The following is a 110,510-nucleotide window of genomic DNA, read 5'->3' as shown; positions in this document are numbered from 1 at the left end:
CCGAAGAAGAACGTCAACCCCGACGAGGCGGTCGCGCTCGGCGCGGCGGTCCAGGGCGGCGTCCTCTCCGGCGACGTCGACGACATCGTCCTGCTGGACGTCACCCCGCTCTCGCTCGGGATCGAGGTGAAGGGCGGGCTCTTCGAGCGGCTCATCGAGAAGAACACCACCATTCCGACCGAGGAGTCGAAGGTGTTCACCACGGCCGCCGACAACCAGACGTCGGTGAACGTCCGCGTCTTCCAGGGCGAACGCGAGATCGCCGAGGAGAACGAGCTGCTCGGCGCGTTCCAGCTCTCCGGCATCCCGCCGGCGCCCGCGGGCACCCCGCAGATCGAGGTCTCGTTCAACATCGACGAGAACGGCATCGTCAACGTCGAGGCCGAAGACCAGGGCTCGGGCAACGCCGAGTCGATCACCATCGAGGGGGGCGTCGGCCTCTCGGACGAGGAGATAGAGGAGATGCAGGAGGAGGCCGAGAAGCACAAGGAGGAGGACGAGGCCCGCCGCGAGCGGATCGAGGCCCGCAACGAGGCCGAGACGACGATCCAGCGCGCCGAGACCCTCTTAGAGGAGAACGAGGAGGAGCTCGACGACGACGAGCTCGTCGCCGACATCGAGGCGGCCATCGAGGACGTCGAGGAGGTCCTCGAGGACGACGAGGCCGACACCGACGAGATCGAATCGGTCACCGAGGCGCTCACCGAGCAGCTCCAGGAGATCGGCAAGCAGATGTACGAGGGACAGGCCGCGCAGGCCGGTCCGGGCGGCGCCGGCGGCGCTGCCGGCGGTCCGGGCGGTCCCGGCGGAATGGGCGGCGCGGCAGGTCCGGGCGGCGCGGCAGGTCCGGGCGGTGCGGCAGGTCCGGGCGGCGCGGGCGCCGACGGCGACGACGAGTACGTCGACGCCGACTTCGAGGACGTGGACGACGACGAGGAATAGCGTCGACCACGCGTCGGCCGTCGGGAGGACGGGCCCCTTAACACGACCCAGCCACGAACGACTCAACAACGAACGTAACGCATGAGTGAAGATTTCTACGACGTCCTCGGCGTGTCGCGGGACGCCAGCGAGGAGGAGATCAAGAAGGCGTACCGCAAGAAGGCCGCCGAACACCACCCGGACGTCAGCGACGACGACGACGCCGAGGAGCGGTTCAAGAAGATCCAGAAGGCCAAGGAGGTGCTCACCGACGAGGAGAAGCGCCGCCAGTACGACCAGCTCGGCCACGACCGCTTCACCGAGGCCGACAAGCGCGGCGCGACGGGCGGCGGCGGCCCCGGCGGCGCCGGCGGCCCCTTCGGCGGCGCCGGCGGTGCGGGAGGAGCCGGCGGCTTCGAGGACATCTTCAACCAGTTCTTCGGCGGTGGCGGCGGCCGCGGGGGCCGCGGCGGTCGCGACGATCGCCCGCGGCAGGGCCAAGACCTCCGGACGGGCCTCACGATCGACCTCGAGGAGGCGTTCGAGGGCGCCACGAAGGAGGTCACGCTCACCCGACCCACGGCGTGTAGCACCTGCGACGGCGCGGGGCACCCGCCGGACGCCGACGTGGAGACCTGTCCGCAGTGTAACGGGCGCGGGCAGGTTCAGCAGGTCCAGCAGACGCCGCTCGGCCGCGTCCAGCAGACCTCGACGTGCCCGCGCTGCGAGGGCGAGGGCGAGCTGTACAGCGAGGACTGCGCCGACTGCGGCGGCGACGGCGTCGTCCGCGAGGAGGCGACGCTCTCCGTGGAGATCCCCGCGGGGATCCGCTCCGGGCAGAGCCTCCGGATGGAGCGCGAGGGCGCGCCCGGCGAGAACGGCGGGCCCAACGGCGACCTGCTGATCGAGGTCGACGTCGACGTGGGCGACCGGTACGAGCGCGACGGCGACGACCTCCGCGTCAGCGAGGCGATCTCCTTCCCGCAGGCCGTCTTCGGCGACACGGTCGAGGTCGAGACCGTCGACGGCACCGTGGAGATGGACGTTCCCTCCGGCACCCAGAGCGGCGAGACGTTCCGGCTCGAGGGGAAGGGGATGCCCCGGCTGCGTCGGCGCGGCCGCGGCGACCTCTACGTGCAGGTCGGCGTCGTGATCCCGGACTCGCTCAACGAGGAGCAGCGCGAGGCGCTGGAGGCGTTCGCCGAGGCCGGCGGCGAGGACATCGACGTCGGCGGCGGCTTCTTCGAGCGGCTGAAGAGCTCCTTCTGACCGCTCTCGTCCCGTAGTTTTTCCAACACGCGCCACGTACTGCGGATATGGGCTACGACACCACCGCCTACGACGACGTCGAACCGCGCGCGCCGGGGATGTACTTCCTCCGCGACGCGCTCGACTGCGAGAAGCTCGGCGTGACCGTCGTGGAGGCCGACGACGGCTGGGAGGGGATGGAGCACGACCACGCCGACGCCGACCACGAGGAGGTGTACGTGCTGCTCCACGGCGCGGCGACGCTGACAGTCGACGGCGAGCCCGTCGAGCTCGGTCCCGGCGACGCGGTCCGGGTCGACGCCGACTCCGCGCGCGACCTCGCCTTCTCCGCCGACGGCTCGCGGATGGTCATCGCAGGCGCGCCCTGACACGGCGCGCCCTGACGCGGGGCGCGCCCCCGGCCTCTCACGGGATCGGCGCGCCCGACCGCGCCACTCCTCGTTTTTAAGTCTCGGCCGCTCCGAGCCCCGGGTATGGACGTGGTCGGGGACCTCCTCGCGCGGGATCGACGGAGTCGGGACGTCGCGCTCGTCACGCCCGACGGGCGCGAGCGCACGTACCGCGACCTGATCACCAACGCGTACAAGGCGGCGAACGTGCTCCGCTACCTCGGCGCGCGCGAGGGGTCGACCGTCGCCGTCGAGCCGGCGCCGGGGCTCCACACGACGCTCGCCTTCCTCGGCGCCGCCGGGCTGGGCGCCCCGGTCCGGTTCGACCCCGCGGCGGGGATCGAGCGCGGCGACCGCGTCGTCCTCGTCGACGTCGCCGACGAGTCGACGACCGAGCCGGCGCCCGGTACCAGCCTCGCCGCCTTCGGCGGCCCGCCGGAGCGACCGGAGACGACCCACTGGGAACAGGAGCTGTGGAGCGAGAACCCGGGAATGCCCCCGAGCGGAGTCGGCCCGGACGACCCCGTTCTCCGCGGAACGAACCGCGACGAGCCGGACGGCGACGTCTCCCACCGCGCGCTCCTCGACGCCGCCGGGTCGGTCGTCGACGAGCTGAGGCTCGAACAGGGAGGCAGGGTCGTTCTCCGCGGGGACCTCGCGGACCCCCGGGCGCTGGCCGCGGGAGTCGTCGCGCCGCTCGCGGCGGGGGCGACGTCGGTCCTCATCGGCGAGGGGACGAGCGACAACGAGCCGACCGTGAGCCTAGAGCCGGCGGAGGGCGGCGACCCGCGACCGATACCGCTCCCGGCGGTCGGCGATCGCTAGGACAAAGCGGGGAGAGCGGCGGCGATCGCCTCAGTCGTCGGCCGGATTCAACGGCGCCGACCGGTCCCGCTCGTGGAGGAGACACGCCGACTCGTGACCGGCCCCGTGGTCGGTCCGCTCCGGAACGGTCTCCTCGCAGGGCGTGGTGACGCGCTCGGAGAGCGTCGCCGCCGCGCCCTCGAGGTCGCCGTCGAGCGCCTCGTCGAGCGCCGCGTCGAGCAGCGACTCCATCTCGGCGGCGGGTACCGCCTCCTCGACGTCGAACTCTCGGCGGATCTGGCCTTTCACGGCCTCGGGCGTCGCCTCGGCGTCGCTCCCGGTCCGGAAGTTCTCGCGGATCTGCTCGACGTCGACGCTGCCGGCGGCGAGCGCGTCCCGGAGGTTCAGGAGTCCCCGCCAGCTCGACTGATCGAGGTCGACGTCGTCCGGCTGGATCACCTTGTGACACCGGGTGTGGAACCGACAGCCGGAGGGCGGGTCCTCCGGGCTCGGCACGGTTCCCGTCAGCTCGATCCCCTTCGCGGTCGAGCGCGGGTCCGGCGTCGGGATCGCCGAGAGCAACGCCTCCGTGTACGGGTGTTGCGGGTCGGCGAAGATCCGGTCCGTCGGTCCGATCTCGACGATCTCGCCGAGATACATGACCGCCACCCGGTCGCAGATCTCACGGATGACGGACATGTCGTGGCTGATGAACAGAAGCGAGAGGTCGAACTCCGCCTGGAGGTCGGCGATCAGGTCGAGGATCTCCGCCTGGATCGAGACGTCGAGCGCGGAGACCGGCTCGTCGGCGACGATGAGCTCCGGGTTCAACACGAGCGCGCGGGCCAGCGCGATCCGCTGCTTCTGGCCGCCGGAGAACTCGTGCGGGTAGCGGTCGTAATCCTCGGGCGAGAGCCCGACCCGCTCGAGCAGGTCCTCCACGATCGCCCGGCGCCGGTGGCGGTCGGACATCCCGTGGATCTGGAGCATCTCGGCGACCGCGCTCCCGACCGACATCCGCGGGTCGAAGCTGGAGGAGGGGTCCTGGAAGATCATCTGCGCGTCGCGGCGGAACGCCTTCAGCTCCCGGTCGTCGAAGCGCGTCACGTCGTTCGGGTGCGTGCCGTCGGCGTTCCGGGTCGCGCCGCCCCGCCCGCCGCCGTTGAAGATCACCTCGCCGCCCGTCGGGTCCTCCAGCCGGACGATGGAGGTCGCCGCCGTGGACTTCCCGCAGCCGGACTCGCCGACGAGCCCGAGCGTCTCCCCGGGCGCGATGTCGAAGCTGATGCCGTCGACGGCGCGAGCGGCGCCGACCCGCCGGTTCAACAGGCCCTTCCGGATCGGGTAGTGCTTCTCGAGGTCCCGCACGGAGAGGAGCGGCTCCTCAGTCATCGGCGGAGCGCACCCCCTCGCCGTCGGCGCCCGCGTCCGGGATCCCGTCGCGGACGACGGAGTCGTCGCGGCCGGGGCGGTAGTGGACGCAGGAGGCGCGCTGTCCCGGGTTCACCTCGATCTCCTCGGGCTGGTCGCCGGTCACGCAGGCGTCGACCGCGCGCTCGCACCGCGGGGCGAACCGGCACCCGTCCGGCGGGTCGAGGGGGTCGGGGAGCGTCCCCGGGATCCCGCCCTTCTTCCCGCCGATCTCGGGCAGGCAGTTGAGGAGCCGCTGGGTGTACGGGTGCGCGGGACGCTCGAAGACGTCGAGCACGTCGCCGCGCTCCATCACCTTGCCCGCGTACATCACGACGATGCGGTCGGCGATCTCGGCGACGACGCCCAGGTCGTGGGTGACGAAGAGGATCCCCATGTCGAACTCCGCCTGGAGGTCCTCGAGGAGCCGGAGGATCTGCGCCTGCACCGTCACGTCCAGCGCCGTGGTCGGCTCGTCGGCGATCAGCAGGTCGGGGTCGCCGACGAGCGCCATCGCGATCATCACGCGCTGCTTCTGCCCGCCGGAGAACTCGTGCGGGTAGTCGTCGAACCGGGAGCTGGCGTTCGCGATCCCCACCCTGTCCATCAGGTCGATCGCCTTCGCCCGCGCCTCGTCGTCGGAGACGTCGCGGTGGATCTGCAGCGCCTCCACGATCTGCCACCCGACCGTGTAACAGTGGTTCATCGCCTCCTGGGGGTTCTGGAAGATGTGCGCGATCTCGTACCCGCGGATCTCGCGGAGCTCCGGCTCGCTCATCTCCAGCAGGTCGCGTCCCTTGAATCGGACCGACCCCTCGACGCGCCCCGGCGGCTCCTTGACGATCCGCGTCACCGACTCCGTCGCCACCGTCTTTCCGGAGCCCGACTCGCCGACGATGCAGACGGTCTCCCCCTCGTCGACCGAGAAGTCGATCCCGTCGACCGCCGTGAGTTCGCCGCTGTCGGTGCTGAACGTCGTCGTGAGGCCTTCGACCTCGAGCAGTGGGGTGGACATTACGCGTTCTCCGCCTCCGCTTCGGGGTTTAAGGCGTCCAACAGCGCGTCGCCGATGAAGTTGAACGCCAGGATGGTCAGGAACAGCACGATGCCGGGAGCCAACACGATCCACGGGGCGAACGCCAGGTCGCTCCGTCCTGCGGAGATCAGCTGTCCCCACGAGGGGACCGCCGAGTCGCCGATCCCGAGGAACGCGAGCTGCGCCTCGGCGAGCAGGAAGCCGGGGATGAGCAGCGTGAGCTGCGTGATGATGCTGCTCGCCACGTTCGGGACGACGTGTTTCCGGACCACGCGGTACGTGCTCGCGCCGCTTATCCGGGTCGCCTTGATGAACTCCTCCTCGGAGACGGACAGCGACTTGCTGCGCACGTACCGCGCGGTGCCGCCCCACGCGAACGCCGAGAAGACGAGGATGAACATCCCCAGCCCGGCGCCGTAGATGTACAGGATGAGCAGGAACATCAGGAACGTCGGGAACGAGAGGATGATGTCGACGAACCGCATCATCACCTCGTCGACCCAGCCGCCCGCGTACGCGCTGACGGTGCCGAACGTGATGCCGATCGCCGCGACGATCGTCGTCGTGATGAACGCGATCTGCATGCTGATCGTCATCCCGTAGACGACCCCGGCGAAGACGTCCTTCCCGCCGCGGGTGGTCCCGAGCGGGTGCTGCCACGTCCCCTGGCACCGGCCGTTTGCGACCTCGCCCACGCAGTTCGCGACGTTCGCCTCGTTGATCGAGAGGAACACCGGCGGCTGGTGGCCGGTGAGGATGCTCTGCTCGGGCGCGCTGATCAGGAGCGGACCGACGAGCCCGCCGACGAACACGATCCCCAGCCAGCCGAGACTGACGACCGCGGGCCGGTTCCGCCTGAACTCCTTCCAGTAGTACCGGGTCATCCGCGGGTTCTGGTACAGCGGGAGGACCAGGTAGAAGAAGAAGAGGAACAGCGTGAAGACGAAGGCGTAATCCAGCGGGTCGAGGTTCCTGCTGAGTCCGATCGCCTGGAACGTCGCCTCGCGCTCGCCGACGAACAGGTAGTCGTACAGGTAGAGGAGCGCCAGCGGCAGCGTCGCCGCCAGCATGCCGATCGAGTTTATCGACAGGTCGTACCGGCCCGACTGAGAGAGCTCGCTCCAGTCGACGCGGTCGAACTGCTCCGGTTTTTCGGTTGCCATGTGTGAGTTATCTGTCGTCGTAGTTGATCCGCGGGTCGAGCACGGTGAACACCAGGTCCTCCAGCAGGTTGCCGACGACGGCGACGAACGTGAACACGAGCGTCGACCCCAAGACGAGGTTGGTGTCCTGCGAGAGGAGCGCCTCGAAGGTCAGTCTGCCGAGTCCGGGGATGCCGAACACGACCTCCACGAGCAGCGACGAGCCGATGAAAAGCGCCAGGAGCTGTCCGACGAGCGTCGTCGACAGCGGCACCATCGTCGGCCGCATCACGTGGTAGGCGTACGCGCGCAGCGGCGAGACGCCCTTCGCCTTCGCCGTCTTCATGAAGTCCGAGTTCTGGAACTCCGCGGACTCGTTCCGAGAGACCCGCATCGTCGCGCCGATCGAACCCGTCACGAGCACGAACACCGGTAAGATCAGCTGTCTGGCGTTCTCCAAGCTGAACACCGGGGCGCTCGTGTCGTACGAGATGGGGACCACCTCGAACCAGACCCCGAAGACCAGGAGCAGGATGATCCCGAAGAAGAAGTTCGGGATCGCGTACCCGAAGAACGCGAACCCGGTCGCGACGTGGTCCCGCCAGCTGTACATGTTCGCCGCGGAGTAGACGCCGACGAGCGGCCCGAGGGTTATCGTGAGGACGGTCCACGGGATCGAGTACTGCGCGGTGTAGTAGAGCGCCTGTCCCATCGCCTCGATCACCGGCTGGCTGCGGCTCTCCGACCAGCCCCAGTCGAGGGTGTAGACGCTCCGGATGAAGTCCATGTACCGGACGTACAGCGGCTGGTTGAGCCCGCGGAGCTCGCGTTCCCGCTCGACCGCGGCCGCCGGGTCACCGCCCTGCAGCGCGGCCTGCGTCGCCGCCTCGCGGATCGCCGGGTTCGGCGCGGCCGAGAGCAGGAGGAACGTGATCGTGGTGATGATCAGCGAGACGACCACTGCCCACAGCACGCGCGCGCCGACGTACTTTCCGAATCCCATTATGATAGTCTAGGAGGTGTGGTGGGGGCGGCGTTACTGCTCGTATCTCCACGCCGGCAGGTTCCACCCGTTCGAGAAGTTCTCGATGGGCCCTTCGAGCCCCTCGCGGTAGCCGACCGTGCTGTCGGGGAACGCGAGCATGATGTACGGCTGCTCCTCCGCGAGGTTGGCGAACAGCTCGACGAGCGCGTCCGCCAGCTCCTCCTCGCTCGTCGCCTGCTGCGCGTTGTCGAACAGCTCCTGCGCGTCGAATCCGGGGTAGTAGCCGACCGGGTTGTAGAACGCGGTCGCCCCGTCGAAGAAGGCGTTGTTGGTGATCGGGTTCCGCGGGTACGTGTTCAGGCCGAACACGATCTCCATGTCCCAGTCCTCGTTGGCCGTGACGTTGCGCGGCCCGGGGTTCGTCGCGCTCGGCGACGTCCACTCGACCTCCTCGCCGTTCACGGTGTCGACGAGCTCGTCGGGGACCTCGGTGACCTCTCCCTCCTCGTTCCGCTCGGGCGTCGGGAACTCGGTCGTGGTCCAGTACTCGTTGTTGAACCGGGTGCCGTCGATGGCCTCGACGCTCACGTCGATGCCGAGGTTGTTCCCGAGCTCCTGCGCGATGAACTCGCCCATCAGCTGCTCGGTCTCCTGTCCGGCGCTGTGGTAGATGCTGAGCTGGACCTGGTTGCCGTCCGGGTCGACCATCGTCTCCCCGTCGAAGCCGTAGTCGTACTCCGACTGTTCGAAGGCGTCCTCGGCCAGTCCGCGAGCGAACTCGCTGCCGTAGCGGTCGCCGACGCCGAACTGCGGGATCTCCTCTTCCGGCGGGTAGAAGTCACTGAAGCGGGGCTGCCAGGTGAAGTGGGTCTCGGCGAAGCCGCGGAACACGCCGTCTATCAGGCTCTGCTTGTCGATCGCGGCGGCCATCGCCTGCCGGAACGCCGTGTGCCGGAACATGTTGCCCGGCCCCGTCGTCCAGCCGTTGTCCCGCATGTTGACCGAGATCTTCTCGTTGTACGGCTGCGGGATCTGGTTGACGTATATCTCGTCGTTGTTCCGGTACTCCTGCACCCGCTCCGGGGGAATGGCCGCGGAGTCGACCTCGCCGGTCTCCAACGCGCCGAGCCGGGAGGCCTGTTCACCGAGCACCCGGATCTCCGCGGAGTCGAAGTACGGGGCCTCGTTGAACACGTCCGGGAGGTCGTCGGCGTCCCGCAGGTAGTAGTCGTCGTTGCGGCTGTACTGGGTGCCGCCGTCGCGCTGCCACTCGTCGAGCACGTACGGCCCGAGGTTCCCCGAGAACTGGAGCTCAAGGAGCTCCTCGTCCTGTCGGAGCCCCTCGGTGTCTTCCTCCGCGACGTACGGTTCGAGGAGGGCCTGCGGGATCGGGTACAGGAGCGGGTCGTAGCTCTCGGGCCAGAGGAGCGACGGGCTCTCGAGGGTGGCCTGGAACTCGTACTCGCCCGTCTCCTCGACCGTGACGCCTCGCCAGCTCGTCGTCGCCGCCGAGTTCGCCCAACTGCTCTGGTGGATCTCCTGAATGAGGTAGACGAAATCGCTCGCGGTCACCTCGCCGTACGGGTCGCTGAACTCGAGCCCCTCGCGGACCTCGAACGTCCACACCTCGCCGTCCTCGGTGGACAGGTCGTAGAGGAGCGGGACGTACTCGTTGTCCGCGTCGAACGTGTACCCCTGATCGAGCGCGCGGGCGATCGCGTTGCCGGCGCCGTTCTCGGTGTTGTAGATCGGGTTGAGCGTCGTGAACGACGCCGCCGCGGCGGTCGCGTACGTGGACGTGTCGGTCCCGCCGTCGTCGCCGTCGGTTCCGTCCGTCCCGTCGCCGCCGTCGGTCCCGTTCCCGGTTCCCCCGTCGCCGCCGTCGCCCGAGCAGCCGGCGAGCGCGGTCGCGCCGCCGATCCCGAGCATGGAGAGCCACTGCCGACGTCCGAGACGCCGACCGCCGTTGCTGCCGTCAGTGTGTCGCCGTGACATACCAAGAGACAACGAGTGTACCTACTAAAAACTTCAGATGTTCAGACAGAATCGGTGTAGTTCCCCCATATTCGGCCGTTAAGAGCGTATAAACTTACCACAAAATGTCAATTTGTAAACGGACAGGCACATCGCTCGGTCGCTCCGGCTCGTTCGGGCGGTACGGGCCGTCCGGTCGGCGACGCGGATCCCAAAGCCCCTAAGCCGCGCCGGTGAACGGAACGGTATGACCGAGATCCATCCCGACCAGCGCGTCGCGGTGCTCGCGGATTCGCAGAACCTGTATCACTCCGCACAGAGCTTCTACTCCCGCAACATCGACTACTCGGGGCTGCTTGAGAACGCCGTCGACGACCGCGCGCTCGTCCGCGCGATCGCGTACGTGATCCGGGCCGACTCGCCGGAGGAGGAAAGCTTCTTCGAGGCGCTGCGCGACATCGGCTTCGAGACGAAGATCAAGGAGATCAAGACGTTCGCCGACGGCTCGAAGAAGGCCGACTGGGACCTCGGGATGAGCCTCGACGCCGTCTCGCTCGCGAGCCACGTCGACACCGTCGTGCTCTGTACCGGCGACGGCGACTTCGCCCGGCTCTGCTCGCACCTCCGCCACGAGGGCGTCCGCGTCGAGGCGATGGGGTTCGGCAACTCCGCGGCCGACGAGCTGATCGAGGCGGCCGACGAGTTCGTCGACCTCGCCGAGGAGGAAGAGACGTTCCTGCTCTAGGCCGCGTCGGTCGCCCCCGTCCGGCTCCCGAGCAACCCCGCCATCGCCCGCTCGACCGTCTCCGCGGCCGCCTCCACCTCCCGCACGCGGACGTACTCGCGCTCGGCGTGCGCGACCGCGCCGGCGTTGTCGGCGAGGTCGCCGGGGCCGAACACGACCGTCGGCGCGGGAGCGAAGTACGACGCCTCCGTCGCCGCCCCGAAGGGGCGCACCGCCCCGCCGCGGTCGGCCGAGAGCCCGATCGAATCGGCCGCCGTCCGCGCCGCGTTCGCGACCGCCTCCACCAGCTCGTGGTCGGGGGTAGTCGAGAACGCCTCGAAGAAGGGCGACTCGCGGTCGGTGAGCGCGACGTCGACGCCGACGTCGTCGGGGACGCGCGATCGCACCGCGGCCGCGAGCGACGACCGGAACCCCTCGGCCGTCTCCGGCGGGACGCTCCGCCGGTCGACGGTGATCGCGCAGTCCGCGGGCACCTGGTTCGTCGCCTCGCCGCCCTCGATGACGGTCGGCGTGAGCTTCGGCGGACCGAGCTGCGGGTGTTCGTCGGCGTCCGCGTCGAACGTCCGGATCGCGGCGAGCGCGCCCTCGGCGGCCGCGACGGCGTTCGCACCGGCGAACTCCGCGGCGTGAGCCGCGGTGCCCGACAGCTCGACGGTCCCCTGGAACCGCCCCTTCGCGGCGGTGCAGGCGTCGAGGCCGGTGGGCTCGCCGACTAAGAACAGGTCGCCGTCGAGGCGGTCCTCGGTCCCCGGCAGCTTTCCCGTCAGCGCCGCCGCGCCGAGCGACAACGTCTCCTCGTCCGGCGTGAGCGCGAGCGTGAGCCGGCCGCGCTCCGGGTCGACCGCGAGGAATCCCGACAGGAGCGCCGCGAGCGGCCCCTTCGCGTCGCAGGCGCCGCGTCCCCGGATCACTTCCTCGGGGCCGCCCGCCTCGTCGGTCTCGTCCGCCTCCGAGCCGATCCGCTCGCCCTCGCGGGCCGCTCCCCGCTCGAAGGGGACGTGCGGCGTCACCGTGTCGAGGTGAGTGTTCGCCACGAGGTGGGGCCCGGCGTCCGGCGCGGGCGACCGCTTCTCGGCGAGCACGCAGCCGCCGGCGACGACCTCGCTCTCGACGCCGAACCGGTCCAGCGTCTCGACGACCAGTTGGCGGGCCGCGTCGACGGACTCGTGAGAGGGCGTCCGGACGGCGCGTTCGAGGAAGGAGACGGGGTCGAACAACGGGTCGCTCATCGCGGGTCGGCCGGCAGCGTGCCGGTGAACTCGTGAGCGACGGGGCCGGTCAGCGTCGCGTGGCCCGCGTCGGGCACCGTGATCTCCAGTTCGCCGCCCGGCGGACGGCTCACGGCGGACTCGCCCTCGATCAGGCCGAGCCGGCGCGCGACGGCGACGACCGCCACCGCGCCGGTGCCGCAGGATCGGGTCTCGCCCTCGACGCCGCGCTCGAAGGTGCGCTGGTCGAGGACCGCCGGCCCGTCGCCGCTCCCGTCGTCGACGACCGCCGCGAGGTTCACGTTCGCGCCCTCGGGGAAGACGTCGGCGTGACGGACCGGCGGGGCCACCGCGTCGAGGTCGACCGCGTCGATGCCGTCGGGGTCGTCGCGCCCGCCGTCGACGAACGCGACCGCGTGCGGGACGCCGGTGTTGACCGCCGTGACGGTCAGCCCCGCGACCGGCTCGTCGATCAGGGGCTCGTCGCGGGCGACCGGCACACGCCGCGGGTCGAACGTCGGCTCGCCCATCTCGATGGTCGCGGCGGTCGCGTCGGCGTTCACCGAGGCGCGCCGCGTCCCCGCCTGCGTGTCGATCATGAACTCGCGGTCGCCGGTCCGGTCGTGGGCCCATCGGGCCACGACGCGGGCGCCGTTGCCGCACATCGTCGCCGTCGACCCGTCGGGCTGGACCAGCGTCATCACGACGCGGGTCGGATTGAACCGCTCCTCGACGCTTAAAAAGAGGACGCCGTCGGCGCCGCGTCGGCCGGCGTTCCCGTCGGGGTCGGTGACGCCGTCGCCCTCGACGCCGGCGCCGAAGTCGGCCCCGTTTACGCCCGTCTCTCGGTCGCAGTGGGCGCGCGCGAACGCCGCGCGGTCGCCGACGCTCTCCGCGCTCGCGTCCACGACGAGGAAGTCGTTGCCCGTGCCGTGGTACTTCTCGACCGGGACGGCGTGGGTGCTCATCGCTCTCCCCCCGTCTCCGGTTCGGTGGGCGTTCCGGGCTCCGTCGCCGTCTCCGGCCGGTCGGCCGCCCGCTCGGCGGCCGTCACGTCGGCAAGGCTCTCCCGCCGTCGGGCGACCGTCGCGGTTCCGTCGTCGAGCGCGACCTCCGCCGGCCGCGGTCGTGAGTTGTATTGGCTCGCCATCTCGTATCCGTACGCGCCCGCGACCCCGACCGCGAGGAGGTCCCCGCGGATCGGGTCGGCGAGCGCTCGGTCCCTACAGAGGGTATCGCCGGTCTCACAGATAGGTCCGGCGACCGTGACAGCGGTTGCCGATCGGTCGTCGGGGGACCGCGCGTCGGGCGCCCCGCCGAGGTTGCGGATCGGGTGGTACGCGTCGTACATCGCCGGGCGCAGCAGGTCCGTCATCCCGGCGTCGACGCCGACGACGCGCTCGTCGGGCGTCGGCTTCACCGTGTTCACGCGGGTCAACAGGACGCCCGCGTCGGCGACGACGTACCGACCGGGCTCGATCGCGAGGTCGACGCCCGCGGGCAGCGGCGCGACGGCCTCGCGGGTCGCCTCGGCGACCGCCGAGAGGTCGAGCGGCGGCTCGTCCTCCTCGTAGGGGACGCCGAACCCGCCGCCGACGTCGACGTACTCGAGGTCGAGGTGGTCGGCGTCGACGTCCGGATCGGTCAGTTCGCGCGCCAGCTCGCCCATCCGCGCGACCATCTCGCGGTGGCTGTCCAGCTGGTCCGGGTCGATGCCGGAGCCGGCGTGGGCGTGGACCCCGACCACGTCGAAGCGCTCGGCGGCCGCGCGGGCCGCGTCGGCGGCGCGGTCGTACGGGATCCCGAACTTCGCCGCGCCGCCGGTCCGGACCTTCGCGTGGTGGCCGGCGCCGACGCCGGGGTTCACCCGGACGCAGACACGGCCGTCGTAGCCGCGCTCGGCGAGGCGGTCGAGCGTGTCGACCGCGCCGGCGGTGACCGTCAGGTCCGGCTCCGCCTCGGCGACGCCGACGACGTAATCGAGGTCGCGGGCGGGCGGGTTGACCGCGGTGTAGTGGAGGCGCTCGCCGCCGAAGCCGGCCGCGAGCGCGCGGTCGACCTCGCCCGCCGAGGCGCACTCGGCGTCGAGGCCGGCCTCGTGGACCGCTTCGAGGACCCGCCGTCCCGTGTGGGCCTTCACGGCGTACCGGACGTCGGCGTCCGGGAAGGCGTCGCGCAGGCGCTCGCAGTTCTCGCGCACCCGGTCGAGGTCCTGCACGTAGAGGGGCGTCCCGTGCTCGGCCGCGAGCTCGGCGAGGCGGTCGGCGTCCCAGTCGCTCACGCGCCGGACCGGGGGGTCGCCGTCGGCGGGATCGTCGCCGCCGGAGTCGGCCGCCGCCCCCGCGTCGCGGTCGCTCATTCGCGGAGGGCGTCCTCGCGCCGCGTCGCCTCCAGCGTGTCCTCCTCGACGTGGGTCGCGACGACCGCGGGCTTGTACGCGCCGCCCTCGAACAGCTCGTGGTCGCCGACGGACGACTCCACCATCCGGGTGAACGCCCGGCGGTCGGCCGGGAGGTGGCCGTAGATCACGTCCTCCTCGACGAGGTCGTAGACCGGGATCCGCGGCGTGAGGAGGGTGTTCTCGCCGACGATGCTGTTCTCGCCGACGCGGAAGCCCGAGGTGACCCGGCAGCCCGCGCCGAGCGAGACGCCGTCCTCGATCACGACCGGCGCGTCCTCGACGGGTTCGAGGACGCCGCCGATCAGCGTGTTGGCGCCGAGCTTCACGTTCTCGCCGAGCTGCGCGCAGGAGCCCACCGTGTCGCAGGAGTCGACGAGGGTGCCGTCGCCGACGTGCGCGCCCATGTTGACGAACGAGGGGCTCATCATGATGCAGTCGCTCCCGAGGTAGGCGCCGCGGCGGATGACGGTGCCGTCGGGGGTGTTGCGCGTGCCGCGCTCGCCGAGGTCGGCCGTGTCGCGCAGCGGGAGCACGTCGTAGTAGGTGACGCCGCCGTGCTCGCGGGGCTCCGTCTCGCGCAGGCCGAAGTTCAGCAGGATGCCTCGCTTGACCCACTCGTTGGCCTCCCAGGTGGTCACGTCGTCGCCGGTCTTCTCGGCGGCGCGGACCTCGCCGGCCTCCAGCGCCGAGAGGAACGACTCGAGGACCTCGGCGTCCTCGCTCGTCGCGTCGGCGGCTGTCAGCCCCTCCTGATAGCGGTCCCACAGGTCGGATACGTCGGATTCGAGCGTCATTGGGTGAAGTATGGATGAGTGTCGGTATTTATTCGTCGATATGCGTATGTTCGGCGGTTATTCGCTCCCGGCGTCGAGCACGTCGTCGAAGCCGTACCAGCCGGGGTCGCGGCCGGCGAGCCAGGCGGCGGCGTCGAGCGCGCCCTCGGCGAACACCCCGCGGTCGCCGGCGCGGTGCGTGAGCGAGAGCGTCTCGCGGTTCCCGGCCACGAGCACCTCGTGCTCGCCGGTGACGTCGCCCGCGCGCCGGGCGTGGACCCCGATCTCGCCGGGCTCGCGCGGCGCGTCGCCCTCGCGGCCGTGGACGCGTTCGTCGAGGTCGTCGCGGACCGACTCCACGTCGTCGAGGATCGACTTCGCGGTGCCGGAGGGGGCGTCGCGCTTCCCGTTGTGGTGCGTCTCGGTCAGCTCCACGTCGTAGCCGGGGAGCGCGGCCGCGGCCTCCCGGACCGCGCGGCGGAGCGCGGCGACGCCGCGCGCGAAGTTCGACGCCTTGAGCACCGGGACCGCGTCGCTCGCGGCACGGAGGCTGTCCATCTGGGCGTCCGCGAAGCCGGTCGTCCCGGTGACCATCGGGACACCGGCGTCGGCGCAGGCCTCGGCGTACGCGATCGCCGAGGCCGGTCCGGTGAAGTCGACGAGAACGTCGGGTGACTCGGCCGCGAGCAGCTCCTCCAGCCGGTCGGCGTCCTCGACATCGACTCCCGCGACGGGCTCTGTCGCGGTGCGGTTGACCGCGACCGCGACGGCGACGCCCTCGCGGTCGACGGCGGCCTCGATCACCTCGCGGCCCATTCGGCCGCCGGCGCCGGTGACGGCGACGGACAGGGGGTCGGTCCGGCCGCCGCTCATTCCGCGTCCCCCGCCGCCGCGGGCTCGACGGCCTCGGGGTCGACGGTGCCGGGCGCGTTCTCGTCGTACTCGGCCAGCAGCTCGCGGAGGGCCTCGCGGCGCTCCTCGGAGAGCCGCGAGAGCGGGGAGCGGACGAGTGGCCCGCCCCGGCCGCGGATGTGCATCGCCTCCTTCACCGGGATCGGGTTCGTCTCGGCGAACAGCTCGCGGACGAGCGGCGAGAGCTCGTGGTGGAGCGCGCGGGCGCGGTCGTAGTCGCCCGAGAGCGCGGCGCCGACCATCGCGCAGGAGCGCTCCGGCTCGACGTTGCCGACGACGCTGATGGTGCCGGTCCCGCCGATGGAGAGCACGGGGAGGGTGAGCCCGTCGTCGCCGGAGAGCACGGAGAACGCCTCGCCGCGGGTGCGCTCGATCACCTCGCTGATGAGGTTCAGGTCGCCCGAGGCGGCCTTGTACCCCTGGATGTTCGGGTGTTCCGCGAGCTCGACCGTGACGTCGACGGGGATCGACTGGCCGGTCCGGCTCGGGACGTTGTAGACGATCTGCGGGAGGTCGACCTCGTCGGCGATGGTGCGGTAGTGGTTCAGGAAGCCCTGCGCCTCCGGCTTGTTGTAGTACGGGGAGATGAGGAGGAGGCCGTCCGCGCCCGCGTCGGCGGCGCGCCGGGAGAGCGAGAGCGCCTCGGCGGTGTTGTTCGATCCGGTGCCGGCGATCACGGGGATGTCGTCGAGGGCGTCCCGGACCGTCTCGATCACGTCGACGTGCTCGTCGTGGGTCATCGTCGCCGACTCGCCGGTGGAGCCGACGGGAACGACCCCGTCGACGCCCGCGCGTTCGAGGTAGCGCGCGTTGTCGGCGAGCTGCTCGTGGTCGACCTCGTCGGCGGCGGTGAACGGGGTCGTCATCGCCGGGTACACGCCTTCGAAGGGCTCGTCGGTCTGTTCTCGGTCCGTCTCGGTCTGTGCTCCGTAGGGCGTCGTGGTGGTCGCGTCTGTCATGGGTGAGCTGTCGGTGTCTGCGGTCGGTCGGTGTCTGCGGTCGGTCGGGAAACGAACGGTGCGCGCGGGCCGGGGGTCGTCCGGGACGGGGTCGCCACTCCCGCCGGCGGACGGCTCACGCGCGTTTTTTCGAGAAGAGCCGCGTCGCTGACGGCGTCGGCGAGCCGCGTCCGGACGCGGGTCGGGTCACATCCGTACTGGACGCCTGTACCGCTTATAAGTTGTGCCTCTGGTCGAAACTGCCGGTCGACGGACGCGACCCCGGAACGCCGTCCTCGGGTCGAGCACGCACACCTTTTAGGTCGCCGACGCGTCTTCACCGATCTCATGACCGACCCCGCCGACTCTTCGACCGACTCCGCCGAGTCACCGGCCGATCCGGACGAATCAGCGACCGACCCCGCCGACCCACCGACCGATCCGGGCCTCGATCCCGACACCGACGCCGACCGCCACGAGTACGACCCCGACGCCGACCACGCCTTCCCCGACGGCCGGCTAAACGAGGTGCTCGACCGGATCGACTCGGACGCCGAGATCACCGCGTACCTGGAGGCGCAGAACGTCAACCCCGTCGACCGGAAGGGGTACAACGACCACGGCGCGAAGCATATCGAGATCGTGCGGGACCGCGCGCTCCGGCTGTACGACCTGCTGAAGGCCGGCGGCGTCGAGTTCAACGGCGCCCGCCAGCAGGGCCTCGACGAGGCCGACGAGGCGGTGGTCATCGCGCTCGCGGCGACGCTCCACGACATCGGCCACGTCGTCCACCGCCACGACCACCCGTACTACTCGATCCCGCTCGCGGCCGACCTGCTCGACGACCTCCTTCCCTCCTTCTACGACGTGGCCGATCAGGTGCGCGTGAAGGCGGAGGTGCTCCACGCGATCCTCTGTCACCACACCGAGGAGCAGCCGCTGACGCTAGAGGCCGGCGTCGTCCGGATCGCCGACGGGCTCGACATGGAGCGCGGGCGCTCGCGGGTCCCCTACGAGGAGGGCGGCCGCGGGATCAACACCGTCTCCTCGCAGGCGATCGAGCGCGTCTCGCTGCGCCAGGGCGAGGAGACCCCCGCGCAGGTCGTGATCCGGATGAACAACGCCGCGGGCGTCTATCAGGTGGACTCGCTGCTGAAGGCGAAGATGGAGGGATCCCTGCTGGAAGACCGGATCCAGACGATAGCGATCAACACCCACAGCAACGGCGACGGGACCGAGTCTATCGTCGACCGGATCGAGCTGTGAGCGGGGCGCTTCGCCTCGTGCGGTCCGGGCCGCTCGGTGTCGGGCGGTCAGGACCGCCCCGTGTCGTAACGGCTTTGGGCGTGGCCGGGGCAGAGAGGGTATGACCGACGCCGACGCGCTCGCGGACTTACGGACCGGCGCCGACTACCAGTTCGGCGCCGGCGCGGGCCGCGCCCTCTTTCCCCCAGACGAGCCCCTGACGGTCCGCCGGTCGAGCGGCGGCCGCCCGCGACAGGTGATCGTCGGCGACGTCGACGACACGCCCGGCAGTTCCGAGGGCGACCGCCTCGTCTCGTACGGCACCGACGGGCGCTTCACGCTCGGGGTCGCCGGCGGCCGGCGGCTGCGCGAGGCGTTGGCCCCGCCGCGACACCGGATGGTCGTCGGCGAGGAGAGCGAGCCGTTCGTCCGCGAGGGGCGCAACGCCTTCGCGAAGTTCGTGACCGCGGCCGACGACGGGATCCGCCCCGGCGACGAGGTGCTCGTCGTCGACGAGGCGGACGCGCTGTTCGCGGTCGGCCGCGCGGAGCTCTCCGGCGCGGAGGCCGAGGCGTTCGCGAGCGGCGTCGCGGTGAAGGTGCGGAACGGCGTCGGCGGCGACGGCGTCGGCGACGCGGAGTAGCCGGCGGCGGCGCGGAGTAGTCGACCGAAACGACCATTCCCCGCCCCCGACACGCACGCGTATGCACGTCGTCGTCAACGCCGCCCAGAGCGTCGACGGGAAGCTCGCCACGCGGCGCCGGGAGCAGCTCCGCATCTCGGGCCCGGAGGACTTCGACCGGGTCGACCGCGTCAGGGCCGCCGCGGACGCGGTGCTCGTCGGCGTCGGGACGGTGCTCGCCGACGACCCGCACCTCACGCTCGACGAGGAGGACCGCCGGGTCCAGCGCCTGCGGAACGGGCGCCCCGGCCACCCCGCCCGCGTCGTCGTCGACTCGGAGGGCCGGACGCCGACCGACGCCCGGATCCTCGACGACGCGGCGACGACGTACCTGCTCGTCTCGCCGGCGACGACCGAGGAGCGCCGCGAGGCGCTGACCGCGGCCGGCGCGGAGGTCGTCGCGGTCGAAAGCGAGCCCGACGAGGGCCACGTCGACCTCCCCGGGGGGTTCGCGGCGCTGGCCGACCGCGGCGTCGACCGCCTGATGGTCGAGGGGGGCGGCGAGGTGATCTACTCCTGTTTCGCGGCGGGGCTCGTCGACGAGCTCCACGTGTACGTCGGGTCATTGGTGATCGGCGGCCGCGACGCGCCGACGCTCGCCGACGGCGAGGGGTTCACCGAGGCGTTCCCGCGGCTGGACCTGGTCGACGCGGAGCGGTTCGACGACGGGATCGTGCTCTCGTACGAGGTCCGGGGCGACGCCGAGTGAGGTCACGGGGACGCTCCCGAGATCCCGCGGGCGACGCCCGGGAGCGCCCGCGAACGGCCCCGGCCGGAGCTCCGAGGAACGTTTCATAAATAGCGATGGGTGTGTGATCGTTCGCCACGGATCGGCGGGTATACGGCCCGTGCTACCGGGTTACACCCGATCCACCGAAGTCTTTATATGTCGGCCTGCGGTAGGATCTGGTACCAGAACGCCTCCGGCGCTGGTGGGATCGCACGCTGAAATGAACGGGAGCTCTTGTGAACGGCCCGACGCACGACGGCGAGCGACCGCTACCCCCGGAGCGGTGATGGAGAGATAAAAAATGGTAACGAAAGACGAAGTCATCGATCAGTACGACATCGAACCGATGGACGAGGCGGACAACGTGGACCTTTCCGAGGACGACCTCGAGAACGGGTCGAAGGGACAGCTCATCAAGCGCGCCGGTCAGCTGCGAGACCGACGCAACGAGCTGAACCAGATGGCCTCCGAGCGCGCCTCCAAGCGCGACGACCTCAACGCGAAGACGCGCGAGAAGGTCGACGAGGCCCAGGAACACCGCGAGAAGCGCGACGAGCTCAACGAGCAGGTCCAGGAGCACAAGGACAAACGCAACGAGCTCAACGCCGAGGCCAACGAGCTGTTCGACGAGGTCGAGGACCTCAAACAGGACATGGAGCTCGGCTCCGGCAAGTCCATCGAGGAGCTCAAAGAGGAGATAGAGGACCTCGAGTTCCGGCAGCAGACCGAAGTCCTCGACGCCGAGGACGAGCGCGAGCTCATCGAGAAGATCGACGAGAAGCGCGAGAAGCTCGCCGAGAAGAAGGACAAGGTCGACGACACCAGCGAGCTCGACGAGCTGGTCGAGGAGGCCGAGGAGGTCCGGTCCGAGGCGTCCCAGCACCACCAGAAGGTGACGGAGCTCGCGGACAAGGCCCAGGAGCACCACAACCAGATGATCGAGGCCTACCGCGAGGCCGACGACATCCGCGACGAGGCCGACGAGATGCACGAGCTGTTCGTGGAGGCCCAGGAGGCCGCCGACCGACACCACGAGGACTTCGTGCGCGTCCAGAAGCGCCTGCGCGAGCTCGACAAGGAGGAGGAGCGCGAGCGCAAGGACGAGCGCGCGGAGAAGCGCGAGGAGGAGAAGGAGGAGGCCGAGGAGATCTACCAGAAGTTCAAGGAGGGCGAGACGCTCGACACCGAGGACCTGATGAAGCTCCAGAAGACCGGCCTGCTGTAAGTCGGACGCCGATTTCCCCCGGTTTTGCGGTCTTTTTCGTCCCGCCAGCGACCGCGTCGTGTTCGAGAAGGCGTTCGACGCCGCCGCCCGACGCCGATCCCCGCAGCGCCACCATATAAACGGCCGCGCCCCCAACCGACGGTATGGAGAGCGACGCGCGTTCGGACGGACGGAACCTCCTCGCGGCCGCCGTGGTCGGCGCGACGGCGACGGTGGCCGGCAGGCGGATCGTCGCCCGGCTCACCCGCGGGCGGTTCGGCGAGAGCGAGGAGTACAACGCGGCGAAGGTGACGGTCTCCGGACCGATCACCCGAAAGACCGGACGCCCCTCCCCGCTGTCGGGGCCGGGCGGGACGACGGCCGACGACGTCGTCGAGCAGATCGAGGCGGCCGACGAGGACGAGGACGTCGAGGCGCTCGTCGTCGAGCTCAACACGCCCGGCGGCGAGGTGCTTCCGAGCGACGACATCCGGCGCGCGGCCGCCGACTTCGACGGCCCGACGGTCGCGTACGCGACCGACACCTGCGCGTCCGGCGGCTACTGGATCGCGAGCGGCTGCGACGAGCTGTGGGCGCGCGACGCGAGCCTCGTCGGCTCCATCGGCGTCGTCGGCTCCCGGCCGAACGCCGCCGGGCTCGCCGACAAGCTCGGGATCTCCTACGAGCAGTTCACCGCCGGCGAGTACAAGGACGCCGGCGTCCCGCTGCGCGAGATCGAGAAGGACGAGCGGGAGTACCTCCAGGGGATCATCGACGGCTACTACGAGCAGTTCGTTGAGACCGTCAGCGAGGGTCGCGACATGGACCCCGAGGCGATCCGGGAGACCGAGGCGCGGGTGTACCTCGGCACCGACGCCTTCGAGATCGGGCTCGTCGACGAGCTCGGCACCGAGGACGACGTCGAGGACCGGCTCGAGGAGCTGATCGACGCGGAGCCCGAGGTCCGCGAGTTCACGCCCGACCGGGGGCTCGCGGAGCGGCTCGGCATCGGCGCGGAGCGCGTGGCGTTCGCCGCCGGCAGCGGCGTCGCGAGCGTGTTCGCGAGCGAGGGCGGCGAGGTCGACGTCGAGCTGCGGTAGGGCGGACGCCCGCCGCAGTGGGTCGATCGGCGGCTCCTGCGGGCAGGGGACCCGCCCCCGGCGACCCCCTCGCCGACGGGGAGCTTTTTATTCGGGCGGATCGAGAGTCGAGGCGTGACGACGCTGGTCATCTGCATCGACCGCTCCGGGGCGATCGGGCGGGCCACCAACGTCCCGATGCCGGTCGCCGGCTGGGAGGCGGTCCGGTCGCTCGTCACCGACGCCGGGCTCAGCGACCCGGAGGACGCCAGCGTCAACTGTCTGCTCGAGTCGCTGCGGGTCGCCCGCGACCTCCGCGACGAGCGCGAGGAGGCGGTCGTCGCGGTCGTGTCGGCCGAGAGCGACACCGCCGTCGGCGCCGACCGCTCGATCGCCGCCCAGCTCGACGACCTCGTGGACCGGTACGACCCCCGCGCGGCGGTCGTCGTCGTCGACTCCGCGGAGGACGAGCAGGTGCTCCCGATCGTGGAGTCGCGGATCCCGGTCGACTCCGTCGACCGCGTCGTCGTCCGCCAGGCCCGCGACATCGAGTCGACCTACTACCTCCTGAAGCAGTTCCTCGCCGACGAGCAGCTCCGGTCGACGATCCTCGTGCCGTTCGGCGTCGCCCTCCTGCTGTTGCCGGCGCTGTTCTACTGGTTCTCCCCCGCCGAGGCGGTCGCGGGCGTCGCGGGGCTGCTCGGCGCGGCGCTCCTCTACAAGGGGCTCGCGATCGACCGGTTCGTCGCGGGGATGCCCGAGCGCGTCCGGGAGGCGCTGTACGCCGGGCAGGTGTCGATCGTCACGTACGTCGTCGCCGCCGGGCTCGCGCTCGTGGGCGGCTTCTTCGGCGTGCTGTCGGCCTCGGAGCTCGCGAGCGCCCCCCGGATCGTGGAGGCGATGGAGTTCACCCACGCCGCCGTCCCGTGGTTCGCGGTCGCGGGCGTCACCGCGGCCGTGGGACGGCTCCTCGACGAGCTGATCCGCGACGAGGGGATCCGGACCCCCTACCTCAATCTCCCGTTCGTCATCGTCGCGGTCTCGCTCGTCGTCCGCGGGTTCGCGGGCTACTTCCTCGCACAGGAGTCGGTGATCGACCCGTTCGAGCCGATCGGCATGGGGGTGACCCCCGTCCAGCGGCTCGCGGGGTTCATCGTCGCGGGGATCGTCGTCTCGCTCGTCGGCGTCAAGCTCGCGAGCGACGTGGGGACGGAGACGCTGGAGGACGTCATCGACGCGGACCGGGAGACGGACGGGAAGTGAGGGCGGGGACGGCGCGGTGAGGGGATCGCGCCACTTTTCTCGGTCGCGGCCGCGTGAGCGCCCATGGACGTGTACGGACTGATCGGGAACCCGGTCGAGCACTCGCTGTCGCCGCCGCTCCACGAGGCCGGCTACGAGGCGCTCGGGATCGACGCGCGCTACGTCACCTTCGAGCCCGACGCCGACGCCGCGGCCGCGGCGGTCGCCGGCGCCGCCGACCTCGGCGTCGCCGGGCTCAACGTCACGGTGCCGTTCAAGCGCGACGTCCTCGACGCGGTGGACGCCGCCCCCCTCGCCGAGCGCATCGGCGCCGTCAACACGGTCGACTTCGGGCCGGTCCACGCCGGCGAGGCCGACCGGCCCCGCGGCTACAACACGGACGCGGCCGGCGTGAAGCGGGCGTTCGGGCGCCATGACGTGGAACTCGACGGCCGGGCGGCGGTCGTCGTCGGGGCCGGCGGTGCGGGACGGGCGGCGGCGTTCGCGCTGGCGGACGCGGGCGCGAACGTCCACGTGGCGAACCGCACCGCCGAGCGGGCCGTCTCGCTGGCCGAGGCGGTTCCCCGGGCGACCGGCGGCGGCCTCGACGACCTCGGCGAGCGCGTCGCCGGCGCGGACGTGCTGGTCAACGCGACCAGCGTCGGCATGGAGGCCCCCGGGGAGACGCCGGTGCCCGCGGCGCACCTCCACGGCGACCTAGCCGTCCTCGACGCGGTGTACGCGCCGATCGAGACGCGGCTCCTGCGGGAGGCCGCCGACGCGGGCGCGACGACGGTCGACGGGGCGTGGATGCTCCTGTTCCAGGGCGTCGAGGCGTTCGAGATCTGGACCGGACGGGAGGCGCCCGTCGAGGCGATGAACGCGGCGCTGCGGGCGGAGTTGGAGTAGCCGTCGGTCGTCGAAGCGGGTCGACTCTATTTAAATAAGGCCGGGCGTCGCCAGCAGCCCGGCGGTGACGACGAGCGCCACGGAGAGCCCGGCGGCCCCGTGGAGGAACGGCTTCGCCTCGCGGGCGGGCTCGCGGAGCTTTCCGGTGTCGAGTCCGCCGGTCAGCTTCCCGCTCGCGACCTCGACGAGCCCGGTGATCAGGAACCAGAGCGCGATCATCGTCAGGACGAGGTGGCCGCGGCCGGTCCCGGTGAGCGACTCGAAGGTGTACAGCGTCCCCGCCATGTGGCCGCCGGACGCGAGGAAGGCGAGGGCCGCGATCCGGGTGATCCACCGGAGTCGGCCGACGATCGCCTCGAGGGCGTCGCCGTCCACGTCGCCGCGGAGCGCCGGCGGGAGCACGGCTAGGGTGACGAACAACACGCTGCCGGTCCAGAGGACCGCGAAGCCGACGTGGAGCGACCACACGACCGGGTTGACGATATCCATATCCGTCGGAAGGACCGACGCCACTTATAAACAGGCGAGACGGGGTCGCCGGACGCCGGGGGCGGCCAGGGACGGGGAACGGGCGACGGCGAGGGTTTTTAAATATCCCACGTTCGTATGCTCCGTCGATGGCCCTACTGCAGAAAATCAAGGAGAAACTCGGGTTCGGGACCGGCCGCGCCGAACGCGACGAAACGGAGACGGAAGTGACCGTCGAGAGCGACCCCGAGCAGGGATCGGAGTCGGAGCCGGAACCGGCGAGCGACGCCGGTGACGCGGCCCCGGACGAGGGAGCGGACGGCGACGAACCGGTCGCCGCGGAGACTGAGGCGGCCGCATCGACCGATTCGCTGGTCGACGAGGAGGGCGCCGCCGAGGATCCGTCCCAGGCGGCCGAGCCGGCGGAAGCGGCGGGGGTCGCAGACGAGGAGGTTGACGACGAGGAAGTCGAAGTCGACGACGAAGAGGGCGAGGTCGACGACGAAGAGGACGAGATCGACGAGACGGGCACCGACGTCGAAGAGGTCGAGGTCGACGACGAAGAGGTCGAGGTCGACGAGACGGGCACCGACGTCGAGGAGCTCAAGGGGATCGGCCCGGCGTACGCCGAGCGGCTGGCCGAGATCGGGATCGAGAGCGTCGAGGACCTCGCGGCCGCCGACGTCGACGCGGTCGCGGAGGGCGCCAGCGTCGGCGAGAGCCGCGCCGCGACGTGGATCGAACGGGCGAACGAGTTCTGAGACCGCCGACCGCAACTGTTTCGTCGCGCCCGCCGAACCGACCCACATGCAGCGATCGGTACACACCGACCGGGACCGCTTCCGCGAGGTCGCCGCCGCGGGGCCCGCGGGGACCCGGGTCCCGGTCGAGCGCCGGGTCGCCGTCGACGACCCCTTCGCGGCCTACCGCCGGGCCCGCGACGGCCCCGGCAGCTTCTGCTACGAGACCACCGGCGGTCAGTCCGGCTGGGGCTACTTCGGCGTCGACCCGGTCGAGCGGCTGACCGCCTCGGGCGAGGCGGCGGTCGCGGAGGGGGCCGAGCGCGAGTCGGCCCCCGACGGCCCGGGCTCCGGCGGCCGGAGCCCGACCGGCGACTACCGCCGTCCGAGTCCGACGCTCGCGGCGCTCCAAGGGCTCCTCGACGGGGAGCGCCTCGCGCGCGGCGACTGCGACATCCCCTACCCCTGCGGCGCGTTCGGCTGGCTCTCCTACGACGTCGCCCGCGAGCTGGAGTCGTTCCCGGCGCCCGCGCCGACGGGTCCCGGCGCGGTCGACGACCGTGATCTCCCACGGCTCCAAGTCGGCGTCTTCGACCGGGTCGCGGCGTGGGAGTGTCCGATCGCCGGGAGGGACGAAGGGGACGGCGACGACGCCGAGACCGAGACTTCGGACGCGGACGAGGCACCACCCGTCACGCTCCGCGTGACCGCCTGTCCGCGCGTCCCCGCTGGCCTCGACGACCCGACCGCCGACCGCGACGCCCTCGACGCGCTGTTCGACGCGGGGGCGTCGCGGGCGGGCGACCTGATCGACCGGATCGAGACCGGCGACCCCGGCGTCGGCCCGGCGCCCGATCCGGACGCGTCGACGGCGACTTTCGAGAGCGACGTCGGCCGCGAGGGGTACGCCGAGGCGGTCCGCCGGGTGAAGGGGTACGTCCGCGACGGCGACACCTTCCAGGCGAACGTCTCGCAGCGCCTCCGGGCGCCGGCCGCGGTCCACCCGGTGGAGGCGTACGACGCGCTCCGGACGGTGAACCCGGCGCCGTACTCCGGGCTGATCGAGTTCTCGCGGGAGGCGGACGAGGGCGGTGGCGGCGACGGCCCGTCCGGCGTCGACCTCGTGAGCGCGAGCCCGGAGCTCCTCTTGGAGCGCGTCCCGACCGACGACTCCGACCGGGGCGCCCGACTCGTGACGGAGCCCATCGCCGGGACGCGGCCGCGGGGGGCGACGGCCGACGACGACGACGCACTCGAAGCGGAGCTGACGGGCGACGCGAAGGAGCGCGCGGAGCACGCGATGCTCGTCGACTTAGAGCGCAACGACCTCGGGAAGGTCTCCCGGTTCGGCACGGTCGACGTCGCGGAGTACCGCCGCGTCGACCGGTACAGCGAGGTGATGCACCTCGTGAGCGTCGTCGAGGGCGAGGCGCGCCCGGACGTGGGTGTCGCCGACGCGGTCGCGGCGTGTTTCCCCGGCGGGACGATCACGGGCGCGCCCAAGCCGCGGACGATGGAGATCATCGACGAGCTGGAGGCGACCCGCAGGGGACCGTACACCGGCTCGATGCTCGCCGCCGGCTTCGACGGCCGCGCGACGCTGAACATCGTCATCCGGACGCTGGTCCGGCACGCCGCCGAGTACCACCTGCGCGTCGGCGCCGGGATCGTCCACGACTCCGAGCCCGACGCGGAGTACGAGGAGACGCTCGACAAGGCGCGGGCGCTCGTGACCGCTATCGACGAGGCGCTCGCGGCGGGCGAGATGGCGGTGAACGGAGCCCGAGCCGCGAACGACGCGGAGGGACCGGAGGCGGGCGATGACTGACGCGTCGCGGCCCGATCACGGCGGGGCCGCCGATGCCGCCGATGCCGCGGGCGGCACGGCCGACGCCGCGGCCGGCTGGCGACCCGGCGCCGGCGACGCCGACGTCCGGGTGCTCGTCGTGGACAACTACGACTCGTTCGCGTACAACCTCGTCCAGTACGTGGGCGAGGTCGCCGGCGCGGTCGCGGTCCGGCGGAACGACGCGGTCGACCTCGCCGGGATCCGCGCGCTCGACCCCGACGGCGTCGTCGTCTCGCCGGGGCCGGGCACCCCCGCCGAGGCGGGCGTCTCGACGGCCGTCTTCGACCTCGACGTCCCGGTGCTCGGCGTCTGCCTCGGCCACCAGGCGCTGTGTGCGAACCGCGGGAGCCGGGTGCGCCACGCCCCGGAGGTCGTCCACGGGAAGCCGTCGACGATCGCCCACGACGGGTCGGGGGTGTTCGCGGGGCTCCCCGACCGGCTCCGCGTCGGGCGGTACCACTCGCTGTGCGTCGAGCGCGGCGACCTCCCCGACGAGCTCGTCGAGACCGCCCGCACCGAGGACGAGCGGGAGGTCGTGATGGGCGTTCGCGACCGCGAGAAGCCGCACGTCGGCGTGCAGTTCCACCCCGAGAGCATCCTCACGCCGCGGGGGAAGACGATGGTCGAGAACTTCGTGGAGGGGTGCGAGACGCATGAGTGAGGAACGTCAATACCACGTCGACGGCGAGCTCGTGCCCGCCAGCGAGGCGACCGTCTCGGTCGAGGACCGCGGGTTCGCCTACGGCGACGCCGCCTTCGAGACCATGCGCGCGTACGGCGGCGACGTCTTCCGGTGGGAGGACCACGCCGCGCGGCTCGCCGACACCTGCGACACCCTCGGGCTCGACCACGGGATCGCGGACGCGGACCTGAAGGCGCGGATCGACGAGACGCTCGCCGCGAACGACCTCGCGGACGCCTACGTGAAGCTCTCGATCACCCGCGGCGTTCAGCCCGGCACGCTCGACCCGAAGCCGGAGGTGGACCCGACCGTCGTCGTCATCGCCAAGCCGCTCCCCCGCGGGGGCGTCGACTCGGAGCCGGTCCACGGCGGGCCGGCCGCGCTCCAGACGACGAAGACCCGCAAGCCGTCCCCGCGCGCGCTGCCCGCCGACGCGAAGACGCACAACTACCTCAACGGAATCCTCGCGCGGCTGGAGCTCCGGGTCACCGGCGCCGACGAGGCGCTCATGCTCGACCCCGCCGGCAACGTCGCGGAGGGCGCGACCGCGAACGTCTTCTTCGCGGACGGGACCGCCCTCAAGACGCCCTCGCTCGACGGGCCGATCCTCCCCGGCGTCACCCGCCGGACCGTGATCGAGATCGCCGAATCGGAGGGGATCCCGGTGGAGGAGGGGACGTACGCGCCGGACGCGGTCCGCGAGGCCGACGAGGTCTTCCTCACCAACTCGACGTGGGAGATTCGACCCGTCGAGACGGTCGACGGCCTCGCGGTCGACGGCGACGGCGAGGGCGTCGAGGGGCCCCTCACCACCCTGCTCTCGCGGCTGTTCGACCGCCGCGTAGAGGAGCGGTACTACGACGGCGAGCGGCTGTAGTCGGCGGCGTTTGTTTATATGAACACAGCGGTGGCGCGCCCCGGTGAGCGGCCCGGAGGGCCGCGAACCGACGGTGCGAGGGAGTCGGTCGCCGTAGGCGACCGACGAGGCTGGGGAGGCTTGAGGCGCGGTTGCGGTGCGGTCGGGCGGGACTCAAAGGGGCAGTCGCGAGGCGGTCGCAGGCGACGTAAGCACCGCAGGGAGCGAACGGAGTGAGCGACTGAGGAGCACAGCGAGCGTGCGACCGCCTCGCGACTGGGGCTTTGGAGGTGTTCGCCGTGGATTCGGTGTCAATCATTTATAAGCGATTGGTTGGAGCTTCGGAGGTGCTCTCTGTGGGTCACCGCTCGGCAACACCCGACGTTCGAGCCCGGTCCCAGCCGCTATCACAGCGTTCAAGCCCGGCGCAGGCCACGAAAATATATGAACGCGGACCGTCGGATCGCCGCCGTCGAGGAGGTTCCCGAGGACAGCACGCTGCTCGTGACGCTGCGGCCCGTCGACCCGGAGAGCGTCGGCGACGGCGAGGGCGACGTGGGCGAGTCCGAAGACGGGGATCCGGAGGCCGAGGCGATCCTCACCCGCGCGGCCGGCGAGATGCGCGCGTTCCGTAACTACTGCCAGCACTGGACCGACGTGCGCCTCGACAAGGACGACGGGGCGTTCGTGCGCAACGGCGAGGTGTTCTGTCAGAAGCACGGCGCCACCTTCGAGGCCGACCGCGGCTACTGCAACTTCGGCCCCTGCGAGGGCGCCGTGCTGGAGGGCGTCGACGTGACCGTCGACGGCGACGACGTGTACCTCACCGACGCCGCCTACGAGTTCGTCAGGCTCGGCCGTTCGCGGCGCGACGGCGACGGCGGCGACTCGCGGATCGACTTCACCGGGAACTGAACCCGGAGACGACAGCGGCTGTTTGTGCAACGCCGGCGCATTTATGTCGGGACGATGAAAGGCGGGTATGAGCGATCCGAAACCCTCCAGACGCCGAGTGCTCGCCACCGGTCTCGCCGCGGCGGCGGGCGCGGTCGCCGGCTGCCTCGACGGATCAGTGACGGGCGGTCCCGCGAACGACGACGGCGACGGCCGAGTCCTGAGACTCGCGCTCGACGACGCGGGGGAGACCCTCCGAGACGGCGCCGTCATCGATCCCGCGGAGAGCGATCCGAGGTGGGACGAGGCGGCGTTCGCGGCCGCCCGCGACGGAGAGCGGTACACCGCTCAGTACCGGAAACCGCTCCCGGCCGCGGCCGACGGTCCGACGTACGCCGTCCACGAGGGGACGTACTACCGACTGGACTCCGTCGTCGTCGACGAGGCGGAAGCGACTCGCCCCGTGCTCCGCCTGTTCGAGGTCAACGAGGCCGACGCCGATAGCGGGGGTGACGCCGTCGAGAAGCAGGCGCTCCCGGAGGCCGACCGCCGGGCCGTCCGGATCGCGCACTTCTCGGCGCGGGCGCGGGGGAATCCGGGCGGCGTTCCGGTCGGGTTGGTGGAACGCGGTGGCTACGTTTACCGCGACGCGGATGCGATCGACGCGAGTGAACTGCTCGCGGCGGACGGACCGGACCGCGTCACCTACCGAGACTCGGCGTACCGGGTCGAGGTCACCCGCGAGCGGTTCTACGAACCCGTCTACTGCGCCGTCGCCGAGCCGGTCGCGGAGTCGCCGGAGCGGATGGAGGCGATCCTCCGAGCGCAGACGGTCGGCGCGCGGATCGACGACGACGACCTCTCGACCGACGCGCGGGAGGTGATCGAGGCCGCCAGACACGGCGGGTACGAGGAGTCACACCCGTACTCGGACGGGTACGCGGAACTGCTTCGGGCGTTTCACGAGCGCCCGTACATCGACGGCAACGTTCGGAAAGACGCGGCGTGGACCGAATCGGGATCCGAGCGGATCCGCTACGGGGACCGGTACTACGACTACCGGCTCCGGTTCGAGTCGGCCTGAAGCGCGCCGTCGGAACCGCCTCCGGTTCCGGACGCCGCTCCCGTCAGAACCGCGTCCGCCCGCTCGCTCCGCCGGCGTCGTCGCGCCCGAGCGCCTTCTTCAGGAAGCTCATCCAGCGCTTGCGGTCGGCGGCCTTCTGGCGCTGTTCCTCCGTCTCCGGGTCGGGCGCGTCGAGCCCCTCCAGCGCCTCCAGCGCGCGGTCGATCCCGATGATCGACGCCGCGAGCTCCTCGCCCTCCTCGTAGCTCACCTCGTTCTCCTCGATGGGTTCGAGCCGCGCCAGCCGCTCCCGGCGGAGGTTCCGCTTCGCGCGCTCGACGCGGTCGCGCTCTCCCGGAGGGACCGAGTCGCGTCGCTTGATCTCGAAGACGAACGACCGCAGCTCGATCGGCTCCCCCTGCACCTCGATCTCCTCGGGGATGTCCGCGCCCACCGTCGCGGCCTCGCGGTTCACGCGTTCGAGGAGCCCCTTCCGCTCGTACTCCTTCACGGCCGCGGGTAGGGGGCGGTCGCACTTCGCTCCTTCGGCGGAGCGAGACTCGCGGCCCTCGGGAGGCGCCGCGGTCGTTGCCTCCGAGAAGGGACGACGTTAACCCGACCGCGCCGCAAGCGACCCCCATGGAACCGCTCGAAGCCGAGCTCTCGCGGGCCCGCGAGCTCGCCGTCGACGACCTCGCCGACGCCATCGAGGCGATCGGCTTCGAGTGCACGCGCTGCGGGGGCTGCTGTACGGGGTACGCCCCCGACGAGCCGGGCGGCGCGCCGGCGGGAGAGGGGACGGACGACCCCGAAGACGATTCCGCGGCCCCCGACCGCGAGCCCCACACGGCGACCGTCTTCCCGGACGAGGTCCGCGAGGTCGCGGCCGCGGCCGAGAAGCGGTTCGGCGAGCCGTACGACTGGCGCGACGTCGCCCGCCCGATGCCGTTCGGGCTCTCCGAGGGCGACGACGGCGAGCAGACGGGCGAGACGTTCGAGTGGGCGCTCGCGACCGACGACTGCGGGGACTGCACCTTCTACGAGGAGACGGACGGGAAGGGGGCCTGTTCGGTCCACGATTCCAGACCGCTCATCTGCCGGACGTACCCGTTCAGCGTCGCGCTCGACGGGACGAGCCAGCCGATGGGGGAGGCGGTCGACGAGGAGGGCATCGTCCGCGCCCACGAGTGCGAGGGGCTCGGTCGCGACATCTCCCGCGAGGACGCCGAGGCGCTCGCCGCGTCGCTGAAAGAGCGCGCGGTCCGCGAGCTGGAGGAGGCGATCGGCGTGCGCGACGGCTACGACCCGGCGGCCGCGGAGCGCGCCGACGGCGACGTCGTCGTCTTCGACTCGGAAGGGCCGAAGGAGGGCGACGGGACGCCGGTCGACGGGGAGTGAGCCCGGAGACTCGTCGCCGGTCGACGGCCTTCAGACGACGTCGAGCGCCGCGTCGACGTCGGCGGCGATCGCCTCCCGGGCCGCGTCGTCGGGGAGCGTGAGCGGCGGCCGGACCCGGGGGTCCGGGACGAACCCGCGGTGCGCGGCCGCGACCTTCGTCGCGGGCGCGAACCCGTGGTCCCCGCACCGGTCGAACAGCGGGGCGATCGCCCGGCGGTGGAGCGACAGAGCGCGGTCGTCGTCGCCGTCACGGAGCGCCTCGCCGAGGGCGACGAATACCTCCGGTATCACCTGCGAGAGCGCGTGGATTCCCCCGTCGACGCCGAGCGACGCGCTCGGGTACAGCAGGGCGTCGACGCCCTGGAAGACGGTGAACTCGTCGGGAGTCCGGTCGACGGCGACGTCGACCGCCGAGATGTCGCCGCTGGTGTCCTTCAGTCCGACGACCGACTCGCGCTCGGCCACGGCGGCGAGGACGTCGGGGTCGATCGGCTCGCCGACCGTCGACGGGATGTCGTAGAGGAACAGCGGCAGGGGAGTCTCGTCGGCGACCGCGTCGAGGAACGCCCGCTGGCCCGCCGGCGCCGTCGAGTTGTGGTAGTACGGGAGCGTGATCAGCCCCGCGTCCGCGCCGGCCGCGTCGGCGGCCCGGAGCGAGTCGAGAACGCCCGAAACCGTCGTGTCCGCCGCGCCCGCGATCACGGGGACCCGGCCGTCGGCCGCCTCGACCGTCGTCTCGACGACCGTCCGGCGCTCCGCGTCGGTGAGGCTGGCGAACTCCCCCGTGGTGCCGCAGGGGACCATCCCGTCGAGGCCGGCGTCGACGAGGGTCGAGACGTGGCTCGCGAGCGCGTCGGCGTCGACGTTGCCGTCAGCGTCGAACGGGGTCACGATCGGAGGCGAGACGGCGCCGTACCGGAAGTCGAGGTCGGTCACGCTCCCGGGTTCGGCGGGCCGGGAGAAAGGCGTTGCCCAACGGCGGCGATCGACGTGAGGACGCGCGCCGGCACGGGCCGGAGCCCGGAGGTCCGAACCGGGACCCCCGCTCACGAGCCCCGCGGTCACTCCGCGGTGACCGACCCCGGCTCGGAGGCGACTCCGGAGCCGCCGCGGTACCGGTCCAGCAGCGCGAGTCCGAGCGCCCCGAGCCCGAGCAGCAGCACGACGAGGTCGGCGAGACCGCCGACCCACGGAACGAGCCCGATCGCGGCGACGCCGAGGACGCCGACGAGGAGAGCGACCCACCGGTTCGGTCTGTCGAGCCGGTCGAGGACCCACGACCCGAGGGCGTACCGACCGTACACGGAGCCGACCCAGATCGCGACGACGTACGCCCCGATCCCGACGAGCGCGAGGGGGATCCCGACGACCGTGATCGCCACGAGGACGAGGAGGATCGGCGTCGCGATCAGCGCGACCAGTCCGACGCCGCCGCTGCGCAGGGAGTCGCCGCCGACGCGGTCGGCGACGTCGCGCGAGAACCGGGGGAACGCCAGCAGGAGGAGCGCGCCCAGCGCGAGGTTGACGGCGACGCCGTACGCGGAGCCGACCCACGAGGGCACGAGGTCGGGTCCGAACGCGATCCCGGTGTCGCCGCGGAGGCCGTCGTCCTCGACCACCCCGCCGGCGACCGTCGCGTCCGGACTTTCGGTGAACGTCTCGGCGTCGTACCGGAACTCCCCGCCGACGTCCGCGTTCGGGCCGAGGACGACCGAGTCGGCGGCCGCCCGAACGTCGCCGCCGACCGCGCCGTCGACGGTTATCGAGCCGGCGCCGACGTCGAGCGAGCCGTCGATCCGACCGGTGTCGGTCAGCTCGAACGAGCCGGCGCCGGCCTCGACGCTCCCGCCGACCGTTCCGTCGACAGTTATCGTCCCGGCGGCGGCCCGAACGTTGCCGGCGACGCGACCGGTCTCCGCGACGCGGATCGAACCGGCCGCGCCGGAGAGGTCGCCGTCGACGGTGCCGCGGACGACGATCGTCCCGGCGACGCCTTCGATCCCGTCGACCGTCTCGCCCTGGTCGACGACGATCGTTCCGGACGCCCCCTGAGCCGACTGGGCCGCCGCGAGCCCGGTCGCGAGCGGGAAGAGGAGCGCGACGATCGCGAGGGCGACGGCGATACGACGGCGTCTGGCGGTGCCGAACGGAGGGCTCATAGCGGAAACGTCGGCGCCGACCGATATATGTTTATTCATTAACTGGTATCGAGGGCCGTTCGAACGTCGTCGACCGCGAGGGCGCCGGCGCCGCGCGGATCCGGGCCGGCGGTACAACTATACTGGTCCGTCGCCACGTACGGGTGAACTCTACTATGGAGATCTCAGAGAAGCTCCTCTGTCTGTTCAGCGCCGACGTTCGCGAGGCGGACGGCGAGTACGTCGTCGACGTCCCGCGCCGCGAGATCGAGACCGGATCGCTGGAACCGGGCGAGACGTATCGGGTCGCGCTCATCTCGCGCTCGCCGGCCGAGGCGGGGGACGAGACCGAGGGCGGCGCCGACGTCTCCGCGTCACGCGACGACGACGGGCCGCAACCCCCGGTCGAGCCGGGCGAGATGCGCTACGTGGAGATCGAGGACCTCGGCAAGCAGGGCGACGGCATCGCCCGCGTCGAGCGGGGATACGTGATCATCGTCCCCGACACGGAGGTCGGCGAGCGCGTGAAGATCGAGATCACGGAGGTCAAGTCCAACTTCGCGGTCGGCGAGGTCGTCAGGGAATCGGCGTAACACCGAGGCGAAACGACGGTCGGCGACGCGACGGTCGACGACGTGACGGTCGATGACGCGGAACGGGGGTCGCGGCTCCCGGCCCGTCGCGGCGTCTACTGCGGACCGGTCCGGCGTCCGTCGCGGATCGTCGTGGCTTCTATGTGCGATCCGCACGTAGCCGATCGCATGACGTCGACGAGCGTCGCCGACGAGCGGTTCTCCCGACGACCGTGCCGAACATGAGCGTTCGACTGCCGGTCGCTGACGCCCCCGAATCGGTCGGGAACCGACGCATCGGGCTCTCTGCCTCCGTTCTGACGGATCTCGGCGTCGAGGACGGCGACCCCGTGAGCGTCCGGGGCGGCCGGACGACCGTCGCGGTCGCGGCTCGCGTCGACGGCGATCCCGGCGGGGCCCGACTGCCCGAGCCGATCCGCCGGAACGCGGACGCCGAGATCGGCGACGCGGTGACGCTCGAACCGGTCGACGCCGTCGCGGTGTCCGCGGTCACGCTCCGGCTCGACGAGTCGATGGACCTCACCCGCGCGGCGGCCGCCCTCCGGCGGCGCCTCGACGGGAGGGCCGTCTCGGTCGGCGACGAGGTGGAGGCGACGCTGCTCGGCGGCGCGCTGCGGCTGACGTTCGTCGTCGAAGACGTGGCGCCCTCCTCGCCCGGGATCGTGGGCGAGGAGACCGGGATCGCGGTCGAGACGGAGGAGGGGACGGCGGCGGTGGTGAGCGAGCCCGACGTGTCCGGGATCGACGGCGCCGTGCCCGCCGAGACGTTCCGTGAGCTTCGCGAGGCCGCCGCGACCCGGCTCGACGGGCGCGAGTCGTTCGCGGCGGCCGGCCGGCCGACGACGCTCGGGCTCCTGCTGTGCGGGCCGCGGGGCGCCGGGAAGACGACGCTCGTCGAGGCGGTCGCGGCCGCGGTCGACGCGACCCTCGTCAGGGCCTCGGCCGCGCGGCTGCGCGGAGAGGGGGCGAGCGAGCGCGAGCGCCGGCTCGACCGCGTCGTCGAGGCCGCGAGCGACACCGATCGAGCGGTGGTCCTCCTCGACGACCTCGAAGTCTTCGGCGACGACGGCGCCGCCGCGGCGCTCGGCGACCGCCTCCGCGAGACGCTCGACGAGCTGCGGGCCACCGACGGGACGGTGGCGATCGGGGTGACCACGGACGCCGACCGCGTCCCCGAGGCGCTGCGACGCGGCGGACGGTTCGACCGCGAGGTCGAGCTCGCGCCGCTGAGCGTCGAGGACCGGCGGGCGGCCTTAGAGAGCGTCGCGCGCGACGTCCCGCTCGCGGCGGACGTCGACTTCGCGGAGACGGCGACGCGGATCAACGGGTTCGTCCTCGCCGACGTCGCGGTGCTCGTCGACGCCGCGCTGGAGCGGGCGGTGCGGCGCGAGGAGGACACCGCGGTCCGGCGGGCCGACCTCGACGCCGCGATGGCGTCGATCGACCCCGGCGGGCTCAGGGACGTCGCCGTCGACGTCCCGTCGGTCTCGTGGGACGAGGTCGGGGGGCTGGAGGCGGCGAAACGCGAGATCGTCCGCGCCGTCTACTGGCCCCTCGAGTACGCCGACCGCTTCGAGCGCGCCGGCATCGAGCCGCCCTCCGGCGTGCTGCTGTACGGGCCGCCCGGCACCGGGAAGACGCTGCTCGCTCGGGCCGCGGCCAGCCTCAGCGACGCGAACTTCATCTCCGTGAACGGACCGGAGCTGCTCAACCGCTACGTCGGGGCGAGTGAGCGGGCGGTCCGGGACCTGTTCGCGACGGCGCGGGAGAACGCTCCGGCGGTCGTCTTCTTCGACGAGGTCGACGCCATTTCCCCGAAGCGGAGCGGCGACGACACGGGCGCCGGCGAGCGCGTCGTCTCCCAGCTGCTGACGGAGCTCGACGGGCTCGAACCCCTGACCGACGTCGTCGTCGTCGCGGCGACCAACCGCCCCGACTCGATCGACGAGGCGCTGCTGCGGCCGGGGCGGATCGAGAAGGCGGTCGAGACCCCGCTGCCCGACGAGGCGGCCCGCCGGGAGATCCTCGGGATCCACACCCGCGACACGCCGACGACCCCGGCGGTCGACCTCGACGCGCTGGCGGCGCGGACCGCTGGCTACAGCGGGGGCGACATCGCCGCCCTGGTCCGCGAGGCGGCGATGCTCGCCATCGAGGAGACGATCGTCGACGAGGGGGACGGCGCCGACGGACCGAGCGAGGCGATCGCGGTCGACGTCGACCACTTCGAGCGCGCGATCGCCGAGACCGCGCCCTCGGTGAGCGAGCGCGAGGGACGGACCGTTCCGCCCCGGGACTGAGCGCCGGAGCCGGCCGAGCTCGCCCTCGGTGAACGGGCGCGGACTACCCGCGCTCCTCGTGGAGGTTGTGAACGAAGTAGGCGATGCCGATCGCCGAGAACAGCTCCACGCCCGAGACGATCCAGAACGCGGTGGTGAACCCGAGCCCGTACCGCCGGAGCGTCGGCAGCGCGAACATCCCGACTGCCGCCAGAAGGGCGCAGACCCCGATCCCGGCGACCGATCCGATGTTCAGTACGGCGACGGGATCGTACGAGTCGTCGGACATACCCGTTGAGTCGTACAAAAAGGTGCTACAACGATTCTTCGATCGGTTCGAAGCGGGGAGGGTCCTCAGTCGGCGGCCGACGCCTCGCCGGCGGACGGCTCCGGCGCCTCGGTGTCACCGAGGATGGCGCGGCTGCGCAGCAGGACGAACCCGAACCCGACCTTCGCGGTCACGTCGAGCACCATGAACGCGAGCGTCTCGACGCCGAGGCCGACGACGGCCGCGCCCTCGGTCCCGAGGATCCACAGGATCGGGTAGGCGGTCCAGAGGACCGCCACCAGCGCGGTCAGGGTGTTGAACGTGCTCTGCACCTCCTCCGAGCGCTGCTTCGCCGCGCTGCGGAGGCTCGTCAGGAGGTAGTACAGCACGAAGACGAACGCGATCGTGCTGAACAGCCACCAGGAGTACCGCGCGAGCATCGTCTCCGAGAGGGCGCCGATGAGGCCGGTGACGATCATCAGCGCGTCGACGCCGATGAGCGTCCCGGTGGTGACCCGGTCGACCTTCGCGAGGAGACACAGGTCGAGCAGCAGCAGCGGCGTGGTGAACAGCCAGTCGGCGTACCGCGCGTAGTAGATCTCGAGCGTCCCGCGGCCGACGACTTCGACCTCTGACAGCCCGATGCCGAAGAACATCGACAGGTACGCGGCCGACGCGATGCCCGGCACGAGGATCGTGATCGCGTAGTACTCACGGGCCTCCTTGTCCGTGACCCCCCAGCCCTTGGCGATGAAGTAGAAGGTCCCGATGAGCATGAATAGCGTCCCGATACCTAGCCACAGCGTTTCGGGCCGGCCGTCCCCGAGGACGTCGAACCCTGCCTGTAGTACTGTCGGATCCATACGCAGTTACGGATACCGCCCATAAAACAATCAACTTCCACACAGCATAGTAAGGTACGCGTTCTCGCCGGATCGGAACGAGACTTTATATTAATGTTGAAGTCTAGAAATAAATACCGGTTCCGCGGGCGTGAGCGCGCTCGGCGCCGCGAACGACCGCGGTCACCGTCCGGTGTCGACCGTCGCCGGCGGCGCGGACCTTACCAGTGACCCGAAACGAAACCGCTCTGGCGTCCGTAATACCCGTATGGCGAACGACGAGACCGAGACGGCGACCCGAACGGCGGACGACACCGAAGAGGGGACGGAGCGGACGACGGAGACGGAGCCCGCGGAGACGACGGCCATCGACGTGGAGGCGCTCGACACGTACGAGGACCGCGTCGAGGCGCTCTCGGCGGCGCTGGAGGACCGCGAGGGGACGATCGAGGAGCTCGAGTCCGTGGTCGAAGAGCAGTCCGAGCGGATCGAGACGCTTGAGAACCGGTTCCTCGACCTGTCCGCGCGCGTCGCGGACGGGCGGAACCTCGGCGTCTGTCCCGAGTGTAACGGGCCGACGGAGAAGAAGGAGCGGCTGTTCCGGAGCGACACGATCGAGTGTCTCCGGTGCGGCGAAGTCATCCACACGTACTGAGCCGCGCGGGACGCGGTCGATCGGGGGCGTCGGGCAGGACGCGTTCGCGCGGGACGGGAGGCTGTCGGGCGGCGGTGACGTCGAGGGGAAGGAAATCGGTCGTCGCCGTCGGCGGGGCAGATCAGTCGTCGCCGTCGGCGGGGCAGATCAGTCGTCGCCGTCGGCGGAGACGCGGGCGTCCCAGTAGGAGACCGACGCCACGTAGTCGCCCGGAATCGTGTCGCCGACGACCTCGTCGAGGACGCGGAAGGGCTTCGCGACGGGGCCCGGGAGCTCGCGGTAGAAGCCGTACGGCAGCACGAAGTCGTGCTCCTCGTCGGCGAGCGTGAGGTCCGCAGCGCGGAGCATGTCGACGACCTGTCGCTCGGAGTAGAGCCGAGAGCCCATCGGGAGCAGCCAGGTGTACAGCGTCCGGAGACTGCGGCGGTTGAACGTGTCGAAGAACACCTGATCCGCGCTGACGCGGCACAGCTCGCGGGCGAACGGCACCGGGTCCTCCATCAGGTGGAAGAAGCGCATCGCGACCACCGAGTCGAAGTGGTCGTCGGGGAACGGGAGCCGCGAGGCGTCGCCGCGAACGAACTCCACGTGGTCCGACAACCCCCCTTCGACCGCCTTCGCGCGGCCCTGTTCGAGCATCTCCCGGGAGATGTCGATGCCGACGATGTCGGCGCCCCGGTCCGCGAGCATCGTCGTGAACCGGCCGGTGCCGCAGGCGACCTCCAGCACGCGGTGGCCCTCCTCGATCGGTCCGAGCGCGGAGAGCACCGCCTCCTTCTCGCGTCGATCGATGAGCTCTCCGCCGCCCGAGAATCGGACGTCCTCGTACTCCTCCGCGACCTCGTCGGCCTGGTACCAGTCCTGTCCCTTCACGTTGTCCGTACTGCAAGCCCGACCGACAAAACCGTACTGGATGCGGTCGGGGACGGCGTCGGCATTCGCCGGTCGCGGTGGGGTCGGCGCTCGCCGGCTCCGATCGGCCGCTACCCGCTCGTCGAGACGGCGTCGGTCGAGATCTCGAGTATCACCCGCGGCCCCGACTCCTCGCCGTGGTGGGGGTACTCGTCGACGTCGAAGTACCGCCGCGCGAGCTCGTCGATGTGCGCTTTCGCTCCCTCCTCGGTCGGCTCCGCCTCGCCGCGGACCGAGACGTAGCGGTACGGGTCGTCCGGATCGAGCACGCTGACTCCGACCTTCGGGTTTCGCCTGACGTTCCGCTCCTTCCGCCGCCCGCGGGCCGTGTTCACGAGGACGTACTCGCGGTCCTCGTGGTCGACCCACACCGGCGTGACGTGCGGGAATCCGTCGGGAGTCACCGTCGCGAGGTGGGCGTACGACTCGCGCTCGAAGATGTCGACGTGAGACTCGGGAATCACGGAGACGCGTACGGCGGGAAGCGGGGAAAACATCCCGATCGATCGGGATAATCGCTCGTCTGAGACGTGATATTAACACATTATATTATCCCAATCGGATTCCCCAATATGTAGCTAACCTTTACCAATAGGCAAAGAGTTCTGATGTAACATGAGTACCAGTCCAGCGGAGACCGCCGACCAGGACCGCCTCTCGGAGAGCGAATATCGCGATCGTCTGCGCGAGCTGCCGCCCAGCGCCAAGCTCGTCGCCAAAGTACTCGAGGGCGACTCGCCGCTCTCGCAGGGCGGACTCGCCGAGGAGTCGCTCCTCCCCGACCGGACCGTTCGCTACGCGCTCAACCGCCTGGAGGAGGAGGGGCTCGTCGACTCCCGCTACAGCTTCAAGGACGCGCGCAAACAGGTGTACTACCTGACTATCTGAGCCGGTCGCTCGACGGTCGGAGCGAACCGACCGTCGACGCCGCACGGAGCCCTTTTTAATCCCTCGTCCCGATACCCGAGCGTATGGAGCTCTCGGTCGTCGTACCGACCCTCAACGGGCGGGACCGGCTGGCCGCCTGTCTCGACGCGCTGGCGACGCACGCCCCAGCCGCCGAGGTGATCGTCGCCAACGGCCCCTCCGCGGACGGGACGACCGGGATGGTCCGCGACCGCGACGACGTCGACGTGCTCGTGGAGATCTCGGACCGCACGGTCAACGTCGCCCGCAACGCCGGCATCGAGATCGCGACCGGCGACGCGGTCGCGCTGGTCGACTACGACAACCGGATCGGCGAGGGATGGCTCGACGCCCTCCGAACCGGGCTCGCCGACGCCGACGCGGTGACGGGACCGGTGACGCCGATCGAGCCGGCTCGGCGGACCGAGGCGGGCGCTGACGGTGGGGGAGACAGCGCCGGCGACGCGGACGACGCGGACGCGGACGACGCGGACGAGCCGGACGCGGGCCCCGAACGCCGGACGATCGCGGGCCGCGACGTGACCTACTTCGCGGGCGGGAACGTCGCCTTCCGGCGGGAGACGCTCCGGGACCTCGACGGCTTCGACGAGTACCTCCGGACCGGCGGCGCGCGCGACGCGGCCCACCGGCTCGCGCGGATGGGCTGCGAGGTCGCGTGGCGAGACGACCTCGCCGCGACGAAGGAGCTGCCGAGCCCGACCGCGGCCGACGGCGGGCGCAGCGCCCGCGAGTGGGGCTGGAAGTACCGGGCGCTCGCCTACCGACTCTTAAAGAACTACGGCGTCAGGCCGACGGTGGTGGCGCGGGTCGGGTCGCACGCCGCGACGGACGCGATCGGCGCGGCCGTCGACGTGGTCCGCGGCGAGTCGACGCCCTCACGGTGGGCCGCGACCGGCCGCGACGTGCTCGTCGGGCTCGCCGGCGGCGGCTCGGACGGGCTCGTCGCCCGAGGCCGCGACCGGAGCCCGGCCCGGAACCCGAACGGGATCTCGAACCGGGCCGACCGGGCCGTGGCGAAGTACGACCGGCGGGAGCGGGAGGAGTGACGGGCCGCCGACGGTCGGCGAGCGACCCGCGGGCGGCGCGGAGCGCCCTCGCGTCCCCGCGCCTTTTAACCCCCGTCGTCGTCTACGGCCGGTAACGAATGGGACTCACGAAGCGGATCATCCCCTGTATCGACGTCGACCTCGACGACGACGGGGACGCGGCGGTGTACACGGGCGTCAACTTCGAGAACCTGGAGTACACCGGCGACCCGGTCGAGCTGGCGAAGAAGTACAACGCCGCGGGCGCCGACGAGTTCGTCTTCCTCGATATCACCGCGAGCGCCGAGGGGCGCGAGACGATGCTCGACGTGGTGAACGCGGTCGCAGACGAGTGTTTCATTCCCCTCACGGTCGGCGGCGGCATCCGCACGAAGGCCGACATCAAGGAGACGCTCCGCGCCGGCGCCGACAAGGTCTCGATCACGACGGGCGCCCTGGAGCGCCCCGAACTCATCGAGGAGGGCGCCGCGGCGTTCGGCAGCCAGTGTATCGTCATCTCCGTCGACGCGCGCCGCCGGCACGACGACGCGGGCGAGCACTTCTACGAGGACGACGACGGCGAGACGGTGTGGTTCGAGTGCACGAAGAAGGGCGGCCGCGAGGGGACCGGGATCGACGCCGTCTCGTGGGCGAAGGAGGCCGAGGAGCGCGGCGCCGGCGAGCTGTTCGTCAACTCCATCGACATGGACGGGACGAAGGACGGCTACGACATCCCGCTGATGACGGCCGTCTGCGACGCCGTCTCGACCCCCGTCATCGCCTCCTCCGGCTGCGGCGGCCCCGAGGACATGTACGAGGTGTTCACCGAGGCGAACGCCGACGCGGGGCTCGCGGCCTCCATCTTCCACTTCGGCGACTACACCATCGAGGAGACGAAGCGGTACCTCGACGAGCGCGGCGTTCCCGTCCGGCTGTAGCCGAACGGGCGCCGTTCTTCCTCGGAAGAGAATAATTACCATTCACAACTGTTGTAGTTTTCAATAGTATCGATCGAAATCAACAGTTATTATGTGATGCCGAGCGAATCGCGACGTATGTCCACGTCATCGACGCGTGTCCGTGCCGAGCGCCCGGAGCTCGTCTGCAGGCGGACCGACGACGGCTCTGGAGACGGGGAGGTGACGTTCTTCGAACGGGACCGCGATCCCGACGAGCGGACGACGCGGTGGATCACGGTCCGGGAGGCCGACTGCGTGCCGCGCGCCGAGTGGCGGTAGGGGGGACCGGACCGGTGCCGACGGGGCCTCTCGGCACGGTCGGCGTCGGACTCGAAACGGTGCACCGAAGGCGAGGCGCGAGCGGCGCTGACCGCCGCCGGCGACGGAGCGAGGCGCGCGGTGAGGGCCCGTGACCGCAACCATCGGGTTATTAACCGACCGGCGGTGACACTCATTCCACGTCGATTTCACAGATGATCCGGGGTCCCGTCTCGCGGTTCTCGAACGTTCTCCTCGTGCTCGGGGCCGCCGCCGTCGGCGTTCTCGTTCCGCAGCTGTCGCCGTACCTCGATCCGCTGATCACGCCGCTCGTCGTCTTCCTCGTGTTCACGTCGCTCCGGGGGGTCCGGTTCGCGTCGATCGACTACTCGTCGTACGTCGCGGTCGTGGCCCTCTCGCTCTGTCTCTCGTACGTCGTGTTGCCGCTCGCGGGAATGCGCCTCGTCGAGCCCGCGCTCGCGGACGCGCCCGCCCTCGGGTTCGCGATCGCGCTCTCGGTGCCGACGACCGCGGGGAGCGCGATAATCTGGACGCGGCTCGCGCGCGGCGACGTGCAGCTGGCGACGCTCACCTCGATCGCGTCGCTGCTCCTCGCGCCGGTGGCGACTCCCCTCGTGCTCACCCGGCTCGTCGGGTCGCGGATGGCCGTGCCGACCGCGTCGATCCTCACGGACCTGGCCGTGATCGTCGGCGGCGGGGTGCTGCTCGCGGCGGCCGTCCCGACCGACGCGCTGTCGACCGAGGCGATCGAGCGAAGTTCGACGCTCGCGATACTCCTCCTGATCTACACGGCCGTGGCCGGCGCCGGCGTCGGCGGGGTCGACGCCGCGGCGCTGCTCGCCGTCGTCGGCGTCTCGGGCCTCCTGTTCGGCGTCGGCGCGGCGCTCACCGCGGGCTGTCAGCGCGCGTTCGGCATCGACCGGGACCGGGCGTTCTCCCTGTTTTTCACCACGAATCTGAAGAACCTCGGGATCGCGCTGCTGGTCTCGCTGCCGTTCGCCGACCCGCTGGTCACCGTCTCGATCATCGTCTACTACGTCGTCCAGCAGACCGGCGGCGCCGCGCTCGCGGACGCGACGTGACACCGCGGCCCTCCCGTCCCCGACCGCGACCTCGACACCGCGCCAGTCGAATCGCGTCGCCGACCGCTCCCGGTCAGTCGTCGGCCGGGACCGGCTCCGCCGAGAGGAGGTCCTCGTCGTCGAGCAGCGCGACCGTCGCCAGCCGGATGGCGTGCGGCCAGCCGAGCGGGGTCGCGCTGTCGGGCGTTCCGTCGTCGAAGAACTGCTCCGGGAGGTAGCTCGTCGACTCGCACAGCGTTCCGCCGGGCGAGACGTGCGCGAGGAGCTCGCGGGCGCGCTCGGCCATCCGGTCGGCCCGCGGGTCCCCGCGGGCCGCGAGCAGGGCGGCGAGCTCGGCGCAGGCGTTCGCGCCCCACGCCGTCGAGACGGTCCACACCTTCTCCGAGAGCTGCCCGGCCCGCCGCCAGCCGTCGCCCTCGTACCGGATCAGCCCCGAGATCTCGTCGCTCTCGTGGGCGAGCCCGTCGACGACCGTCTCCACGTGCGAGACGAGCCGGTCGAGGCGCTCGTCGTCGACGGCCCCGCCCGCCCCGCCGCTCCCGTCGCTCTCACCGAGCGCGTCGTACGACCGGTGCGCGCTCGCCAGCGACAGCGTCGAGGAGTCGAGCCTGTCGTCGATCGCCCCCTCGGGCGTCTCGCGGAGCGCGTAACAGCCGCGCTCGGGGACCCAGAGGTCGTCGAGCGCGTCGTACACGCGCGTCGCCTGGTCGCGGGCGTGGCCGGCGAGGTCGTCCGGGAGGTCGGCGGCGTCGAGGGCGTCAAGGTCGCCCGCGGCCAGTCCCTGACCGTGGAGCGCGAGCTCGCTGTACGCCTCGAGGAACGTCGCCGCGGTGTGCGCGAACCGCCCGGCGCTGTCCTCCCACGCGTTCTGACAGACGACGGGGCGGCCGTCGTCCTCCAGCGTCTCGTCGAGCCCGGCGAGCGCGGCGACGAGGGTCGCGTCGAGGTCGGCGACGTCCACGCCCGCCGCGCGCGCCTGCGCGAGATAGGCGATGACGCTGCCGGTCTGGTCGGCCTGGTAGTCGACGTCGGGGCCGTCCTCGATGCGGGCGTTCGCCCAGCCGGGCGCGAGCGCGCCGTTCCGCGGCCAGACGCGGTGGGGCCACGAGCCGTCCGGGCGCTGCGTGGCGACGTACATCGCGGCCGAGCGGGCGTGCCAGTCGTCGAGCCCGAGCCCGAGCCGGTCGTCGGCGCCGAGCAGGAACGTCGAGATCTCCGCGTCGTCGCGGAACCACGTGTAACCGTAGCCGCCGGAGGTCGCGTAGAACGGGTCGAAGTCGGGGCCGGCGATCCGGAGTCCCGATTCGGCCGAGAGCAGCGAGAGCACGCGGAGGTCGGCGACCAGCGACTCGCGGGCCGGCGCCGACGCGGGGACCGAGGGCGTCGTCTCGTCCGCGGCCGCGGCGAGCGCGTCGGCGGAGTCGAGCTCCGAGAAGAGCTCGTCGAGCCGGGCGCGGGCCGCCTCGCGCGGCGTCTCGTCGCGGTCGGTCAGCAGCGACGCGACCGTCGCGACGCCGTTCTCGAAGGGGACGTCGGCGATCACCTCGCCGGAGAGCCGCTCCTCCTCGTAGCGGTCGCCGTCGCGGTCGCGGGGGAGGTCGGTCGGCGCGTCGTCGACGAGCTCGGGGAACGTCGCCGGGAGCTGGCCGCGGAGGTCCGCGAAGCCGGTGGCGCTCGCGAGGAAGTCGCGCTCGTCGGCGTGGTACACCTCGACCGCGTCGTCGTACCGGAGCTGGCCGATCCGGTCGTCGCGGCCGTCCGGGGCGAACCGGGCGTAGACGACGAGCGAGAGGGCGTCGGGGTCGACGTTCGCGTGCCCGTCCTCGCCGACGTCGACCGTCGCGCGCGTGACGTGCGCGTCCCCAAGCGTGACGTCGTGGCGGGTCACGGTGGCGGCGTCCGCCCCGTGGACGGTCTCGATCAGCGTCGCGTCGCCGACGTACCGCTGTTCGGTGGGGGTCTCGTCGAGCCAGGTGATCTCGTCGCCGACCGCGAGCCCGATCCGCGAGCGGACCAACCCCGTCTGCCCGGTCAGCGGGTAGCCGAAGTCGCGGAGCTCGCCGTCGCCGTCGACGTGGACGAGCCGCCCCTCGCCGCCGGAGAACCGCCCGGTGACGGTCCGCCGTTCGCCGGGGAACCGGGTGGCGTGACCGGCGTTGCGCTTGTAGTCGTCGAGCGCGTCGCGGAGTTGCATTACGCGGACGAACGACCGCTCCGCGTATGAAGTTTTGGTGTAATTATTGTTCGTGAGTTTCAGAGACGGAAACCCTCAAGCCGGGGGGCGCCCGGGTACCCCCATGCACGAACCCGGACCCCCGCGGACGGCGAGCGTCGGCGAGTCCGTCGAGCTGGCGCCGCGGTCCCCGGACCCGGACGGGACGTACGAGTGGACGGTCCGCGACGCGCCGGCCGCGAGCGCCGTCGCCGGCGGCGACGGGCCACGGAACGAGAGCGAGGGCGGGCGAGCGGCGGTCCCGCCGGTCCTCGTCGCCGGCGCGACGAGTCGGTCCGACGCCCCGGTCGTCCACCTCCGACCGGACGCGCCGGGGACGTACGTCCTGACGCTCGACGCGCCCGACGGGACGCACCGCCAGCGCGTGCGCGCCTTCCCGGACGAGCGCCGGGAGGTCGAACTCCGCGTCCCGGCCGCGGACCTCCCGGTCGCCGACGCCGACGTCGACCGCGTCTCGCTGATGTGGGCGCACAACGAGCGGCTCCTCGCCCGCGACCGCCCCGAGCGCGACGGCGACGACTGGGTCCTCGAGACCCGAGTGCCCCCGGGCCGCCACCGGTTCGGCTTCGTCGCCAACGACGACCCCGGCGACGAGCACGGCGACGTCGTCGAGGTCCCGGGCCCCGGACGTCCCCGGCTGTCGCTCGACGTTCGCGTCGAGGACGCCGGAGACGCCGAATCCGGTACGGAGGCCGGAAACGACGGGCCGACGGTCGTCCTGACGGCCGACGTCGACGTGCCGCCCGCGCTGGGCGACCGCGACGAGCCGGACGGCTCCCCCGCCGACGTCGATTTCCTCGTCGACGACCGCGACGCGGCCCCGGAGGCGATCGCGCGGATCGAGTCGCTCGCGGACGGTGCCACCCTCGCGGTCCCGCTCGATGCGATCCCCGACGCCGCGCTCGGCGGCGACGGTCTCCGGATCCACGCGGTCCCGCACACGGAGCGGTACGGAGCCGCCGAGACGGTGCGGATCGGACCCCGGCCCGGCGAGGCCGACGGCGAGAGCGACCCCGCCGGCGCCCCGGGCGACGACGGCGCGCCGGTCGCGGTCACCGACCCCCACGCGCCGCCGGCGTGGGCGGACGCGCCGACGATCTACGAGGTCTTCGTCCGGTCGTTCGCGGGCGACACCCTCCCGACGACGTTCCGCGAGATCGAGCGCCGCGTACCATACTTAGAGAGCCTGCACGTGGACGCGCTCTGGCTGACCCCAGTGCTCGCCTCGCCGACGGAGCACGGCTACCACGTCACCGACTACTACGAGACGGCGAGCGACCTCGGCTCCCGGGCGGCGTTCGAATCCCTGGTCCAGACCTGCCACGACGCCGGGATCCGAGTGATCTTCGACCTGGTGATCAACCACACCTCCCGCGACCACCCCGCGTTCCAGATGCACGCCGCTGGCGTCGAGGAGTACGCCGACCACTACCGGCGGGCGAACGGCACCTTCGACGTGACCGACACCGACTGGGCGGAGCTCGCGCCCGGCGACATGCCGGAGTACTACTTCGACTGGCGGCGGATCCCCAACCTCAACTTCGACAGCCCGACCGTCCGGGCGTGGCTGCTGGACGTGGTCGACGAGTGGGCCGCCGTCGTCGACGGCTTCCGCGCCGACGTGGCGTGGGGGGTCCCGCACGGCTTCTGGAAGGAGGTCGCCGACCTCGTCCCCGACGACGTCCTCCTGCTCGACGAGACGCTCCCGCACGACCCCTTCTACGGCGAGGGGGAGTTCGACCTCCACTACGACAGCTCGCTGTACGGGGTCCTCGGCGATGTCGGCGCCGGCAGGGCGCCCGCGGACGCGGTCGCCGAGGCGTTCGACCGCGCCGCGTGGCTCGGCTTCGACGACCCGGGCGCGCAGCTCCGCTACGTCGAGAACCACGACGAGGAGCGGTACCTCGCCGAGCACGGCCGCGACGCCCTGAAGGCCGCCGCCGCGACCGTCTTCGCGCTCCCCGGCGCGCCGATGATCTACGCCGGCCAGGAGCGGGGCAACGAGACGTACCGGGGCCCGATCCGCTGGCACGACGGCGACAACGACCTCACCGACTTCCACCGCGAGCTCGCCGCGCTCCGCGAGCGCGAGCCGCTCCTGCGGGAGGGCGCCGTCGCGTTCGACGACCCCGCCGCCGACGTGACCGTCGTCGACGGCGACCCCGAGCGGGTGACCGCGTGGGTCCGAGCCGCGGAGAACCGAGACGACGCCCTCTTCGTCGTCGTCAACTTCGCGAGCGAGCCGGCGACCGTCGCGGTGCCGGAGGGGGTCGAGGCCGACCTGTTCGGTGACCGCGAGGTCGGGTCCGAGGTCGACGTCGACGCCGTCGCCGTCCTCAGATGAGAGGCGGCGAGGGAGGCGCTCGCCGCACCGGCCGACCCTTATAAGAGGTCGCCTCGTCCTCTGTCCGTATGGACGACCGGACGCTGAACGACCTCCTCCGCCGATTCGGGCTCTCGGACAAGGAGATCGACACGTATCTCAGTCTCTTGGCGCACGGCGAGGCGAAGGCGAGCACGATCGCTGACGCCGCCGGCGTGTCGAAGCGCTACGTCTACAGCGTGAGCGAGTCGCTCGCGGACCGCGGATTCGTCGAGGTGAACGACCACGTCGTGCCGACGACGATCCGCGCGAACCCGCCCGACGAGGTCATCGACCGCCTCCGATCGGACGTCGACGCGATCCGGCCCGGCCTGGAGGAGCGCTTCTCGCGGGTGGAGCGGCGGGCCGAGCAGTTCGAGGTGATCAAGTCCCGCGTCACCGTCCTCAAGCGGATCAGGTCGCTGCTCGACGACGCGGAGTCGGAGGTGACGCTGTCGATCGCGGCCGACCACCTCCCGGAGGTCCGGGAGTCGCTCGCGGACGCGGTCGACCGGGGCGTGCTCGTGCTCCTCGTCGTCTCCGACGTCGAGGGGACGCCGGTGGGAGACGCCGACGGCGACGCGGTCGACTCCGGCGGCGACGCGGTCGGCCTCGAGAGCGTCGCCAGCGTCGTTCGGACGTGGAGCGAGGCGATGCCCACGCTCCTCACCGTCGACTCCGCGGCCGGCGTCGTCGCGCCGCCCGAGCTGCTCCGCCGGTCCGACACCGACCGGCAGGCGATCCGCTTCTCGCAGGAGCAGCTCGCGCCCGTCATCGTCGGCTCCTTCCTCGGGAACTACTGGCCGGCAGCGAGCGAGGTCGCGACCGCGCCGCCGGCGCCGCTTCCCGTCGAGTACGGGAACTTCCGGCACGCCGTCCTGCAGGCGACGCTCCGCCTCCGCGCCGGCGAGACGCCGCGCGTGACCGTCGGCGGGCGACGGACGGAGAGCGACGAGGCCGTCGAGCTCGCGGGGCGCGTCGTCGAGGCGAAACAAGGGTTGGTCGAGCCGACGAACAACGAGTTCCCGGTCCAACACTCGCTCGTCGTGGAGACCGACGAGGGGGCCGTCACCGTCGGCGGGAAGGGGGCCTTCGTCGAGGACGTGGAGGCCGACCTCGTTCGGATCGAGGCGGCCGACCGCGACGGCGACGACGGCGAGTCCGGCGGCACCGCCGACGCCGAGTAGTCCCGACCGTCTCCCTACTCCCGGATCGGGGCGCTCGCCAGCCCGGACGGCTCGTCGCCGGAGGCGGGTCCGCCATCGGCTGCGCGCTCGATCCGGAGCCGCCAGCCGTCCTCGACGTCGGCGACGCGGACCGTCGCCGGCGGGGGCGACCGGTCCCCGTGCCGGCACAGTTCGAGGACGACCGGGAGCGTCGGGAACCGCCCGTCCCGCGGGGTCAGGGCGTACCCCGACACCCGGACCGCGACCGACTCCGTCGGGGCCTCGGCGCCGGCCGAGTCGGCCGCGTAGCTCCCGACGACCCCCGCCCCGGCGAGCCGCTCGAACGCCCCGGCGACCGGGTCGGCGTCGGGCGCGGCTGGGAGCCGCGACGCGGCGTCGGCCAGCACCGCGGCTTGTTCCGTCGGCTCGAGGCCGCGACGCAGCTCGGACGCCATCGCCTCGAGGAGGCGGAGACAGAGGTCGTCCGGGTCCGACCGCTCCTCCGCGAGCGCGAAGTACGCGTCCATGACCGCCGACTCGACGGCGTCGTGGTCGGCCGCCGAGAGCGCCTCGAACACCGCGGCCGCCGCGTCGTGGCAGAATCCGACGAGGTCGCGGCTCGGTGCGGAGTTCGGGCTCGAGGCGCTGTCCGGGCCCGGGTCGCGGGCGCCGTCCGAGGGGCGGTCTCCGGTCCCGTTCACGACGGGGTCGGAGAGCGACCAGTCCGCCGCCTCGGCCGCCGAGAACCGCCGCACGTCGTGCTCATCGTTGCCGTCGCAGCGGCGGGAGCCGGCGTCGCGGTCGCCCTCGACGGAGCCGGGACCGAGCGCGTCGTCGGTCGCGTACTCCTGCCGGACGATCACGTCGTAGTACGGCACCTGCGGGTCGTACCGGCGGAGCGCGTCGCGGTACTGCTCGGTGGCGCGGGCCGCGGCGCGCGCGGCGGCGCGGCTCTCGAAGCGGAGCCCGGCCGCGGGGACCGGCCGGTCGCCGTAGCGCGCGCAGACGAGCGAGTAGTCGCCGTCGGCCGACGCGAGCGCTTCGATGTGGTCGCTGATCGCGGCCAGCGTCGTCCCGATCACGTCGCGGTCACGCTCCGCATCGGGTCACTCCTCCAGGCTCGGGTGCGTCTCCTGCGGGTCGGGGTGCGGCTCCGCGAACCGCTCGCGGGTCGCGTCCAGCGAGGCGGCCTCGCGCTCGCGACGCTCGTCGGCGCCGATCTCCTCGCAGCCCGGCGGCAGGTCGCGGCCGCGGTCGGTGAAGTACCCCTCCGGCGCCACCCAATCGTGGTAGAAGGGGGCGTCGTCGTCCTCCAGCAGCGTGACCGCGACCTCGGCGCCGTGGCCGGCGCAGACCGCGGCCTGGTGGGGCTTCTCCGCGAGCCGCCCCGCCGCGTACAGCCCGTCGACGCCGGTCCGGCCGCGCTCGTCGACGTCGACGTACGCCTTCCCGCGGTCGAGGATTCCGACGCCGTCGATCCCGTCGAGGTAGCCGACCTCGTTCTTCGTCGCCGCGACGACGTACCGCGTCCGGATCCGGTCGCCGCCGTCGGTGGCGACGGCGAACCGAGCGTCGTCGTTCGGGTCTGTCCCGTCCGGGTCGTCGTCGCCGTCGCCGTCACCGGAGTCGGCCGCGTCGACGACCTCGACCCGCGTCACCCGCGCGTCGACCCGGTCCGCGCCGGCGGTCTCGGCCTGCTCGCCGAGGAGGTCGAGCAGCTGCCGGGCGTTGACGCCGAGCGGGAACCCGGGGAAGTTCTCCAGGTGGGCGTTCCGTCGGAGGAGCGACTCGCCCGGGTCGACGACGAGCGTGTCAAGCCCCTGGCGCGCCGTGAAGACGGCCGCCGAGAGCCCGGCGACGCCGCCGCCGACGACGACCACGTCGCGCTCGGTGGGCTGTGTCTCGGTCATCGGTCGAACACCCGTCCGCTTCGTCGGAGACGGTCTCGGTGCTGGGCCGCCGACGCGTGGTTCGAATCCATACCCGTCGACACGAGCGGAACGAGGAAGTGGCTTCGGTCGCGCGTCGCGCCCGGCCCCGGGAGCCGAGAGAGCGAGGACGCACCGGTCATCGCCGCACCCGAACCGGGTTGGCGGCGGCGATAAACGGCTCCTCGCCGTCGATCGCCGCGAACGCGAGGTCTCCGCACGCGCCGCGTTCGACCCGCCACGCGGGCAGCGCCGGGACGTCGTAGTCGGTCGGGTCGCCGTATGTCGCAGCGACGGCCCACTCGCGGGCGCGCATCTACAGGTCCCCGTTGACGATGTCCGCGACGCGCTGGCGGTCGAACAGCTCCGCGTCGTCGGTGACGGGGCCGAACTCGTCCGGATACATCTGCTTCGCGGCCCGTTCGGTCAGGAAGAGGTTGTGGATCGGCCCCTGGTAGAGGTAGCCGCCGCGGTAGACGCGGCCGTTCTGGACCGCCGTGAGCTCGCTTCCGACGGGGTGGTCCTCCATGTACGCGAGGACGGTGTCGCGGAACTCCGTCGGGGATTTGCGCTCGTGCCCGCGGACGAGGATCACGTCGGGGTCCACTTCGAGCAGGTTCTCGTAGTCGAGTTCGCCGCGGTTCGTGGTGCTGAGGTTCTCGACGTCCGTCCCCGCGAGCGCGTCGGTCACGCCCAGATCGAGCCACTGCTTCTTGCTCGTCCCCTTGTCGACCAGTCGGTACGGAGAGAACGTCTCCGGCTCGTCGGTTCCCTCGAACGTCAGGAACACCCTCGGCCGGTCGTCCGCCGGCGGAAGGCGCGATTGCACGTCCGCGATGAACGACTCGTGGAGCTCGGCGAACGCCTCGTAGCGCTCGCGCTCGTCGAACGCCGCCGCGACCCGCTCGAACGCCTCGTACAGCGTGTAGTACCGGTAGTCGTGCCACCCGTCCGACCGCCGGAAGATCAGGTTGCCGAAGAACGGGGCGACGTTGTCGCGGATCTCCTCGACGTCGTCTTCCCCCCAGTCGAACCAGTTGACGAGCATCTGGGGGTCGTACAGATGGAGGTCAGCGTCGAGCTCGTAGAACTCCTCTTTCGTCCTGACCTCAGGGTACGCCTCGATCGGGCTCCGGTCGACCTCGACGCCCGGGAGCTCGTCGTAGACGTACGTGTAGTACCGGTCGGCGTTGCCGATGCCGGCCAGCCCGTCGCCTTTCCCCAGCGCGACGGCCATGTCCGCGAAGCCGCCGTCGTACGCGATCCACCGCTCCGGGACCGCCTCGAAGGTCACCTCGCCGACGGGTTCCATGGAGGCGGTGTACGGGAGCCCGGCGGACGCGTCGTCGTCGGGTTCCGATTCGGTCGAGGACGTCGAGTTGCTCTCCGCGTCGCCGTCGCCGCTCTCCGCGCCGCCGCCGCCGTCGGCGCCGTCCCCGCCGCCGGTGCAGCCGGCGAGGAGTCCGCCGAGGGCGACCGCGCCGCCGTACTTCGCGAACGCTCTGCGAGTCGGTGCTCCGCGTGCCGCGTCGTCTCTGGGCATATTTTTAGGCTAGCCTAAAACGATTTAACCGCTTCGATCTTTAGGCCGGCCTAAAAGAACCGATGCCGCTCGGACTCGGCCCCTACTCCGAACCCTCGTGCCGCGCGCGCAGCGGCGTGACGCGGGGACCGTTTTCGGTGGCGACGACCTCGGCGTCGACACGGAACACGTCCGCGAGCAGGTCTTCGGTGACGACCTCTTCCGGGGGACCGCGGGCCCGTATCTCGCCGTCCTTGAGCGCGACCATCCGGTCGGCGAGCCGCGCGGCCTGTTCGATGTCGTGGAGCACGACGACGACCGTGACGTCGCTCTCGTCGCGCAGCGTCTCGACGATCTCCATCACCTCCATCTGGTGGTGTAAGTCGAGGAACGTCGTCGGCTCGTCTAAGAGGAGCACGTCGGTGTCCTGCGCGAGGACCATCGCGATCCACGCGAGCTGCTTCTGTCCGCCGCTGAGGCTCCCGACCTCGCGGTCCCTGAGGTGGCCACAGCCCGCCAGCTCGATGGCGCGGTCGACCGCGCGGGCGTCCTCGGCGGTTGTTCGCTCGAAGAAGCCGCGGTGCGGATAGCGACCGTGATGGACCAGGTCCTCGACGGTGATGCCGTCCGGCGACGTGCTCTCCTGTGACAGCAGGCCGAGCTTCCGGGCGAGCGCCTTCGTGTCCATCGAGTGCACGTCGCGCCCGTCGAGGAGCACCGAGCCGTCCTCGGGCGCGATCTGGTTCGCCAACCCCTTCAGCAGGGTGCTCTTGCCCGAGCCGTTCGGGCCGACGAGGGCGGTGACCGCCCCCGGTTCGGCCGCGAGCGAGGCGCCGTCGACGACCGGCTCAGGGGCGGTCGGATACCCCAACACGAGCCCCTCGGCGTCGAGGTCGCTCGCGTCGGCGGCGTCCGCCGCCGCGCGCTCCCCGTCCGTTTCGCTCGGTGCGTTCGCGCCGCTCAGTTCGTCCGGATCCGTCGCGTTCGCGCGTTCGATGGACATTCAGAGTTCACCCATGTTCTGCTGTCTCCGCATCAGGTACAGGAAGTACGGCCCGCCGACGAGCCCGGTGACGATCCCCACCGGGATCTGCGCGTCCGCGCCCGTCACCACGCTCATCCCGAGCCGGGCGCCCACGTCGGCGGCGACCATCAGCGCGGGGCCGACGAACAGACAGCCGACGATCAGCCGCTTGTAGTCGCTCCCGACGAGGTTCCGCACCACGTGCGGGACGATCAGCCCGACGAAGCTGACGATGCCGGCCACCGCGATGCTCGCGGCCGCCGCGAGCACGGCGACGCCCGACAGCGCGAACCGCACCTTCTCGATCGACATCCCCAGCGACTTGGCGGTCTGCTCGCCCAGCAGGAGCAGGTTCAGCTGGCGCGAGCCGGCGATCGAGAGGAGCACCGCGACGACCGTCCACGGCAGCGCCAGCCGCACCTGTTCCCAGTCCGTCCCGGTCAGCGAGCCGGTCGTCCACTGGATCGCCGACTGGACGACGCCGATGTCGTCGGCGAAGAAGAACAGCGCCGTCTGGAGGCTCCCGAAGACGGTCCCGACGATCACGCCCGCGAGCACGAGCCGGACGGGGCTCGTCCCGTTCTTCCACGCGATGGCGTACACGATCAGGAACGCGACCGCGCCGCCGAGCGCCGCGATCAGCGGGAGGAACACCGAGAGGCCCCCGAACACGACCAGCGTCAGCAGGATCATCAGCCCGGCGCCGGAGGAGACGCCGAGGATGAACGGGCTCGCGAGCTCGTTCCTCGTGACCGCCTGGAAGATCGCCCCCGAGACGCCGAGGTTCATCCCGACGATCGCCCCGACGATCACCCGCGGCAGGCGGATGTTCCAGACGATCAGCGTGCCGTGCGACAGCTCCGGGAGCTCGCCCCGAAACCCCGTGACCGCCCGCATCAGCTCCTCGCCGACGAGGAAGTTGAGCAGCCACCGCGGGTCGAGCAGGACGGCCGGGTCGAGGACGGCCCGCCACGCCTCGCCGACCGTCATCGAGTACGCGCCGAAGCTCACCTGCACGAGCCCCGCGGCGACGACCACCGCGAGGCTGGCGAGCGCGACCGTGACCAGCTTGGGGTCGAACAGCCACCCGATCCGACCCTCCGACGTCCGGCGCGCAGCGCCCTCACCGGCGACTGACCCCCCGCCGCTCATCGCACTCCCTCGGCGTACGCGGCGATGTCCTCGTCGTCCATCGCGTCGAGCAGGGTCTCGGCGTCGTGCGCGTCGACGACGGCGTCGGGGTCGAGGCGGCCGGCGAGCGCGCGCCGACCCTCGGCCGCCCGGGACTCGGCCTCGTCGGCGTCGACGTACGCCGACAGCGCCTCGTCGATCGCCGCCTCGCGGACCCGGGCGAACCGCTCCGAGTCCGGGTCGACGGGGGCGTCGGCGTGCTGGTCGTCGAACCACTCGATCCACCGCTCGCGGTCGGCCCACTCCTCGTCGCGCTCGGCCTCGCGGCGCACCCAGTCGACGCCCTCGGCCGCCGCGGGCCACCAGCCGTCGTCGATCCGCGCGTCGGCGACGACCCGCTTCCCGACGCGGGCGCCGCGCCCGGCCGCCGTGACGGCCTGTCGGTCGGCCTCGGAGGGGGTGGCGACGTAGAGCCCGTCGACCGGCGTCGTCCCGTCGGGATCGGCGTACTCCCGGTCGAAGCGCTCGTGGACCTCGCCGCCGTGCTCGCGGGTCTCGAACATCGCCGCGTCGTCGTCGAGCCCGCGGAGGTACTCGCCGTCGTACCGGGTCGCCGCGACCACGCGGCGGGCGGTGACCGGGTCGCCCTCCCGTGGGGTGACGCGGAAGCACGTTCCGTCCGCGCCGTCGTCTCGCCCCTCGACCGACTCGACCGACTCGACGAGGTCGGCGACGAGCTCCGTGCCCGCGCGCTCGACGTGGTCGTGCAGGAGGCCGTAGAACGTCTCGACGTCGATCCCGGCCGGGAAACCGAGGTAGTTCCCGAGGTGTGCACAGCGCGCGATCGACGACCGACCGCGGTCGAAGACGGCGACCTCGACTCCCTCGCGGGCGAGGAAGACGGCGGCCGAACAGCCGGCGGGACCGCCGCCGACCACGACGGCGTCGTAGTCAATCTTCTCGGCGGCCTCGCCGCGGTCGGTCCCCTCGCGGTTTGCCCGGTCGCTCATTCCACATCACCGGCGACGATGTCCGCGACCCGGTCGCGGTCGAAGAGGCGCTCGGACTCCGGAATATCCGGGTAGCCGTCGCCGAGCTCGTAGCCCGGCCACTCGCCGAACCGCTCGGGGAACAGCTGTTTCGCGGTCATCTCGATCTGGAAGAGGTTCATGATCGGCCCCTGCACCGGGTCCCCCGACGGGTAGAACCGGTCGTTCTCGATCGCTGAGAGTTCGCCGGCGACGGCGTGGTCGGCGAGCTCCTCGCGGACGCCGGCCACGTCGTAGTAGGACTCGATCCCGTACTGGTGGAGGATGACGTCGGGGTCGACCTCCAGCAGCTGCTCGTGGTCGTAGGCGGTCTCGTCGGTCACGTCGTCGGCGCCGAACGCGTCGGCCGCGCCGAAGGGGCGCACGTGGGCGTTGGCGAACCCCGGCCGGTCGATCCGCGAGGGGTAGTAGGTCCCGTCCATGTAGAGGAGCGTGCCGACCGTCGGGCGCTCCTCCTCCGGCGGGAGGTCCGCCTGCACCGTCTCGATCAGGTCGTCGTGGACCGACGCGAGCGCCTCGTAGCGCTCTTCTTCGCGGAACACGCCCGCGACGCGCTCGGCGATCTCCCAGAGACCGTAGTATTCGTAGCCGTCGCGGCACGGCTCCGGGGGATCGGAGTTCCGGCGGCTGTACACGTTGCCGAACCACGGGCCGACGTTGTCGCGGACCTCCGCCACGTCGCCGTGGTCCCATCCGTCGAAAGAGACGAACAGGCAGGGGTCCGCCAGGTGGAGGTCGGAGTCGAGCTCGTAGAGCAGCTCTCGATCGACCGATATCCCGTCGCCCGAGCCCGAGTTGAGCTGGCGGACCCCTTCCCGATCGAACTCGACCCCTTCGAGCTCGGCGTAGTAGGCGTCGAGCGTGTTCCCGCCGGCGTCCGCGTCGAAGCCGAGCGAGTTCACCGCGTCGCCGTGGCCGAACGCGACCGCCGTGTCCGCGTACAGCAGGCTGTAGACCATCACGTCCTCGGGGACCGCGTCGAGCGTCAGTTCGCCGACCGGCGCCATCTCGACGGAGTACGAGCCCGCGGACCCGTCGTCGCCGTCTGCCTCGCCGTCGGAACCGTCCGACTCCTCGGTCTCCGCGTCGTTCGATCCGTCGGCGCCGTCAGAGCCGGGAGCGCCCGATCCCGCTCCGAGACATCCCGCGAGCACTCCCGCTCCCGCGACGGCGCCGCCGTACCTGATCGCGTTACGGCGCGTCGACGTGGTTCGATGCGCGTGCTTTCCCATATGTTTAGGCTCCCCTAAAGCATTAAATCGCTTTCGAATCTTAGGGTCGCCTAAAGCAGTGGTCGTCGGGCGCACGTCTGCTCTCTGGGTCGAGGTATCGATCGGCCGTGCAAATATAAGACAACCGAGGTGAATTAAAAATCCAAATCTCAAACGGCATTTGCCACCGAGATAGTGGAGTTTTAGGTCGTACGAAAAGTGTCCATATATTGATAAATTATAAGTGGGTGGGGAACGAACGGGGTACTGTTATGAGCACGCAGAAGGAGACGCGACAGCGCGCCGGCACCGTCGAAGAGAACGCCCTCAGACTCGACACGGAGAAGGCGGAGCAGATCATCGAGGCGCTGAACGTCGACCTCGCGGACGCGTACGTCCTCTATCACCAGCTCCACAAACACCATTGGAACGTCGAGGGCGCCGAGTTCCTCGACGTCCACGTGTTCCTCCAAGAGGTGTACGAGGACGTCGAGGCGGCCGCCGACGAACTCGCCGAACGGCTGCAGGCGCTCGGCGGCGTGCCGCACGCCAGCATGACGACGCTCGCGGAGAACGCCACCGTCGAGCCGGAGGACGAGGACGTGTACGACATCCGCACGTCGCTCGCGAACGACCTCGAGATGATGGGCGACATCATCGAGAGCTACCGGCAGCACATCGAGCTCGCGGAGGGGCTCGGCGACTACGCGACCGCGGAGATGCTGCGCGAACAGCTGGAGGACATCGAGGAGCACGCGCACCACATCGAACACTACCTCGAAGACGACACGCTCGTCACGGAGTCTGCGACGGAGTAGTCGGGGAACGCACGCCGATCGAGACGCCCGAGACCCTTCAGCGGACGTCCGGGGCCGTCTGGTCGGTCCGACCCGGGAGCGTCGCTTCGATCTCCAGCTCCGGTTCGCCGACGCCCTCGAAGTCGATCTCGAGCTCCACGGGCTCGCCGAACGCGAAGGGAAGCTCCCACTCCTCGGTCTCGATCCTGAGTTCGTCGCCGTCGCGGAGCTGTTCGCCGAGCGCGATCAGGAACTCGCCGGCCTCGCTCGCGTCGAGTCGGTACTCCTGCTCGAAATTCCGACCCGCGATCACCGTCCGATCGCCGTCCGGCTCGGACGACCGTTCGGAACCCGAGTCGGAATCGGGGTCGGAGGGAGACGGTTCGTTCGACATGTTATCGACTCACGTCGACGACGAGATCGCTCGCGATCCACCCGTCCGTGTTCTCGGCCTCCATGAACACGGACCGACCGGGAAACCCTTCACAGACGTTGATATCCGGGGTTCGGTCCGTTTCCGATTCGGGTCGAGCTTCGATACTGGACCGTGCGGCTGTTGACATTACACTTCTTTAGGCAAACCTAAAACAAAAAGGATGCGGTTGCGGTCAACGGTCGGGGGGCTCGCGGGGCCGCGAGACACGCGGCCGGGCCGCGGCGGTCGGTCGTCCGAGACGCCGTTCACTCGGTCTCGGGCGACGAGACCACCAATTCGTCGGGAGAGAGGTTGGCGCCTTCGGACAGGAGCCCGACGAGACGGTCCGCGACGTCGGGGCTTATCAGCCCCGCCAGCTCCATCGCCTCGCGCTCGTGGGCGTCGAGGCCGAGCACCTCGCGAAAGAACCACGAGAGCAGGACGTACGATTCGTGGAGTTCCGCCGCGCGCTCTCGGCCGCCGTCCGTGAGCGTCGCCCCCGCGTACGGCTCCCGGACGACGAGGCCGTCGGCTTCGAGCCGCTGGAGCATCTCGGTCGCCGCGGCCGGAGAGCGGTCGAGCAGTTCGGCGACGCGTCCGGACGGGATCGGAGGCTCCCCCCGGTGTTCCGCGATGTACAGGGCGAGGAGGTACCGCGGTACCCGCCCGCCCCCTCCGTCGCCTGCTGCGGCCATATTTTTAGGCCAGCCTAACAATATAAACCAGTTGCGGAAATAAGCCGGGCGATCACCGACCGAGAGTGAGACCGTCGCCGGAACGGACGGTGCGGCGAGAAGCGCATTCGATATAGCGATGAGTGGTTTATTCCGTCGCAAACGCCCGAACGCTCTCGAACGACCCGTCGGCGATAGCGCCGGCTATCCCCTCGATATCGGCGTCTCGGGGGACCTCGTGGGGGTACTTCCGACTGAAGTACCGCATGAGGTTCGCGACGTCGCGCTCGAGGAACTCGCGGGCGTTCTCGTGGTCGACGGAGACCGCCTGCGGCCAGTCGAAGATCGTGACGCCGCTCTCCGCGACCGCGACGTTGTGTTCGGACATGTCGGCGTGGACCCAGCCGAGGTCGTAGGCGGTGACAAGTTCGCGGAGGACCAGATCGAGGACCGCGGAGGCCTGTTCGGGCTCCAACTTCGCGCGCGAGAGCTCCGCGCCGTCGAACTTGTCCATCACGATGGCGTGCCGGTTGTGGTCGACCGGCCGCGGCACGCTCACGTCGGGGTACATCGCCTCCATCGCCTCGTACTCGCGCTCGGCCGCCTTGCGCGCGGTGTACATCCAGGATACGTGGTCGCGGTCGGCGGTGTACTCGCGCTCCCGGTTCACCTCGCGGAAGTTGGTGTACCCCTCGCGGTGGTACTTCAACGCGAGCGGCTTGAACGACTGCGCCTCGTACACGTCTCCCTCCTTGCCGAACCCCAGGGGTGAGCCCACGCCGTCGATGGTCTCGCGCTCGGCGAACGTGCGGAGCGCCAGGGCGTCGTACCCCTCGAAGGTGAGCTGGTACCCCTCGTACTGGATCGTCTTCCGTTCGATCAGCTCGCGGTCGAGGCACCGGTCGATCCGGTAGTCGACCTCCTCGCGCGTCAGGTCGGCGTAGTCGGGGAGCTTGTCGCGGCGGACCCACTCCGAGAACCGCATCCCCTGCTCGACGCCCGAGAGGAGGTAGAAGTCCTCGGGGTCGAGCTCCGCCATGTCGCCGGCGACGTTTCGAACCATACGGCCCCTACTCCGGCGATTCCTAAAAGAGGCGCGCGTTCCGCGAGCGGAGTCAATAAATGGTATTCCGCGATAGGAAATGCGGATTTGCCGCCGCCGCGCGAGCGCAACCGCTTTCGGGGCGGCGGGCGGAGAGGCGCGCATGACCGCGCCGACGGGGAATTGGCGGCTGATCCGGGAGGAGGCCCGCCCGGGGCCGATGCAGATGGCGCTCGACGAGGTGGCGGCGGAGACGGCCGCCGCGGGCGGACCGGCGACGCTCCGGACGTACCGGTGGGACCCGAGCTGTCTCACGCTCGGCTACCGACAGGATCCGGAGACGGTCGACTGGGCGTTCTGCGAGCGCGAGGGGATCGACGTGACCCGCCGCCAGACCGGCGGCGGCGGGATCTACCACGACGCGCACGGAGACGTCGCCTACTCGATCGCGGTGCCCGCCGCCGACGTGCCCGGCGAGCTACTCGACTGTTACCACCTGCTCTGCGAACCGGTCCTCGACGCCTTCGACCGCCTCGGGATCGACGCGGGCTACGTCGAGGAGTCGATGCCGGAGCTGTACCACCCCGCCTGCTACCTCCGGGAGCTCCACCCCGCGCACGACGTGGTGGCGGGGCCGAACGGAGCGGACGGCTCGGAGGAATCGAGCGACGACGGCGCGACGGACCGCCGGAAGATCGCCGGCAACGCGCAGTACCGCAAGCGCGACGCCGTGATCCAGCACGGCTCGCTGACGTTCGCCGTCGACGCGGAACGCCACCTCGGCGTCTTCTCCGACCCGCCGGTGTCCCCCGAGGGGTTCCGACAGCGCGTCGTCGGCATGGACGAGCTGGTCGAGGTCGATCGGGCGGACGCCGTGGCGGCAGTCGAGGGCGCGCTCGTCTCGTGGGTAGTCGGAGCGGACGACAGCGACGACGCCGAGGGCGACGCGATCGCGCTCGACAGCGACGGCTCGTGGTCGAGCGCGGAGCTCGCCCGGGCCGAGGAGCTCGTCGAGGAGAAGTACCGCGACGACGCCTGGGTCCGGACGCGACCGGGAAACGACGGCGCGTAGTCGCCGAAGCCGGAGGGAAGGCGGTACCGCCCGGTTCCGAAGGGGCTTTTTCAGTCGCCCCCGTTGTGGCGGTATGAGCCTCAAGGTCGGCGCGCACGTCTCGATCTCCGGGTCGCGCGCGTCCAACGATCCCGAAACCCCGCCGTACGGAAACATCGCGAACGCGGTGTTCAGACAGAAGCAGTTCGGCGGCAACTGCGGACAGATATTCACGCACTCCCCGCAGGTGTGGCAGGACCCGGACATCAGCGACGAGGAGGCCGAGCAGTTCCGCGAGGGGACCGAACGCGACCTGGTGGGACCGTGGGTGATCCACACCTCCTACCTCGTCAACCTCTGTACGCCGAAGGAGGGGCTCCGCGAGAAGTCGCTCGACTCGATGCAGAAGGAGGTCGACGCCGCGGAGAAGCTGGGGATCCCGTACGTCAACGTCCACCTCGGCGCGCACACGGGCGCGGGGGTCGAGGGCGGTCTCGACAACGCCGCGAGCGTCATCGACGACGTCGACGTTCCCGACGGCGTCACGATCCTGATCGAGAGCGACGCGGGCGCCGGGACGAAGCTCGGCGACGAGTTCGAGCACCTCGCGGGGATCATCGACCGCACCGACACCGACATCGACGTCTGCGTCGACACGGCCCACGCGTTCGCGGCGGGGTACGACCTCTCCACGCCCGAGGCGGTCGACGAGACGGTCGCCGAGTTCGACGACGTCGTCGGGTTAGCGCACCTCGAGTACATCCACCTCAACGACTCGAAACACGCCTGCGGCACCAACAAGGACGAGCACGCGCACATCGGCGAGGGCCACATCGGCGAAGCGGGGATGGAGCGGATCGTCAACCACCCGGACCTGGCGGACGTGCCGCTGGCGCTGGAGACGCCGACCGAGAACGGGAAGAGCTTCGCGTGGAACATCGAGCGCGTCCGCGAGCTGCGCGCGGAGTGAGTTCGGGGCGCCCGAGCCGTCGCGGGAGCGATGCGGCGGGGATCCTCGAAATTTATTTAAAATTGTCCGACGCGGATTTATATACTCGGAGCCGTGATCCACGGATATGACCACCACTGAGGCGCTCCTCATCGGTCGCCGGCGCCGCCTGGCCCTCACGATGGTCGGCGGGTTCGCCGGTCTGGTGGCGCTCTCGCTGGCGGTCGCGGTCGTCGCCGAGCGCGCGGGCATCCCGACCGCGGCGGCGCTGACCGACCGTCTCGTACCGCTCTTGGCGTTCTACGCGCCGGCGCCGATCGCGGCCGTCGGCGGGTACGCGCGCTGCGGCGGCCCGGCGTGTCTCGCGGTGGGCGCGGTGCCCGCGGTCGTCTTCGCCGCGCTCGTCGTCGTCGGGACCGTCTTCGGCGTGCCGGGCGTGGGCCCCGGCGACTCCCCGATCGGCGGGGTGACGATGGCGTTCGCCGCGGTCGGGCTGACCGGCGCGTTCGTCGGCTACTGCGCCGGCGTCACCGCCGCGCTGCTCTCGGACCTCGCCGGGTTCGGGAGCGACGACGGCGAGGAGTGAGAGCCGAATCTCGCACGGACGGTCGAGTTCCCCACGTTTAATTCGCCCCGCGCCGAACGCGGGGCCGTGCGACGCTTCTCCGCGGAGTACCTCGAACACACCCGGCAGGGGATGTGGGCCGACGGCCGGGAGGCCCTCGCGGACCTCGAGCTGTCGGGCCGCGGCCGCGTCGTCGACGTCGGCTGCGGCACCGGCGAGCTGACCCGCGTCCTCGCCGCGGAGGCGGGCCCGGACGCGACCGTGATCGGCGTCGACGCCGACCCCGACCTCCTGGCGGTCGCCCGCGAGGAGACCGGGCTGCCGTACGTCGCCGGCGACGCGACCCGGCTCCCCCTCCCGGACGACGCCGTCGACCTCGCCGTCTGTCAGGCCCTCCTCATCAACCTCCCCGACCCGACCGCCGCGGTCCGGGAGCTCGCCCGCGTCTCTTCCGACCTCGTCGCCGCGATCGAACCGGACAACGGCGACGTGACGGTCAGTTCGACTGTCACCGCCGAGGAGCGACTGGAGCGGGAGGCCCGCGAGGCGTACCTCGACGGCGTCGACACCGACGTCGCCCTCGGCGACCGCGTGCGGGAGGCGTTCGCGGCGGCGGGGCTCGACGACCTCCGGACGCGTCGGTACGTCCACGAGAAGCGGACCGCCCCGCCGTACGCCGAGCCCGCGCTCGAATCGGCCGCGCGGAAGGCCTCCGGCGCCGGGCTCGCCGACCACCGCGACGAGCTGGTGGCGGCGACCTCCGTGGACGACTACGACGACCTCCGGCGGCGCTGGCGTGAGATGGGCCGCGAGGTGGTCGACGCGATCGGCGCCGGCGAGTACGAGCGCGTCGAGCGCGTCCCCTTCGACGTGACCGTGGGGCGGGTGGCGTAACGACTCCCGCGTCCGGAAAGCCGAAGTCGTCGGGGAGCGATCCGAGCGACATGCCGGCCGCACTCGTGACGGGCTCGTCGAGGGGTATCGGGCGGGCGATCGCGCTCCGGTTCGCAGACGACGGCTACGACGTCGCCGTCAACTACCGCGCCAGCGACGAGGCCGCCGAGGCCGTCGCCGACGCGGTCCGCGACCGAGGGCGCGAGGCGGTCGCCGTGGGCGCGGACGTCTCGGACCCCGACGCGGCCGCGCGGCTCGTCGAGACCGCCGCCGACGCGTTCGGCGGGGTGGACCACGTCGTCAACAACGCCGGGATCGACCAGCACGTGTACACCGCCGACCTCGACCCCGACGACTTCGACCGGGTGATGGACGTCAACGTCAACTCCGCGTTCAACGTCACGAAAGCGGCGCTCCCGCACCTCCGGGCGTCCGACGACGACCCCTCGGTGACGAACCTCTCCTCGATCCTCGCGCACACCGGCGCGCCGGTCGAGTGCCACTACGCCGCCTCGAAGGGGGCGCTCCTCTCGCTCACCCGGAGCCACGCCGCCGACTTCGCGCCCGAGATACGGGTGAACGCGATCGCGCCCGGCCACGTCGAGACGGACATGACCGACGACCGGACGCCGGCGGAGAAGCGCGAGGAGCTGGCCGAGATCCCCGTCGACCGATACGGCCAGCCCGAGGACATCGCCGACGCGGCCGCCTACCTCCGGGACGCGACGTTCGTCACGGGGGAGACGCTGAACGTGAACGGCGGGGAACTGATGCGCTGACGGGGATCGATCGGCTATCGATCGGTCGGAAGCGAGCGGCCGGAGCTCCGGAGACCGTCACCGCGTCGACGCCGACATCGTTCGATAGACACCCCTCGGATCCGATCGTTCGGCCCCGTCGAACGGCTCGGCGTATCGCGCGAAACGTCTGCCGAATAGCGGAATCGTGTTCAGTACGAGCGTTCCACCCGTTTCAGAGAGACGAGCGCGTCGCCTCGGACGTCTCGGTCGAGTGTGGCCCCCTTCGACCGGTTCACCTGCCAGTGGAACGCTCTCTAGTCGTCCGTTAATCGTGTCAAGCAGAACAATACTTTATGCCAACATGTTCGAGCACCACGTGAGAGAGACGATATGCGAGAGTACACCACAGAAGAGATCGACCAACGATTCGAACTGTTGGACCGATACGAACGCCGGTGTATCATTAACTTCCTCCAGAAGACTGAGACGGAGCACGTATCGATCAGTGACGTGGTGAGCTATCTGCAGAATCGGGACCCAACGCCGGACGGGCACGACAGACTCACGATAGCCCTCCAACACAACCACCTTCCCAAACTCGCCGCCATCGGCGCGCTCGACTTCGACACCGGTTCCGGAACGGTGAGATACAACGGTGACGACCTCGTCGAAGCACTCCTCGAAACGACGCCGGAGTGACCGTTCCGGACTCCCGAAGAGGAACGTGCTCTCGCAGACCCCTCTGAGCGAGGCGCACGCTCCGTATCCGGCGAGGCCCCGTCGAAAACCGGACCGCGAGCGATTCGGGTCTCAGTACTCCGCCAGCCCGGCCTCGATCCGGTCGAACCCCTCCTCCAGCCGGTCGACCGAGTTCGCGAAGGAGAGGCGGAGCCGCCCGGGGGCCGTGTCGCCGAATCCGTCGCCGGGCGCGAGCACGACGCCGTGCTCCCGGAGGAGGTACTTCGCGACGTCGATGGCCGGCGCGTCGATACCGGGGTCGAGGAAGGCGTAGAACGCGCCCTCGGGGCGGGGAGCCGAGAGCCCGTCGATGGCGTCGATCCGGTCGACGACGAGGTCTCGCCGCTCCTCGAACGCGCGGTACATCTCCTCGAACGGCTCCTGCGGGCCGGTGAGGGCGGCGATCGCGGCGTGCTGGGCGACGCTCGACGCGCAGGCGGTGGTCGACTCGCGGACCGTCACCACCTCGTCGATCACCTCCCGGTCGCCCGCGAGCCAGCCGAGCCGCCACCCGGTCATCGCGTACCGCTTCGAGCAGGAGCCGACGGTCAGCACGTGGTCGGGGTGGCCGGTGACGGCGGCGATTCCCCGGGCCGGTCCGTCGTACGTGAGCCCGAGGTACACCTCGTCGGCGATCACGTAGGCGTCGCGCTCGGCCGCGGCCTCGACGACCGCCCGGCACTCGTCGGGGTCGAAGACGCGGCCGGTCGGGTTCGACGGCGTCGTGAGCACGACCGCCGCGGTGTCGTCGCTCATCGCGTCGATCACGCGGTCGGCGTCGAGCGCGAACCCGGTCTGGGCGGGCATCGGGACCTCGCGGAACGCCCCGTCCGCCAGCGTCGCCTGCGTCTCGTAGTTCGGCCACGTCGGCCCCGGAACGAGCAGCTCCTCGCCCGGGGACACCGTCGCGAGGACGGCGAGGTGGAGCGCCTCCATCCCGCCGACGGTGACGACGACCTCGTCCGGGTCGTGTTCGACGTCGTATTCGGCCGCGAGCGTGTCGCTGATCGCTCGCCGGCACTCGGGGAGTCCGGCGTTCGAGGTGTAGTGGGTCGCGCCGCCGCGGGCGGCGCTCGCGGCCGCGTCGATCACGTGCTCGGGCGTGTCGAAGTCGGGTTCGCCGACCTCCAGCCTGACGAGGTCGCCGTCGTGACGCTGCGCGAGGTCGAACATCACGCGGATCCGCGAGCGCTCCGCGCGCCGGACGCGGTCGGTGGGGACGGGCATACCGTCCACACGGCGAACCGCGCAAAAAGCCGTCGGGTGGCGGCCAAACGCGGTCGACGGGGGAGGGGACGCGTCGATCGCCGTCCGCCGGCTACACCATGTCGCCGCGCACCGACGCGCCCTCCTGTTCGGCCCGTCGCCGCTCGAGCACGTCGGCCGCCTCGCGGGCCACCTCCTCGTCGGCGCCGAGCATGCCGAGCGCGGCGGGGAGCGTCGGCATCGCGAGGGAGGCGTCCCGCAGGCGGTCGAACGCCTCCGCGTCGCGGGTGCCGTCGACCCACAGGCAGACCCCGCGCGGGTCGAGCACCTCCTCGTAGGCGTCGCGGGCGAGCGCCCCCTTCAGGCGCTGTCGCACGTTGTCCTCGAAGCTCGCGTTACACACCTCGAGGTGGATCGGTTCGTCGTCGTCGACGAGCTCGGCCGCGAGGCATTTCTCGGGGGCGGCGTATCCGTTGTCGCTCGCGCGCACGCGGTCCGGGTGCGCCTCGGCCCACTCGGCGCGCACGGAGGTGCCGACCCCCTTCACGCCGTACTCGGCCTCGAACGCGGCGGCCGCCTCGCTATCGCCGCCCATGATCACGTCCTTGGTGAGGTAGACGTCGAGGCGCTCGACCGGATCGAGCCCGAGCGCGACGTCGCCGAACGCCCACACCTCGCGGACGGGGACCGGCATCGTCTCCGTCTCGACCCGGTCGACGAGGGTCTCCAGCCGGTCGACCGCCTGCTCGCGGTTCATTGGCGGGTCGTAGGCGGGTCGCGGGCAAACCGGTTTCGCTCGGGCGGGGACGCGGCGGCGTCCGGGGGGTCGGCCTCGGCGTCAGATCCCGTCGATCCGCTCGGCGACCGACGCCCAGTGGCTCCCCTTCCAGAACCACTGGCCGCAGTCGCGACAGCGCCACGCGGGGCGGAGGTCGGCCTCGGGGGCGGAATCGGACCCGGCCGCCGGCGACGCTCCCACGTCGTCTGGAACGTACTCGGGGCGGTCGTCGGGGTCGACGTCGACGCCGCCCGGACCGACGCGCTCGACCGGGCCGTTACAGGCGCCGCAGCGGGTCGGTTCCTCGGCGAGCGCGACCGGGAATCCGGCCGCGGCGACGCCGCGGAGCTGGTCGAGCACGTCGCGCTCGGTGAGGAGGAGCGCGCCGGGGTCGCGACCGTCGGCCTGCGCGGCGAGCTCGCGGTCGCGGGTGAGCAGGGTCCGATCCTCCTCGGCCGCGAGCGACAGGACCGCGTCGTCGGCCTCGACCCCGCGGTCGAGGGCGTACGCCGCGTCGTAGCCGCACATCCGGAGGTACGTCGCGAGCGTCCCGCACATCGCGTCACAGAGGACGCTCGGGCGGTCGGCGTCAGCGTCGGCGGCGCCGCCGTCGCCGGCCGACATCAGTCGTCGAGGAACTCGCGCAGGCCGGCGGTCGAGCGCGCGTTGATCACGTCGACGGTCTCGGCCCAGCCACGCCTGGCGGTGTGGACGCCGTACCGGGCGTTGTCGAGCTCGCGGGGCGAGTGGGCGTCGGTGTTCACGACGATCGCGGCGCCCGCGTCGACCGCGGCCCGTACCGCGTCGCCGTCGGCGTCGAGGCGGGCGGGGTTCGCGTTCACCTCGATCGCGGTGCCGGCGTCGGCCGCGGCCGCGACGACGGCCTCGACGTCGGGCGAGATCCCCGGCCGGCTGTTGATGATCCGGCCGGTCGGGTGGCCGAGGACGTCGACGTGAGGGTGTTCGACCGCCCGGATCAGCCGCTCCGTGGCGGCGTCGTCGTCCTGCCCGAGCGCGGAGTGCGGCGAGGCGACGACGAGATCGAGGTCGGCGAGCGTCGCGTCGTCGGTGGTGATCGCTCCCCCCGCGTCGATGTTCGCCTCGATACCGTGAAACACCGCGATTCGGGCGTCGGCGTCGTCGCCGGCGCCCGCGCCCGCACCGTCGCTCTCGCGGCCCAGAACGGCGCCGTCGACCTCGCTCACCGCGTCTTCGACCGCCGCGGCCTGCTCGGCGATGTCGGCCTCGTCGAGGCCGGTGTTGCCGAATATCCCCGGGCCGGCGGCGTGATCGGAGACGACGTGGTAGTCGTACCCGCGCTCCGCGGCGGCCTCGATCATCTCCGCGATCGAGAAGCCGCCGTCCGACCAGTCGGTGTGGGTGTGGAGGTCGCCGCGCAGGTCTCCCGGCTCGACGAGCTCCGGGAGCTCGCCCGCCGCGGCCGCCTCCACCTCCCCGTTGTCCTCGCGGAGCTCCGGGGGGACGAACGCCATGTCGAGCGCCTCGTAGACGCCGGCCTCGGTCTCTCCGGCGACGCGGTCGCCGACGCGCCGGGAATCGGCCTCGGCCTCGTCGTCGCCCGCGTCGTCGGCGTCGACCCCCTCGTCGACGTCGCTCACGTCGAACAGCCCGTACTCGTTGAGCTTGAGGCCGCGGTCGATCGCGCGGTTGCGCACCGCGACGTTGTGGGCGCGCGAGCCGGTGAAGTACTGGAGCGCGGCGCCGAACTCCGCGGCGTCGACGACCCGGAGGTCGACCCGAGTCCCGTCCGCGCGGACGCTCGCCTTCCCGGTGCCCGCCTCGATCGTCGCGTCCGCCTCGGGCCAGTCGATGAACGCCTCGACGACCGACTCGTGCGCGTCGCTGGCGACGAGGAGGTCGATGTCGCCGATCGTCGCCCTCCAGCGCCGGATCGAGCCGCACACCTCGGCCGAGTCGACCGCGTCGAGGTCGGTCAGGTACGCGAGCGCCGCGTCGGCGACGGGCCGGGCGTCGCCGAGCCGGGTCCGCTTCCGCGCCTCGCGGGCGAACGGAATGTTCTCGAGGATGTTCTCCTCGGTCTTCGCGCCGAAGCCGGAGACCGTCTGAATCTCGCCCGCCTCCGCGGCCGCCTCCAGCTCGTCGAGCGTGGTGACGCCGAGAGCCTCGTAGAGGCTCCCGACCGTCTTCGGACCGACGCCCTCCACGGCGGTGAGCCCCGCCATGTCGACCGGGAGCTCCTCACGGAGTTCCTCTAACTCCTCGATCTCGCCGGTCTCGAAGTACTCCACTATCTTCGACGCGATCGCGTCGCCGACCCGGTCGATCTCGGCGACCGCGTCCTCCCCCTCGCCCGCGAGATTCTCGATCGGCGCGGTGTGCTCGCGGACGTTCTCGGCGGCGCGGCGGTACGCGGTCGGCTTGTACTCGACGCCCGTCGCCTCGAGCAGGTCGGCGAACTCCTCTAAGAGGGCGGCGACCTCGTCGTTCCGGCTCATTTGCTCGGGCTTCGGCCGGGCGCTCCTTATACTGTCGGCCGATCACCGGGCGGCGCCGCCGATCGGCGGCGGCGCGGCGGTGTACCGCCTGACGAGGACAACGAGCGCCGCGCCGAGGAGGACCAGCACGCCGGCGGCGCCGAACGCGACGGCGTAGCTCAGGGCGGCGAGCCAGCCGCCGACGACGCTTCCGACTCCGCCGGCGAGCGCGCCGAGCGCGGCGTAGGTGCCCAGCGCCTCGCCCCGGATCGACAGCGGCGAGAGCCGGGTGACGAGCGTCCCCGCGGTCACCGCGATCACCGCCCACGTCACCCCGATCACGGCGAAGACGGCCGCGGCGGCGCCGAACCCGAACGCGGCCGCGCCCCACGTCGCGCCGACGAGCGCGACCGCGGGGAGCGCGACCCCGCGCGTCGAGAGCGAGGCGACCTGTAAGAGCGCGGCGTCGCGGTCGGCGGTCAACCGCCCGGCGGCGCCGAAGAACGCGGCGGCGGCGAGCCCATTTATCAGGTACAGCGCGAACACGCCGTCGGAGCCGAAGCCGACCGCGGTGAGGAACGCCGGCAGCGGCGCGAAGAAGACGGCGAAGCCGGCGAAGAAACAGAAGACGGCGGCGAAGTACAGCGCGAGCGCCGGGGTGAACCGCTCGACGAACCGCCGGGGGTGGAGCCCGCGGAAGTCGGCCCGCCCGACCGTGAAGGGGAACGCGGCGGTCCGGACGCTGAAGCGGTCGGCCGCGCGGATGGCGCGCCGGAGGCGGGTCCCCGATGCGCGCCGGTCGCCGCCGGGGCCCGGGTCCGCGGGCAGCGTCCGGACTCCGAGAACGAGTCCGAACACCGCAGAGACCGCGAACGGGACGAACAGCCACCGGATCACGGCCTCGGCGGGGAGGAACCGGTCGCCGATCCCCGTCCAGACCGCCCCGAGCAGCAGCCCGAGCGCCCAGCCGACGCCCTGGTACTGGTTCAACAGCGCGATCCGCTCGCTCCAGGCGCTCTCCGGGACGTCGGCGACCGCGAGCAGCGTCAGGACGGGCGTCGCCGCCGCGAACGCGAACCAGATCGCGCCGTTGGCGACGATCACCGGCGCCACCCGGTCGGTGAGCGGGATCACGGCGATGCCGGCCGCGACGAGCGCCAGCATCGCGAGCACGATGACGCGTCGCTTCCCGGTCCGGTCGGCGATCCGACCGGCGCCGAGCGCGGCCGGGACCCCGACGACCGCGGCGACCGCGGCGAGCACGCCGAGCACGAACGGCCCGCCGCCGAGCTCGACGACGTACAGCGGGACGACGAGCGAGGCGCCCCCGAGCGCGACGGACCCGAGCCCCCACCCGTACAGCCAGCGTTCGGCCATGGCACCGATTGAAGCGGGCCGTCGGATAGACGCACCGATCCGAGGGCGCGCTCGGCGGCGCGGGGCCGAGCGAGGCGTCGCCTCGGCACCACCGATAAGGCGCGCGGGCACCGAGCGAGGGACGTGTCCACCGACGAGAGCGAGGGCGACCGCAACGTGTTCGGCGGCGAGCTGGCGCCGTGCGGCCGCGAGCCGACGACGGGGTACCTCCGCGACGGCCGCTGCCGCGACGTCGACGGCGACGTCGGCGAGCACACCCTCTGTGCGGTCGTGACGGCCGAGTTCCTGACGTACAGCCGCGAGCGGGGCAACGACCTGGTCACGCCGCGCCCGGAGTTCGACTTCCCCGGGCTGGAGCCCGGCGACCGCTGGTGTCTCTGCGTCGGCCGATGGGTCGAGGCGGTCGACGCGGGGGTCGCGCCGCCGGTCGTGCTGGAGGCGACGAACGAGTCGGTGCTCCGCGCCGTCGACCCCGACCGGCTCCGGGAGCACGAGTTCGACCCGGAAACGTTCGATCCGGAGGGGTAGCTCGAAGAAGAAACGCGAGCCGCGCGGGACCGTCGACTACTCGGCGTCTTCGGCGGCCGCGTCCAGCAACATCACCGCGCCGCCGAGGAGCGCGACGTTCTTCAGGAAGTTGATCTTGTTGCCGTGGCGCTCTTTCCCCTCCATCGTCCAGAAGTCGTGGATCGCGGGGGTCGTCCCGAGGAAGAACACGATCAGCGCCCCGGCGGACGCGCGCGGGAACTTCCAGAAGACGACGCCGAGGTTGGCGACGAACAGCATCCCGGTGACGAACGGGACGAGCACGTCGGGCATCGGGACGCCCTTCTCCTCGGCGACCGAGACCCGCTTCTCGTTGTTCTGGAACCCGTCGACGGCCATGTACGCGAGGATGCCGCCGTAGAGGGCGCGTCCGATCGCCGACGGGGGGCTCGCGGACGAGGCGGACTCCGCGGTCGGCGCCGCGTCGTCGGTCGAGGCCGCGTCGTCGTCGCTCACGCCGACACCACCTCGATGCGGCTGACGTTCGCGTCGACGCGTCCGACCGTCTCGTAGGCGCCGTCGTCGCCCCGGCGCATGATCCGGCCCTCGACGTCGTCGCGCTGGTCCGGCACGTCGAACAGCCCGGAGCCGCAGATCACGTCGCCGTCGTGGACGGCCCACGTCTCGACGACCTCGTGGGGCTCGCCCGGGAAGGGGACGCGCTCGAAGTCGCGGCCGAAGTTCGTCGACTCGAACAGCGCGACCCCGTGGTCGTCGTTAACCCACGCCGGCGGCGCCTCCTCGCCGCCGCAGAAGAAGACGGTGCCGTCGTGGACGAACACCCGCCGGACGTACGAGAAGTCGTTTCCGGCGTCGATCCGGCTCCACGACTCGCCCGCGTCGGTCGTCCGCCAGAGGCCGCCCTCGCCGACCGCGTGACCGAGCCCGAGGTTCTCCAGGTCATGGTCGAGGTAGCCGGTCGCCGCGAGCCAGACGTCCTCCGAGATCGGGAGGATCTGGTGGACGTCGTCGACGATCGTGTCGCGCCGGTCCGTCCACGTCTGCCCGGCGTCATCGCTGAGGTGGATCCCGCCGGCCTCGACGCCCGCGATCAGCCGCTCCGGTCGCCCCGGGACGACCTCGAGCGCCCGGAGCCTGGCGTAGTGGGGGTCGATCGGCGACTCCCAGTGGCCGCGCGAGGGCAGGTCGCGGAACCCCTTCAGCTCCGTCCACGTCTCCCCGTCGTCGACCGAGCGGAAGACGTACGGGTCGTTCGTCCCGGCGTACAGCGCCCCGTCGGCGGTCGCGAGGATCGACCAGACCTCGCTCTGGCCGGCGTGCCAGAAGCGGTCGCCGAGGGGGACCTCGAGGTCCTCCCACGTCTGCCCCCCGTCGCGTGAGCGGTACGCGCCCGTCGAGGAGGCGACGAAGACGCCCTCCGCGTGGTCCCACGACTTCACCGCGGTGACGACCTCGCAGTCGAGGACCCGCTCCGCGTCCGCCCGGTCGAACGGCACGTCGTCGACCCGGTACAGCCCGTCGTCCGTCCCGATCAAAAGTATCATACAGGAACACGTGCGTCGGACGCGTACTAAAGTTTTTACCAAGCTGTAAAACGCTAAGTGGCCGGGGGTGCAAGCGGAGAGCGACGAGGGACCGCCGGCGCGGCGAGCACGCCCGAACGGCGCGGCGCCGGCCGGTCCGACGCGCTACCATCCATGACCACACCCCACCCGACGAAGCGACCGACCGACGCGGCGCACCTCGACGACGACATCGACCTCCCGCGGGAGCTGCTCAACCTCCCGTGGATCGACATCCACAACCACGCGCACACGCTCTCGTGGGACGACCGCGAGCGCTACGCGCTCGCCGGCTGTCGCTCCATGCTCATGGTCGCGTCCGGCTACCACTGGACGCCGTACAAGCCGGTCGAGGCCGACGACGTCCGGTTCCTCTGGGACGACGCGATCAACCGCCGCGCGGCCATCGAGCGGAACCACTTCTTCGAGGCGAAGCTCGGGCTCGGCGTTCACACCGGCGTCCGCATCGAGAACCCCGACGAGCTGCTGACGGCGATGGACGCGTACTGCGCGCTCGACGAGGTCGTCGCGATCGGCGAGACCGGCGTCGTCCCCGCCGGCCACGTCGAGGGGTGGGCCCTCGAGGAGCAGCAGGCGGTCGTGGGGGCGCAGATGGAGCTCGCCCGTGACCACGGGCTCCCCGTGATCCTCCACACGCCGAACACGTCGGCGGAGTCGAAGCGACCGTACCGCGACGGGCTCGGCGTGACCCCCGGCTACGAGAAGAACGCGGGGCTCGGCACGGACCCCGTCCTCGACGGCGAGAACCCCGCGCTCGACGCGGTGCGGCTCGACGTGGAGGCGATGCGCGACGCCGGCCTCGACGACGAGCGCGTCGTCGCCTCCCACGCCGACCGCAACAACACCGAGTACCTGATGGAGCAGACCGACTGCTATCTGAGCTACACGATCGGTCACTCGTGGCTCGTCGGCGTCGACGCCGCCGACGTCGCCGACGCGATCGACGAGTACGGCCCCGACCGGATCATGGTCGACACCGACTGCGCGAACGTCCTCCGGACCGACCCGTACGCCCTCAAGCGCGCGATCTTCGAGCTGTACCGGTACGGGATCGACGTCGACGACATCCGCAAAGTGGTCCTGGAGAATCCGCGGGAAGTGTTCGGGTTCGAGGAGGAGTAGGCGGGATATTCCGACGGTACGAGACCGTGAAAGACGGAGACGGTTACTTATAAATAACGACGCGGTGGCGCGCGCCTGTGAGCGCCCTTTGGGTGCGAACAGCGCGTGCGAGGGAGTCGGTGGTCCGGAGCGAAGCGGAGGACCACCGACGAGGCTGGGGAGGTGTGAGGTGCGGTGCTGTGCGGGCGGGGTGGGACTCAAAGGGGCAGCCGGGAGGCGGGCGCAGGCGACGTAAGCACCGCAGGGAGCGAGCATCGCGAGCGACCGAGGAGCGCAGCGAGCGTGCGCCCGCCTCCCAGCTGGGGCTTTGGAGGTGTTCACCGCCCATCCGCCGGCGACTATTCATAGGTGAGCGGCTGGGGCTTTGGAGGTGTTCCCCGCCGATCCGATATCAACCATTTAGAACCGAGCGGCTCGGTCTCCGTAAGCGCTCCCCGCGCTAGCAACGATTTATAAACGGCGACCGACGACACCGCTCGATCAGTTATAAAGAGCCGACGGTGACGCTACGCGCCGTCGAACGCGAAGTCGGTGGTCAGCTCGCCGACGCCCTCCACGCCGACCGTGACGCTGTCGCCGTCCTCCAGAAGGACCGGCGGCTCGCGGTAGACGCCGACGCCGGGCGGCGTCCCGGTGAACAGCAGGTCGCCCGGCTTCAGCGTGAACGCCCGACTGCAGAAGGAGACGAGCTCGTCGATCCCGAAGATCAGGTTCGCCGTCGTCGACTCCTGGAGCCGCTCGCCGTTCACGTCCGCCCAGATCCCGAGGTCGTGGGGGTCGTCCACCTCGTCGGTGGTCACGATCTCCGGGCCGATCGGGGCGAACGAGTCGAGGCTCTTGCCGCGGACCCACTGGCCGTCGCCGTGCTGGAGGTCGCGCGCCGACACGTCGTTGCCGACGGTGAAGCCGGCGACGTACTCTAACGCCTCCTCCGGATCGACGCGGCGGACCTCCTCGCCAATGACGGCGACGAGCTCGGCCTCGTAGTCGACCTTCTGCGTCAGGTCCGGGTCCCACGAGACCGTGTCCTCCGGTCCCGTCACCGAGGTGGGGAACTTCGAGAAGAGGACGGGCTCGTCCGGGATCGGGTTGTCGCCCTCCTCGGCGTGGTCGCGGTAGTTGAGGCCGACGCAGACGACCTTCTGCGGGTGGGAGACGGGCGCCGCCCGCGAGACGTCGGCGGCGTCGTAGCGCCCGACGCCGGTCTCCGTCGCGTACTCGACCGCCAGCTCGGCCTTCCGGCGCCACTCCCAGTCGGCGAGCAGGCCGGTCGTTCCGCCGTCGATGTGGACCCCGGTGGCCGCGCCCGCCTCGGGGAGGTTGATCACGTCGCCGTCGTCGGTCGGTACGCCGCACCAGGGGGCTTCCGCGTCCGTCGTTCGGTATTGTCCGAGTCGCATTGAGATGTGGTGAGTGGTGAAATCGGGTCGTGCTGTCTACAGGTCGATGCCGGCCTCGTCGAGCAGGCGCTCGCCGGAGGCGACGAACCGGTCGAACTCCTCGTCGACCTTCGGGTTCGTCAGCGCGCCGTCGCGCTTGACGACCTCGCCGTCGACGAGCACCGTGTCGATGTGCGAGGGGTCGGCCTGGAAGACGACGGTCTGGACCGGCGAGTGCGAGGGCGCTGTCATGAAGTCCGAGGCGTCGAACAAGACGAGGTCGGCGCGCTTGCCGGGCGTGATCGTCCCGATCTCGTCGTCGAGCCCGAGCGCCTTCGCGCCCTCGATCGTCGCCATCTCGAGGGTGTCGCGCGCGGAAATGCTCACCTCGGTGACCTCCTCGTCGCCCTCGAGGACGGCCTGGTTGTCGAACATCCGCTGGAGCTGCATCCCGATCCGCATCTGGCTGCCCATGTCGCCGCTGACGTTCGAACAGACGTCGACGCCCCACGTCGGGCGCCCGCCGGCCTCGAGCACCTTCCCGGTGACGGGGATGCCGTGGCCCATCTGCATCTCGACCTCCGGCGTCGAGGAGAAGGAGACGCCCTGTTCGACGGCGTGGTCGACGTCCTCCTGCGAGAAGTGGTTCCCGTGGGCGACGTTGACGTCGGGCCCGAGCATGTCCTCGATGCAGCCGAACCCCTGGTAGTCCCCGCCGTACTCCGAGGACGGCCACAGCGCGGCGCCCATGTGGATCGTCGAGAGCACGCCCAGGTCCCGCGCCAGTTCCAGGTCGCCCCGGGCGGTCTCGTCGGTACAGAAGTCCGGTCCGCGGAGCCCGAGGGCGAGACTGAGCAGGTCGTCGTCGCGGATCTTCTCCTCGTAGAGGCTCTGGACGTTCTCCTCGGGGAGGCCGACGTCGCTCTCGTACCACCACTTCGCCGCGTCGTCGCCCGGCGGGCCGTAGGTGTACACCGCGCGCAGGCCGGTGTCCTGCAGCGCGTCGACGGCGCGTTCGCCGTGTTCGAGCGTGTTGGGGTACGACCAGTCCAGCGCGGTCGTCGTCCCCGTGTGGAGCTTCTCGAACGCACCGTAGAGCCCGCCGAGGTACATGTCCTCGGGCCGATACAGCCCGGTGATGTTGCCGAGCATGTGGTCGAAGTACTCGCCCATGAGCGACCAGTCCCCGGCGATCCCCCGCACCTGCGTCTGCGCGAGGTGGATGTGCGAGTCGACGAAGCCGGGGACGACGATCTGACCGGTGGCGTCGATGACCTCGGCGTTCTCGGTCGAGAGCCCGCGGCCGACGTCGACGATCTCGCCGTCCTCGATCAGCACGTCCGCCTCCTCCAGCTCTCCGACGTCGGGATCGAGAGAGACGACCGTCCCGTTCCGGATGATCTTTCGTGTCATGTCCGACTGTACCGTTTGACCAGGAGGTTAAAAATTTACTGTATGGTAAATCCGGCCGATCGGTGGGATCGCTTATGTATCTCACCGTCGGAGAGGGTCGTATGAGCGACTCCCGCGAGACCGTCTCCTCCAAGGACACCGAGGAGGTGATCATGGAGGCCACGTTCCGTGCGCTGAGCAAGCACGGGTACACGGACCTCCGGATGCGCGACATCGGCGAGGAGATGGACCTCACCCGACAGGTGATCCACTACCACTTCGACGGCAAGTACGACCTGCTGTCGTCGTTCCTCGAGTACGTCATCGACCAGTACGAGGGGAGCGTCGAGGTCCACGAGGACGACCCCCGCACGGAGCTCGACGCGCGGATCGATCAGTGCCTGTTCGGGCCGGAGTTCGAGGAGTTCTCCCACTGGGAGCGCATGAAGGTGTACCACGAGCTGTACACCCACGCGCAGAACGACGGCGACCACCGCGAGATATTCAACGAGCACTACGACCGCGTCCGCGGGAGCATCGTCGAGGTCGTCGAAGAGGGGATCGAACGGGGCGAGTTCGAGCCCGTCGACGCCGAGCGGATGGGGCAGCTCATCACCGACGTCATCCACGCCGCGCGCGGCCGCCGGATGGCGCTCGGCCACGAGGACGCGCCGGCCGAGGCGCGGAAGGCCATCGACCAGTTCATCCTCGACTCGCTGTACGCCGACGACTGACGGACGCGGCGCCGAGGGCCGACGACCGGGGAGTCGATCGAACGGTCGCCGGACCGCTCCCCGCCGGGGCCGGAACGGCGGACGGTTCGCCGATTCACTCGGTGACCCACAGCGCGACGGTGCCGGCCGCGGACACCGCGAGGACCACCGCGAGCAGACCGAACGCGGGCCGAAATCCGGCCGTATCGGCGACGACGCCGACGATTCCCGGCGCGAGCGCGCCGGCCCCCATCAGTAGCGTCCGAACGACGCCGAGCCCGCCGCCGGCGAGCCGCTCCGGAAGCAGCTCCATCAGGTACGCGCTTCGGACCGGCTGAAACCCGTGTGACCCGACGCCGAAACCGGCGACGGCGACGGCGGCCGCGACGACGCCGACGTCGAGGGGAGGGAGCAGTACGAGCGCCGCCAGCCCGGCCGCCGCCAGCCCGCTCGTCGCGACGATCACCGGGAACCGGCCCACCCGATCGGAGAGGTCACCGCTGAGGAGCTGGACGAGCGCGACCGCGAAGAGGACCGAATACAGGAGGCCCGCGGTCGAGGTCGCGAGCCCGAGTTCCTCGGAGAGGTACAGCGGGAGAAACGCGACGAGGCCGTTGTGAGCGAACGAGACTCCGACGGTCACCGAGACGAACGCCGAGAAGCGTCGGTCGCCGAACTGACGCAGGTATTCGCGTGCGCCCGTCGACTCGGATTCGCCCGAGTCGGTCGCGGGACTCTCCCTCGCGAAGCGCCCGCCGAGTCGGAGGGCGGAGACGAGCGCGAGCGCGAGGAAGCCGATCCCGGTCAGGAGGAAGAGCGCGCGCCAGTCGGCGCCGGGCAACCGGTCGAGGGCGAGCGCGAGCGCCGCCGGCGGCGAGAGGAACGCCACGACGACCGCGGGCGCGACGACCCCGCTCAGCGCGCCGAGCGTGTCGTGAATGCCGAGCATCCGCCCCATTCGAGCCGGGTAGACGCGAGCGAGCAGGCGCACGGCGACCGTCTTGTGGACGCCCGTCCCGACTCCGATGACGACCATCGCCGCGACGAGCGCCGCGAACGGCGAGTCGACGACGAGCGCGAGGGCGCCGACCCCCGCGACCGACGCGCCGGCGACGACCACGGGGACCGGACCGATCCGGTCGGCGACCGCGCCGCTGGGGAACTGCATCAGCGCGTACGCGATCATGAACCCCGAGAAGGCGGCCCCGATCGTGGCGTTGCTGAGGCCGTACGTCGACTGGAGCGGACCGAAGAGCGGCGGGAAGAGGTAGCGAGCGAACTTCCCGAGGAACCAGATGACCGAGACGAGGATCAGTGCGTCGTAGCCGCCGATCCGCCTGAGCTCCATCTATCGACCGTAGCCCAGTGGGACGGATAAGCGGTTTGAATACGGGTCGACAGCTCGGCGAGTCGCGTCCACGTCGGCCACCGAGGCGACCTTCGGCGCGGGGTATCGTCACCGCGACGCGGCGATCAGAACGGGCCCTTGCCGCCGCCCATCATGTCGCCGAGGCCGCCGCCGTCGCCGCCGCCCATCTTCTTCATCATCCGCTGCATGTCGCCCTCGCCCATCCCCTGGAACTGACTGATCGTCTGCTCCATCATGGAGTGCTGCTCTAAGAGCTGCCGGACCGTCTCCTCGTCGGTGCCGGAGCCGCGGGCGATCCGCTCGGTGCGCGACTGGCCGACGACGCGGGGGTTCGTCAGCTCCTCGTCGGTCATCGAGTCCATGATGCGCTCGAACTTGCGCATCCGGTCTTGGGTGACGTCCATCGCGTCGTCCGGGAGCTGGTCCATCATCCCGCCGCCCATCCCGGGGATCATGTCCATCACCTGGTCTAAGGGCCCCATCCGGTTCATCGCGTCCATCTGCTTTTTCATGTCCTTCAGGGTGAACTCCCCCTGGAGCATGTCCTCGGGGTCCCAGTCCTCGTCCTCCTCCTGGGCTTCCTGCATGGCGCGCTCGACGCGCTCGGAGAGCTGCTTGAGGTCGCCCATCCCGAGCAGCCGGGAGATGAAGCCGGAGGGCTCGAACCGCTCGATGTCTTGCACCGTCTCGCCGGTTCCGAGGAAGGCGATCGAGGAGTCGGTCTCGTTGACCGCGGTCAGGGCGCCCCCGCCCTTCGCCGTCCCGTCGAGCTTGGTGATCATCACGCCCTCGATCCCGATCGACTCCTCGAACTGGCGGGCCTGCTCCTTCGCGCCCTGCCCGATCGCGGCGTCGAGCACGAGGAGCGAGCGGTCGGGGTCGACCGCGCGCTCGATCTCCTCGATCTCCGCGATGAGGTCGTCCTCGAGCGCGTGTCGGCCCGCGGTGTCGACGATGTGGACGTCGGCGTCTTCGGTCTCTTCGAGGCCCGTCCGCGCGATGTCGACGGGATCGTCGTTGTCGGGGTTCCCGTAGAAGTCGACCTCCGCGCGCTCGCACATCTGCTTGGCCTGGTCGTACGCGCCCGGCCGGAAGGTGTCGGTCTGGATGACGGCGGGGCGGAGCCCCTTCTTCGAGAACCACCACGCCATCTTCGCGGCGGAGGTCGTCTTCCCCGACCCCTGGAGGCCGGCGAGGAGGATCGTCTGGTTCTCCAAGGGGAGCTCCGTCGAGTCCCCGACGAGGTCGACCATCTCCTCGTAGACGATCTTGAGGACGTGGTCCTTCGCCGTGGTGCCGCCCGGCGGCTCCTCCTCGAGCGCGCGGGTCTTGATCGAGTCCGACAGCTCCATGACGAGGGAGACGTCGACGTCGGCCGAGAGGAGCGAGCGCTGGATCTCCTTGACGATCTCCTCGACGTCGCTCTCGGAGAGGCGGGTCTTCCCCTGGAGCTTGTCGAGGCTGCTCCGCAGGGACGAACCGAGGTCGTCGAGTACCATTTGCCGGAGATAGGCGGGCGACGCGGTAAAGCTTTGTTCGTCGGCGTCGCCGTTCGTTCGTCGGCGTCGTCGAGAAGGCGGCCTCGAGACCGAGCGGTCCGCTCTGCTCAGATATGCCCGGCGATGTGTCGCTCCAGTCGGGTCACGAGCTCCGAGCGGAACGTCCAGAAGCCGTCCCAGACGTTTGGTTCGTCCTCGATCGCGAGCAGCGCGACGTGGTCGCCGTCGCCGCCCTCCGGCGGCGTGAACACGACGAACCACGACCGCCGGTACGGGTAGGAGGTGCCGGCGTGGACCGTCAGCGGGAGCCCCGAGAGCTCCGTCGGGTCGCCGACGCCGTAGACGTGGACGTCGACGCCGGCGTCGGCGACCCGCTCGTACACCGCGTTCGTCCCGCGCTCGTCGTTGATCCGCGAGAGCCGCTGGAACGAGGCCCGGAGCGTCCCCCCGCCGCTCTCGGCGGCGATCCGCTCTATCACCCGCGAGACGACGATCAACAGGAGCTTCTCTTTGCTCGACGCCGGGTATCCCCGGACCCGAAACGGGACCTCGTCGAGCCCCCGAAGCACGTCGGGAAGCGCGATCTCGTCGAGCTCGACCGCCCCGGTCTTGTACAGGTCGGAGTTGATGAGCAGCACCGACTCGAGGAGCTCGTCGAGCGTCGACCGCGCGATCACGTCGCCGTCCTCGACCAGCGCGACGACGTCGGCGTCGCCCGCGTCCCCGGTCTCCGTCTCCGCGATCCCCACCGGCTGGCCGTCGAGCAGCGAGTCGAGCAGGTTCCGAACCGGGTCCGGCGACGACCGGTTCAACACGACGAGGTGCCGGTCGGGCGCCTCGATATCGTCGAAAAAGGAGCGGAGCGACTCAGCCATGTGCGCCACTCCGGCCGAACGCGACAAAGTCCTTACTCACGGCCGCGGTCGTCGACGAGCCGCGCGCCCGCGGCGTCGATCCGACACACCTGGGGGTCGTACCCCGCGTCGGAGAGTCCGGTGCCGAGCGCGAAAACGGTGCGGCCGAGCATCGCCATGGCCGCCCCGCGGTCGTCGGGCTCACCGCCGGAGTCGCCGCCGGCGGCGTCGACCGCCGCGATCGCCTCCGCGACCTCGGGGACGAGGAGGTCCGCCTCGCGGGCGAACGCGCGGGCGGCCTCCATCAGCGTCGGGAGCCGCGGGTCGGCGCGGAGCCGGTCGAGCGCGTCCTCGCCGGCCGCGGAGAGGACGGTGGTGTCGCCGCCGAGGACCCCCTCCGTCGACAGCTCGCCGAAGGTGACGTACTCCACGCGGGCGGGCGCGGGAACCCCATCGAGCTCCCCGACGCCCGGCGCGCCCGGCTGCACACGTATCGGGACCCCGCCGCGCGCCTGCGCGACCACGTCCCCGAGGCCGGTGCCCCGCCCCACCTCCGCCTCGTGGGCGATCCGGACCAGTTCGTTCTCGGAGCGCCCGCGGTCGAGGGCGTCGTTGGCCGCGAGCGCCGCGCCGAGCGCCGCGGCGCCGGAGACGCCGAAGCCGGCGCCGATCGGGAGGTCGGTCTCGACCGCGACGTCGACGGGAACCGCGTCGTCGCTCGCGTCGCCGTCACCCGCACCGCCCGCGTCGTCGTCGCTCGCGCCGCCCCCGGCCCCCAGCGCCGCGAGCACGTCCTCGGCCGCGCCGATCGTTCCCGGCTCGCCGTCGATCGTGCGGGACCCGGCGTCGCCGTCGGTCGCGGGGTCGTCTCGTCCCGAACCGTCGATCCCCGCGGTCGACACCTCGACCGTCACCCCGTCGGTGAGGGCGAGGCCGGCCCCGCGCGAGCCGGCGGCCGCGGGACGCTCGGCCGGGTGCGCGCTGAAGAAGGCGGTGACGTGCCCGGGGACGAATGCGGTCGCCCGCTGCCTGCTCATGCCGGACCGGAGGACCGCGCGTCGATTAACGGTTGTTATCCGCGGCGAGGCGACCGCCGACACCGCAGGCGGTAAATAGCCCCCACCCAAAGCCGCGTCGTATGCGAGACCAGTTGCGTCCCGTCCTCGCCGCCGTCCTCGCGCTGGCGTTCCCGGGGCTCGGGCACCTCCTCTTGCGCCGATGGGGGCGGGCGCTGCTGTGGCACGTCACGATCGTCGGCGGCAGCGTGGCCCTGCTCGCGCTCTACGACGTCGACGCCGGCGGGTCGACCGCGTCGCCGTTCGAGGCCGCCGCAGCGCTGCCGTCCGAGGTCACGCTCCCCATCGCCCTCCTCACCGTGCTGTCGTCGATCGACGCCTACGTCGTCGGGCGGGCGGACGTCGCCGAGCGGAAGCGCGCCGACGCGACCGCGGAGGCGGTGCGACGCCGCGCCGCGAGCGCGGACGACGACGGGAACGCCGCCGGTTCGCCCGTCGCCGAACTCACCGGCGAGGACGGCGAGGCCGTGCGGGTCGAGTGCCCGAACTGCGGGAAGGAGACCGACGCCGAGCTCGACTTCTGTCACTGGTGTACGGAGCCGCTCCCGTGGAGCGAGGCCGAGTGAGTCGCCCCGGACGCGAGCTTCCGGGATCTCGCCGCGCCGTGTTCGAATCGTCGGTGCCGAGCCCGCGCGCGCAGTGCTGACGACTGGTTGACAGCCGAGGTGCCTATTTGTCCCTCCGCCGCGTGTCGTTCGTATGGAACACGCAGAGTACGTGTACACGAGCGGCATGTCCGAGTCCGACGTCGACGGCCGCCTCCGGGCGGGCGAGCACGGAGTCCTCGGACTCGCAGACGGCGACGACGCGTACGCCGTCCCGCTGAGCTACCACTACGACGGCGACCGGTTCCTCCTCCGCGTGAGCGAGCACGACGGTGACGGCGAGAAGGGGAAGTTCATCGAGACGACCGAGACCGCCACGTTCGTGTGCTACGAGGGCTCGGCGACGGAGTCGTGGAGCGTTCAGGTCCGCGGCCCGCTCCGGGAGTGGCAAGGGGACGTCGACGAGAAAACGCTCAACGAGTGGTTTCCGCCGTTTCGGCTGTTCGACGAAGCGGTCGAGCGCGTCGGGTTCTCGCTGTACGAACTGGGGATGGAGACGGTCGTCGGCCGAGAGACGGTCGAATAGTTTCTCACCGTTGATAACTGCGGAGGAACTATCATATATTCCGACGGCGACCGTGACGGTACGGACGCGAACGACGGACGGAACATGAGTCTGAATCCACGGCAATACGACGTACGGGAGCTGCGCCGGATCGCGGACGCACCGCGTGACGGCGCGGACGGAGCGCCTCGGGAGCGGTCGCTTCGTCAGCCGAACCGGAGCCGAGCGGAGCGGGCGGCCCGCTCGGCCGCGTTCACCGAGCTGCTCCAGCGTCAGCGAGGGCTGCGGCTGTCCGGCGACGGGGACCGCCCCGCCGACGCCGGAGACCGCCCGTACCTGCGGGCGGTCCCGGCATCGCCGGACGCGGAGCGCGAGGTCGGCGAGTGGCTCGGCTACCTCGTCGACGTCGGCGGCCGCCTGCGGAGCCGCGACGCGCTGTCGTACTACGCCGAGCTCGGCTGGGTCGCCCCCGACGCGGCCGACGCGCTGGCGCGTCGGCTGGAGGGGTTCGACGCCCCGCGCCACGACCGGCCCTTCACCCCCGCGGACCACCGGATCAGCCTCGTCTCCATCGTCCGGATCGCTTCGTGTGCGAGTGAATCATGAGCGACGACGACGAATCCACGGAGATCGACGGTACAGACGGCCCGGACGCGGTCGGCGTGAAACTCGGCAGCACCCGGACGGTGCTCGACCTCCCCGACGGGCGGGGCGGCCGCGAGCGCCGCTCGACGCTGACCTGTCTGGCGACGTACGAGGACGCCATCACGGGCGAGGAGAAGGTCCTCTTCGGAGAGGAGGCCGCGATCGAGTACCCTGACACGGTGCGATTCATGCTCCGGTCGGGGCTGCCGGAGGACGACGAGAGCGTCGCCGACGCGGAGCGGTTCTTCGAGGCCGTCGTCGACGCTCACGAGGTTCCCGAGGACAGCGCCGTCGTCTACGCGGTCCCCACCATCGACAACGAGGCGGGCGTGCGGAACCTCAAGTCGGTGATCGAGGGCTCCTCGATCGGCGGAGTCGAGACGCGGAGCTACCCCGAGTCGCTGTGCGGGGCGATCCCCGCTTACGGCGACGACCTGGCCGCCATCGACGAGGTGTTCGTCTCGATCAACATGGGGTCGACGACGCTGGAGGCGTGCGCCTACCGGCGCGGCGAGCAGCTCTCGCCGTTCTCGACCGGCTCGGTGACGGGCAACGAGGTCGACCGCCGGATCGTCGCCGCCGTCGAGGAGGAGAGCCAGGGCCGCGTCCACATCGACCGGACGACCGCCCGGGAGTACAAGGAGGAGCACGCCGACGTGTACGACTTCGAGCCGTTCACCGACGTGATCCAACAGCCCGGCGGCGGGAGCCACGAATTCACCGTCGACCGCGGCGTGCGCGAGCCGGTCGACCGCTACATCGACGAGGCGGTCGACGTCGTCGCCAACGAGTTCCTCCCGGAGCTCGCGAACGACCACATGAAGCCGTACCAGCTCGCGCTGGGCCGGCCGGTCGCGGCGACCGGCGGCATGGCCTGCATCCCCGGCCTCACCGAGGAGTTCGAGAAGCGGCTCGCGGCCGAGCTCGACCGCGACGTCGAGGTCGTCTCGCCCGACGACCCCGCGACCGCCGCCGCGGAGGGCGCCGGTCGGATCGCCGAGCGCCTGATCTGAGCGGTCGTCGTCGCTTTTCGCCGCGCGTCACACGTCGAACAGCCGATCGGCGTCCTCCGCCTGTCGGCGGTAGATCCCCCGCCCCTTCAGCCGCGGCACCTCGTGCCGGTGGAGCGTCTCCGCCTCGCAGTCGTACACGATGGGGAAGACGTTGGTCCGGCGGCGAGCGACCGTGTACGAGCGCGCCGCGTCGACGAGCGGCGGGTCCGAATCGGGGACCGGGAAGACGACGTAGCCGAGTGGGGTCGTCGCGCCGTGCCGGTCGTCGACGCGGTCGACGAGCACGTCGCGGAACGAGTCCGCGACCGCGACGAGGTCCTCCGGGCTGGGGTCCGGCTCGTCGTCGACGAGCGTTGCGATGACGGCGACTTCCCCGACCGAGGCGTCGTCGTCGCGGGTCTCCCACACCGGGTCGAACCCGTTCGTGTACTCGTCGACCGGCTCGAAGCCGTGTTTCCGGCGGTTCTCGACGACGGCGTCGCGGTACTGCGTGTGATCCATACGGGATCACACGAATCGCATGATAAAAAATGACACACATGCCGGCGACCGGTGCGAGTTCTCGGCGAAGGCGAGGCCAGCGACCGCGTCACCGGAGCCGGTCGAGCTCGTCCGCCGCCGCGAGCTCCGCGACCACGTACCGGTGTTGTACCGCCCAACACCGCTTCGCGACCGCGTACGCGACGGCGACGGCGGCGACAGAGAGGAGGCCGACGATCGGACCCGCCGTGGCGGTCACGACGTACGACTGATAGCCGAGTACGCAGACGACGACCGCCGCGACGAGGGTGGCGAGGGGCCGACGCGAGGGGTTCCGAGCGACGTCCGTGAGACACCGCAGGTCGTGCTCGAACGCCGGCCGCGCCTCACTGTCGGGGTCTCGCGCCGAACGCGGCGATCGGGCGGATCCGGACATACGGATCCCTGGGGACACTCAGACGACATATGCTTTGCGGGGAGTTCACACTCGACGAGGATACCACCGCACGCGACGGGATCGACCGGACGCGGGGAGCGTATCGTGACGAGAGCCGACCGGACGAAGAACGAAGTAGTCCCGGGCGGATTCGAACCGCCGTCAATGGCTCCAAAGGCCATTATGATTGGCCACTACACCACGGGACTGCGATCGGTGGTTGCCCGCGCGCACTCAAGTAGGTTACTTTCCCTGACGGGTCGGCGGTCCCGCGTTCATCCGACCGGCCGGCGCGCGAAGCGCCGCGGTACCGGCGGGCGCGTCACTCCCGGCGGGCGTCGTCGCTCCCGGGATCGTCGCCCGTCGCCGCGTCCGCGGACTCGTCGGCGGCGTCCTCGACGCCGACATCGCCCTCGGCGCCGATTCCGTCCTCGGTACCGTCCTCGATACTCCCCGCCTCGTCGACGGACGCGAGGTCGTTGACGTCAGGGGCGTCGCCGTCTTCGCCTTCCTCCAGATCGCCGACCGCCGGGGGCGACGGCGGTCGGTAGGTGTAGACGAACTCGCCGGCCACGGCGTGGTACGCGCCCGTCTCGGGGTCGTCCACGACGCCGGTGTCGTTGTCGATGGCGAAGTCCACGAGGTCGCGGAGGCTCTCCGCCTCCGCCTCGGGGCGCTCGTGGACGGACGCCGGGAGCCGGAACGTCGTGATCCACTCCGCGAACTCGGAGCGGTCGTCGCTGTACGCGAGGTAGTCGCGCTCGGCGGGCGTGAGCGCGAGGTCGCGCTCCCGACGGGCGTACGCCAGCCCGCCGGCCCCGACGAGGCCGACGAGGAGCAGGATCGGCCCGCCGATCGACCGGAGGGGGCCGTAGCTCCGCTCGACGGTCACCGGCTCCGTGCGCTCCGAGGTGTCCGACTGAACGCCGGGGTCCGAGACGGCGTAGGTGTCGCCGCCGTGGTCGAGCCCCAGCTCGATCGTCCGGGCGTACGAGGTCTGCTCGCCGTTGATCGCGCCCTCGAGCGCCACGTCGGTGACGACGAACGTCTCCGTCTCGCCCGGCGACGCGCCGAGCTCCTCCTCGATCTCGGCCGCGGTCGCGTCCACCTCGCTGCTGTTGAGCGCGAACGACGCCGTCGCGGTATCCCCGGACTCGACGTCCGAGACCGTCTCCGACGCCAGCGTCCGCCGGTCGCTCCAGTAGACGACGTTCCCGTCCTCGGCGACGTTGCGGACGACGAGGACGGAGTCGAGCTGAACGTCGACGTCAGACGCGGACGCGGCCGCGTACGTCGTCTCGACGTCGACGTCGAGCACGGGAGCGACCCGCGTGAAGTACGTGTCGCGATCGTCGAGGACGGTCCCGACCTCGAACACCGAGTTCGGCTCGGTCACCTCGGCGGAGTGGTTGTACTCCGTCTCGACGGTGAACGAGGAGACGGTCCGCTCGCGGGTCTCGGTACCGGGGTCGACGTGGGTCGTGTAGACGAGCCCGCCGCCGACGGCGGCCGCGATCAGCAGGACGGCGACGATCACGGCGAACTGTGCGTCCAGTACCGCGCGGAGCCGGAGTCGGGTCTCGTCTGGGGATGAGGAGCTCATTCGGTCACCTGTATATCTGGCGGAGGAGCCGGCGATACAGCGGGGGTCTCTCGCGCGATTCTCGGGAGCGTATCCGCGCGGGCTCGCCGCGCAGCAGGACGAGCCCGAGTCCGACGATGCCGCCGCCGAGCAGCCCGTTGATGGCGACGATCGGCGCCCACGGGTGAACGCCGTACAGCTCGTCGACCACGCCGTGCGGGAGCACCGCGAGGTATCGGTGTTCGGCGACGAACAGCCGGTAGTAGCCGGTCTCGGGCGGGGCGGTGAGCGTCACCGTGGTCGAGGCCTCGCCGCGGCTCCCGACCGTGAGCCGCTGGGGATCGACCTCGACGCCGGGGCTCGCCGGAGTGACGTACGCGTACACCGGGACCAGTCCGGCGTTGGGGACGACGTACTCCAGCTCCTGACTCGTGCCGCGCTCGATGACGGTGGGGTTCTCCGACTCGAACTCGGCGCTCACGACGCCGTACTCCTGCGTGCCGGCCGGGACGACCATCGCCGCGGTCGCGGTCGCCATCAGCACGATCGCGAGCACGGCGACGATCGCGAACACCGAGGTGCCCGAGTCGCGGGAGCGGTCGCGTTCGCGGGTCCCGCGCGAGTTCCGGTTCGCGTACCAGTCGGCCGCGTACGCGACCGCCGAGAGCGCGAAGAGGATGTACGCCAACCCCTGCGTCCCTTGGAACGCCCGGACCCCGAAGGTGACCGCCAGCCACGTCTGGAACGAGGCGAGCCCCGACTGGATCCCCATCGCGACGGTGCCCAGGTGCGGGATGACGACCACGCTCCCGCCGACCTGGAGCGCCACCGCGACGACGTCGGCGTCCTGCACCACGGGCTCGCCCCCGTCCTGATCGGTGAACGGGTTGTTGTCGCCCCGCGTCACGTACCCGCGTTCCGTCTCCTCGACGACGCGGTGCGTGGTCAGCCCGCCGCCCTCGATCTCCTGCGCGTCGAAGGTCACCACGTCGCCGACGCCGACGTCGCCCGCGAGCGGCGCCGGGATCGCGACGAACCCGTCGCCGGGGTCGAGGGTGGGCTGCATGCTGCCGGTCTCGACGAAGCTGAGCAGCACGGGCTGCCCGAGCAGCTGGCCGACGACCAGCGAGAGGACGACGAGGACGACCGCCACCTGCAGCGTTATCGAGAGGATACGTTTCGGTGACATGTGTCGTGGATTGGCGCGGGCGTCGTGCCTCGGGCGTCGGTTCCGTCTCGGTTCGGCGCGGGTCTCCGATCATGGAATGTAATCGACACGTTATAAGTTCGGGGTTCGGAGCAGGACGTGGCGGGAATCGGTCCCGCGAGTCGCGATCTCACTCGTCGAACACCCCGAGAGCGAGCAGCGCGAAGGAGCCGATGAAGGCGAGACAGAAGCCCAGCAGGTGGACGTAGAGGTTCACGACGCTCCCCGCGCCGGTCGGGTCGCCCGGAAACCCCACGACGGGATAGCCGACGACGAGCACCGCTCCGAGGGCGAACAGGTCTCCCTCGCCCGGCCGCGAGGCGACCGCGCGAACGCCCTCGCGGACGGTCTCGCGGACCGAGACCCCGGCGCTCGACACGTAGAGGACCGCGAGGAGCGCGCCCGCGACGCCAGTGGCGAGCCCGGCGAGACCGAGACCGGTCGTCGAGACCGGGAGCGCGAGCAGCGCGATCCAGCCGACGAGCGCGAAGAAGACCGCGGGGAGGGCGCGGATCGACGCCCCCGGGGCGAACCGCTCGCGGGCGTACGTCCCGAGCAGCAGCGGGAGCAGCCCAGCGAGCGCCATGTTGATCCCGGAGAAGCCGAACCCGATCGCGTCCCGCGGGACGGCGAGATTCAGCGCCGAGAGGACGAACGGGAACGCCGAGAGGAACGTCGCCAGCGCGGTCAGGAAGAAGCGGCGCGACCCACCCAGCACCGCGAGCGCGTAGCCGACGCCCGCGAGCAGACAGTACCCCGCCACGTTGCCGGCGAGGTGCCCCGCGTCGAGGTGGACGTAGTGCGAGGCGAAGGCGCTCCGCAGCGTCGGGTCGGCGTACGCGAACGCGAGCGACCGGCGGGTCGGCTCCGGGAGCGAGAAGGCCGCGAGCAGGACCGCCGGCACCGCGAGCAGGACGAGCGGGTCGACCGGCCGGACGCCGGCGAGCAACTCTCGCCGGAAATCGCGGTCCGCCCGCCCGTCGGCGCCGGCGGCGCGGTCGCGCTCGTCGGTCGGAGACGCCGTCACGACCGGGACCTCGGCGACCGGCGGGTAATACCTGTCGGCGCGCGTCTCGCTCGCGATAACTGACGCGCCTCGACCGCGGGTCCGAGGACGCGAACGACTTCCGGGCATCCGCGCGCCTCACGAGCGGGAGGTCCGGCGGAACAGCGCGAGCCCGGTCACCGAGACGACGAGGGCGACGAGCAGCCCGCCGAGCGCTGCGAAGTCGATGCCGCTCGGTTCCTCCGTGAGACCGGCTCCACCCTGAGCGTCGCCGGACCCGCCCGCCGTCGCGGACCCGCCCGCGTCGTCTCCCGCTCCGTCTCCCGCCGGGTCGCCGACGAGCAGGGTCCCGACCGTCGTCCCGTCGACCGCGAGCTCGTACGCGCCGGCGGTCTCGAAGGTCCCGCCGAGCGCGACCGTCGCCGTCTCGTTCGGCGCGAGCGCGATCGTCTCGTTCGCGACCGGGTCGCCGTCGGCGGTCAGCGTCACCGACCGCTCGCCCGCCGCGCCGCCGCCGTTCCGCAGGGTGGCCCGCACCGTCGCCTCGTCGCCGGAGTCGATCGCCTCGGGCGCGACCGTCGCCTCGGTCACGTCGAATCGAGGCTCGCGCGCCGCGACCGCGAACGTCGAGAACTCCGTCGTCGTCGCGCGGAAGTGGACGCGGTCCTCGGGGAGGCCCATGATCTCGACGACCCCTTCGTCGACGACCTCGACCGGCTTCTCCTCCCACTCGCCCGCGTCCGTCTGCCGGTAGAGCGCCACGTCCTCGGGAGCGGTCCCGGTCGCGTTCAGGTGGTCCGGGTCCGCGCTGAACCGGATCGTCATCTCGTCGACCGCGTCGGGCGCGAAGTCGTAGTCGAGCGCGAGGTACGCCATCGACCGCGGCGTCGTCGGCGCCGCCAGCGCGCTCCCGCCCTCGAAGGGGTCCGAGCTCCCCACCGCGTCCAGTTCGACGTGCTCGTTTCCGACGCCCGCCAGGTCGATCCCCTCCAGGGTGACGTCGTCGCCGGCGAGCGCCATCCCGTCGGCCCGGAACCGCACTGTGTCCCCGTGGTCGATCTCGCTCGCGGTGAACTCGCGGCTGTCCGAGCTTGGGGCCGTGGTCGTCACGGTCGGGCCGTCGGCGCTGGTCTGCTGGTCCGCCGTATCCATCTTCGTCGCGTCGTCGGGCTCCGCGAGCTTCGTCTCGATCGAGAACTCGTCGGCGCCCAGCTGCGTCCCGGGAGTCGCGCCGCGCGTGTCGAACGCGAGCCCCACCGTGACCGTTTGGTTGGGCGCGAGCGTGACGTTGTTCGCCTCGCTCTCGATCGAGTCGCCGTCGACAACGAAGGTGACCGACTCGTTCGGGTGGCCGATCCACACGTGCGCGTACCCGTCGCCCGTGTACGTGATCTCGAAGACGCCGTCGATCGTCCCGGTCGTCCCGACGTTCACGCCCTCGAAGGAGGGGTCTCGGATGTTCGGGTTCGACGCTGAGATGTCGATTGCGATCTCGTCGTCGTCGTTCAGATAGGCGTACTGCCCGTTCGGTCCGTCAACCGGCTGGACCGCGAGTTTGTCGTCCGCGAAGGTATCGGCCGGGCCGTCGACCACCGCCGCGCCCGTGGCGAACGCGAGTGAGCCTCCGGCTACGAGGAGGAGGGCGAGGGTCAGGGTGCGAGAGGTGGTCAACATACCTACTATTTTGGAGTGTGATTACACATCCGACGACGAGTGTAGGCCATAGGCGAAGACCTACTGTGCGCTGGAGCTACCGGAAGTGGTACCAGACGAAGTAGTGGCTTCTTCGTTACCCACGGTTACGGTGAAGGTGTCCTGACCCACAACTTCACCAACAGTACCGTCGTCAACACCGAGTTGGTAAACGGTCGTTCCGTCAGCCGCACTCACAGCCGTACCTCCGTTCTGCTCGGTAGTGAACAGGGTAACAGTCTTGGTATACCGAAGTATGAAGTCCTGCTCGGATCCGTCAGTCGTGTTCTCGATTCCGAAGGCGTTGATGTCGCCAGGGGACTCGGTGCCGCCGTCGGCATTCGGGTCATCCGAAAGCACCGTCCAGTCGATGTTCGCATTCACGCCTCCTTGCGTACCAGGACCGCTCGTGTGCTCTCCAGGACCGCCCCAGCCGTCGCCTCCACTTCCGTCAGTTGACCAGTTCTCAAGGAGAACCGGATTGTTACTATTGTCGAAGATTGTCGCACTGTGGAGGGTGCTCCCGTTTCCGTCACGGAGTTCGATAGTGTCCGTATACGAGGCCGCCTCAACCGGAACGTCGAAACCGTCCCAGGTGACCGTGTGGTCGAGCTCAACACCGATCTTTGACACATCGCCGTCATCGAGCGTAACGCTAGAGTCGTCGATGCTGAAGCTCGACTGAGCGGCCGCGCCGCCCGACATTGCGAGAACACCGACTCCGCCAGCGCTTGCTGTTGCCGCGATACCACCGACCGCCTTCAGTAGATTGCGTCGTTCCATGGTTCTGCGTACACACGACCCGCATGCCTCGACCGAGTAAGCACGCGGCGTCGCTTCGTTTCGCTTTTTGCGACAATCCCATATCGTTATGAATTTCCAGAAACACTTCCGGGCGAGGCTGAACGTCCGGTCGGTCCGTTCCGCCCCCGCCTGAACCCGGATCCGATCGCTTCAGGCCGGCCGTGAGATCCGTTCACGAGTCGTTCAGGACACGCCTGAATCGACAATCGTTGCTTCTGAGACGCGCCTGAATTTGACAGAAAGTGATAACTTGTCGGCGAACGAACCGCGATCTCGATTTACAGAAGACCGTATTTCCCGGCTTACAGGCGATAATACGCCCGAATAGCGTGTTTCTACTGAAGACTGTATAAACGTAGAGAAAGTTTGTTTGATTATCATAACCGCGGGGTTTATGTTGGTCTGTGAATATGTGTCTGACAGAAATGGCGTCGGCACAGCAGATCGACGGGGGAGGGGCCGAACCGACAACGGAGGTGTCCGAGGACGAGCTGTTCGACGTCCTGGCGAACCAGCGTCGGCGGTTCGCGGTGCACCTGCTGAAACGAGAGGAGGAGGATCGGGTCGCGATCGGCGACATGGCCGAGCAGATCGCAGCCTGGGAGAACGGGATCGAGACGGCGGAGATCACGGGGAACGAGCGCAAGCGCGTCTACACCGCGCTCCAGCAGTCGCACCTGCCGAAGATGGACGACGCGGGCGTCGTCGACTTCAACAAGGACCGCGGCCTCGTCGAGCCGACGCCCGCCCTGCAGAACGTCGATCTATACATGGACGTCGTCGAAGGGAAGGAGATCCCCTGGAGCACCTACTATCTGGGGCTGTCGGGAGTCGCCGTCGCGCTCACCGGCGCGGTGTGGGTCAACGCGTGGCCGTTCGTCCTCCTGCCCGACATGGCGTGGACGGTCGCGATCGTCGTGGCGTTCGCGTTCTCCGCGATCACGCACAAGTACTACACCGCGGAGATGAAGGTCGGCGAACCGGAGGAACCGCCGGAACTGACCTGAGATCTGTGTTTCAGGCAGCGGTTTCGGGTCTTCCGGGAGCGCATAACCATAGGGTCGGAACGCGTTGGATAGCGTGAACGAAGCGCGAGATCCCACCTCACATGAAACGACGGAACCTCATCCTGTTGCTCGGCGGTGCGAGCTCCGGTGCGATGAGCGTCGGCACCGGCGCGTTCAGCAGTATGGAGGCCGAGCGTGGGGTAGAGGTGAACGTCGTCGAGGACAGGTTCGCGTACGTGGGGTACCGAACCCCGAGTGACGGCGAGACCGTCCTGGGCGGTGATTCGATCACGCTGGTGGTCGTGACGAATCGGTTCGCTGATGATCAGCGACTCGGCATCGTCGGCGCGCACATCAGCCAAGGCGACGATCTCGTTGAGAACATCAGAGTCGAAGAAGAAACGGAAAACGGTGAGTTAGCACCAGTCAACCCGGATCTGACGACGGAGGCCGACTTCGAGAGCCGAGGGGTGTCGGAGGCGGAATCGTTCGGGACCGGGGAACGAGTCCACGTCAGAGCGGACATCGCAGGCAGCGAGGTCGACGTCGGAAAACCGGTCGATATCGAGGTCACGATCGGCGTCACGGGGCTCGACGGAGAAGTCGCCGCTCGGCTCTTCGGGGACACACGGACGTTCACGGTCACGGGCGGCGGAGTGAAGTTCCCGGGCGAGAGCGGGAATCCGAAGCTCAAACCCGATGACGTCGGAGGCGTCCGGGCGCGCGCATACTTCAGAGATGAGAACGGTAATCTCGACAAGACCGAGTTCCAGAGAGTCCGGTTCGGTGATCCACTGCGAACGAATCAGGAATTTAACACCGACGAGAGATACACTATCAAAGGTATCGAGATCGAGGGGAGCGGGAAGGTTTACCGCCGATCCGACGCGTCAGGCGGGGAGAAAGTAGTCACGGAGCCGGTGAACGAGGAAGCCGCGTTCGACTGACAGGAGCCGTTGACTCGTCTGTATTGTTGTAGGGTATCGCTCGGTTCGTTCCATAGGATCGAGTCTGAATCGAACGCAATTCAGGACGGCCTTGACACGCAGCAGTCGAATGCATTCTGTTTTCAGACCCATCCAGAACCGTTACAGAATACACCATTCTGTGATTCAGCGTTGTCCTGACAGAGTTCTGCCGACTCATAACGATATGGGATACGTCCCATGGGTGAAGTAGAGCGACCCCGGGTGACGCGGGATGTCTCGTGTCCTCGGACGCAGGTCGCGTGCGGTAACAGAGGTAGACCAACCATGGAACGACGTAAGTTCATCATCGGCGCAGGCGCATTGGCCACTGGTGCTTCGGCTGCGATGGGTACGGGAGCAGTTTCATCAGGAACTAGATTCGATCGGAACGCGGATGTTGCCGTTGCAGAGACTGACAATGGTGCACTCATTGCGTTGAAGGAAGGAACTGAGGATTTCGATCTGGTCAGTTACGACCGAAACGGGCGACTCAATATTGACCTTGGACCAGGCGTTAATCCCGATTCGGAGTACAAGATCGGAAGTGGGTCGAATCCGGCATTCCGTATCCAGAATAATGACCCCGATAGTCAGGTAATCGCCTTCGATTTTGATCCGGAAAACTATACGGATCTACTCAACGGTGACTCGGACACCTTCATCAATTTCAACTTCTTCGGCGTAGCTGACAGTGTCCGTGGAAATAACTTCGCAATGTGGCTCTCATCCGGCGCAGGGCAGGATCCGGAATATAACACCTACTTCGAGATCCCCTCAGGCAGTGCAGTCGATGTGACAATGAGTGTCAAACCCGGGAAAGAAGCAGGTGGAGAGGATCTGAGCGGCCAGATGGAATTCGAGGTTGTTGAAGAAATTCCGGAATCAGTCGATTATAAATAATATTTTAATTAGTAGTATAGTTTTAATATATTATATGTTTTTGTCGGTGTGAAGTTAGACGTTCGGGCCAAATAAGTGGACTCATTTCGCAGTTCCCACTGTGATTCGAACTCGACCGCTCCGTTCAGATGCCCTTATGTGTCCCCCGTACCCAACCCCGAACATGGACGACCACTCTCACGAACCCGATCCGGACGAACGCGTGACTTCCCCGATGCAGGAGTTCGGCAGCCGCGAGGTCGGCATCGGCGCGGCCGTCACCCTCGTCGGCCTGCTGATCGCGTACGTCATCCCCTTCCTGTTCAGCTTCTGAACGGCGACACCGTTCGCTCCCGGTTTTAAAAGACACGACGAACCGCCGACAGCGACGCGCCTACCGCGGGTACCACGCCAGCGGGTGGTCAGCGGTGAGCTCTAAGCTGACCGGCTCGTCGAGGTCGAACTCCTCGACGTGGTTGTGGAGGCAGTGGACCACCTCGCCGGACTCCAGCTCGACCCGGTAGACGAAGGAGGGGCCGACGTACTGCCGCGAGACGATGACGCCGTCCGCCAGTTCGGGGCTCGCGGGCGTCGCCCGGAGGTCGTCCGGGCGCACGAGCACGTCGACGGGGGCGCCGTCGTAGACGGTGTCGTACCCCTCCAGCGTGACGGCGTCGAACCGACCGATCCCGGTCTCGACCTTCCCGGCGCGGAGCTCCCCTTCGAGGAACGACGCCCGCCCGAGGAAGGAGGCGACGAACTTGGACTCGGGGCGCTCGAACACCTGCTCGGGGCGGCCGACCTGCTCGATACGGCCGTCGTTCATGACGGCGACGCGGTCGGAGATGGAGAGCGCCTCCTCCTGGTCGTGAGTGACTGAGACGGCGGTGACGCCGGCCTCCTTCAGGATGCGCCGCACCTCTTCGCGCATCTCGACGCGGAGCCGGACGTCGAGATTCGAGAACGGCTCGTCGAGGAGGAGGACCTCGGGCTCGGGCGCGAGCGACCGGGCGAGCGCGACGCGCTGCTTCTGACCGCCGGAGAGCTGGTCGGGCGTCTTCTCGCCGTGCTCGGGCATGTCGACGAGGTCGAGCAGCTCGTCGACCCGCGTCTCGGTCGCCGTCTCGTCGGCGTCGGAGAGCCCGAAGGCGATGTTCTCGCGGACGGTGAGATGCGGGAACAGCGCGAAGTTCTGGAAGACGATACCGACGTCGCGCTGCTCGGGCGGGACGAGCGCGCCGTCGCCGCCGGCGACGACCTCGTCGCCGAGGCGGATACGTCCCTCCGTCGGCTCCTCTAGCCCCGCGATGGTCCGGAGCGTCGTCGTCTTCCCGCAGCCGGACGGGCCGAGAAAGGTGATGAGCTCGCCGGGTTCGACGTCGAGCGAGACGCCGTCGACGGCCGTCTCGGGGCCGAAATCCTTCGTCACGTCCGACAGCGACAGCACCGGATCGGGCGACGGGTCCGCGGGGGACTCGCTCTCCGTCGCGCTCGACCGCTTCGTTCCGACGTGTTGGGTTTGGGCCATCGTGAGTCGGGCGCCGAGCCTGCCGGCGTCCCGTGGTTGCCCCTACGTATTTTAGGAAAGCCTAAAAGCGTGTCGCTCGCTTTCAGGCGTCGGAAATCGGAGGTGGAGGAGGTCGCCGCAGGTCGTCAGGCCAGTTCGCGCTCGATCACGCCGCGGAGCTCCCGGACCGCGTCGGCGTCGAGCGACGTCGACTCGTCGCCGACCGACAGCGAGAGCGTCCCGTCCGTCGTCTCGTCGCCGACCGACAGCGAGAGCGTCCCGTCCGTCGTCACGTCGCCGAGCCGGTGGACGGGGAGGTCGTCAGCGAGATCGGCGACCGCCTCGGGGTCGGTCGTCTGCACGACGAGGCGGCCGGGCGTCTCGTCGAACGCCGCGACGCGGTCTGGGAGCGTCACGTCGGCGCCGGCCGCGTCGGTCACCAGCTCGGCGAGCGCGACCGCGAGCCCGCCGTCGCTCACGTCGTGGGTCGCCAGCGTCGACTCGTGACGGGCGACCGCCGCGAGCGACGCGACGCGGTCGGAGAGCGCGGGGGAGCCGGCGTCGCCGTCCGGCAGCTCCGGGAACCGGTCCGTCCCCCCCGCCTGCGCGAGGTACTCGGAGCCGCCGAGCGCGTCGCCGCCGGCGCCGACCAGCAGGAGTTCGGAGTCGCCTGCGCGCTCCGCGTCGAGCGCGGCCGGCGGCGCGTCGTAGCCGCGCTTCGTCCCGATCAGCGCGAGCGTGGGCGTCGGCGGGATCGGCCCCTCGACGCTGTCGTTGTACAGCGAGACGTTGCCGCCGACCACGGGGGCGTCGAGGGCGGAACAGGCGTCGGCGAGCCCGTCGACGGTTCCTTTGAAGCCGCCGTAAACGTCCGGCTTCTCCGGATTGCCGCCGTTGAGGCAGTCGACCGCGGCGAGCGGGACGGCGCCCTTCGCGGCGAGGTTGGTCGCGTTCTCCAGCGCGACGGCGCGGGCGCCCTCGTACGGGGCCGCCTCGGTCCAGTTCGGGTTCGCGCCCGACGAGAGCGCGAGGCCGACGCCCTGTTCGGCGGGCGGGAGTGCGGCGTCGTCGCCGTCGGCCGCGGTCTCCCGGATCGCCATGATCGCCGCGTCGTCGCCGGGTTTTACGGCGGTCCGAGCGCCGACCTCGTGGTCGTACTGCCGGTACACCCAGCGCTTGCTCGCGGTGGACGGCGCGGAGACGACCGACTCGACCGCGTCGGCGAGGGCGGGCTCGGGGTCGGGCAGGTCGCGGGTCGGCTGCGTCGGCGCCTCGCTCGGGAGGTCGTTCATCGGCGCGCCGTCGGCGAGGTACTCCGCGTCGACGTCGACGACGGTCTCGCTATCGCCGTCGCCCGCGAACTCGCAGACGTAGTTCCCGTCGGTCACCTCGCCGATGACCGAGCAGCCGAGGTCGAACCGGTCGGCGAGCTCGCGCACGCGGTCGACGTCGCCGGGGGCGACCTCGTAACACATCCGCTCCTGACTCTCGGCGAGCAGGATCTCGGTCGCGTTCATGTCCGGCTCTCGCTGGTGGACGCTGTCGAGGTCGATGCGGGCGCCGAGCCCGCCCTTCGCGACGAGCTCGGAGGAGGCGCCGCCGAGCCCGGCCGCGCCGAGGTCGCGGGCCGACAGGACCAGGTCCTCGTCGACCAGGGCCTCGTTGCACTCGATCAGCCGCTTCTCGGCGTACGGGTCGCCGACCTGCACCGCGGGGCGGTCCTCCGTCTCGGCGTCCTCCGCGAGGTCCTCAGAGGCGAACGAGGCGCCGCCGAGCCCGTCCCGGCCGGTGCCGTTGCCGACGAGGACGAGCCGGTTACCCGGCTCTTTGGCCGTCGCGGTCACCAGTCGGTCCTCGTTCGTGAGGCCGACGCAGGCGACGTTGACGAGGGGGTTCCCCTCGTAGCCGCCGTGGAAGGCGACGCTGCCGCCGACGGTGGGGACGCCGATGCAGTTGCCGTAGTGGGAGATGCCCTCGACGACGCCCTCGAAGAGGTACCGCGAGCGCTCGCGGTCGAAGCCGCCGAAGTACAACGAGTCGAGCAGGGCGATCGGGTACGCACCCATCGACATGGTGTCGCGGACGATGCCGCCGACCCCCGTGGCCGCCCCGTCGAACGGGTCGACGAAGGAGGGGTGGTTGTGGCTCTCGACGCCGAAGGTGACGTACTGGTCGCCGTAGTCGTCGGCGTCGCGCTCGGCCGCCGGGGCGTCCGCGGCGTCCGGCTCGGGCAGCGCGAGGACGGCCGCGTCGTCGCCGGGCCCGACGACGACCTGATCGCCCTCGCTCTCGAACGCCGACAGCAGGGGCCGCGAGGAGCGGTACGCGCAGTGCTCGCTCCAGAGGTTCTCGAACAGCGCGGCCTCGGCCGTCGTCGGCTCCCGACCGAGCTTGGCGACCACGAGCTCGCGGTCCGGTTCGGAGAGACTCATTCACTTACGTGGTTATCGAGCCCGTTCTAATGCTTTTCTATGTGCACGTTCGTGTGGTCTCGCTCGACCTCAGTGACGACGCCGCTTGCCGGTGCTACGCGGTGGCGCGTGCCGCCTCGCGGCTGGGGCTTTGGCGGTCACCGGAGAGTCCGAATCGACCGAGTATGACCGAGCGGCCGGGGCTCTGGAGCCGTTCACCGCGCCGGCAACTGTTTATACCCCGACGACCGCGACGCCGTAGATCAGTACCGCGCCGACGACGCCGACCGCCAGCGACTTCGCGTTCAGTCGGACCGCCCGCTTCCGGTCGGCCGCCAGCGCCGCCTCGTCGAGGATCTGGTTGGTCCCGTCGCCGACGTCGAAGACGCCGATGCCGGCGAAGCCGACGCAGAACCGCTCGCGGTACTGGAAGTAGCCCATCGCGGCGCCGTACAGCGGGAACACCGCGGCGAGCAGCGCCCAGCGCGGCCATCCGACCGCGACGACGGCGGCGACGAGAACGACCGCGAGCAGGAGCGAGGCGATCCCGAGGGCGAGCCGCCGCCGCTGTTGCGCCGGTCCGATGTTGCAGACGCCCGGTTGGTACTCCATGCGGTCGGGTGGGCGCGCGGCGACGAAAACGCACCGGAACCGGACCGCACCGACACCTGAACCGGACCGCACCGACACCGGAACCGCACCGCGTCGGCGCCGGAATCGCGGCGGACCCGAGCGGCCGACCGCGACGACCCATTTATTACCGAACGGCTGAAACGAGTGCACGAGTGAAGTCATGACGGAACGGTCACCCCGGGACATGGAGATACGGCGGTACGAGACGATCCTCGACTCGCTGGACGACGCCGTGTACGCCGTGCGTCCCGACGGGACCATCGCGTACGTCAACGACCGCTACGTGGAGATGAAGGGGGCGAGCCGGGAGGAGCTGCTCGGGACGGACATCTACGACTGGGTGACGGAGGAGGCCGCGGCGAAGGCGAAGCGGGTCCGCCGCGAGATAGCGGCCGGAGAGCGGGAGGCCGGCGCCGTCGAGTACGAGTTCCTCACCGCGGACGGCGAGCGGTTCCCGGTGGAGATGCGGTTCAATCGACTCGCGGACGAGGAGGGCGGAGACGGGGCGGACGACCTCGACCGCGTCGGCGTCATCCGGGACATCCGCGACCAGAAGCGACGCGAAGAGGCGCTCCGAGAGAAGAACGAGCGGTTAGAGGAGTTCGCGAGCATCGTCTCGCACGACCTCCGGAACCCCCTCAGCGTCGCGGAGGGGCGGCTGGCGCTCGCCCGGGAGGAGTGCGACTCCGAGCACCTCGACCACGTCGCCCGAGCCCACGAGCGCATGGACTCCCTCATCGACGACCTCCTGACGCTCGCCCGCGACGGCGAGGACGTCGAGGGGACGGAACGGGTCCCCCTCCGCGAGCTCGTCGAGGCGTGCTGGGAGGGGGTCGAGACCGCCGACGCGACGCTCCGCGTCGAGACCGACCGCGCGGTGCGCGCCGACCGGAGCCGGCTCAGACAGGTGTTCGAGAACCTCGTCCGAAACGCGGTCGAGCACGCGGGCGACGACGTCACCGTCACGGTCGGCGACCTCGACGGCGGCTTCTACGTGTCCGACGACGGCCCGGGGATCCCCGAGGCCGACCGCGAGGCCGTGTTCGAGGCCGGGTACACCACGAACGACGAGGGGACCGGGTTCGGGCTGGAGATCGTCGAGGCCGTCGCGGCGGCCCACGGCTGGGACGTGCGCGTCACCGACGGCGCCGACGGCGGCGCGCGCTTCGAGTTCACCGGCGTCGACGTGCTCGACTGAGCGGGCCCCGAGGCGGGAGAATCCGACCCCCGAGGGTTCCGCGGTGGCAACCCTCAAATGGGCGCCCGACGACGGGAGGGTGTGAAGCGGATCCAGCTCGGAAACACCGTGTTCGAGGGCGAGAACGACGTCTACCTGCTCGACGGCGAGACGACCGCGCTGGTCGACACCGGCGTCGCGCTCCCGGACGTCCGCGCCGACCTGGAGGCGGGCCTCGCCGACCACGGCGTCGCCTTCGCCGACGTCGACGCGGTCGCCCTGACCCACTGGCACCCCGACCACGCGGGGCTGGCCGGCGAGATACAGGCCGCCGGCGGCGCCGACGTGTACGTCCACGAGGCCGACGCGCCCCTCGTCGACGGGACCGAGACGCCGCTCGCGGGCGACCCCGACCTCCAGCGCGAGACGTTCGACCGGTGGGGGCTCCCAGAGGCGGACCAAGGGCGGCTGCGAGACTTCTTCGACGCGGTGGGGACCGGTCTCAGCGGCCGGCCCGCCGAGGCGACGACGGTCGCCGACGGCGACGTGATCGAGGTCGGCGGCGTCGCCCTGGAGGCCGTCCACCTGCCGGGCCACACCGCGGGGCTCACCGGGTTCGCGTTCGACCCGCGCGAGGTCCCCGACCACGAGCCGGTCGGGCGGTCGGGGCGGGACCCGCGGAAGGGATCTGCAGCCCCCGCGGAGCTGTTCTCCGGCGACGCCCTCCTCCCGCGGTACACCCCGAACGTCGGCGGCGCGGACGTCAGGGTCGACGCGCCGCTCGCGGCGTACGCCCGGAGCCTCACGCAGATCGTCGAGCGCGACTTCGACGCGGCGCACCCGGGCCACCGCGAGCGGATCGACGACCCGAGCCGCCGGGCCGCGACGATCCTCGATCACCACCGGCACCGGACGCGGCGCGTACTCGACGTCCTCGCCGACCGCGGCCCCGCGACGGCGTGGGAGGTGTCGGCCGCGCTGTTCGGCGACCTGGTCGACATCCACGTGCTCCACGGGCCGGGCGAGGCGTTCGCGCACCTCGACCACCTCGCCGACGCGGGGGTCGTCGAGCGCGACGGGACCGACTACCGCCTCGTCGACGCGGACCCCGACGTCGACGCGCTGTTCCCGACGACCCCGCTCGACGACGTCGTTGACGGCGCGGCGGACTGACCGCCCTCGCCCCGATCTCCGGGGGCTCGGGCGTCTCGCTCCCGCCGAAAGCTATTCGTTCGGCACGTCGTATCCACGGACGTGAAGCGGGACAGCCTCGCTGCGGTCCTCATCGCCCTCCTCGCGGTCGTCGCGCTCGGCGTCGCGGCCGCGACGCTCGACTCCGCCGTGAGCCTCGGCGCCGGTGGGCTCGGCGGCGCCGGCGACGGCGTGGGACCGAGCGGGGAGAGCGGCGACGTCGGCGCGTCGCCCGCCCCGAGCGGCGGGGGCGCGCTCTCGATACCGCCCGCGTGCTTCGAGTTCCTCCGGGGGCCGCCGGCGCTCGCCGCGTTCGCCGCCGTCCTCCTCGGGCTCGCAGCGTTCGTCTACCGGGACACCGGTTCGAAGCTCGCCGCGGGCGCCGTCGCCGGGTCGATGGGAGTCCCGGTCGCCGCGCTGGGCTGGCTGCTCTCGGCCTGCCGCCCGGTCGACGAGGGGATCGAGTTCGCGCTCGGCGCCGCGGTCGGCGAGGGCGGATTCCTGCCGCAGGGCGGCGGCGGAGCCGGCGCGGGCGGCGGCGAGGGGGCCGCCTCGACGCCGGAGCTGCTGTTCGCGCTGGTCGTGGTCGCGGCGCTCGTCGCGAGCGTCGCCGTCCTCATCGGCGCCGGGGGCGACGACGAGCCGGCCGACGGCGAAGGGCACGGTGAGAGCGACGAGCCGGATCCGGCCGACCCGGACCTCCGCGAGGTCGGGCGGGCCGCGGGCGCGGCGGCCGACCGGATGGAGGAGTCGGACGCCGACAACGAGGTGTACCGCGCGTGGCGCGACATGACGGAGGCCCTCGACGTGGACCGTCCCGCGTCCTCGACGCCCGCCGAGTTCGCGGCCGCGGCCGTCGACGCCGGCGTCGACGAGGAGCCGGTCACGGAGCTCACCGCCGTCTTCGAGCGGGTTCGGTACGGGGGCGAGGACGCGACGGCGGAGCGCGAGCGCCGGGCCGCGGCCGCCCTCCGGCGGATCGAGGAGCGCCACGGGGGTGGTGGGTAGCGGTGCGGCCCCTCGTCGCCCTCGGCGTGGCGGCCGTCGCGGTCGGCTTCGTCGCCGCCGTCGATCGCGGGATCGCGACCGCGCTGGACCCGTCGACGACCGTCGTCACCCTGATCGGCGCGCTCGGCGTGCTCCAAGGGGTCAGGTACGCCAACGCCCGCCGCAACCGGGAGCGCGCGGCGGCTTCCCCCGGCGAGCCGGAGCGGCGCGCGCCGGCGACGGTGCCCGGCGCCGACCTCGACGAGCGCATCGATCGGGCGACCGGCCCCGCGATCGGCGGACACCGGGCTCGCCGGCGGGTCCGCGATCGAGTCCGGGAGGTCGCGGTCGCGACCGTCGCCCGCGACCGGAACGTCTCGGTCGAGGCGGCCGAGCGCCTCGTCGAGACCGGTGAGTGGACCGACGACGCAACCGCCGCCGCGTTCCTCGCGCGCCCGTTGTCGTACCCGGTCCAGGTCCGGCTCCGGGCGGTGGTCTCGGGGCGCTCGCGCTACGAGTTCGGCCTCCAGGCCGTCGTCGACGCGGTCGGGCGGTTGGCGGGAGGCGACGAGGGGGCGGAGAGGGGCGACGGGGGGTCGGAGGCGAACGATGAGTGAAGGCGACGAGCCCGCGACGACCGAGCGCAGGTCCCTCCGCGAGGCCGAGACGGGGCGCTGGGACGGGATCCGCGGAGTGGCGCTCGCCCTCGTCGGCGTCGGGGTCGTCGCGCGGCGGCCGGGGCTCGTCCTCCTCGGGGCGGTCGGGGTCGGCTACGCCCTCTACGCCGGCCTCGGCGAGGCGCCGACGGCGACGCTCGACGTCACCCGGACCGTGAGCGACGCGACGCCCGAGCCGGGCGACGAGGTGACCGTCGCGGTCCGGGCGCGCAACGCTGGCGACGCCCCGCTCGCCGACCTCCGGCTCGTGGACGGGGTCCCCCCGGGGCTGGAGGTCGTCGACGGCCCCGCACGGGTCGCGACCGCGCTCCGCCCGGGCGCGTCGGTCGCGTTCGAGTACGACGTGCGCGCGAGCCGCGGCGAGCACGAGTGGGCGGCGCTCACGGCGATCGCCCGGAACCCCTCCGGGTCGCGCGAGCGGACGACCGCGCTCGAACCGGCCGACCCGGCGCGGATCGTCTGCACCCCGGAGCTGGCCGCCGGCGGCGACCTCCCGCTCCGGGGGCTGACGACGCGGTCCCACGGGCGGATGCCGACCGACGTCGGCGGGGCGGGCGTGGAGTTCCACGCCACTCGCGAGTACCGCCGCGGCGACCCGCTCAAGCGGATCGACTGGAACCGACGAGCGCGGACGGGCGAGCTGGCGACTGTGGAGCTCCGCGAGGAGCGCGCCGCCACGGTGGTCCTCCTGATCGACGCGCGGGAGTCCGCGTACGCCGCGACCGAGCCCGCGGGGGAGACCGCGGTCGAGGCGAGCGTCGGCGCCGCCGGCCAGGCGTTCCGCGCGCTCCTCGACGGCGGCGACCGCGTCGGGATCGCGGCGCTCGGCCCCGTCGACTGCTGGCTCGCGCCGGGCGCCGGCACGGCGCACGCCGCCCGCGGGCGCGAGACGCTGGCGACCGACCCCGCGCTGGCCCCGACGCCCAGCGGGGACCGCTTCTACCGGTCGCTGTGGCTCCGCCGGTTCCGCCGGCGGCTCCCGGCCGACGCGCAGGTGCTCTTCTTCACCCCGCTCGTCGACGACGCGCCCGCGTCGCTCGCGCGCCGGATCGACGCGCACGGCCACCTCGTCACCGTCCTCTCGCCGGACGTGACTGCGGCGGGGACTCCGGGCGAGCGGCTCGTCGCGTTCGAGCGCCGGGAGCGGCTCCGCGAACTCCGGTCGGCGGGGATCCGCGCGGTCGAGTGGGGCGGAGAGTCGTTCCCCGTCGCGGTCGCGCGGGCGACGAGCAGGTGGTCGCCGTGAGCGCCGGCGTCGCCCCCGACGACGGCGACAACGACGATGACGACGATGACGCCGACGACGCGACCGACCGCGTCGACCGACCCGAGCGCGACGCCCGTCCCCCGACGCTCGCCGTCGTCGTCGGCCTCGTCGCGGCCGCGATCGCGACCCTCGCGGCCCTCCTCGCCGCGCCGCTCGGGGGCGCCCTCCTCGCCGCCGCGACGGTCGGCTTCGCCGCCGGGTCGCTCCGTCGGTCGCACAGAGTCCTCTCGTGGGCGGCCGGGGTCGGGGTCGTCGGGCTCGCCGTCGCGGGGTATCGGGGCGGCGGCGTCGAGCCGCTTCTCGTCGGCGGGGTCGCGCTCGCGGTCGCGTGGGACGTCGCCGACCACGGGCTCTCGGTCGGCGCACAGGTCGGCCGCGACGCCCGGACCCGGCGGAACGTCGCCGTCCACGCGGGGACGACCCTGCTCGTCGGCGCGCTCTCGGTCGGGGTCGCCTCCGGCGTCTACCTCGCCGCCGCCGGGTCGCAGCCGGTCGCGGCCCTCGCGCTGCTGCTGTTCGGGGCAGTAGTGCTGGCGTCGGCGATCCGGTGACCCCATCGCTACGGGCGTCCGGTGACTCCACCGTCACGAGCGATCGCTTGCCCTTTTGTACTCCCCCGCCGACGCTCCGGTATGCAAACCGCAGCGACCGCGGCGGCCGCGCTCCCTCCCGGACCCGACTTCGCGAGGTGGTCGGCGTGACGGACCTCGTGACGTTCGGCGAGACGATGCTCCGGCTCTCGCCGCCGCGCGGCGTCCGGCTGGAAACGACACGGAACCTCGGCGTCCAGGCGGGCGGCGCGGAGAGCAACGTCGCGGTCGGCGCGGCGCGGCTCGGCGCCGACGCCGTCTGGCTCTCCAAGCTCCCGGAGTCGCCGCTCGGCCGGCGGGTGGTGAGCGAGCTCCGGAGCCACGGGGTCCGGACCGGCGTCGCGTGGGCCGATCCGGAGTCGAGCCGCGTCGGGACGTACTACCTCGAACACGGCGGCGAGCCCCGCGGGACGACCGTGATCTACGACCGCGCCGACGCCGCGATCACGACGGTCGAGCCCGGGGAGCTGCCGACCGCCGCGCTGGAGGCGGCCGAGCGCTTCCACACGACCGGGATCACCCCCGCGCTCTCCGAGCGGGCAGCGGAGACGACGACCGCGCTGCTCCGAGCCGCCGGCAAGGCGGGTGCGACGCGCTCGTTCGACCTGAACTACCGGGCGAAGCTCTGGGACCCCGAGACGGCCCGGGCGGCGTACGAGGAGCTGTTCGCGCACGTCGACACGCTGTTCGTCCCGCGGCGCGACGCCCGCGAGGTGCTGGGCCGCGAGGGCGACGCCGTCGAGATCGCCCACGGGCTCGCCTCCGAGTTCGGCTTCGACACCGTCGTCGTCACGCGCGGGACAGAGGGGGCGGTGGCGCTGCGGGACGGCGCGGTGTACGAGCAGGGCGTCTTCGACGCGGAGACGTTCGACGCGATCGGCACCGGCGACGCCTTCGTCGCGGGGTACCTCGCACGACGGCTCGACGGCGGCGGCGTCGCGGACGGGCTGGAGTGGGCCGCCGCGGCGGCCGCCCTGAAGCGCACCGTCGACGGCGACCTCGCCGTGATCACGCCCGAGGACGTGGCCGACGTCGTCGACGGCGGCGGCGGCATCGACCGGTAGGGACCGGTCCGCCAGCATTTCGGCCGGCGGCAGCCACCCGCATTCCCTCCGGCGGGCGTCGCCCGCGTTCCGACCCGTTTATGGTCGCCGGCCCGCCCCCTCAGGGTATGACCGACGACGAGCGACGACGCGAGCTGATCGCCGCGCTGCGGGCGGCCGACGCCGTCCGGTTCGGCGAGTTCGAGCTCTCGCACGGCGGCACCAGCGACTACTACGTCGACAAGTACCTGTTCGAGACCGACCCGGCGGCGTTAACGCTCGTGAGCGAGGCGTTCGCGGCCCGGCTCGCCGACACGGACGCGAAGCTCGCGGGGGTCGCGCTCGGCGCGGTCCCGCTGGTGGCCGTGACGGCCGCCGAGATGGGCCGCCCGTACGTCATCGCGCGCAAGTCGGCGAAGGAGTACGGCACCGGCAACCGCATCGAGGGCCGGCTCGACGAGGGCGAGGAGGTCGTCGTGTTGGAGGACATCGCCACGACCGGGCAGTCGGCCGTCGACGCCGTCGAGGCGCTGCGCGAGGCGGGCGCGACGGTGAACCGCGTGCTCGTCGTCGTCGACCGCGAGGAGGGGGCGGCGGAGCTGCTCGCCGACCACGGCGTGGAGCTGGAGTCGCTGCTGACGGCGACGGAGCTGCTGGCGGAGCGGGACGCGGAGTAGCGCGGCGGCACGAGCGCGAGCGGTCGCCCTTTTAAATCGGCGTCAGGCCTCGGGCGCGTCGGCGTCAGGCCCCGGACCCGTCCACCGTCGGCACCGCGACGCGGTCTAAGACGTCGGCGATCACGTCGCGCTCGTCGACGTCGTTGACGGCGGCGTCCGGGGTGAGCACCAGCCGGTGCGCGAGCGTCGGCTCCGCGACGCGCTTCACGTCGTCCGGGGTGACGAACTCGCGGCCGGCGACGACGGCGGCGGCGCGGGCGGTCTCGAACAGCCGCTGGGTGCCGCGCGGCGAGACGCCCGCGTCGACGCGGCGGTCCTCGCGGGTCGCGCGGACGAGCGCGGCCATGTACCCGAGCAGGTCGTCGTCGACGCGTACGGTCTCCGGTACCTCGCGGAGCGCCGCGACGGCGTCGGGACCGAGGACGCGGTCGACCGTCGGCGCCTGCTCGGCGCGGCCGGCGCGCCGCCGGAGCAGCTCCACCTCCCCGTCCTCGTCGGGGTAGCCGATCGAGGTCTTGATCGCGAAGCGGTCGAGCTGCGCCTCCGGCAGCGGGAACGCGCCCTCGCTCTCGACGGGGTTCTGGGTCGCGATGACGTAGAAGGGGCTGGGAAGCTCGTGGGCGTCGCCGTCGACGGTCACCTGTCCCTCCTCCATCGCCTCCAGCAGCGCCGCCTGCGTCTTCGGGGGCGCGCGGTTGATCTCGTCGGCGAGCACGACGTTGGCGAAGATCGGGCCGGGCGAGAACGCGAAGGAGCCGTCGCGCTCGTCGAACACGTTCGTCCCGGTGACGTCGGACGGGAGGAGGTCGGGCGTGAACTGCACCCGGGAGAACTCCAAGCCGAGCGCGGTCGCGAACGAGCGCGCCGAGAGGGTCTTGCCGGTGCCGGGCACGTCCTCTAAGAGGACGTGGCCGCGGGCGAGGACCCCGAGCGTGACGCGGTCGAGGAACTCGCGGTCGGCGACGACCGCGCCGCCGACCTCGTCGACGACGCGCGAGCAAGCCCTCGACGCTTCGGGGACGTCCATACCGAGCGCACGGGAGCCGCGCCGAAAAGCGTTGCCGGCGGCGGCCCGGCTCCCCTCCCCTCGGGGACGCGGTCTCGACGCGTCGCCGTCGCCGTCTGGGGATCGCCGTCGGGGAGTCGCCGCCGGCGATCGAAACGCATAACAGCGGAACCGGCCAACCCGCAAGTGAGCCGAGGTAGCCTAGCCTGGCCAAGGCGGTAGATTCGAAATCTACTGTCCATTCGGACACCGGAGTTCAAATCTCCGCCTCGGCGCTTCTCTCCAATCCCGTCCGGTCAGCGACGCGGACGTCGCTCTTACGGCTGCCCGCCCAGCGACTCCTGTTCGGACCCGGAGTCGCCGCGGAGTCGGCGCCGCCGCTTGTCGTACGCCGCCTCCAGCTTCGCGTTCGTCGCCCGCGAGACGAGGTAGCAGTCGACCTCGTCGCCGTCGCGGGGGTGCGCGCTCGCGACCCAGACGTGGCCGTCGCCCGTCGAGAGGTCGGCCGCCCACCGCTCCGCGGCCGCGCGGCTCTCGAACGCGTGACGGGGGCCGTCCTCGAAGACGAGCCGCCCCACCTTCGCGTTGCGCTTGCGCGCCGAGGGCTTCACCGCGACGACGACGCTCACGGGCGACGTTCGGGCGTCGTCGCTTAAAAACCTCGTCAGACGCCGCCGGCCGCGGCGCGGTCGCCGCTCGGCCGGCGAGACCGCCGCGGACCGGGACGAGAGCGAACCGCAAGAATCCAGACCCCCGCCTCCCTAGCCGGACGCATGAGCGAGCCGGCCTGGTACGAGGACGCGACGATCTACTCGTTGGACGTCAAGACGTTCAACGACAGCGACGGCGACGGGTGGGGGGACTTCCGGGGGGCGACCGAGCGGCTCGGCTACCTCGACGAGCTCGGGGTCGACGCCCTCTGGGTGCGGCCGTTCTATCCGAGCCCGCTCCGCGACAACGGGTACGACGTCGCCGACTACTACGGCGTCGACGACCGGCTCGGGAGCCTCGACGACTTCCGCGAGTTCGCCGACCGGGCGCACGAGCGCGGGATCCGGGTGATCACCGACCTCGTCTTCAATCACACCTCGAACGAACACGAGTGGTTCCAGCGGGCGCGCGAAGACCCCGAGTCCGAGTACCACGACTACTACCTGTGGACGAGCCACCTCGACGACGCCCACCAGCGCGGCAACATCTTCCCCGAGTACGAGGACGGGGTCTGGACGTACGACGAAGTCGCCGAGAAGCACTACTTCCACCAGTTCTACGGCCACCAGCCCGACCTCAACGTCGCGAACCCCGCCGTCCGCGAGGAGCTGTACGACGTGCTCCGGTTCTGGCTCGACCAGGGCGCCGACGGCTTCCGGATCGACGCCGCCCACCCGATGCTGATGCCGAAGGGGCACGACGCGACCACCCTCGATCAGACCGACCTCGGCGAGTCCATCGAGCTGTTCAAGGAGATGCGGCGGGTCGTCGAGGCGGAGCAGTCCGACGCGGTGCTTCTGGCCGAGGCGGACGACGAGCCGGAGCACCTCGACTACTACTTCGGCGACGGCGAGGCGTTCCACCTCCAGTTCAACTTCGTGATGAACGCGCACCTCACCTACGCCGTCGGCGTGAATGACACCTGGCCGCTCCAGCGCGCCGAGGAGGTCCTTCCGGACGTCTCCGACGTGGGCGGGTGGGTGAACTTCCTGCGGAACCACGACGAGTGGAACCTGCTGAAGCTCCCCCCGGAGGCGTTCGAGCACGCCCGCGAGCACTTCGGCGACGACGACGGCGACTCCTGGATCTTCGAGC

Annotated in this window: 113 protein-coding genes and 2 tRNA genes (2 of these 115 only partly in view); 57 read left to right on the top strand and 58 right to left on the bottom strand. The window is 71.0% G+C overall.

Annotated features, from left to right (window positions below):
• The 4 genes from dnaK to B4V04_RS07700 all read left to right on the top strand — a co-directional run.
• On the top strand, positions 1-942 hold the final stretch of the coding sequence (gene dnaK, locus B4V04_RS07715) for a molecular chaperone DnaK (protein WP_498230583.1). It extends 1,002 nt beyond the left edge of the window; 942 of the gene's 1,944 nt are visible here — the last part of the coding sequence; its start codon lies beyond the left edge, outside the window; it ends in the stop codon at positions 940-942.
• Between the two features lie 81 nt (positions 943-1,023).
• Complete coding sequence (gene dnaJ, locus B4V04_RS07710; protein ID WP_498230581.1) at positions 1,024-2,190, top strand: molecular chaperone DnaJ; 1,167 nt, start codon at positions 1,024-1,026, stop codon at positions 2,188-2,190.
• A 47-nt stretch (positions 2,191-2,237) separates the two neighbouring features.
• The gene (locus B4V04_RS07705; RefSeq protein WP_498230579.1) at positions 2,238-2,558 is read left to right on the top strand and encodes a cupin domain-containing protein; all 321 of its coding nucleotides are present in this window, start codon (positions 2,238-2,240) and stop codon (positions 2,556-2,558) included.
• 105 nt (positions 2,559-2,663) lie between these two features.
• A complete protein-coding gene (locus B4V04_RS07700; RefSeq protein WP_498230578.1) occupies positions 2,664-3,404 on the top strand; it encodes an acyl-CoA synthetase family protein in 741 nt (246 codons plus the stop codon).
• A 30-nt stretch (positions 3,405-3,434) separates the two neighbouring features.
• On the opposite strand, the gene B4V04_RS07695 is transcribed toward B4V04_RS07700, so the two are convergent.
• The 5 genes from B4V04_RS07695 to B4V04_RS07675 are packed head-to-tail and all read right to left on the bottom strand — an operon-like array spanning position 3,435 to position 9,951.
• The gene (locus tag B4V04_RS07695; RefSeq protein WP_498230576.1) at positions 3,435-4,775 is read right to left on the bottom strand and encodes an ABC transporter ATP-binding protein; all 1,341 of its coding nucleotides are present in this window, start codon (positions 4,773-4,775) and stop codon (positions 3,435-3,437) included.
• On the bottom strand, positions 4,768-5,808 hold the full coding sequence (locus B4V04_RS07690) for an ABC transporter ATP-binding protein (RefSeq protein ID WP_498230574.1): 1,041 nt from the start codon (positions 5,806-5,808) through the stop codon (positions 4,768-4,770). The genes B4V04_RS07695 and B4V04_RS07690 overlap by 8 nt, the downstream gene beginning before the upstream one ends.
• Positions 5,808-6,992 (bottom strand): ABC transporter permease, encoded by a 1,185-nt coding sequence (locus B4V04_RS07685; RefSeq protein WP_498230572.1) that lies wholly within the window; start codon positions 6,990-6,992, stop codon positions 5,808-5,810. Before B4V04_RS07685 ends, B4V04_RS07690 begins: the two co-directional genes overlap by 1 nt.
• 7 nt (positions 6,993-6,999) lie before the next feature.
• Entirely contained in the window at positions 7,000-7,974 is a 975-nt protein-coding gene (locus B4V04_RS07680) for an ABC transporter permease (RefSeq protein WP_498230570.1), read from the bottom strand.
• 33 nt (positions 7,975-8,007) lie between these two features.
• Positions 8,008-9,951, bottom strand: coding sequence for an ABC transporter substrate-binding protein (locus tag B4V04_RS07675; RefSeq protein WP_498230568.1), 1,944 nt, complete (start codon positions 9,949-9,951; stop codon positions 8,008-8,010).
• A gap of 226 nt (positions 9,952-10,177) precedes the next feature.
• Between B4V04_RS07675 and B4V04_RS07670 the strand changes: the two genes are divergently transcribed.
• Positions 10,178-10,675, top strand: coding sequence for a LabA-like NYN domain-containing protein (locus B4V04_RS07670; RefSeq protein WP_498230566.1), 498 nt, complete (start codon positions 10,178-10,180; stop codon positions 10,673-10,675).
• On the opposite strand, the gene B4V04_RS07665 is transcribed toward B4V04_RS07670, so the two are convergent.
• Genes B4V04_RS07665 through dapA form a run of 6 tightly spaced genes read right to left on the bottom strand, consistent with a single transcriptional unit; the run spans position 10,672 to position 16,928 of the window.
• Complete coding sequence (locus B4V04_RS07665; protein WP_498230564.1) at positions 10,672-11,904, bottom strand: M20/M25/M40 family metallo-hydrolase; 1,233 nt, start codon at positions 11,902-11,904, stop codon at positions 10,672-10,674. The genes B4V04_RS07670 and B4V04_RS07665 overlap by 4 nt on opposite strands.
• Positions 11,901-12,851 (bottom strand): diaminopimelate epimerase, encoded by a 951-nt coding sequence (gene dapF / locus B4V04_RS07660; RefSeq protein ID WP_498230562.1) that lies wholly within the window; start codon positions 12,849-12,851, stop codon positions 11,901-11,903. Before dapF ends, B4V04_RS07665 begins: the two co-directional genes overlap by 4 nt.
• The gene (gene lysA / locus B4V04_RS07655; RefSeq protein ID WP_498230560.1) at positions 12,848-14,242 is read right to left on the bottom strand and encodes a diaminopimelate decarboxylase; all 1,395 of its coding nucleotides are present in this window, start codon (positions 14,240-14,242) and stop codon (positions 12,848-12,850) included. Before lysA ends, dapF begins: the two co-directional genes overlap by 4 nt.
• Positions 14,239-15,078, bottom strand: a complete 840-nt coding sequence (locus tag B4V04_RS07650; protein WP_498230559.1) for a 2,3,4,5-tetrahydropyridine-2,6-dicarboxylate N-succinyltransferase — start codon at positions 15,076-15,078, stop codon at positions 14,239-14,241. The genes lysA and B4V04_RS07650 overlap by 4 nt, the downstream gene beginning before the upstream one ends.
• A gap of 57 nt (positions 15,079-15,135) precedes the next feature.
• Entirely contained in the window at positions 15,136-15,930 is a 795-nt protein-coding gene (dapB, locus tag B4V04_RS07645) for a 4-hydroxy-tetrahydrodipicolinate reductase (RefSeq protein WP_498230557.1), read from the bottom strand.
• Entirely contained in the window at positions 15,927-16,928 is a 1,002-nt protein-coding gene (gene dapA / locus B4V04_RS07640) for a 4-hydroxy-tetrahydrodipicolinate synthase (RefSeq protein ID WP_498230556.1), read from the bottom strand. Before dapA ends, dapB begins: the two co-directional genes overlap by 4 nt.
• A 327-nt stretch (positions 16,929-17,255) precedes the next feature.
• On the opposite strand from dapA, the gene B4V04_RS07635 reads away from it, so the two are divergent.
• The 7 genes from B4V04_RS07635 to B4V04_RS07605 all read left to right on the top strand — a co-directional run bounded on the left by B4V04_RS07635 (position 17,256) and on the right by B4V04_RS07605 (position 23,998).
• Positions 17,256-18,173, top strand: a complete 918-nt coding sequence (locus B4V04_RS07635) for an HD domain-containing protein (protein WP_498230555.1) — start codon at positions 17,256-17,258, stop codon at positions 18,171-18,173.
• Between the two features lie 100 nt (positions 18,174-18,273).
• Complete coding sequence (locus B4V04_RS07630) at positions 18,274-18,795, top strand: PUA domain-containing protein (RefSeq protein WP_498230554.1); 522 nt, start codon at positions 18,274-18,276, stop codon at positions 18,793-18,795.
• 61 nt (positions 18,796-18,856) lie between these two features.
• Entirely contained in the window at positions 18,857-19,543 is a 687-nt protein-coding gene (locus B4V04_RS07625) for a 2,5-diamino-6-(ribosylamino)-4(3H)-pyrimidinone 5'-phosphate reductase (RefSeq protein ID WP_498230553.1), read from the top strand.
• Between the two features lie 322 nt (positions 19,544-19,865).
• The gene (locus B4V04_RS07620; protein ID WP_144799541.1) at positions 19,866-20,789 is read left to right on the top strand and encodes a coiled-coil protein; all 924 of its coding nucleotides are present in this window, start codon (positions 19,866-19,868) and stop codon (positions 20,787-20,789) included.
• Positions 20,790-20,932: 143 nt separating this feature from the next.
• The gene (sppA, locus tag B4V04_RS07615; protein WP_498230551.1) at positions 20,933-21,868 is read left to right on the top strand and encodes a signal peptide peptidase SppA; all 936 of its coding nucleotides are present in this window, start codon (positions 20,933-20,935) and stop codon (positions 21,866-21,868) included.
• A 114-nt stretch (positions 21,869-21,982) separates the two neighbouring features.
• Positions 21,983-23,110, top strand: a complete 1,128-nt coding sequence (locus B4V04_RS07610; protein ID WP_498230549.1) for a DUF373 family protein — start codon at positions 21,983-21,985, stop codon at positions 23,108-23,110.
• A gap of 63 nt (positions 23,111-23,173) precedes the next feature.
• Positions 23,174-23,998 carry a shikimate dehydrogenase gene (locus B4V04_RS07605; protein WP_498230547.1) on the top strand — a complete coding sequence of 275 codons (825 nt, stop codon included), beginning with the start codon at positions 23,174-23,176 and terminating at the stop codon, positions 23,996-23,998.
• Between the two features lie 30 nt (positions 23,999-24,028).
• Here B4V04_RS07605 and B4V04_RS07600 read toward each other — a convergent pair whose 3' ends face one another.
• Positions 24,029-24,487 (bottom strand): transporter, encoded by a 459-nt coding sequence (locus B4V04_RS07600; protein ID WP_498230546.1) that lies wholly within the window; start codon positions 24,485-24,487, stop codon positions 24,029-24,031.
• A gap of 128 nt (positions 24,488-24,615) precedes the next feature.
• On the opposite strand from B4V04_RS07600, the gene B4V04_RS07595 reads away from it, so the two are divergent.
• The 6 genes from B4V04_RS07595 (at position 24,616) to B4V04_RS07570 (ending at position 30,571) form a co-directional block, all read left to right on the top strand.
• The gene (locus B4V04_RS07595) at positions 24,616-25,227 is read left to right on the top strand and encodes a helix-hairpin-helix domain-containing protein (protein ID WP_498230545.1); all 612 of its coding nucleotides are present in this window, start codon (positions 24,616-24,618) and stop codon (positions 25,225-25,227) included.
• 46 nt (positions 25,228-25,273) lie between these two features.
• Positions 25,274-27,034, top strand: a complete 1,761-nt coding sequence (locus B4V04_RS07590; protein WP_498230543.1) for an anthranilate synthase component I family protein — start codon at positions 25,274-25,276, stop codon at positions 27,032-27,034.
• A complete protein-coding gene (locus tag B4V04_RS07585) occupies positions 27,027-27,716 on the top strand; it encodes an anthranilate synthase component II (RefSeq protein ID WP_498230542.1) in 690 nt (229 codons plus the stop codon). Before B4V04_RS07590 ends, B4V04_RS07585 begins: the two co-directional genes overlap by 8 nt.
• Complete coding sequence (locus tag B4V04_RS07580) at positions 27,709-28,614, top strand: aminotransferase class IV (RefSeq protein WP_498230541.1); 906 nt, start codon at positions 27,709-27,711, stop codon at positions 28,612-28,614. The genes B4V04_RS07585 and B4V04_RS07580 overlap by 8 nt, the downstream gene beginning before the upstream one ends.
• 423 nt (positions 28,615-29,037) lie before the next feature.
• On the top strand, positions 29,038-29,508 hold the full coding sequence (locus tag B4V04_RS07575) for a Rieske (2Fe-2S) protein (protein ID WP_498230539.1): 471 nt from the start codon (positions 29,038-29,040) through the stop codon (positions 29,506-29,508).
• Positions 29,509-29,575: 67 nt separating this feature from the next.
• Positions 29,576-30,571, top strand: a complete 996-nt coding sequence (locus B4V04_RS07570) for a hypothetical protein (RefSeq protein ID WP_498230538.1) — start codon at positions 29,576-29,578, stop codon at positions 30,569-30,571.
• A 43-nt stretch (positions 30,572-30,614) separates the two neighbouring features.
• Here B4V04_RS07570 and B4V04_RS07565 read toward each other — a convergent pair whose 3' ends face one another.
• A complete protein-coding gene (locus tag B4V04_RS07565; protein WP_498230536.1) occupies positions 30,615-31,061 on the bottom strand; it encodes a DUF5788 family protein in 447 nt (148 codons plus the stop codon).
• Positions 31,062-31,189: 128 nt separating this feature from the next.
• On the opposite strand from B4V04_RS07565, the gene B4V04_RS07560 reads away from it, so the two are divergent.
• Positions 31,190-31,948, top strand: coding sequence for a YkgJ family cysteine cluster protein (locus B4V04_RS07560; RefSeq protein WP_498230534.1), 759 nt, complete (start codon positions 31,190-31,192; stop codon positions 31,946-31,948).
• Between the two features lie 30 nt (positions 31,949-31,978).
• Here B4V04_RS07560 and B4V04_RS07555 read toward each other — a convergent pair whose 3' ends face one another.
• Both B4V04_RS07555 and B4V04_RS07550 read right to left on the bottom strand, forming a co-directional pair.
• A complete protein-coding gene (locus tag B4V04_RS07555; protein ID WP_498230532.1) occupies positions 31,979-32,884 on the bottom strand; it encodes a dihydrodipicolinate synthase family protein in 906 nt (301 codons plus the stop codon).
• A 125-nt stretch (positions 32,885-33,009) separates the two neighbouring features.
• Positions 33,010-34,107, bottom strand: coding sequence for a bactofilin family protein (locus tag B4V04_RS07550; RefSeq protein WP_498230530.1), 1,098 nt, complete (start codon positions 34,105-34,107; stop codon positions 33,010-33,012).
• A gap of 155 nt (positions 34,108-34,262) precedes the next feature.
• Here B4V04_RS07550 and B4V04_RS07545 point away from each other — a divergent pair, with 155 nt between their 5' ends.
• Together B4V04_RS07545 and B4V04_RS07540 are read left to right on the top strand one after the other, a co-directional pair.
• Complete coding sequence (locus B4V04_RS07545; RefSeq protein WP_498230528.1) at positions 34,263-34,679, top strand: TRAM domain-containing protein; 417 nt, start codon at positions 34,263-34,265, stop codon at positions 34,677-34,679.
• A gap of 221 nt (positions 34,680-34,900) precedes the next feature.
• Positions 34,901-36,979 (top strand): AAA family ATPase, encoded by a 2,079-nt coding sequence (locus B4V04_RS07540; RefSeq protein ID WP_498230526.1) that lies wholly within the window; start codon positions 34,901-34,903, stop codon positions 36,977-36,979.
• Between the two features lie 43 nt (positions 36,980-37,022).
• On the opposite strand, the gene B4V04_RS07535 is transcribed toward B4V04_RS07540, so the two are convergent.
• Both B4V04_RS07535 and B4V04_RS07530 read right to left on the bottom strand, forming a co-directional pair.
• Positions 37,023-37,247, bottom strand: a complete 225-nt coding sequence (locus B4V04_RS07535) for a hypothetical protein (protein ID WP_498230524.1) — start codon at positions 37,245-37,247, stop codon at positions 37,023-37,025.
• Between the two features lie 65 nt (positions 37,248-37,312).
• Positions 37,313-38,089 (bottom strand): bacteriorhodopsin, encoded by a 777-nt coding sequence (locus B4V04_RS07530; RefSeq protein WP_498230523.1) that lies wholly within the window; start codon positions 38,087-38,089, stop codon positions 37,313-37,315.
• A 247-nt stretch (positions 38,090-38,336) separates the two neighbouring features.
• Between B4V04_RS07530 and B4V04_RS07525 the strand changes: the two genes are divergently transcribed.
• A complete protein-coding gene (locus tag B4V04_RS07525; protein ID WP_498230522.1) occupies positions 38,337-38,723 on the top strand; it encodes a SlyX family protein in 387 nt (128 codons plus the stop codon).
• A 147-nt stretch (positions 38,724-38,870) separates the two neighbouring features.
• On the opposite strand, the gene B4V04_RS07520 is transcribed toward B4V04_RS07525, so the two are convergent.
• Together B4V04_RS07520 and B4V04_RS07515 are read right to left on the bottom strand one after the other, a co-directional pair.
• Positions 38,871-39,596 (bottom strand): class I SAM-dependent methyltransferase, encoded by a 726-nt coding sequence (locus B4V04_RS07520; protein ID WP_498230520.1) that lies wholly within the window; start codon positions 39,594-39,596, stop codon positions 38,871-38,873.
• Positions 39,597-39,706: 110 nt separating this feature from the next.
• Entirely contained in the window at positions 39,707-40,099 is a 393-nt protein-coding gene (locus B4V04_RS07515) for a PPOX class F420-dependent oxidoreductase (RefSeq protein WP_498230518.1), read from the bottom strand.
• Positions 40,100-40,250: 151 nt separating this feature from the next.
• Between B4V04_RS07515 and B4V04_RS07510 the strand changes: the two genes are divergently transcribed.
• The 5 genes from B4V04_RS07510 (at position 40,251) to B4V04_RS07490 (ending at position 43,907) form a co-directional block, all read left to right on the top strand.
• Entirely contained in the window at positions 40,251-40,523 is a 273-nt protein-coding gene (locus B4V04_RS07510; RefSeq protein ID WP_144799560.1) for a helix-turn-helix domain-containing protein, read from the top strand.
• Positions 40,524-40,606: 83 nt separating this feature from the next.
• Positions 40,607-41,608 (top strand): glycosyltransferase family 2 protein, encoded by a 1,002-nt coding sequence (locus B4V04_RS07505; protein ID WP_498230516.1) that lies wholly within the window; start codon positions 40,607-40,609, stop codon positions 41,606-41,608.
• 98 nt (positions 41,609-41,706) lie between these two features.
• Positions 41,707-42,525 (top strand): imidazole glycerol phosphate synthase subunit HisF, encoded by an 819-nt coding sequence (hisF, locus tag B4V04_RS07500; protein WP_498230514.1) that lies wholly within the window; start codon positions 41,707-41,709, stop codon positions 42,523-42,525.
• Between the two features lie 117 nt (positions 42,526-42,642).
• Positions 42,643-42,825, top strand: coding sequence for a DUF7511 domain-containing protein (locus B4V04_RS07495; protein ID WP_144799563.1), 183 nt, complete (start codon positions 42,643-42,645; stop codon positions 42,823-42,825).
• Positions 42,826-43,019: 194 nt separating this feature from the next.
• A complete protein-coding gene (locus B4V04_RS07490; RefSeq protein WP_498230512.1) occupies positions 43,020-43,907 on the top strand; it encodes a bile acid:sodium symporter in 888 nt (295 codons plus the stop codon).
• 73 nt (positions 43,908-43,980) lie between these two features.
• Here B4V04_RS07490 and B4V04_RS07485 read toward each other — a convergent pair whose 3' ends face one another.
• Complete coding sequence (locus B4V04_RS07485; protein WP_498230510.1) at positions 43,981-46,101, bottom strand: DUF7997 domain-containing protein; 2,121 nt, start codon at positions 46,099-46,101, stop codon at positions 43,981-43,983.
• 103 nt (positions 46,102-46,204) lie between these two features.
• Between B4V04_RS07485 and B4V04_RS07480 the strand changes: the two genes are divergently transcribed.
• Both B4V04_RS07480 and B4V04_RS07475 read left to right on the top strand, forming a co-directional pair.
• On the top strand, positions 46,205-48,484 hold the full coding sequence (locus B4V04_RS07480; RefSeq protein WP_498230509.1) for an alpha-amylase family glycosyl hydrolase: 2,280 nt from the start codon (positions 46,205-46,207) through the stop codon (positions 48,482-48,484).
• Positions 48,485-48,552: 68 nt separating this feature from the next.
• Positions 48,553-49,689, top strand: coding sequence for a TrmB family transcriptional regulator (locus B4V04_RS07475; protein ID WP_498230507.1), 1,137 nt, complete (start codon positions 48,553-48,555; stop codon positions 49,687-49,689).
• Between the two features lie 14 nt (positions 49,690-49,703).
• On the opposite strand, the gene B4V04_RS07470 is transcribed toward B4V04_RS07475, so the two are convergent.
• The 8 genes from B4V04_RS07470 to B4V04_RS07435 all read right to left on the bottom strand — a co-directional run bounded on the left by B4V04_RS07470 (position 49,704) and on the right by B4V04_RS07435 (position 57,554).
• Complete coding sequence (locus tag B4V04_RS07470) at positions 49,704-50,750, bottom strand: DUF7551 domain-containing protein (RefSeq protein WP_498230505.1); 1,047 nt, start codon at positions 50,748-50,750, stop codon at positions 49,704-49,706.
• A 24-nt stretch (positions 50,751-50,774) separates the two neighbouring features.
• The gene (locus B4V04_RS07465) at positions 50,775-51,578 is read right to left on the bottom strand and encodes an FAD-dependent oxidoreductase (RefSeq protein WP_498230504.1); all 804 of its coding nucleotides are present in this window, start codon (positions 51,576-51,578) and stop codon (positions 50,775-50,777) included.
• Positions 51,579-51,735: 157 nt separating this feature from the next.
• Positions 51,736-51,912, bottom strand: coding sequence for a hypothetical protein (locus B4V04_RS07460; protein ID WP_498230502.1), 177 nt, complete (start codon positions 51,910-51,912; stop codon positions 51,736-51,738).
• On the bottom strand, positions 51,913-53,139 hold the full coding sequence (locus B4V04_RS07455) for an ABC transporter substrate-binding protein (RefSeq protein WP_498230501.1): 1,227 nt from the start codon (positions 53,137-53,139) through the stop codon (positions 51,913-51,915).
• Positions 53,140-53,221: 82 nt separating this feature from the next.
• On the bottom strand, positions 53,222-54,121 hold the full coding sequence (locus B4V04_RS07450; RefSeq protein WP_498230499.1) for an ABC transporter ATP-binding protein: 900 nt from the start codon (positions 54,119-54,121) through the stop codon (positions 53,222-53,224).
• Positions 54,122-55,294 (bottom strand): FecCD family ABC transporter permease, encoded by a 1,173-nt coding sequence (locus tag B4V04_RS07445; RefSeq protein WP_498230498.1) that lies wholly within the window; start codon positions 55,292-55,294, stop codon positions 54,122-54,124.
• Positions 55,291-56,283, bottom strand: coding sequence for an FAD-dependent oxidoreductase (locus B4V04_RS07440; RefSeq protein ID WP_498230496.1), 993 nt, complete (start codon positions 56,281-56,283; stop codon positions 55,291-55,293). The genes B4V04_RS07445 and B4V04_RS07440 overlap by 4 nt, the downstream gene beginning before the upstream one ends.
• Complete coding sequence (locus B4V04_RS07435) at positions 56,280-57,554, bottom strand: ABC transporter substrate-binding protein (protein ID WP_498230494.1); 1,275 nt, start codon at positions 57,552-57,554, stop codon at positions 56,280-56,282. The genes B4V04_RS07440 and B4V04_RS07435 overlap by 4 nt, the downstream gene beginning before the upstream one ends.
• A 251-nt stretch (positions 57,555-57,805) precedes the next feature.
• On the opposite strand from B4V04_RS07435, the gene dpsA reads away from it, so the two are divergent.
• Positions 57,806-58,351: a DNA starvation/stationary phase protection protein DpsA gene (gene dpsA, locus B4V04_RS07430; RefSeq protein ID WP_498230493.1), complete on the top strand. Its 546-nt coding sequence runs from the start codon at positions 57,806-57,808 to the stop codon at positions 58,349-58,351.
• A gap of 37 nt (positions 58,352-58,388) precedes the next feature.
• Here dpsA and B4V04_RS07425 read toward each other — a convergent pair whose 3' ends face one another.
• The 4 genes from B4V04_RS07425 to B4V04_RS07410 form a co-directional block, all read right to left on the bottom strand.
• Positions 58,389-58,724 (bottom strand): amphi-Trp domain-containing protein, encoded by a 336-nt coding sequence (locus tag B4V04_RS07425; RefSeq protein ID WP_498230491.1) that lies wholly within the window; start codon positions 58,722-58,724, stop codon positions 58,389-58,391.
• 1 nt (position 58,725) lies between these two features.
• On the bottom strand, positions 58,726-58,893 hold the full coding sequence (locus tag B4V04_RS07420; protein WP_498230490.1) for a hypothetical protein: 168 nt from the start codon (positions 58,891-58,893) through the stop codon (positions 58,726-58,728).
• Between the two features lie 118 nt (positions 58,894-59,011).
• Positions 59,012-59,440, bottom strand: coding sequence for a metal-dependent transcriptional regulator (locus B4V04_RS07415; RefSeq protein WP_498230488.1), 429 nt, complete (start codon positions 59,438-59,440; stop codon positions 59,012-59,014).
• A gap of 127 nt (positions 59,441-59,567) precedes the next feature.
• Positions 59,568-60,482 carry a serine/threonine-protein kinase RIO2 gene (locus tag B4V04_RS07410; RefSeq protein ID WP_498230487.1) on the bottom strand — a complete coding sequence of 305 codons (915 nt, stop codon included), beginning with the start codon at positions 60,480-60,482 and terminating at the stop codon, positions 59,568-59,570.
• 142 nt (positions 60,483-60,624) lie between these two features.
• Between B4V04_RS07410 and B4V04_RS07405 the strand changes: the two genes are divergently transcribed.
• From B4V04_RS07405 to B4V04_RS07380, 6 genes are all read left to right on the top strand, one after another.
• On the top strand, positions 60,625-61,533 hold the full coding sequence (locus B4V04_RS07405) for a lipoate--protein ligase family protein (RefSeq protein ID WP_498230486.1): 909 nt from the start codon (positions 60,625-60,627) through the stop codon (positions 61,531-61,533).
• 73 nt (positions 61,534-61,606) lie between these two features.
• On the top strand, positions 61,607-62,482 hold the full coding sequence (locus tag B4V04_RS07400; RefSeq protein ID WP_498230485.1) for a deoxyribonuclease IV: 876 nt from the start codon (positions 61,607-61,609) through the stop codon (positions 62,480-62,482).
• A 106-nt stretch (positions 62,483-62,588) separates the two neighbouring features.
• Positions 62,589-63,047: a hypothetical protein gene (locus tag B4V04_RS07395; RefSeq protein ID WP_498230484.1), complete on the top strand. Its 459-nt coding sequence runs from the start codon at positions 62,589-62,591 to the stop codon at positions 63,045-63,047.
• 66 nt (positions 63,048-63,113) lie between these two features.
• A complete protein-coding gene (locus B4V04_RS07390; protein ID WP_498230482.1) occupies positions 63,114-63,920 on the top strand; it encodes a class I SAM-dependent methyltransferase in 807 nt (268 codons plus the stop codon).
• 50 nt (positions 63,921-63,970) lie between these two features.
• Positions 63,971-64,699, top strand: a complete 729-nt coding sequence (locus tag B4V04_RS07385) for a 3-oxoacyl-ACP reductase family protein (RefSeq protein WP_498230480.1) — start codon at positions 63,971-63,973, stop codon at positions 64,697-64,699.
• Positions 64,700-65,050: 351 nt separating this feature from the next.
• Positions 65,051-65,359: a DUF7344 domain-containing protein gene (locus B4V04_RS07380; protein ID WP_498230478.1), complete on the top strand. Its 309-nt coding sequence runs from the start codon at positions 65,051-65,053 to the stop codon at positions 65,357-65,359.
• Between the two features lie 111 nt (positions 65,360-65,470).
• Here B4V04_RS07380 and B4V04_RS07375 read toward each other — a convergent pair whose 3' ends face one another.
• The 5 genes from B4V04_RS07375 to B4V04_RS07355 all read right to left on the bottom strand — a co-directional run bounded on the left by B4V04_RS07375 (position 65,471) and on the right by B4V04_RS07355 (position 71,326).
• Positions 65,471-66,625: a pyridoxal phosphate-dependent aminotransferase gene (locus B4V04_RS07375; protein ID WP_498230476.1), complete on the bottom strand. Its 1,155-nt coding sequence runs from the start codon at positions 66,623-66,625 to the stop codon at positions 65,471-65,473.
• Positions 66,626-66,716: 91 nt separating this feature from the next.
• Positions 66,717-67,361, bottom strand: coding sequence for a DUF7095 family protein (locus B4V04_RS07370; RefSeq protein ID WP_498230475.1), 645 nt, complete (start codon positions 67,359-67,361; stop codon positions 66,717-66,719).
• Positions 67,362-67,442: 81 nt separating this feature from the next.
• Positions 67,443-68,006, bottom strand: a complete 564-nt coding sequence (locus B4V04_RS07365; protein ID WP_498230474.1) for a Mut7-C RNAse domain-containing protein — start codon at positions 68,004-68,006, stop codon at positions 67,443-67,445.
• Positions 68,006-69,859, bottom strand: a complete 1,854-nt coding sequence (locus B4V04_RS07360) for a DNA polymerase/3'-5' exonuclease PolX (RefSeq protein WP_498230473.1) — start codon at positions 69,857-69,859, stop codon at positions 68,006-68,008. Before B4V04_RS07360 ends, B4V04_RS07365 begins: the two co-directional genes overlap by 1 nt.
• 42 nt (positions 69,860-69,901) lie before the next feature.
• A complete protein-coding gene (locus B4V04_RS07355; RefSeq protein WP_498230471.1) occupies positions 69,902-71,326 on the bottom strand; it encodes an MFS transporter in 1,425 nt (474 codons plus the stop codon).
• A gap of 12 nt (positions 71,327-71,338) precedes the next feature.
• Here B4V04_RS07355 and B4V04_RS07350 point away from each other — a divergent pair, with 12 nt between their 5' ends.
• On the top strand, positions 71,339-71,743 hold the full coding sequence (locus B4V04_RS07350; RefSeq protein WP_498230470.1) for a DUF2237 family protein: 405 nt from the start codon (positions 71,339-71,341) through the stop codon (positions 71,741-71,743).
• Between the two features lie 36 nt (positions 71,744-71,779).
• On the opposite strand, the gene B4V04_RS07345 is transcribed toward B4V04_RS07350, so the two are convergent.
• Complete coding sequence (locus B4V04_RS07345; protein ID WP_498230469.1) at positions 71,780-72,217, bottom strand: DoxX family protein; 438 nt, start codon at positions 72,215-72,217, stop codon at positions 71,780-71,782.
• Entirely contained in the window at positions 72,214-73,266 is a 1,053-nt protein-coding gene (locus B4V04_RS07340; RefSeq protein WP_498230468.1) for a WD40/YVTN/BNR-like repeat-containing protein, read from the bottom strand. Before B4V04_RS07340 ends, B4V04_RS07345 begins: the two co-directional genes overlap by 4 nt.
• 153 nt (positions 73,267-73,419) lie before the next feature.
• Here B4V04_RS07340 and B4V04_RS07335 point away from each other — a divergent pair, with 153 nt between their 5' ends.
• On the top strand, positions 73,420-74,427 hold the full coding sequence (locus tag B4V04_RS07335) for a TatD family hydrolase (RefSeq protein ID WP_498230467.1): 1,008 nt from the start codon (positions 73,420-73,422) through the stop codon (positions 74,425-74,427).
• A 506-nt stretch (positions 74,428-74,933) separates the two neighbouring features.
• Here B4V04_RS07335 and B4V04_RS07330 read toward each other — a convergent pair.
• The gene (locus B4V04_RS07330; protein ID WP_498230465.1) at positions 74,934-75,827 is read right to left on the bottom strand and encodes a fumarylacetoacetate hydrolase family protein; all 894 of its coding nucleotides are present in this window, start codon (positions 75,825-75,827) and stop codon (positions 74,934-74,936) included.
• A gap of 36 nt (positions 75,828-75,863) precedes the next feature.
• Complete coding sequence (locus B4V04_RS07325) at positions 75,864-77,219, bottom strand: amidohydrolase family protein (protein WP_498230463.1); 1,356 nt, start codon at positions 77,217-77,219, stop codon at positions 75,864-75,866.
• 101 nt (positions 77,220-77,320) lie between these two features.
• Here B4V04_RS07325 and B4V04_RS07320 point away from each other — a divergent pair, with 101 nt between their 5' ends.
• Entirely contained in the window at positions 77,321-77,932 is a 612-nt protein-coding gene (locus B4V04_RS07320; RefSeq protein ID WP_498230461.1) for a TetR/AcrR family transcriptional regulator, read from the top strand.
• A gap of 94 nt (positions 77,933-78,026) precedes the next feature.
• Here B4V04_RS07320 and B4V04_RS07315 read toward each other — a convergent pair whose 3' ends face one another.
• The 4 genes from B4V04_RS07315 to B4V04_RS07300 form a co-directional block, all read right to left on the bottom strand.
• Complete coding sequence (locus tag B4V04_RS07315; RefSeq protein ID WP_498230459.1) at positions 78,027-79,259, bottom strand: MFS transporter; 1,233 nt, start codon at positions 79,257-79,259, stop codon at positions 78,027-78,029.
• Between the two features lie 125 nt (positions 79,260-79,384).
• On the bottom strand, positions 79,385-80,779 hold the full coding sequence (locus B4V04_RS07310) for a signal recognition particle protein Srp54 (RefSeq protein WP_498230457.1): 1,395 nt from the start codon (positions 80,777-80,779) through the stop codon (positions 79,385-79,387).
• Between the two features lie 107 nt (positions 80,780-80,886).
• Positions 80,887-81,654: a DICT sensory domain-containing protein gene (locus tag B4V04_RS07305; protein WP_498230455.1), complete on the bottom strand. Its 768-nt coding sequence runs from the start codon at positions 81,652-81,654 to the stop codon at positions 80,887-80,889.
• Positions 81,655-81,686: 32 nt separating this feature from the next.
• Positions 81,687-82,670 carry a pantoate kinase gene (locus B4V04_RS07300; protein ID WP_498230453.1) on the bottom strand — a complete coding sequence of 328 codons (984 nt, stop codon included), beginning with the start codon at positions 82,668-82,670 and terminating at the stop codon, positions 81,687-81,689.
• Positions 82,671-82,771: 101 nt separating this feature from the next.
• On the opposite strand from B4V04_RS07300, the gene B4V04_RS07295 reads away from it, so the two are divergent.
• From B4V04_RS07295 to B4V04_RS07280, 4 genes are all read left to right on the top strand, one after another.
• Complete coding sequence (locus tag B4V04_RS07295) at positions 82,772-83,275, top strand: DUF7575 domain-containing protein (RefSeq protein ID WP_498230451.1); 504 nt, start codon at positions 82,772-82,774, stop codon at positions 83,273-83,275.
• 133 nt (positions 83,276-83,408) lie between these two features.
• Positions 83,409-83,840 (top strand): pyridoxamine 5'-phosphate oxidase family protein, encoded by a 432-nt coding sequence (locus B4V04_RS07290; protein ID WP_498230449.1) that lies wholly within the window; start codon positions 83,409-83,411, stop codon positions 83,838-83,840.
• An 84-nt stretch (positions 83,841-83,924) separates the two neighbouring features.
• Positions 83,925-84,425, top strand: a complete 501-nt coding sequence (locus tag B4V04_RS07285) for a FlaD/FlaE family flagellar protein (protein ID WP_498230448.1) — start codon at positions 83,925-83,927, stop codon at positions 84,423-84,425.
• Entirely contained in the window at positions 84,422-85,477 is a 1,056-nt protein-coding gene (locus tag B4V04_RS07280; RefSeq protein WP_498230447.1) for an actin-like salactin, read from the top strand. The genes B4V04_RS07285 and B4V04_RS07280 overlap by 4 nt, the downstream gene beginning before the upstream one ends.
• Positions 85,478-85,504: 27 nt before the next feature.
• On the opposite strand, the gene B4V04_RS07275 is transcribed toward B4V04_RS07280, so the two are convergent.
• The 8 genes from B4V04_RS07275 to B4V04_RS07240 form a co-directional block, all read right to left on the bottom strand.
• Positions 85,505-85,978 (bottom strand): hypothetical protein, encoded by a 474-nt coding sequence (locus B4V04_RS07275; protein ID WP_498230445.1) that lies wholly within the window; start codon positions 85,976-85,978, stop codon positions 85,505-85,507.
• Positions 85,979-86,066: 88 nt separating this feature from the next.
• Positions 86,067-86,393 (bottom strand): hypothetical protein, encoded by a 327-nt coding sequence (locus B4V04_RS07270; RefSeq protein WP_498230443.1) that lies wholly within the window; start codon positions 86,391-86,393, stop codon positions 86,067-86,069.
• 136 nt (positions 86,394-86,529) lie between these two features.
• Positions 86,530-86,602, bottom strand: a tRNA-Gln gene (locus B4V04_RS07265).
• 113 nt (positions 86,603-86,715) lie between these two features.
• Positions 86,716-87,996, bottom strand: a complete 1,281-nt coding sequence (locus B4V04_RS07260; protein WP_498230441.1) for a DUF5305 domain-containing protein — start codon at positions 87,994-87,996, stop codon at positions 86,716-86,718.
• A 4-nt stretch (positions 87,997-88,000) separates the two neighbouring features.
• Positions 88,001-89,164, bottom strand: a complete 1,164-nt coding sequence (locus B4V04_RS07255; RefSeq protein WP_498230439.1) for a signal peptidase I — start codon at positions 89,162-89,164, stop codon at positions 88,001-88,003.
• A 148-nt stretch (positions 89,165-89,312) separates the two neighbouring features.
• Positions 89,313-90,209 (bottom strand): hypothetical protein, encoded by an 897-nt coding sequence (locus B4V04_RS07250; protein ID WP_498230438.1) that lies wholly within the window; start codon positions 90,207-90,209, stop codon positions 89,313-89,315.
• Between the two features lie 117 nt (positions 90,210-90,326).
• Positions 90,327-91,862 carry a CARDB domain-containing protein gene (locus tag B4V04_RS07245; protein WP_498230436.1) on the bottom strand — a complete coding sequence of 512 codons (1,536 nt, stop codon included), beginning with the start codon at positions 91,860-91,862 and terminating at the stop codon, positions 90,327-90,329.
• A 60-nt stretch (positions 91,863-91,922) separates the two neighbouring features.
• Positions 91,923-92,663, bottom strand: coding sequence for a hypothetical protein (locus tag B4V04_RS07240; protein WP_498230434.1), 741 nt, complete (start codon positions 92,661-92,663; stop codon positions 91,923-91,925).
• Positions 92,664-93,109: 446 nt separating this feature from the next.
• On the opposite strand from B4V04_RS07240, the gene B4V04_RS07235 reads away from it, so the two are divergent.
• The 4 genes from B4V04_RS07235 to B4V04_RS07220 all read left to right on the top strand — a co-directional run bounded on the left by B4V04_RS07235 (position 93,110) and on the right by B4V04_RS07220 (position 95,872).
• A complete protein-coding gene (locus B4V04_RS07235) occupies positions 93,110-93,691 on the top strand; it encodes a DUF7344 domain-containing protein (RefSeq protein WP_498230839.1) in 582 nt (193 codons plus the stop codon).
• 101 nt (positions 93,692-93,792) lie between these two features.
• Positions 93,793-94,638, top strand: coding sequence for a hypothetical protein (locus B4V04_RS07230; protein WP_498230432.1), 846 nt, complete (start codon positions 93,793-93,795; stop codon positions 94,636-94,638).
• A 306-nt stretch (positions 94,639-94,944) separates the two neighbouring features.
• A complete protein-coding gene (locus tag B4V04_RS07225) occupies positions 94,945-95,559 on the top strand; it encodes a hypothetical protein (RefSeq protein ID WP_498230430.1) in 615 nt (204 codons plus the stop codon).
• Positions 95,560-95,722: 163 nt separating this feature from the next.
• Positions 95,723-95,872: a DUF7550 family protein gene (locus B4V04_RS07220; RefSeq protein ID WP_498230429.1), complete on the top strand. Its 150-nt coding sequence runs from the start codon at positions 95,723-95,725 to the stop codon at positions 95,870-95,872.
• Between the two features lie 60 nt (positions 95,873-95,932).
• Here the strand turns inward: B4V04_RS07220 and B4V04_RS07215 are convergent, their stop codons facing one another.
• The 3 genes from B4V04_RS07215 to B4V04_RS07205 all read right to left on the bottom strand — a co-directional run bounded on the left by B4V04_RS07215 (position 95,933) and on the right by B4V04_RS07205 (position 100,068).
• A complete protein-coding gene (locus B4V04_RS07215; RefSeq protein ID WP_498230427.1) occupies positions 95,933-97,066 on the bottom strand; it encodes an ABC transporter ATP-binding protein in 1,134 nt (377 codons plus the stop codon).
• A 125-nt stretch (positions 97,067-97,191) separates the two neighbouring features.
• Entirely contained in the window at positions 97,192-99,477 is a 2,286-nt protein-coding gene (gene purL, locus B4V04_RS07210) for a phosphoribosylformylglycinamidine synthase subunit PurL (protein WP_498230425.1), read from the bottom strand.
• 213 nt (positions 99,478-99,690) lie between these two features.
• Complete coding sequence (locus B4V04_RS07205) at positions 99,691-100,068, bottom strand: hypothetical protein (protein WP_498230424.1); 378 nt, start codon at positions 100,066-100,068, stop codon at positions 99,691-99,693.
• 181 nt (positions 100,069-100,249) lie between these two features.
• Here B4V04_RS07205 and B4V04_RS07200 point away from each other — a divergent pair, with 181 nt between their 5' ends.
• The 8 genes from B4V04_RS07200 to pyrE all read left to right on the top strand — a co-directional run bounded on the left by B4V04_RS07200 (position 100,250) and on the right by pyrE (position 107,698).
• Complete coding sequence (locus tag B4V04_RS07200) at positions 100,250-101,287, top strand: two-component system sensor histidine kinase NtrB (protein ID WP_498230422.1); 1,038 nt, start codon at positions 100,250-100,252, stop codon at positions 101,285-101,287.
• Between the two features lie 81 nt (positions 101,288-101,368).
• Positions 101,369-102,439 (top strand): MBL fold metallo-hydrolase, encoded by a 1,071-nt coding sequence (locus tag B4V04_RS07195; protein WP_498230420.1) that lies wholly within the window; start codon positions 101,369-101,371, stop codon positions 102,437-102,439.
• Between the two features lie 81 nt (positions 102,440-102,520).
• Positions 102,521-103,465: a DUF4129 domain-containing protein gene (locus tag B4V04_RS07190; RefSeq protein WP_498230418.1), complete on the top strand. Its 945-nt coding sequence runs from the start codon at positions 102,521-102,523 to the stop codon at positions 103,463-103,465.
• Between the two features lie 2 nt (positions 103,466-103,467).
• Positions 103,468-104,061, top strand: a complete 594-nt coding sequence (locus tag B4V04_RS07185; RefSeq protein ID WP_498230417.1) for a DUF7269 family protein — start codon at positions 103,468-103,470, stop codon at positions 104,059-104,061.
• A complete protein-coding gene (locus tag B4V04_RS07180; protein WP_498230415.1) occupies positions 104,054-105,367 on the top strand; it encodes a DUF58 domain-containing protein in 1,314 nt (437 codons plus the stop codon). The genes B4V04_RS07185 and B4V04_RS07180 overlap by 8 nt, the downstream gene beginning before the upstream one ends.
• The gene (locus tag B4V04_RS07175) at positions 105,364-105,939 is read left to right on the top strand and encodes a DUF7519 family protein (protein WP_498230414.1); all 576 of its coding nucleotides are present in this window, start codon (positions 105,364-105,366) and stop codon (positions 105,937-105,939) included. The genes B4V04_RS07180 and B4V04_RS07175 overlap by 4 nt, the downstream gene beginning before the upstream one ends.
• 137 nt (positions 105,940-106,076) lie before the next feature.
• On the top strand, positions 106,077-107,042 hold the full coding sequence (gene kdgK1, locus B4V04_RS07170) for a bifunctional 2-dehydro-3-deoxygluconokinase/2-dehydro-3-deoxygalactonokinase (RefSeq protein ID WP_498230412.1): 966 nt from the start codon (positions 106,077-106,079) through the stop codon (positions 107,040-107,042).
• Between the two features lie 107 nt (positions 107,043-107,149).
• A complete protein-coding gene (gene pyrE, locus B4V04_RS07165) occupies positions 107,150-107,698 on the top strand; it encodes an orotate phosphoribosyltransferase (RefSeq protein ID WP_498230410.1) in 549 nt (182 codons plus the stop codon).
• 64 nt (positions 107,699-107,762) lie between these two features.
• On the opposite strand, the gene B4V04_RS07160 is transcribed toward pyrE, so the two are convergent.
• Positions 107,763-108,725: an AAA family ATPase gene (locus B4V04_RS07160; RefSeq protein ID WP_498230408.1), complete on the bottom strand. Its 963-nt coding sequence runs from the start codon at positions 108,723-108,725 to the stop codon at positions 107,763-107,765.
• Positions 108,726-108,894: 169 nt separating this feature from the next.
• Between B4V04_RS07160 and B4V04_RS07155 the strand changes: the two genes are divergently transcribed.
• A tRNA-Ser gene (locus tag B4V04_RS07155) sits at positions 108,895-108,979 on the top strand.
• Positions 108,980-109,021: 42 nt separating this feature from the next.
• Here the strand turns inward: B4V04_RS07155 and B4V04_RS07150 are convergent.
• Complete coding sequence (locus B4V04_RS07150; RefSeq protein WP_144799625.1) at positions 109,022-109,333, bottom strand: DUF8081 domain-containing protein; 312 nt, start codon at positions 109,331-109,333, stop codon at positions 109,022-109,024.
• A gap of 144 nt (positions 109,334-109,477) precedes the next feature.
• Between B4V04_RS07150 and B4V04_RS07145 the strand changes: the two genes are divergently transcribed.
• A protein-coding gene (locus tag B4V04_RS07145; RefSeq protein WP_498230406.1) for an alpha-amylase family protein crosses the window boundary here: on the top strand, positions 109,478-110,510 show its 5' portion. 635 nt of this gene lie beyond the right edge of the window; only the first 1,033 of its 1,668 coding nucleotides appear in the window; its start codon is at positions 109,478-109,480; the stop codon falls past the right edge of the window.

The organism is Halorubrum sp. B52 (assembly GCF_059752555.1).
The sequence above is the reverse complement of the archived record's forward strand: the minus strand, read 5'-3'. Positions and strand labels throughout refer to the sequence as shown.

Excerpts from the sequence above, each read along its gene's own strand:
- B4V04_RS07700 (WP_498230578.1), top strand. The coding sequence starts at position 2,664 with ATGGACGTGGTCGGGGACCTCCTCGCGCGGGATCGACGGAGTCGGGAC.
- B4V04_RS07310 (WP_498230457.1), bottom strand. The coding sequence starts at position 80,779 with ATGGTACTCGACGACCTCGGTTCGTCCCTGCGGAGCAGCCTCGACAAG.
- B4V04_RS07365 (WP_498230474.1), bottom strand. The coding sequence starts at position 68,006 with ATGTCGGCCGGCGACGGCGGCGCCGCCGACGCTGACGCCGACCGCCCG.
- B4V04_RS07400 (WP_498230485.1), top strand. The coding sequence starts at position 61,607 with ATGAGCCTCAAGGTCGGCGCGCACGTCTCGATCTCCGGGTCGCGCGCG.
- B4V04_RS07340 (WP_498230468.1), bottom strand. The coding sequence starts at position 73,266 with ATGATACTTTTGATCGGGACGGACGACGGGCTGTACCGGGTCGACGAC.
- hisF (WP_498230514.1), top strand. The coding sequence starts at position 41,707 with ATGGGACTCACGAAGCGGATCATCCCCTGTATCGACGTCGACCTCGAC.
- dnaJ (WP_498230581.1), top strand. The coding sequence starts at position 1,024 with ATGAGTGAAGATTTCTACGACGTCCTCGGCGTGTCGCGGGACGCCAGC.
- B4V04_RS07395 (WP_498230484.1), top strand. The coding sequence starts at position 62,589 with ATGACCACCACTGAGGCGCTCCTCATCGGTCGCCGGCGCCGCCTGGCC.
- B4V04_RS07455 (WP_498230501.1), bottom strand. The coding sequence starts at position 53,139 with ATGCCCAGAGACGACGCGGCACGCGGAGCACCGACTCGCAGAGCGTTC.
- B4V04_RS07215 (WP_498230427.1), bottom strand. The coding sequence starts at position 97,066 with ATGGCCCAAACCCAACACGTCGGAACGAAGCGGTCGAGCGCGACGGAG.
- B4V04_RS07675 (WP_498230568.1), bottom strand. The coding sequence starts at position 9,951 with ATGTCACGGCGACACACTGACGGCAGCAACGGCGGTCGGCGTCTCGGA.
- B4V04_RS07560 (WP_498230534.1), top strand. The coding sequence starts at position 31,190 with ATGGAACCGCTCGAAGCCGAGCTCTCGCGGGCCCGCGAGCTCGCCGTC.
- B4V04_RS07490 (WP_498230512.1), top strand. The coding sequence starts at position 43,020 with ATGATCCGGGGTCCCGTCTCGCGGTTCTCGAACGTTCTCCTCGTGCTC.
- B4V04_RS07690 (WP_498230574.1), bottom strand. The coding sequence starts at position 5,808 with ATGTCCACCCCACTGCTCGAGGTCGAAGGCCTCACGACGACGTTCAGC.
- B4V04_RS07510 (WP_144799560.1), top strand. The coding sequence starts at position 40,251 with ATGAGTACCAGTCCAGCGGAGACCGCCGACCAGGACCGCCTCTCGGAG.
- B4V04_RS07635 (WP_498230555.1), top strand. The coding sequence starts at position 17,256 with ATGACCGACCCCGCCGACTCTTCGACCGACTCCGCCGAGTCACCGGCC.
- dapB (WP_498230557.1), bottom strand. The coding sequence starts at position 15,930 with ATGAGCGGCGGCCGGACCGACCCCCTGTCCGTCGCCGTCACCGGCGCC.
- B4V04_RS07580 (WP_498230541.1), top strand. The coding sequence starts at position 27,709 with ATGAGTGAGGAACGTCAATACCACGTCGACGGCGAGCTCGTGCCCGCC.
- B4V04_RS07315 (WP_498230459.1), bottom strand. The coding sequence starts at position 79,259 with ATGGAGCTCAGGCGGATCGGCGGCTACGACGCACTGATCCTCGTCTCG.
- B4V04_RS07670 (WP_498230566.1), top strand. The coding sequence starts at position 10,178 with ATGACCGAGATCCATCCCGACCAGCGCGTCGCGGTGCTCGCGGATTCG.
- B4V04_RS07525 (WP_498230522.1), top strand. The coding sequence starts at position 38,337 with ATGGCGAACGACGAGACCGAGACGGCGACCCGAACGGCGGACGACACC.
- B4V04_RS07605 (WP_498230547.1), top strand. The coding sequence starts at position 23,174 with ATGGACGTGTACGGACTGATCGGGAACCCGGTCGAGCACTCGCTGTCG.
- B4V04_RS07480 (WP_498230509.1), top strand. The coding sequence starts at position 46,205 with ATGCACGAACCCGGACCCCCGCGGACGGCGAGCGTCGGCGAGTCCGTC.
- dapA (WP_498230556.1), bottom strand. The coding sequence starts at position 16,928 with ATGACAGACGCGACCACCACGACGCCCTACGGAGCACAGACCGAGACG.
- B4V04_RS07300 (WP_498230453.1), bottom strand. The coding sequence starts at position 82,670 with ATGAGCAGGCAGCGGGCGACCGCATTCGTCCCCGGGCACGTCACCGCC.
- B4V04_RS07465 (WP_498230504.1), bottom strand. The coding sequence starts at position 51,578 with ATGACCGAGACACAGCCCACCGAGCGCGACGTGGTCGTCGTCGGCGGC.
- B4V04_RS07575 (WP_498230539.1), top strand. The coding sequence starts at position 29,038 with ATGAACGCGGACCGTCGGATCGCCGCCGTCGAGGAGGTTCCCGAGGAC.
- B4V04_RS07445 (WP_498230498.1), bottom strand. The coding sequence starts at position 55,294 with ATGAGCGGCGGGGGGTCAGTCGCCGGTGAGGGCGCTGCGCGCCGGACG.
- B4V04_RS07325 (WP_498230463.1), bottom strand. The coding sequence starts at position 77,219 with ATGACACGAAAGATCATCCGGAACGGGACGGTCGTCTCTCTCGATCCC.
- B4V04_RS07260 (WP_498230441.1), bottom strand. The coding sequence starts at position 87,996 with ATGAGCTCCTCATCCCCAGACGAGACCCGACTCCGGCTCCGCGCGGTA.
- B4V04_RS07225 (WP_498230430.1), top strand. The coding sequence starts at position 94,945 with ATGGAACGACGTAAGTTCATCATCGGCGCAGGCGCATTGGCCACTGGT.
- B4V04_RS07205 (WP_498230424.1), bottom strand. The coding sequence starts at position 100,068 with ATGGAGTACCAACCGGGCGTCTGCAACATCGGACCGGCGCAACAGCGG.
- B4V04_RS07380 (WP_498230478.1), top strand. The coding sequence starts at position 65,051 with ATGCGAGAGTACACCACAGAAGAGATCGACCAACGATTCGAACTGTTG.
- B4V04_RS07625 (WP_498230553.1), top strand. The coding sequence starts at position 18,857 with ATGCACGTCGTCGTCAACGCCGCCCAGAGCGTCGACGGGAAGCTCGCC.
- B4V04_RS07630 (WP_498230554.1), top strand. The coding sequence starts at position 18,274 with ATGACCGACGCCGACGCGCTCGCGGACTTACGGACCGGCGCCGACTAC.
- B4V04_RS07360 (WP_498230473.1), bottom strand. The coding sequence starts at position 69,859 with ATGAGCCGGAACGACGAGGTCGCCGCCCTCTTAGAGGAGTTCGCCGAC.
- B4V04_RS07235 (WP_498230839.1), top strand. The coding sequence starts at position 93,110 with ATGGCGTCGGCACAGCAGATCGACGGGGGAGGGGCCGAACCGACAACG.
- B4V04_RS07245 (WP_498230436.1), bottom strand. The coding sequence starts at position 91,862 with ATGTTGACCACCTCTCGCACCCTGACCCTCGCCCTCCTCCTCGTAGCC.
- B4V04_RS07505 (WP_498230516.1), top strand. The coding sequence starts at position 40,607 with ATGGAGCTCTCGGTCGTCGTACCGACCCTCAACGGGCGGGACCGGCTG.
- B4V04_RS07330 (WP_498230465.1), bottom strand. The coding sequence starts at position 75,827 with ATGCGACTCGGACAATACCGAACGACGGACGCGGAAGCCCCCTGGTGC.
- B4V04_RS07280 (WP_498230447.1), top strand. The coding sequence starts at position 84,422 with ATGAGCGACGACGACGAATCCACGGAGATCGACGGTACAGACGGCCCG.
- B4V04_RS07665 (WP_498230564.1), bottom strand. The coding sequence starts at position 11,904 with ATGAGCGACCCGTTGTTCGACCCCGTCTCCTTCCTCGAACGCGCCGTC.
- B4V04_RS07550 (WP_498230530.1), bottom strand. The coding sequence starts at position 34,107 with ATGAGCCCTCCGTTCGGCACCGCCAGACGCCGTCGTATCGCCGTCGCC.
- B4V04_RS07595 (WP_498230545.1), top strand. The coding sequence starts at position 24,616 with ATGGCCCTACTGCAGAAAATCAAGGAGAAACTCGGGTTCGGGACCGGC.
- B4V04_RS07425 (WP_498230491.1), bottom strand. The coding sequence starts at position 58,724 with ATGTCGAACGAACCGTCTCCCTCCGACCCCGATTCCGACTCGGGTTCC.
- B4V04_RS07530 (WP_498230523.1), bottom strand. The coding sequence starts at position 38,089 with ATGGATCCGACAGTACTACAGGCAGGGTTCGACGTCCTCGGGGACGGC.
- B4V04_RS07160 (WP_498230408.1), bottom strand. The coding sequence starts at position 108,725 with ATGGACGTCCCCGAAGCGTCGAGGGCTTGCTCGCGCGTCGTCGACGAG.
- B4V04_RS07220 (WP_498230429.1), top strand. The coding sequence starts at position 95,723 with ATGGACGACCACTCTCACGAACCCGATCCGGACGAACGCGTGACTTCC.
- B4V04_RS07680 (WP_498230570.1), bottom strand. The coding sequence starts at position 7,974 with ATGGGATTCGGAAAGTACGTCGGCGCGCGCGTGCTGTGGGCAGTGGTC.
- B4V04_RS07460 (WP_498230502.1), bottom strand. The coding sequence starts at position 51,912 with ATGCGCGCCCGCGAGTGGGCCGTCGCTGCGACATACGGCGACCCGACC.
- B4V04_RS07570 (WP_498230538.1), top strand. The coding sequence starts at position 29,576 with ATGAGCGATCCGAAACCCTCCAGACGCCGAGTGCTCGCCACCGGTCTC.
- B4V04_RS07275 (WP_498230445.1), bottom strand. The coding sequence starts at position 85,978 with ATGGATCACACGCAGTACCGCGACGCCGTCGTCGAGAACCGCCGGAAA.
- B4V04_RS07535 (WP_498230524.1), bottom strand. The coding sequence starts at position 37,247 with ATGTCCGACGACTCGTACGATCCCGTCGCCGTACTGAACATCGGATCG.
- B4V04_RS07255 (WP_498230439.1), bottom strand. The coding sequence starts at position 89,164 with ATGTCACCGAAACGTATCCTCTCGATAACGCTGCAGGTGGCGGTCGTC.
- B4V04_RS07600 (WP_498230546.1), bottom strand. The coding sequence starts at position 24,487 with ATGGATATCGTCAACCCGGTCGTGTGGTCGCTCCACGTCGGCTTCGCG.
- pyrE (WP_498230410.1), top strand. The coding sequence starts at position 107,150 with ATGACCGACGACGAGCGACGACGCGAGCTGATCGCCGCGCTGCGGGCG.
- B4V04_RS07540 (WP_498230526.1), top strand. The coding sequence starts at position 34,901 with ATGAGCGTTCGACTGCCGGTCGCTGACGCCCCCGAATCGGTCGGGAAC.
- B4V04_RS07685 (WP_498230572.1), bottom strand. The coding sequence starts at position 6,992 with ATGGCAACCGAAAAACCGGAGCAGTTCGACCGCGTCGACTGGAGCGAG.
- B4V04_RS07230 (WP_498230432.1), top strand. The coding sequence starts at position 93,793 with ATGAAACGACGGAACCTCATCCTGTTGCTCGGCGGTGCGAGCTCCGGT.
- B4V04_RS07290 (WP_498230449.1), top strand. The coding sequence starts at position 83,409 with ATGGAACACGCAGAGTACGTGTACACGAGCGGCATGTCCGAGTCCGAC.
- B4V04_RS07405 (WP_498230486.1), top strand. The coding sequence starts at position 60,625 with ATGACCGCGCCGACGGGGAATTGGCGGCTGATCCGGGAGGAGGCCCGC.
- B4V04_RS07495 (WP_144799563.1), top strand. The coding sequence starts at position 42,643 with ATGTCCACGTCATCGACGCGTGTCCGTGCCGAGCGCCCGGAGCTCGTC.
- B4V04_RS07285 (WP_498230448.1), top strand. The coding sequence starts at position 83,925 with ATGAGTCTGAATCCACGGCAATACGACGTACGGGAGCTGCGCCGGATC.
- B4V04_RS07450 (WP_498230499.1), bottom strand. The coding sequence starts at position 54,121 with ATGTCCATCGAACGCGCGAACGCGACGGATCCGGACGAACTGAGCGGC.
- sppA (WP_498230551.1), top strand. The coding sequence starts at position 20,933 with ATGGAGAGCGACGCGCGTTCGGACGGACGGAACCTCCTCGCGGCCGCC.
- B4V04_RS07440 (WP_498230496.1), bottom strand. The coding sequence starts at position 56,283 with ATGAGCGACCGGGCAAACCGCGAGGGGACCGACCGCGGCGAGGCCGCC.
- dpsA (WP_498230493.1), top strand. The coding sequence starts at position 57,806 with ATGAGCACGCAGAAGGAGACGCGACAGCGCGCCGGCACCGTCGAAGAG.
- B4V04_RS07545 (WP_498230528.1), top strand. The coding sequence starts at position 34,263 with ATGGAGATCTCAGAGAAGCTCCTCTGTCTGTTCAGCGCCGACGTTCGC.
- B4V04_RS07415 (WP_498230488.1), bottom strand. The coding sequence starts at position 59,440 with ATGGCCGCAGCAGGCGACGGAGGGGGCGGGCGGGTACCGCGGTACCTC.
- B4V04_RS07200 (WP_498230422.1), top strand. The coding sequence starts at position 100,250 with ATGACGGAACGGTCACCCCGGGACATGGAGATACGGCGGTACGAGACG.
- B4V04_RS07620 (WP_144799541.1), top strand. The coding sequence starts at position 19,866 with ATGGTAACGAAAGACGAAGTCATCGATCAGTACGACATCGAACCGATG.
- B4V04_RS07650 (WP_498230559.1), bottom strand. The coding sequence starts at position 15,078 with ATGACGCTCGAATCCGACGTATCCGACCTGTGGGACCGCTATCAGGAG.
- B4V04_RS07475 (WP_498230507.1), top strand. The coding sequence starts at position 48,553 with ATGGACGACCGGACGCTGAACGACCTCCTCCGCCGATTCGGGCTCTCG.
- B4V04_RS07320 (WP_498230461.1), top strand. The coding sequence starts at position 77,321 with ATGAGCGACTCCCGCGAGACCGTCTCCTCCAAGGACACCGAGGAGGTG.
- B4V04_RS07370 (WP_498230475.1), bottom strand. The coding sequence starts at position 67,361 with ATGAACCGCGAGCAGGCGGTCGACCGGCTGGAGACCCTCGTCGACCGG.
- B4V04_RS07295 (WP_498230451.1), top strand. The coding sequence starts at position 82,772 with ATGCGAGACCAGTTGCGTCCCGTCCTCGCCGCCGTCCTCGCGCTGGCG.
- B4V04_RS07485 (WP_498230510.1), bottom strand. The coding sequence starts at position 46,101 with ATGCAACTCCGCGACGCGCTCGACGACTACAAGCGCAACGCCGGTCAC.
- lysA (WP_498230560.1), bottom strand. The coding sequence starts at position 14,242 with ATGAGCGACCGCGACGCGGGGGCGGCGGCCGACTCCGGCGGCGACGAT.
- B4V04_RS07585 (WP_498230542.1), top strand. The coding sequence starts at position 27,027 with ATGACTGACGCGTCGCGGCCCGATCACGGCGGGGCCGCCGATGCCGCC.
- dapF (WP_498230562.1), bottom strand. The coding sequence starts at position 12,851 with ATGAGCACCCACGCCGTCCCGGTCGAGAAGTACCACGGCACGGGCAAC.
- B4V04_RS07695 (WP_498230576.1), bottom strand. The coding sequence starts at position 4,775 with ATGACTGAGGAGCCGCTCCTCTCCGTGCGGGACCTCGAGAAGCACTAC.
- B4V04_RS07385 (WP_498230480.1), top strand. The coding sequence starts at position 63,971 with ATGCCGGCCGCACTCGTGACGGGCTCGTCGAGGGGTATCGGGCGGGCG.
- B4V04_RS07410 (WP_498230487.1), bottom strand. The coding sequence starts at position 60,482 with ATGGTTCGAAACGTCGCCGGCGACATGGCGGAGCTCGACCCCGAGGAC.
- B4V04_RS07270 (WP_498230443.1), bottom strand. The coding sequence starts at position 86,393 with ATGTCCGGATCCGCCCGATCGCCGCGTTCGGCGCGAGACCCCGACAGT.
- purL (WP_498230425.1), bottom strand. The coding sequence starts at position 99,477 with ATGAGTCTCTCCGAACCGGACCGCGAGCTCGTGGTCGCCAAGCTCGGT.
- B4V04_RS07335 (WP_498230467.1), top strand. The coding sequence starts at position 73,420 with ATGACCACACCCCACCCGACGAAGCGACCGACCGACGCGGCGCACCTC.
- B4V04_RS07590 (WP_498230543.1), top strand. The coding sequence starts at position 25,274 with ATGCAGCGATCGGTACACACCGACCGGGACCGCTTCCGCGAGGTCGCC.
- B4V04_RS07435 (WP_498230494.1), bottom strand. The coding sequence starts at position 57,554 with ATGGGAAAGCACGCGCATCGAACCACGTCGACGCGCCGTAACGCGATC.
- B4V04_RS07180 (WP_498230415.1), top strand. The coding sequence starts at position 104,054 with ATGAGTGAAGGCGACGAGCCCGCGACGACCGAGCGCAGGTCCCTCCGC.
- B4V04_RS07420 (WP_498230490.1), bottom strand. The coding sequence starts at position 58,893 with ATGTCAACAGCCGCACGGTCCAGTATCGAAGCTCGACCCGAATCGGAA.
- B4V04_RS07305 (WP_498230455.1), bottom strand. The coding sequence starts at position 81,654 with ATGGCTGAGTCGCTCCGCTCCTTTTTCGACGATATCGAGGCGCCCGAC.
- B4V04_RS07240 (WP_498230434.1), bottom strand. The coding sequence starts at position 92,663 with ATGGAACGACGCAATCTACTGAAGGCGGTCGGTGGTATCGCGGCAACA.
- B4V04_RS07375 (WP_498230476.1), bottom strand. The coding sequence starts at position 66,625 with ATGCCCGTCCCCACCGACCGCGTCCGGCGCGCGGAGCGCTCGCGGATC.
- B4V04_RS07705 (WP_498230579.1), top strand. The coding sequence starts at position 2,238 with ATGGGCTACGACACCACCGCCTACGACGACGTCGAACCGCGCGCGCCG.